The sequence below is a fragment of the Enterococcus sp. 7E2_DIV0204 genome (assembly GCF_002140855.1).
Classification (GTDB): domain Bacteria; phylum Bacillota; class Bacilli; order Lactobacillales; family Enterococcaceae; genus Enterococcus_L; species Enterococcus_L lemimoniae.
Map to the genome: position 1 here is coordinate 479,783 of NZ_NGKY01000001.1, position 115,343 is coordinate 595,125.

118 protein-coding genes, 2 tRNA genes, 2 pseudogenes, 1 riboswitch and 2 other annotated features (1 of these 125 cut by a window edge) are annotated in these 115,343 nt (G+C 37.1%); of the genes and pseudogenes, 23 read left to right on the plus strand and 99 right to left on the minus strand.

Annotation, left to right across the window (positions count from 1 at the left end; translation table 11 throughout):
* Positions 1-682 precede the first annotated feature (682 nt).
* Positions 683-1,126, plus strand: coding sequence for a flavodoxin (locus tag A5819_RS02290; RefSeq protein ID WP_086280291.1), 444 nt, complete (start codon positions 683-685; stop codon positions 1,124-1,126).
* A gap of 69 nt (positions 1,127-1,195) precedes the next feature.
* On the opposite strand, the gene A5819_RS02295 is transcribed toward A5819_RS02290, so the two are convergent.
* Entirely contained in the window at positions 1,196-1,768 is a 573-nt protein-coding gene (locus tag A5819_RS02295; protein ID WP_086280288.1) for a TetR/AcrR family transcriptional regulator, read from the minus strand.
* 253 nt (positions 1,769-2,021) lie between these two features.
* On the opposite strand from A5819_RS02295, the gene A5819_RS02300 reads away from it, so the two are divergent.
* Together A5819_RS02300 and A5819_RS02305 are read left to right on the plus strand one after the other, a co-directional pair.
* On the plus strand, positions 2,022-3,260 hold the full coding sequence (locus A5819_RS02300; RefSeq protein WP_086280285.1) for an aminopeptidase: 1,239 nt from the start codon (positions 2,022-2,024) through the stop codon (positions 3,258-3,260).
* Between the two features lie 60 nt (positions 3,261-3,320).
* Entirely contained in the window at positions 3,321-3,974 is a 654-nt protein-coding gene (locus A5819_RS02305) for a uracil-DNA glycosylase (RefSeq protein ID WP_086280281.1), read from the plus strand.
* Between the two features lie 93 nt (positions 3,975-4,067).
* Here the strand turns inward: A5819_RS02305 and A5819_RS02310 are convergent.
* Both A5819_RS02310 and A5819_RS19655 read right to left on the minus strand, forming a co-directional pair.
* Positions 4,068-4,141 (minus strand) — tRNA-Arg (locus A5819_RS02310).
* Positions 4,142-4,230: 89 nt separating this feature from the next.
* Positions 4,231-4,353: a hypothetical protein gene (locus A5819_RS19655; protein ID WP_086280278.1), complete on the minus strand. Its 123-nt coding sequence runs from the start codon at positions 4,351-4,353 to the stop codon at positions 4,231-4,233.
* 178 nt (positions 4,354-4,531) lie between these two features.
* Here A5819_RS19655 and A5819_RS19140 point away from each other — a divergent pair, with 178 nt between their 5' ends.
* Positions 4,532-4,678 carry a hypothetical protein gene (locus A5819_RS19140; protein WP_176271339.1) on the plus strand — a complete coding sequence of 49 codons (147 nt, stop codon included), beginning with the start codon at positions 4,532-4,534 and terminating at the stop codon, positions 4,676-4,678.
* A 52-nt stretch (positions 4,679-4,730) separates the two neighbouring features.
* Here the strand turns inward: A5819_RS19140 and eis are convergent, their stop codons facing one another.
* The 16 genes from eis to sfsA all read right to left on the minus strand — a co-directional run bounded on the left by eis (position 4,731) and on the right by sfsA (position 20,820).
* Complete coding sequence (gene eis, locus A5819_RS02320; RefSeq protein WP_086280275.1) at positions 4,731-5,927, minus strand: enhanced intracellular survival protein Eis; 1,197 nt, start codon at positions 5,925-5,927, stop codon at positions 4,731-4,733.
* A 254-nt stretch (positions 5,928-6,181) separates the two neighbouring features.
* The gene (locus tag A5819_RS02325) at positions 6,182-7,585 is read right to left on the minus strand and encodes a PTS sugar transporter subunit IIC (RefSeq protein ID WP_086280272.1); all 1,404 of its coding nucleotides are present in this window, start codon (positions 7,583-7,585) and stop codon (positions 6,182-6,184) included.
* 270 nt (positions 7,586-7,855) lie between these two features.
* Complete coding sequence (locus tag A5819_RS02330) at positions 7,856-8,269, minus strand: DUF3284 domain-containing protein (protein ID WP_025872033.1); 414 nt, start codon at positions 8,267-8,269, stop codon at positions 7,856-7,858.
* On the minus strand, positions 8,269-8,466 hold the full coding sequence (locus A5819_RS02335) for a DUF3188 domain-containing protein (RefSeq protein ID WP_086280269.1): 198 nt from the start codon (positions 8,464-8,466) through the stop codon (positions 8,269-8,271). Before A5819_RS02335 ends, A5819_RS02330 begins: the two co-directional genes overlap by 1 nt.
* A 20-nt stretch (positions 8,467-8,486) precedes the next feature.
* Positions 8,487-8,705, minus strand: coding sequence for a hypothetical protein (locus tag A5819_RS02340; protein ID WP_010764088.1), 219 nt, complete (start codon positions 8,703-8,705; stop codon positions 8,487-8,489).
* A gap of 74 nt (positions 8,706-8,779) precedes the next feature.
* Positions 8,780-10,234 carry a PTS sugar transporter subunit IIC gene (locus A5819_RS02345; RefSeq protein WP_086280266.1) on the minus strand — a complete coding sequence of 485 codons (1,455 nt, stop codon included), beginning with the start codon at positions 10,232-10,234 and terminating at the stop codon, positions 8,780-8,782.
* A 132-nt stretch (positions 10,235-10,366) separates the two neighbouring features.
* A complete protein-coding gene (locus A5819_RS02350) occupies positions 10,367-10,687 on the minus strand; it encodes a PTS lactose/cellobiose transporter subunit IIA (RefSeq protein WP_086280263.1) in 321 nt (106 codons plus the stop codon).
* Between the two features lie 28 nt (positions 10,688-10,715).
* Entirely contained in the window at positions 10,716-11,036 is a 321-nt protein-coding gene (locus A5819_RS02355) for a PTS sugar transporter subunit IIB (RefSeq protein WP_086280261.1), read from the minus strand.
* Positions 11,037-11,250: 214 nt separating this feature from the next.
* On the minus strand, positions 11,251-12,648 hold the full coding sequence (locus tag A5819_RS02360; RefSeq protein ID WP_086280258.1) for a glycoside hydrolase family 1 protein: 1,398 nt from the start codon (positions 12,646-12,648) through the stop codon (positions 11,251-11,253).
* A gap of 134 nt (positions 12,649-12,782) precedes the next feature.
* Positions 12,783-14,066, minus strand: coding sequence for a PTS sugar transporter subunit IIC (locus A5819_RS02365; RefSeq protein ID WP_086280256.1), 1,284 nt, complete (start codon positions 14,064-14,066; stop codon positions 12,783-12,785).
* A 122-nt stretch (positions 14,067-14,188) separates the two neighbouring features.
* A complete protein-coding gene (locus A5819_RS02370; protein ID WP_086280253.1) occupies positions 14,189-14,509 on the minus strand; it encodes a PTS lactose/cellobiose transporter subunit IIA in 321 nt (106 codons plus the stop codon).
* A gap of 32 nt (positions 14,510-14,541) precedes the next feature.
* Positions 14,542-14,862, minus strand: coding sequence for a PTS sugar transporter subunit IIB (locus A5819_RS02375; RefSeq protein ID WP_086280250.1), 321 nt, complete (start codon positions 14,860-14,862; stop codon positions 14,542-14,544).
* A gap of 149 nt (positions 14,863-15,011) precedes the next feature.
* Positions 15,012-17,726, minus strand: a complete 2,715-nt coding sequence (locus A5819_RS02380; RefSeq protein WP_086280246.1) for a sigma 54-interacting transcriptional regulator — start codon at positions 17,724-17,726, stop codon at positions 15,012-15,014.
* A gap of 36 nt (positions 17,727-17,762) precedes the next feature.
* Positions 17,763-19,046 carry a DEAD/DEAH box helicase gene (locus tag A5819_RS02385; RefSeq protein ID WP_086280242.1) on the minus strand — a complete coding sequence of 428 codons (1,284 nt, stop codon included), beginning with the start codon at positions 19,044-19,046 and terminating at the stop codon, positions 17,763-17,765.
* Between the two features lie 26 nt (positions 19,047-19,072).
* Entirely contained in the window at positions 19,073-20,074 is a 1,002-nt protein-coding gene (locus A5819_RS02390) for a Gfo/Idh/MocA family protein (RefSeq protein ID WP_086280239.1), read from the minus strand.
* Positions 20,075-20,082: 8 nt separating this feature from the next.
* A complete protein-coding gene (gene sfsA, locus A5819_RS02395; protein WP_176271447.1) occupies positions 20,083-20,820 on the minus strand; it encodes a DNA/RNA nuclease SfsA in 738 nt (245 codons plus the stop codon).
* A 222-nt stretch (positions 20,821-21,042) separates the two neighbouring features.
* Here sfsA and A5819_RS02400 point away from each other — a divergent pair, with 222 nt between their 5' ends.
* On the plus strand, positions 21,043-21,441 hold the full coding sequence (locus A5819_RS02400) for a DUF4828 domain-containing protein (protein ID WP_086280233.1): 399 nt from the start codon (positions 21,043-21,045) through the stop codon (positions 21,439-21,441).
* A 57-nt stretch (positions 21,442-21,498) separates the two neighbouring features.
* Here A5819_RS02400 and hisE read toward each other — a convergent pair whose 3' ends face one another.
* From hisE to A5819_RS02455, 12 genes are all read right to left on the minus strand, one after another.
* Positions 21,499-21,810: a phosphoribosyl-ATP diphosphatase gene (gene hisE / locus A5819_RS19475; RefSeq protein WP_086280230.1), complete on the minus strand. Its 312-nt coding sequence runs from the start codon at positions 21,808-21,810 to the stop codon at positions 21,499-21,501.
* A 105-nt stretch (positions 21,811-21,915) separates the two neighbouring features.
* A complete protein-coding gene (gene hisI / locus A5819_RS19480; protein ID WP_086280227.1) occupies positions 21,916-22,221 on the minus strand; it encodes a phosphoribosyl-AMP cyclohydrolase in 306 nt (101 codons plus the stop codon).
* Positions 22,218-22,973 carry an imidazole glycerol phosphate synthase subunit HisF gene (gene hisF / locus A5819_RS02410; protein WP_086280224.1) on the minus strand — a complete coding sequence of 252 codons (756 nt, stop codon included), beginning with the start codon at positions 22,971-22,973 and terminating at the stop codon, positions 22,218-22,220. The genes hisI and hisF overlap by 4 nt, the downstream gene beginning before the upstream one ends.
* The gene (gene hisA, locus A5819_RS02415; RefSeq protein WP_086280221.1) at positions 22,963-23,688 is read right to left on the minus strand and encodes a 1-(5-phosphoribosyl)-5-[(5-phosphoribosylamino)methylideneamino]imidazole-4-carboxamide isomerase; all 726 of its coding nucleotides are present in this window, start codon (positions 23,686-23,688) and stop codon (positions 22,963-22,965) included. The genes hisF and hisA overlap by 11 nt, the downstream gene beginning before the upstream one ends.
* Positions 23,666-24,292 carry an imidazole glycerol phosphate synthase subunit HisH gene (gene hisH, locus A5819_RS02420; RefSeq protein WP_086280217.1) on the minus strand — a complete coding sequence of 209 codons (627 nt, stop codon included), beginning with the start codon at positions 24,290-24,292 and terminating at the stop codon, positions 23,666-23,668. Before hisH ends, hisA begins: the two co-directional genes overlap by 23 nt.
* Complete coding sequence (gene hisB / locus A5819_RS02425; RefSeq protein ID WP_086280213.1) at positions 24,293-24,877, minus strand: imidazoleglycerol-phosphate dehydratase HisB; 585 nt, start codon at positions 24,875-24,877, stop codon at positions 24,293-24,295.
* Positions 24,878-24,913: 36 nt separating this feature from the next.
* Positions 24,914-26,194 (minus strand): histidinol dehydrogenase, encoded by a 1,281-nt coding sequence (gene hisD, locus A5819_RS02430; RefSeq protein WP_086280210.1) that lies wholly within the window; start codon positions 26,192-26,194, stop codon positions 24,914-24,916.
* Complete coding sequence (gene hisG / locus A5819_RS02435) at positions 26,191-26,829, minus strand: ATP phosphoribosyltransferase (RefSeq protein WP_086280207.1); 639 nt, start codon at positions 26,827-26,829, stop codon at positions 26,191-26,193. The genes hisD and hisG overlap by 4 nt, the downstream gene beginning before the upstream one ends.
* Positions 26,826-28,016: an ATP phosphoribosyltransferase regulatory subunit gene (hisZ, locus tag A5819_RS02440; protein ID WP_086280204.1), complete on the minus strand. Its 1,191-nt coding sequence runs from the start codon at positions 28,014-28,016 to the stop codon at positions 26,826-26,828. The genes hisG and hisZ overlap by 4 nt, the downstream gene beginning before the upstream one ends.
* A 346-nt stretch (positions 28,017-28,362) precedes the next feature.
* Positions 28,363-28,638 (minus strand) — a binding site (T-box leader).
* A gap of 300 nt (positions 28,639-28,938) precedes the next feature.
* Positions 28,939-29,739 (minus strand): MerR family transcriptional regulator, encoded by an 801-nt coding sequence (locus tag A5819_RS02445; RefSeq protein ID WP_086280196.1) that lies wholly within the window; start codon positions 29,737-29,739, stop codon positions 28,939-28,941.
* A 286-nt stretch (positions 29,740-30,025) separates the two neighbouring features.
* Positions 30,026-30,493, minus strand: a complete 468-nt coding sequence (locus tag A5819_RS02450) for a hypothetical protein (RefSeq protein ID WP_086280199.1) — start codon at positions 30,491-30,493, stop codon at positions 30,026-30,028.
* Positions 30,494-30,617: 124 nt separating this feature from the next.
* Complete coding sequence (locus tag A5819_RS02455; RefSeq protein ID WP_086280193.1) at positions 30,618-31,298, minus strand: DUF4947 domain-containing protein; 681 nt, start codon at positions 31,296-31,298, stop codon at positions 30,618-30,620.
* A 254-nt stretch (positions 31,299-31,552) separates the two neighbouring features.
* Between A5819_RS02455 and A5819_RS02460 the strand changes: the two genes are divergently transcribed.
* Positions 31,553-32,299 carry a TraX family protein gene (locus A5819_RS02460; protein WP_086280191.1) on the plus strand — a complete coding sequence of 249 codons (747 nt, stop codon included), beginning with the start codon at positions 31,553-31,555 and terminating at the stop codon, positions 32,297-32,299.
* Between the two features lie 47 nt (positions 32,300-32,346).
* Here A5819_RS02460 and A5819_RS02465 read toward each other — a convergent pair whose 3' ends face one another.
* Genes A5819_RS02465 through glpK form a run of 4 tightly spaced genes read right to left on the minus strand, consistent with a single transcriptional unit; the run spans position 32,347 to position 35,473 of the window.
* Positions 32,347-32,712: an MmcQ/YjbR family DNA-binding protein gene (locus tag A5819_RS02465; RefSeq protein ID WP_086280188.1), complete on the minus strand. Its 366-nt coding sequence runs from the start codon at positions 32,710-32,712 to the stop codon at positions 32,347-32,349.
* 13 nt (positions 32,713-32,725) lie between these two features.
* Positions 32,726-33,100 (minus strand): VOC family protein, encoded by a 375-nt coding sequence (locus tag A5819_RS02470; RefSeq protein ID WP_086280186.1) that lies wholly within the window; start codon positions 33,098-33,100, stop codon positions 32,726-32,728.
* A 42-nt stretch (positions 33,101-33,142) separates the two neighbouring features.
* On the minus strand, positions 33,143-33,943 hold the full coding sequence (locus tag A5819_RS02475) for a helix-turn-helix domain-containing protein (RefSeq protein WP_086280183.1): 801 nt from the start codon (positions 33,941-33,943) through the stop codon (positions 33,143-33,145).
* A gap of 24 nt (positions 33,944-33,967) precedes the next feature.
* A complete protein-coding gene (gene glpK / locus A5819_RS02480; RefSeq protein WP_086280179.1) occupies positions 33,968-35,473 on the minus strand; it encodes a glycerol kinase GlpK in 1,506 nt (501 codons plus the stop codon).
* A 342-nt stretch (positions 35,474-35,815) separates the two neighbouring features.
* On the opposite strand from glpK, the gene A5819_RS02485 reads away from it, so the two are divergent.
* On the plus strand, positions 35,816-36,463 hold the full coding sequence (locus A5819_RS02485; protein WP_086280176.1) for a metal-dependent transcriptional regulator: 648 nt from the start codon (positions 35,816-35,818) through the stop codon (positions 36,461-36,463).
* Positions 36,464-36,523: 60 nt separating this feature from the next.
* Positions 36,524-38,044, plus strand: coding sequence for a glucose-6-phosphate dehydrogenase (gene zwf, locus A5819_RS02490; RefSeq protein WP_086280174.1), 1,521 nt, complete (start codon positions 36,524-36,526; stop codon positions 38,042-38,044).
* A 37-nt stretch (positions 38,045-38,081) separates the two neighbouring features.
* On the opposite strand, the gene ileS is transcribed toward zwf, so the two are convergent.
* The 17 genes from ileS to A5819_RS02575 all read right to left on the minus strand — a co-directional run bounded on the left by ileS (position 38,082) and on the right by A5819_RS02575 (position 56,266).
* Positions 38,082-40,871 (minus strand): isoleucine--tRNA ligase, encoded by a 2,790-nt coding sequence (gene ileS / locus A5819_RS02495; RefSeq protein ID WP_086280171.1) that lies wholly within the window; start codon positions 40,869-40,871, stop codon positions 38,082-38,084.
* Positions 40,872-41,298: 427 nt separating this feature from the next.
* Positions 41,299-42,018: a DivIVA domain-containing protein gene (locus A5819_RS02500; protein ID WP_086280168.1), complete on the minus strand. Its 720-nt coding sequence runs from the start codon at positions 42,016-42,018 to the stop codon at positions 41,299-41,301.
* Between the two features lie 19 nt (positions 42,019-42,037).
* The gene (locus tag A5819_RS02505) at positions 42,038-42,820 is read right to left on the minus strand and encodes an RNA-binding protein (RefSeq protein ID WP_086280165.1); all 783 of its coding nucleotides are present in this window, start codon (positions 42,818-42,820) and stop codon (positions 42,038-42,040) included.
* A gap of 22 nt (positions 42,821-42,842) precedes the next feature.
* Entirely contained in the window at positions 42,843-43,115 is a 273-nt protein-coding gene (locus tag A5819_RS02510) for a YggT family protein (RefSeq protein WP_086280162.1), read from the minus strand.
* A gap of 10 nt (positions 43,116-43,125) precedes the next feature.
* Entirely contained in the window at positions 43,126-43,731 is a 606-nt protein-coding gene (locus A5819_RS02515; protein WP_086280158.1) for a cell division protein SepF, read from the minus strand.
* Between the two features lie 13 nt (positions 43,732-43,744).
* Positions 43,745-44,422: a YggS family pyridoxal phosphate-dependent enzyme gene (locus A5819_RS02520; protein WP_086280155.1), complete on the minus strand. Its 678-nt coding sequence runs from the start codon at positions 44,420-44,422 to the stop codon at positions 43,745-43,747.
* Positions 44,423-44,437: 15 nt separating this feature from the next.
* Positions 44,438-45,694 carry a cell division protein FtsZ gene (gene ftsZ / locus A5819_RS02525; RefSeq protein WP_086280153.1) on the minus strand — a complete coding sequence of 419 codons (1,257 nt, stop codon included), beginning with the start codon at positions 45,692-45,694 and terminating at the stop codon, positions 44,438-44,440.
* A gap of 26 nt (positions 45,695-45,720) precedes the next feature.
* Positions 45,721-47,043: a cell division protein FtsA gene (ftsA, locus tag A5819_RS02530; protein ID WP_086280150.1), complete on the minus strand. Its 1,323-nt coding sequence runs from the start codon at positions 47,041-47,043 to the stop codon at positions 45,721-45,723.
* Between the two features lie 161 nt (positions 47,044-47,204).
* A complete protein-coding gene (locus tag A5819_RS02535) occupies positions 47,205-48,065 on the minus strand; it encodes a cell division protein FtsQ/DivIB (RefSeq protein WP_254907200.1) in 861 nt (286 codons plus the stop codon).
* Between the two features lie 192 nt (positions 48,066-48,257).
* A complete protein-coding gene (gene murG, locus A5819_RS02540; protein ID WP_086280142.1) occupies positions 48,258-49,349 on the minus strand; it encodes an undecaprenyldiphospho-muramoylpentapeptide beta-N-acetylglucosaminyltransferase in 1,092 nt (363 codons plus the stop codon).
* Between the two features lie 7 nt (positions 49,350-49,356).
* Positions 49,357-50,727, minus strand: coding sequence for a UDP-N-acetylmuramoyl-L-alanine--D-glutamate ligase (gene murD, locus A5819_RS02545; protein ID WP_086280139.1), 1,371 nt, complete (start codon positions 50,725-50,727; stop codon positions 49,357-49,359).
* Between the two features lie 160 nt (positions 50,728-50,887).
* Positions 50,888-51,853, minus strand: coding sequence for a phospho-N-acetylmuramoyl-pentapeptide-transferase (mraY, locus tag A5819_RS02550; RefSeq protein ID WP_086280136.1), 966 nt, complete (start codon positions 51,851-51,853; stop codon positions 50,888-50,890).
* Positions 51,854-51,911: 58 nt separating this feature from the next.
* Positions 51,912-53,792: a penicillin-binding protein 2 gene (locus tag A5819_RS02555; RefSeq protein ID WP_086280133.1), complete on the minus strand. Its 1,881-nt coding sequence runs from the start codon at positions 53,790-53,792 to the stop codon at positions 51,912-51,914.
* Positions 53,793-54,194 carry a cell division protein FtsL gene (ftsL, locus tag A5819_RS02560; protein WP_086280130.1) on the minus strand — a complete coding sequence of 134 codons (402 nt, stop codon included), beginning with the start codon at positions 54,192-54,194 and terminating at the stop codon, positions 53,793-53,795.
* A 16-nt stretch (positions 54,195-54,210) separates the two neighbouring features.
* Positions 54,211-55,170 carry a 16S rRNA (cytosine(1402)-N(4))-methyltransferase RsmH gene (gene rsmH / locus A5819_RS02565; RefSeq protein ID WP_176271341.1) on the minus strand — a complete coding sequence of 320 codons (960 nt, stop codon included), beginning with the start codon at positions 55,168-55,170 and terminating at the stop codon, positions 54,211-54,213.
* Between the two features lie 13 nt (positions 55,171-55,183).
* On the minus strand, positions 55,184-55,615 hold the full coding sequence (mraZ, locus tag A5819_RS02570; protein ID WP_010762855.1) for a division/cell wall cluster transcriptional repressor MraZ: 432 nt from the start codon (positions 55,613-55,615) through the stop codon (positions 55,184-55,186).
* 279 nt (positions 55,616-55,894) lie between these two features.
* Complete coding sequence (locus A5819_RS02575) at positions 55,895-56,266, minus strand: DUF3397 domain-containing protein (protein ID WP_086280127.1); 372 nt, start codon at positions 56,264-56,266, stop codon at positions 55,895-55,897.
* A 184-nt stretch (positions 56,267-56,450) separates the two neighbouring features.
* Here A5819_RS02575 and A5819_RS02580 point away from each other — a divergent pair, with 184 nt between their 5' ends.
* Both A5819_RS02580 and A5819_RS02585 read left to right on the plus strand, forming a co-directional pair.
* On the plus strand, positions 56,451-57,407 hold the full coding sequence (locus A5819_RS02580) for a magnesium transporter CorA family protein (RefSeq protein ID WP_086280124.1): 957 nt from the start codon (positions 56,451-56,453) through the stop codon (positions 57,405-57,407).
* 71 nt (positions 57,408-57,478) lie between these two features.
* Positions 57,479-57,592 (plus strand): DUF4044 domain-containing protein, encoded by a 114-nt coding sequence (locus A5819_RS02585; RefSeq protein ID WP_086280105.1) that lies wholly within the window; start codon positions 57,479-57,481, stop codon positions 57,590-57,592.
* Positions 57,593-57,736: 144 nt separating this feature from the next.
* Here A5819_RS02585 and recN read toward each other — a convergent pair whose 3' ends face one another.
* Positions 57,737-59,428 carry a DNA repair protein RecN gene (recN, locus tag A5819_RS02590; RefSeq protein WP_086280102.1) on the minus strand — a complete coding sequence of 564 codons (1,692 nt, stop codon included), beginning with the start codon at positions 59,426-59,428 and terminating at the stop codon, positions 57,737-57,739.
* A 17-nt stretch (positions 59,429-59,445) separates the two neighbouring features.
* Complete coding sequence (locus A5819_RS02595; protein ID WP_086280099.1) at positions 59,446-59,895, minus strand: arginine repressor; 450 nt, start codon at positions 59,893-59,895, stop codon at positions 59,446-59,448.
* 366 nt (positions 59,896-60,261) lie between these two features.
* On the opposite strand from A5819_RS02595, the pseudogene A5819_RS02600 reads away from it, so the two are divergent.
* Positions 60,262-61,707: pseudogene (locus A5819_RS02600) on the plus strand (NAD-dependent epimerase/dehydratase family protein); the annotation flags it as partial.
* A 46-nt stretch (positions 61,708-61,753) separates the two neighbouring features.
* Here A5819_RS02600 and A5819_RS02605 read toward each other — a convergent pair.
* The 8 genes from A5819_RS02605 to A5819_RS02640 all read right to left on the minus strand — a co-directional run bounded on the left by A5819_RS02605 (position 61,754) and on the right by A5819_RS02640 (position 68,523).
* On the minus strand, positions 61,754-62,569 hold the full coding sequence (locus A5819_RS02605) for a TlyA family RNA methyltransferase (RefSeq protein ID WP_086280096.1): 816 nt from the start codon (positions 62,567-62,569) through the stop codon (positions 61,754-61,756).
* A gap of 16 nt (positions 62,570-62,585) precedes the next feature.
* A complete protein-coding gene (locus A5819_RS02610; RefSeq protein WP_086280093.1) occupies positions 62,586-63,473 on the minus strand; it encodes a polyprenyl synthetase family protein in 888 nt (295 codons plus the stop codon).
* Positions 63,473-63,712: an exodeoxyribonuclease VII small subunit gene (locus A5819_RS02615; RefSeq protein WP_086280090.1), complete on the minus strand. Its 240-nt coding sequence runs from the start codon at positions 63,710-63,712 to the stop codon at positions 63,473-63,475. The genes A5819_RS02610 and A5819_RS02615 overlap by 1 nt, the downstream gene beginning before the upstream one ends.
* Before the next feature lie 4 nt (positions 63,713-63,716).
* Entirely contained in the window at positions 63,717-65,060 is a 1,344-nt protein-coding gene (xseA, locus tag A5819_RS02620) for an exodeoxyribonuclease VII large subunit (protein WP_086280084.1), read from the minus strand.
* 9 nt (positions 65,061-65,069) lie between these two features.
* Positions 65,070-65,915 (minus strand): bifunctional methylenetetrahydrofolate dehydrogenase/methenyltetrahydrofolate cyclohydrolase, encoded by an 846-nt coding sequence (locus tag A5819_RS02625; protein ID WP_086280082.1) that lies wholly within the window; start codon positions 65,913-65,915, stop codon positions 65,070-65,072.
* A 330-nt stretch (positions 65,916-66,245) separates the two neighbouring features.
* On the minus strand, positions 66,246-66,695 hold the full coding sequence (gene nusB / locus A5819_RS02630; RefSeq protein ID WP_176271342.1) for a transcription antitermination factor NusB: 450 nt from the start codon (positions 66,693-66,695) through the stop codon (positions 66,246-66,248).
* Positions 66,688-67,113 carry an Asp23/Gls24 family envelope stress response protein gene (locus tag A5819_RS02635; RefSeq protein WP_086280076.1) on the minus strand — a complete coding sequence of 142 codons (426 nt, stop codon included), beginning with the start codon at positions 67,111-67,113 and terminating at the stop codon, positions 66,688-66,690. Before A5819_RS02635 ends, nusB begins: the two co-directional genes overlap by 8 nt.
* 345 nt (positions 67,114-67,458) lie before the next feature.
* Complete coding sequence (locus A5819_RS02640) at positions 67,459-68,523, minus strand: Xaa-Pro peptidase family protein (RefSeq protein ID WP_086280074.1); 1,065 nt, start codon at positions 68,521-68,523, stop codon at positions 67,459-67,461.
* A gap of 175 nt (positions 68,524-68,698) precedes the next feature.
* Between A5819_RS02640 and A5819_RS02645 the strand changes: the two genes are divergently transcribed.
* Complete coding sequence (locus tag A5819_RS02645; RefSeq protein ID WP_086280069.1) at positions 68,699-69,508, plus strand: metallophosphoesterase; 810 nt, start codon at positions 68,699-68,701, stop codon at positions 69,506-69,508.
* Positions 69,509-69,574: 66 nt separating this feature from the next.
* Here the strand turns inward: A5819_RS02645 and A5819_RS19145 are convergent, their stop codons facing one another.
* From A5819_RS19145 to A5819_RS02660, 3 genes are all read right to left on the minus strand, one after another.
* Positions 69,575-69,721, minus strand: a complete 147-nt coding sequence (locus A5819_RS19145; protein ID WP_086280066.1) for a hypothetical protein — start codon at positions 69,719-69,721, stop codon at positions 69,575-69,577.
* 239 nt (positions 69,722-69,960) lie between these two features.
* Positions 69,961-70,365 carry a hypothetical protein gene (locus A5819_RS02655; RefSeq protein ID WP_086280063.1) on the minus strand — a complete coding sequence of 135 codons (405 nt, stop codon included), beginning with the start codon at positions 70,363-70,365 and terminating at the stop codon, positions 69,961-69,963.
* A 150-nt stretch (positions 70,366-70,515) separates the two neighbouring features.
* Positions 70,516-70,992 (minus strand): DUF2798 domain-containing protein, encoded by a 477-nt coding sequence (locus A5819_RS02660; protein WP_086280061.1) that lies wholly within the window; start codon positions 70,990-70,992, stop codon positions 70,516-70,518.
* A gap of 245 nt (positions 70,993-71,237) precedes the next feature.
* On the opposite strand from A5819_RS02660, the gene A5819_RS02665 reads away from it, so the two are divergent.
* On the plus strand, positions 71,238-71,843 hold the full coding sequence (locus A5819_RS02665) for a DUF5067 domain-containing protein (RefSeq protein ID WP_086280057.1): 606 nt from the start codon (positions 71,238-71,240) through the stop codon (positions 71,841-71,843).
* A 480-nt stretch (positions 71,844-72,323) separates the two neighbouring features.
* Here A5819_RS02665 and A5819_RS19660 read toward each other — a convergent pair whose 3' ends face one another.
* From A5819_RS19660 to rplU, 4 genes are all read right to left on the minus strand, one after another.
* The gene (locus A5819_RS19660) at positions 72,324-73,283 is read right to left on the minus strand and encodes a peptidoglycan amidohydrolase family protein (RefSeq protein ID WP_254907201.1); all 960 of its coding nucleotides are present in this window, start codon (positions 73,281-73,283) and stop codon (positions 72,324-72,326) included.
* A 668-nt stretch (positions 73,284-73,951) separates the two neighbouring features.
* Positions 73,952-74,239, minus strand: a complete 288-nt coding sequence (rpmA, locus tag A5819_RS02675) for a 50S ribosomal protein L27 (protein WP_010762831.1) — start codon at positions 74,237-74,239, stop codon at positions 73,952-73,954.
* A 12-nt stretch (positions 74,240-74,251) separates the two neighbouring features.
* Positions 74,252-74,596 (minus strand): ribosomal-processing cysteine protease Prp, encoded by a 345-nt coding sequence (locus tag A5819_RS02680; RefSeq protein WP_086280054.1) that lies wholly within the window; start codon positions 74,594-74,596, stop codon positions 74,252-74,254.
* A gap of 34 nt (positions 74,597-74,630) precedes the next feature.
* Positions 74,631-74,939 (minus strand): 50S ribosomal protein L21, encoded by a 309-nt coding sequence (gene rplU / locus A5819_RS02685; RefSeq protein ID WP_010762829.1) that lies wholly within the window; start codon positions 74,937-74,939, stop codon positions 74,631-74,633.
* A gap of 19 nt (positions 74,940-74,958) precedes the next feature.
* Positions 74,959-75,041, minus strand: a sequence feature (ribosomal protein L21 leader region).
* 172 nt (positions 75,042-75,213) lie between these two features.
* Between rplU and A5819_RS02690 the strand changes: the two genes are divergently transcribed.
* A tRNA-Arg gene (locus A5819_RS02690) sits at positions 75,214-75,287 on the plus strand.
* 84 nt (positions 75,288-75,371) lie between these two features.
* On the opposite strand, the gene A5819_RS02695 is transcribed toward A5819_RS02690, so the two are convergent.
* The 15 genes and pseudogenes from A5819_RS02695 to A5819_RS19150 form a co-directional block, all read right to left on the minus strand.
* Positions 75,372-77,258, minus strand: a complete 1,887-nt coding sequence (locus tag A5819_RS02695) for an ABC transporter ATP-binding protein (protein ID WP_086280051.1) — start codon at positions 77,256-77,258, stop codon at positions 75,372-75,374.
* Positions 77,251-78,987: an ABC transporter ATP-binding protein gene (locus tag A5819_RS02700; RefSeq protein ID WP_086280048.1), complete on the minus strand. Its 1,737-nt coding sequence runs from the start codon at positions 78,985-78,987 to the stop codon at positions 77,251-77,253. The genes A5819_RS02695 and A5819_RS02700 overlap by 8 nt, the downstream gene beginning before the upstream one ends.
* Positions 78,984-79,448, minus strand: a complete 465-nt coding sequence (locus A5819_RS02705; RefSeq protein WP_086280046.1) for a MarR family winged helix-turn-helix transcriptional regulator — start codon at positions 79,446-79,448, stop codon at positions 78,984-78,986. The genes A5819_RS02700 and A5819_RS02705 overlap by 4 nt, the downstream gene beginning before the upstream one ends.
* Before the next feature lie 82 nt (positions 79,449-79,530).
* Positions 79,531-80,147 (minus strand): annotated as a pseudogene (locus A5819_RS02710) (transposase); the annotation flags it as partial.
* 399 nt (positions 80,148-80,546) lie between these two features.
* The gene (locus A5819_RS02715; RefSeq protein WP_086280037.1) at positions 80,547-81,074 is read right to left on the minus strand and encodes a hypothetical protein; all 528 of its coding nucleotides are present in this window, start codon (positions 81,072-81,074) and stop codon (positions 80,547-80,549) included.
* On the minus strand, positions 81,074-81,394 hold the full coding sequence (locus tag A5819_RS02720; RefSeq protein ID WP_086280034.1) for a collagen-like protein: 321 nt from the start codon (positions 81,392-81,394) through the stop codon (positions 81,074-81,076). The genes A5819_RS02715 and A5819_RS02720 overlap by 1 nt, the downstream gene beginning before the upstream one ends.
* Positions 81,391-81,621: a hypothetical protein gene (locus A5819_RS02725; RefSeq protein WP_086280030.1), complete on the minus strand. Its 231-nt coding sequence runs from the start codon at positions 81,619-81,621 to the stop codon at positions 81,391-81,393. The genes A5819_RS02720 and A5819_RS02725 overlap by 4 nt, the downstream gene beginning before the upstream one ends.
* Positions 81,621-82,496: a phage baseplate upper protein gene (locus A5819_RS02730; RefSeq protein ID WP_086280027.1), complete on the minus strand. Its 876-nt coding sequence runs from the start codon at positions 82,494-82,496 to the stop codon at positions 81,621-81,623. Before A5819_RS02730 ends, A5819_RS02725 begins: the two co-directional genes overlap by 1 nt.
* A 25-nt stretch (positions 82,497-82,521) precedes the next feature.
* Entirely contained in the window at positions 82,522-85,326 is a 2,805-nt protein-coding gene (locus A5819_RS02735; protein WP_086280024.1) for a phage tail spike protein, read from the minus strand.
* Complete coding sequence (locus A5819_RS02740; protein ID WP_086280023.1) at positions 85,323-86,090, minus strand: distal tail protein Dit; 768 nt, start codon at positions 86,088-86,090, stop codon at positions 85,323-85,325. The genes A5819_RS02735 and A5819_RS02740 overlap by 4 nt, the downstream gene beginning before the upstream one ends.
* 13 nt (positions 86,091-86,103) lie before the next feature.
* Positions 86,104-88,110 (minus strand): hypothetical protein, encoded by a 2,007-nt coding sequence (locus tag A5819_RS02745; RefSeq protein ID WP_086280020.1) that lies wholly within the window; start codon positions 88,108-88,110, stop codon positions 86,104-86,106.
* A gap of 15 nt (positions 88,111-88,125) precedes the next feature.
* Positions 88,126-88,410 carry a hypothetical protein gene (locus A5819_RS02750; protein WP_086280017.1) on the minus strand — a complete coding sequence of 95 codons (285 nt, stop codon included), beginning with the start codon at positions 88,408-88,410 and terminating at the stop codon, positions 88,126-88,128.
* 56 nt (positions 88,411-88,466) lie between these two features.
* A complete protein-coding gene (locus tag A5819_RS02755) occupies positions 88,467-88,808 on the minus strand; it encodes a tail assembly chaperone (RefSeq protein ID WP_086280016.1) in 342 nt (113 codons plus the stop codon).
* A gap of 387 nt (positions 88,809-89,195) precedes the next feature.
* On the minus strand, positions 89,196-89,705 hold the full coding sequence (locus A5819_RS02760) for a phage major tail protein, TP901-1 family (RefSeq protein ID WP_086280013.1): 510 nt from the start codon (positions 89,703-89,705) through the stop codon (positions 89,196-89,198).
* A 22-nt stretch (positions 89,706-89,727) separates the two neighbouring features.
* Entirely contained in the window at positions 89,728-89,901 is a 174-nt protein-coding gene (locus A5819_RS19150; RefSeq protein WP_254907202.1) for a hypothetical protein, read from the minus strand.
* Positions 89,902-90,145: 244 nt separating this feature from the next.
* On the opposite strand from A5819_RS19150, the gene A5819_RS02765 reads away from it, so the two are divergent.
* From A5819_RS02765 to A5819_RS02780, 4 genes are read left to right on the plus strand one after another with little or no spacing between them, the layout of a single operon-like run.
* Entirely contained in the window at positions 90,146-90,616 is a 471-nt protein-coding gene (locus tag A5819_RS02765) for a GNAT family N-acetyltransferase (protein ID WP_086280011.1), read from the plus strand.
* Positions 90,617-90,628: 12 nt separating this feature from the next.
* Positions 90,629-91,150 carry a GNAT family N-acetyltransferase gene (locus A5819_RS02770; protein ID WP_086280008.1) on the plus strand — a complete coding sequence of 174 codons (522 nt, stop codon included), beginning with the start codon at positions 90,629-90,631 and terminating at the stop codon, positions 91,148-91,150.
* Positions 91,151-91,168: 18 nt separating this feature from the next.
* Positions 91,169-91,975, plus strand: coding sequence for an alpha/beta fold hydrolase (locus A5819_RS02775; RefSeq protein WP_086280005.1), 807 nt, complete (start codon positions 91,169-91,171; stop codon positions 91,973-91,975).
* Between the two features lie 28 nt (positions 91,976-92,003).
* The gene (locus A5819_RS02780) at positions 92,004-92,759 is read left to right on the plus strand and encodes a MurR/RpiR family transcriptional regulator (RefSeq protein ID WP_086280002.1); all 756 of its coding nucleotides are present in this window, start codon (positions 92,004-92,006) and stop codon (positions 92,757-92,759) included.
* Between the two features lie 68 nt (positions 92,760-92,827).
* Here the strand turns inward: A5819_RS02780 and A5819_RS02785 are convergent, their stop codons facing one another.
* The 5 genes from A5819_RS02785 to A5819_RS02805 form a co-directional block, all read right to left on the minus strand.
* A complete protein-coding gene (locus A5819_RS02785) occupies positions 92,828-94,156 on the minus strand; it encodes a 6-phospho-beta-glucosidase (protein ID WP_086279999.1) in 1,329 nt (442 codons plus the stop codon).
* A gap of 176 nt (positions 94,157-94,332) precedes the next feature.
* Complete coding sequence (locus tag A5819_RS02790) at positions 94,333-94,854, minus strand: GNAT family N-acetyltransferase (protein WP_086279996.1); 522 nt, start codon at positions 94,852-94,854, stop codon at positions 94,333-94,335.
* Entirely contained in the window at positions 94,851-95,324 is a 474-nt protein-coding gene (gene tsaE, locus A5819_RS02795; protein ID WP_086279994.1) for a tRNA (adenosine(37)-N6)-threonylcarbamoyltransferase complex ATPase subunit type 1 TsaE, read from the minus strand. The genes A5819_RS02790 and tsaE overlap by 4 nt, the downstream gene beginning before the upstream one ends.
* 126 nt (positions 95,325-95,450) lie before the next feature.
* Positions 95,451-96,431: a phosphate acetyltransferase gene (pta, locus tag A5819_RS02800; RefSeq protein ID WP_086279991.1), complete on the minus strand. Its 981-nt coding sequence runs from the start codon at positions 96,429-96,431 to the stop codon at positions 95,451-95,453.
* 153 nt (positions 96,432-96,584) lie between these two features.
* Positions 96,585-97,268, minus strand: a complete 684-nt coding sequence (locus A5819_RS02805; protein ID WP_086279988.1) for a uracil-DNA glycosylase — start codon at positions 97,266-97,268, stop codon at positions 96,585-96,587.
* 316 nt (positions 97,269-97,584) lie between these two features.
* On the opposite strand from A5819_RS02805, the gene A5819_RS02810 reads away from it, so the two are divergent.
* Positions 97,585-98,454 (plus strand): Cof-type HAD-IIB family hydrolase, encoded by an 870-nt coding sequence (locus A5819_RS02810; RefSeq protein ID WP_086279984.1) that lies wholly within the window; start codon positions 97,585-97,587, stop codon positions 98,452-98,454.
* A gap of 39 nt (positions 98,455-98,493) precedes the next feature.
* Entirely contained in the window at positions 98,494-99,012 is a 519-nt protein-coding gene (locus A5819_RS02815) for an LURP-one-related/scramblase family protein (protein WP_086281409.1), read from the plus strand.
* A 23-nt stretch (positions 99,013-99,035) separates the two neighbouring features.
* Here the strand turns inward: A5819_RS02815 and A5819_RS02820 are convergent, their stop codons facing one another.
* The 3 genes from A5819_RS02820 to A5819_RS02830 form a co-directional block, all read right to left on the minus strand.
* On the minus strand, positions 99,036-99,605 hold the full coding sequence (locus A5819_RS02820; protein ID WP_086279982.1) for a GNAT family N-acetyltransferase: 570 nt from the start codon (positions 99,603-99,605) through the stop codon (positions 99,036-99,038).
* Between the two features lie 143 nt (positions 99,606-99,748).
* Positions 99,749-100,924: a 3D domain-containing protein gene (locus A5819_RS02825; RefSeq protein ID WP_086281407.1), complete on the minus strand. Its 1,176-nt coding sequence runs from the start codon at positions 100,922-100,924 to the stop codon at positions 99,749-99,751.
* 228 nt (positions 100,925-101,152) lie between these two features.
* Positions 101,153-101,998 carry a putative ABC transporter permease gene (locus A5819_RS02830; RefSeq protein ID WP_086279979.1) on the minus strand — a complete coding sequence of 282 codons (846 nt, stop codon included), beginning with the start codon at positions 101,996-101,998 and terminating at the stop codon, positions 101,153-101,155.
* Between the two features lie 345 nt (positions 101,999-102,343).
* Here A5819_RS02830 and A5819_RS02835 point away from each other — a divergent pair, with 345 nt between their 5' ends.
* Positions 102,344-104,068, plus strand: a complete 1,725-nt coding sequence (locus A5819_RS02835) for an ABC transporter ATP-binding protein (protein ID WP_086279977.1) — start codon at positions 102,344-102,346, stop codon at positions 104,066-104,068.
* Positions 104,065-105,828, plus strand: a complete 1,764-nt coding sequence (locus A5819_RS02840; protein ID WP_086279973.1) for an ABC transporter ATP-binding protein — start codon at positions 104,065-104,067, stop codon at positions 105,826-105,828. Before A5819_RS02835 ends, A5819_RS02840 begins: the two co-directional genes overlap by 4 nt.
* Before the next feature lie 53 nt (positions 105,829-105,881).
* Here A5819_RS02840 and A5819_RS02845 read toward each other — a convergent pair whose 3' ends face one another.
* Complete coding sequence (locus A5819_RS02845) at positions 105,882-106,418, minus strand: folate family ECF transporter S component (RefSeq protein WP_086279971.1); 537 nt, start codon at positions 106,416-106,418, stop codon at positions 105,882-105,884.
* 37 nt (positions 106,419-106,455) lie between these two features.
* Positions 106,456-106,718, minus strand: a riboswitch (THF riboswitch).
* A gap of 72 nt (positions 106,719-106,790) precedes the next feature.
* Positions 106,791-107,213: a methylglyoxal synthase gene (gene mgsA / locus A5819_RS02850; RefSeq protein WP_086279968.1), complete on the minus strand. Its 423-nt coding sequence runs from the start codon at positions 107,211-107,213 to the stop codon at positions 106,791-106,793.
* Positions 107,214-107,399: 186 nt separating this feature from the next.
* Between mgsA and A5819_RS02855 the strand changes: the two genes are divergently transcribed.
* A complete protein-coding gene (locus tag A5819_RS02855) occupies positions 107,400-108,509 on the plus strand; it encodes an ABC transporter ATP-binding protein (RefSeq protein WP_086279964.1) in 1,110 nt (369 codons plus the stop codon).
* A 45-nt stretch (positions 108,510-108,554) separates the two neighbouring features.
* Here A5819_RS02855 and A5819_RS02860 read toward each other — a convergent pair whose 3' ends face one another.
* The 5 genes from A5819_RS02860 to gcvPB all read right to left on the minus strand — a co-directional run.
* The gene (locus tag A5819_RS02860; protein WP_086279961.1) at positions 108,555-109,187 is read right to left on the minus strand and encodes a hypothetical protein; all 633 of its coding nucleotides are present in this window, start codon (positions 109,185-109,187) and stop codon (positions 108,555-108,557) included.
* Between the two features lie 101 nt (positions 109,188-109,288).
* Positions 109,289-110,953 (minus strand): formate--tetrahydrofolate ligase, encoded by a 1,665-nt coding sequence (locus tag A5819_RS02865; protein ID WP_086279957.1) that lies wholly within the window; start codon positions 110,951-110,953, stop codon positions 109,289-109,291.
* 35 nt (positions 110,954-110,988) lie between these two features.
* Positions 110,989-112,176, minus strand: a complete 1,188-nt coding sequence (locus A5819_RS02870) for a M20 family metallopeptidase (RefSeq protein WP_086279956.1) — start codon at positions 112,174-112,176, stop codon at positions 110,989-110,991.
* 171 nt (positions 112,177-112,347) lie between these two features.
* On the minus strand, positions 112,348-113,730 hold the full coding sequence (gene lpdA, locus A5819_RS02875; protein WP_086279952.1) for a dihydrolipoyl dehydrogenase: 1,383 nt from the start codon (positions 113,728-113,730) through the stop codon (positions 112,348-112,350).
* A gap of 430 nt (positions 113,731-114,160) precedes the next feature.
* Positions 114,161-115,343: the 3' portion of an aminomethyl-transferring glycine dehydrogenase subunit GcvPB gene (gcvPB, locus tag A5819_RS02880; protein WP_086279949.1), read on the minus strand. 263 nt of this gene lie beyond the right edge of the window; the window shows 1,183 of its 1,446 coding nt (coding positions 264-1,446); its start codon lies beyond the right edge, outside the window; its stop codon occupies positions 114,161-114,163.

Here is a 115,343-nt window from a genome sequence, read left to right on the forward strand (position 1 = left end):
ACTAAAAGCGTAACGGGCTCGTTTAAACTCGTAGAAAAATAGGAAAAGATAGTTGTGACGCTCTTTGTCACAGATAGCTTTTATCTTTTTTCATAGAGTTTAGCCCGTGTAGCTAGATAACTTACGGTCACAACATTCCGCTTTGCTTCACCTTGTACTTTTCAACATCAGTTCACTTCGTTCACTGTGTTTCAAAGCAAAAGCTGAAAGGCTAGCTCTCGAAGCTAGATAACAATAAAAGTGCAGTGGGCTCGCTCAGGCTCCTAGAAAAATAGGAAAATAGGGTTATGACGCTTTTTGTCACAGGCAGATTTTATCTTTTTCATAGAGACTAGCCCACGTAGCTAGATAACAATAAAAGCGAAGTAGGCTCGTCCAGTTCTGACTGAAAAATAGGAAAAATTGACTGTGGCGCTTTTTGCCACATTCCATTTTTATCTTTTTTCCGAAGAGCTAGCCCACGTAGCTAGATAATCTTTATCTAAGAGTATTTTATCATAATTTGTGAAAATTTCACTGAAAAGTCATTGTTAAACATTATTTTCATCTTTTTTCTTCTTCTGATCCACTACAAACGGTGCTATTAAAGCAAATTCTTCATTTTTAGCTTCAATTTTGTAATTTACACGACCTTCGTTCTTCTGATATAATCAAGGTTGTATTATTTGAAGGAGGAAATCTAATGACCTTAGCTAAAATCGTTTATGCAAGTATGACTGGAAATACAGAAGAAATAGCAGATATCGTTGCTGAAGCTTTAGAAAATTTAAATATTGAAGTTGAGATCAACGAATGTACACAAGTGGATCCTGAAGACTTTGAAGATGCAGACATTTGCGTTGTCGCAACTTACACATATGGTGATGGTGAGTTACCTGATGAAATCGTAGATTTTTATGAAGAGTTACAAGAAATCGATTTATCTGGAAAAACGTATGGTGTTTGTGGTTCTGGTGATACTTTTTACGATGATTTTTGTAAATCAGTGGATGACTTTGACGCTGTTTTCACAAAAATTGGTGCTTCAAAAGGCGCAGATAGTGTAAAAGTTGATTTAGCTGCTGAAGAAGAAGATATTCAAAATCTCGAAGCTTTTGCGAAAAAACTAGCAGGAGCTGTAAAATAATTATTGAAACAATTAAAGACCAGAACAAAACTCAATGCGTTTTGCTCTGGTCTTTTCTTTTTAGTAGATCTAACTATCGATATCGATTGGTTCATCCCGCTCTAATATCTGATCGATCGACTCTTTCATCAAGTGCTCGATTTGTTGCTCGCTTGGATGAATGATTCCAGATGTCATCAACGCAGCAATCCCCGTTGCGACGATCCACGTTCCCATATGAAGAGAATTGATCTCTGTATCATTTAATTTTTCATAATCCGGATCTTGTTTGACCGCGTTGGAAAAATAACTGTACGAAAATTCCTGCATTCTTTTTCCGCCACCGTACTCTTCCAAATATAGCGCACGATATAGTTTACTTTCATTTTTAGCAAAATGGATATAATTTAAAGCTAAGTCGACAATCGTATTGCCTGTATGCGTGACAGGGAATACTTCTTTTGCTAAATATTGATGGATCTTTTCAAACAGTTCTTCTTTCAGATCATCCATATTTTTGAATTCTAAATAAATTGGTTGTGTTGAGCATTTCATTTTGGTTGCAATGTTACGTGCGGTGAATTTCGAAAAGCCTTCAGTGGCCACTACTTCGTATGCAGCATTTAAAATCTGATCTTTAGTAATCGTTTTTTTTCTTGCCATAATCTTTCAATCCCCTCTACCTATCTTACAACGCTTCCATATAAATACTACAGTTATTGTAACACGATTTGTTTATTCTGCAAAATACTAGTCCTTCGTTTCAAATTATTTTATTTAATTGATTACACGGGTCTTTCAAGGCATTTTTCTAAGAATTAAATAAGCTCTTAATGCTGTTCGATTGTTTGAGTTCAAGCTCCGTACGTGTTATGATATTCACGATTATACAAATGCAAAACTAGGAGGCTATTCTATGTCATTACCAAATTTTAATGAGATCTTAAAGAAATACGCTAGACTGATTGTTGAAACTGGTGTTAACGTTCAAAAGGGACACAGCATCGTTTTACAAATCAGCGTTGATCAAGCACCATTAGCTCGTTTGATCACAGAAGAGGCTTATAAACTTGGGGCTGGTGAAGTGATCGTTCAGTGGAATGATGATCTTGTGCAACGTGAATTTTTACTGCATGCTGATGAAAAATATTTGGATACTATTCCTCAATATAAAATAGATCAAACAGATGACTGGGTTAACAAAGGAGCTAGCCGTATCAGTGTTGTCTCTGCTAATCCTGATGCTTTAGCAGGCGTTGATGCTGATCGTGTTGCCGCTTTTCAAGCTGCTTCCGGCAAAGCATTGGTCAACTTAAGAAAAGCAACACAAGCGAATAAAGTCAGCTGGACAGTCGTTGCTGCTGCTGGCAAAGAATGGGCTGCTAAAGTTTTCCCTGACCTAACAGACAGCGAGTCTCAAGTAGACGCTCTTTGGGATGAAATTTTTAAAACAACTCGTGTGTATGAAGCAGATCCAGTTGCAGCTTGGAAAGCTCATGACAACAAATTAGCAACCAAAGCGGACGAATTAAATAAAGAACAATTTAATGCTTTGCATTACACAGCTCCAGGCACTGACTTAGTGATTGGATTGCCTAAAAACCATTTGTGGGAAGGTGCTGGTAGCGATAACGTTCGTGGCGAAAAATTCATGGCCAACATGCCGACAGAAGAAGTCTTCACTGCACCTGATAGACGTCGTGTTGATGGTGTTGTCTCTAGTACTAAGCCACTTAGTTATGCTGGAACAACGATTTCTGGTATGAAATTTACCTTTAAAGATGGAAAAGTCGTTGATTTTTCTGCTGAACAAGGTGAGGAAGTATTAGGTAAATTACTAGAAACAGATGAAGGTGCACGTCATTTAGGTGAAGTCGCATTGGTTCCAGACCCTTCTCCGATCTCTCAATCTGGTATTATTTTCTACAATACTTTATTTGACGAAAATGCATCAAATCATTTAGCTTTTGGCTCTGCCTATGCTTTTAATCTACAAGGCGGAACAGAAATGAGTGAAACAGAATTAGAAGCAGCTGGTTTAAACCGTAGTCATACTCACGTTGATTTCATGGTTGGATCAGACCAAATGGATATCGATGGTATTCGTGAAGATGGTACACGCGTTCCAATCTTCCGTAATGGTGATTGGGCTTAGTATTAAAAACGTACTGATCAACTCGATCAGTACGTTTTTTTAGAAAGAAGATGTTGAACTATGGACTATCCAACTACATTAGTTGAAGCAGTCTCACAGAAAGTACACGGTCACAACTTAGAAGGCTTTCTTTCAGGACAAGGACCTAAACATGCCCCTTTAATGCTCATAGGAGAAGCACCAGGTGCAACAGAAATAAAAACATCTATCCCATTTAGCGGACGATCAGGAAAAAAATTAGATAGCTGGTTGGCTGAGGCTGGCTTAGAACGAAAAGAAATTTATATTACTAGTGCAGTAAGAAGCAGACCCTTCACCATAAAAAAACAACTTAACAAACGAACTGGAATCATTGAAACAAAATATCCAAATCGAACACCCACCAAAAATGAAGTTGTCGCTTTCGCCCCATTACTAGACTATGAAATCAAAACGATCCAACCAAAAATCCTTGTACCAATGGGCAACGTTGGTTTACAACGATTGCTAGGACACAGCTATAGGATTTCTGCTTACCATGGCAAGTTACTCCATTTACCGATTCTTACTTATGCAAAAGAGAAAAACCAACTTGTTGCGTCCAGTGATCTCTATACGCTATTTCCGATTTATCATCCCGCAGCTGTTTTTTATAATCAAAAACTTGAAGCTATAATTCAACATGATTGGCTTTTACTAGCTAAAATCATCAAAAAAAATAGGCAAAATAATTAATAAATAAGAAGAAAAAAGTGGGACAGAAGCATTTATTCACACTTAGGGTCCGAGACAAAAGTAAATACCACTTTTGTCTCGGACCCTTTTTTATGTTCCCGACTGGAATCGAACCAGCGGCCTATCGCTTAGGAGGCGATTGCTCTATCCTACTGAGCTACGAGAACATTCACTTACTTATTTTAGAAGTCTTTTCAGTCAGTGTCAATGGAAAACAAAAAGAAAAGGGATGGGTTATGCCCCATCCTCTTTCTTTTTATTTCTTAACGTTCTTTTTTCCTTTCAACATCTTAACTAAATAGAGCCCACCTATGACCACTGCTAATGTTTTCCCGATTTTACCATTTCTTGCAACTTTTTCTTCTTTCGTTTTGCTCACAGTATTCACTACCTTTCATTTTGCACTTTTATTCGTCTCTTTGTCTTATATTATAAGGAGTTTTCATCCGTTTCGCTAATGATCCGCTTATAGTCAAAAAATTCGCAAAGGCTTTTCATCGATGTTAAGGTTGAGCTATACCATTTATGGTAAATAAAGAGAATACAGAGGTGCTTGGATGAGTGATCAAACAAAAGAAAATGTATTTGCTGAGCGACAAAATAGTTACAAACAAGAAAAAGAGGCGATTTTCAAAGAAGCTTTGAAAGACTATCATGAAGAGCTCTCAGGAGAAACGACGGAAAATGACGAAAGTAAGGGATAAATTTAAATAGGCTAAGTGAGCATTGAAACAACTAACTCACTTAACCTATTTTTTAAAAGTAATCCGCCAAGAGCGGCACGCCTTTTACTAAACGTTGGTCCAATGACTGAATTTGTTTTCTTGATCCTGTCATTTTTCCATAAAAATGTAATTCACTACCCTGACGATACCCCATAAAAAGTTGAGTTAATACTTGAATTGAGCTTACAATCAAGTCTTCTTCTTTCAATAAGTTAGGAATCTGACTAACTTTATTTACGACGCTTTGGCCCTCTTCCGTTATTTGTAACGACCAAATCCCTTGATTCCATGGGCCATAATTATCTTCAACTTTAAGATAATACATTTCTTCCTTCCCAACCTCAAACGGATACTTAGCTAGAAAGCTTTCTAAATCAACAATTCTAGCCATCATAAACGGGGTGGTTTTCATTTCTACTAACGGAGATGACATCAAATAGCTTAAATTTTCACCATCAAACCCTGTCTCCAAACGAAACTCTCGTGATGAACCGTTATGAGAACCGATAAAACGGGTGATCGATTGAAATGCTTGATTCGTCAAATAGCCCCATTCTTTAATGCGAAAATACTCCGCACTAGATTGGTAAATCAAATACCCCTGAGGATTCCCTTGTTCATCTTCGTAAATCGCAAACTGATTCTTTTCTTCCAAACCAAATGTATAATCCAACCACCAAGTCTCTCGAATCACTGCCCCTTTTTGATTACTTGACAACTCAGAATAAATTTTCTGACAACTATTTTTTGCCTCTTCATAGGTGAGCCGTATCATCTTGCCTGAAACGGCTTTGACATTGGGCCAATCTGCCGCTTTAACTGTATAGCTAATTTGCTCGAATAATTGTTCAAAACCATATTTTCTATAAAATGGATAGGAGAATGGCGCCAAGTAAGCGAGCTCGATCCGATTTTCAGCTAACTCTGTTAACAGCTGTTTCATAATAGTTGAAATGCCGCCTTGTCCGCGATACTCAGGGTAAGACGAAACGCAACCAATACCGGCCATTTGATAGCAAGTCCCATGAAACGCTACTCGAAATGGTGTAGAAATAACTTGACTTGTTAAGGCATTCTCTGCAAAATACCCGTAATTCTGGGATTTTGCAACAATCTGATTAAATCGTTCTTTTCGCTCCTCGGTTTTAATTGAATTGAATGCATATGCAGCCAAATCAAACATCTCATCAATTTTTTCTACTCCCATAAGACGTACTTCATTCTTCATTGTTCTCCACCCTAACTAAAAGTAATTTTCTACTTTTCATTGTACTCCAATACAAACGGATGTCCAGAATAAAAACGACCCTTTTCATTACGCAAAAACGAGAGCGAGACAAAACCAAAAATACGTTTTGTTTCACTCTCTAAACCGAACAAATACTTTCGTCTCGGCCTCATTCCATATCTTATTCAGCATTTCTAAATTGAATCACTCTTTAATTCACTAATCATATTCGATCCAACGCTTAGATTTGTTTTTTATTCTTCTGGTTCACCTAAATTAGGGTCCATTTTATTTGCTGCGATGACAAAAGGAGCCCAAATCACGAATGCGACAGCTAAGTTGACCAGCGTCAGAACGATCGCCCGCCAGTCACCCGCTGTTGCTAAGAAACCACTTATGATCGTCGGCATGACCCATATCACATTCACAACGACAGGATTCACTAATCCGGCCATCGTTGCAAAATAAGCGATCGTAGCTGTTGCTAATGGCGCTACAATAAAAGGAATCAACATAATCGGGTTCAATACAACTGGCATCCCAAACATCACTGGTTCATTGATATTGAATAAGCCAGGCCCTATGCCAAGTTTGCCGACTGTTTTATAGTCTGCACGTTTTGATAAAAGTAGAATCGAGATAATCAAGACTAAGGTAACACCGGCACCACCAGGCCAAACGAACGCTTCAAAAGAACCCGCAACCCATTTATAGGGAATTTCTTGTCCTTGTTGGTAGGCATTGGTATTGTCTACCATCGCTACACCATAAATCGATTGTAAAACCGGCGACATGATATTGGTTCCATGCAGTCCGAAGAACCACAAAACATGTACTAACAACACAATCAATAGAACAGCGCCATAACCTTGAGACAAACCAAGCAATGGCGTTTGAATTGATTCAGAGATCCAGTCAATCAATAATTTCCCTGTCAATTGTTCAAATACATGATAAATCAGTCCTGAAACATAAAGAGCTGTTACCCCAGGAATAATTGCGGCAAATGCTTTTGAAACAGCCGATGGCACTGAATCAGGCATTTTAATAACAATATTTTTCTTTATCAATTTAGCAAAAATAATAACAGAAATAAACCCAAAAATCATTGCTGTAAATAGGCCTGTTCCCCCCATATATTTACTAAACGGGAAATACCCCCAAGCACTAGCATCAACTGCCGAAACACCATCAACTGTATTAACCGTCGCACCAGCATCCGTAAATAGTTGCGCAATATTTTTTGGTAATTTTTCAGCCAAGGTAACAGTCGCTGTTGCACTTTGTGGCAAGCCAATGAAAAAAGCAGCTAATGAGACTAGCATACCTGATAATGCATCGACATCGTAAGCTCTTGCCACGTTATAACCCAAAGATGCGGCAAACACAACAGCCATGATTGCTAGCGTTCCCGTCCAAACCAATCCATTTATCGCAATCACGGGTGTAAAGAAGCTAGTGATTGCATTGCCTTCTCCTAAATACGTATTAGGAAAATCGCGCATAAATGCATTTAATAAAACAGCAATCGCCCCAGCCATCGTAACTGGCATCATACCAATAAAGGCATCCCTTAATGCCACTAAATGTTTTTGCGCTCCAATCTTCGCAGCTACAGGTAAAATATACCTTTCCATCCACGCTGTTAATCCATTCATTTTTTGTCCTCCCAAAAATTTATTTATTTAAAAAGTTTGCACTCTTCAAAACAGCCTCATACCCCCTAAAATAAATCACTTATCCACACAAAATATCGTATCAATATAACCTTACATTCTTATAATAAGCAAAAATCATGCCAAATTGATCTAGACCAAAACCGCACGATATAAAGCGCTTTCTCAACACAGTGTTTTTACACACAAGTTACACTGTGTATTTTGTGTGTAAAAAAACCAAAAAAAAAGAGTGCCTATATGACACTCTCATCAATATGATTCTTCCATCATTTTTAACATTTTAGTAAACTGACGTTTTTTAAAAAACATCAGGATCGTACCCAGTACGGCATCATTCATTTTTTGTAAAAATCCATATGATTCCATTTTCTCGTTATAACGAATCTCACACGATTTTTCATCTAATGGTTTGATATCATATTGAACCAAGAAATCATTTTTCGTTGTTGATGTGCGAAAATGGTAAGATGTATTTTCAACAAGTTTTTCTACTTTGATCCGCGCTCGGCTATTTTTTGAAAATTGCTTAACATATTCAAAGTTATTTAATTGTTTTCTTGTTAAACTTTTGCCCGTATGCTTTCGTATATCAAACAAAACAGAATCCATGACTTGGTCATAAAAAACAGATGCAGGAATATTCATTTTTTTTATAATTTCCATTATCTTTTCACCTCGTTACTCTCTTTCTTATTTTGTTCTTCTTTCTTTCTGCCTTTGAAGAAAAAATACCCTCCAACAACCACTAAGAAAATACCTGTAGTCATACTTAACAAATCATACTTCATTGATGCAGGATTCAGCGCATATAAAATTATAATTAAGCCGATACTACATACAAATAAACCATTTCTTACCATTTTGCATCCATCCAATCTTTTTAAACTGCAGCCGCTTGGAAGAACAAGACACCGCCCCAAGGTTGTGCTTTGATAATTTCTTTTGCTTTTTTTGCTGCTTCTTCTTTATCGCCAGTTACATCAAACGCTAATTTGATTCCTTTTTTTTCTTTGAAAGTGTATGTAAAATCGCCACCGTCATAGCTTTCTAATAAATTCTTGATTTCTTCTTGTTGCATTGCACTCGCAATTGTAATCATTTTAAGCTCTCCTTAACAATAAAGTAGTTGCTTTCACCTTGTCAAAGGTGAAAGCAACTTACTATTTAGTTTTTTTATTCAAAATCAGTTGGTTCCATTCTGTTGGCCGCTATAACAAACGGTGTCCAGATTAGGAACGTTACAACCATACAGACAAGTGTCACGATCGGTGCTCTCCAGTCAGCTCCTGTTGCTAAGAATGATAGCAAGACTGGTGGAACAACCCACGTTACTTGTTGTGAAACTGGTGCTACTAAACCAAAGTATGTTGCTAACCAGCCGATTGTTGTTGCAACAACTGGTGCTACTAAGAATGGTACAAACATGATTGCATTTAATACGATTGGTAAACCAAACATGATTGGTTCGTTGATGTTGAAGATACCAGGTCCTAATGATAATTTACCAACAGTTAGGTAATCTGCACGTTTAGAGAATAGCAAGATAGCAATGATCAAGACGATCGTACCACCTGAACCACCAAACCATGCAAAGGCATCAAATGAACCACGAACCCACATATAGGCTTTTCCATCATCAATGGCTTTCAAGACAGCTGGCGTACCAGTTAAGCCTTTGTAGCCTTTTTGGAAAATATCGATATTGATCAATTGCGCTTGTCCCCAGATACCTTCTAAAACTGGTGCCAATACGTTTGGACCATGAATCCCGAAGAACCAGAAAATTTGAACGAAAATCGTTACGATCAATACGGCACCTAAACCTTGAGATAGTCCCAAGAATGGTTCTGCAATATATTTTTGGACTAGATCGATGATCAATTGTCCACCTGTTAATTTACCTACTACAAAGTTGATAATTGCAATAACATATAATGCGATCGTTGCAGGCAAGATAGCTGCGAACGCTTTTGATACTGCTGGCGGAACTGAATCAGGCATTTTGATTGTGATATTCGCCAACATTAATTTACAGAAAATGATAACAGAAATTGCACCCATGATCATTACGGTGAAGTATGCGTTACCATTTAAGTGATCTAATTTTAACCAACCCCAACCACCGGCTGTTAATCCTTCGGCTGTTGCTGACCAACCACTTGTTGCAGTGTTTTCATTGATTGTGTTCATTAATTCTTTTGGAACCGCTGTTTCTAATGTATTAGAATAAGCAAATGCAATCCCTTGAATCAATGTTGCCAACCCAACGATACCACCCGCTAAGTCATTTACTTTGTATGCTCTTGCTAGATTATAGCCCCAAGAAAAGGCAAAAATCAAGCCGGCAATCGCCAAAGTACCATTCCAAACAAATCCGTTGATACCAATAATAACGTTAATAACTGCAAAAATCCCTTTATCTGCAGCAAGATTGGCTGCATAATCAGAGAAAAATTGTTGCGGCAAGTCACGAATCATCGCGTTGATCATTACGGCAATCGATCCTGCCATTGTTGCCGGCATTGTCCCGATAAAAGCATCACGAAGTGCAACTAAGTGTTTTTGCGCACCAATTTTACCGGCCACAGGTAGAATGTATTTCTCCATCCAGGCTGTTAATCCATCCATTTTTTAATTCCTCCTATAAATAATATTTATTCAAAGAGCGATAAAACTCTTTAAAACAAAGTAGTAGTTAAAGTCCCGTTCAAAAAACTTTAACCTCTATTTTCTTCCGTTCAAAAAAGAAAATGATACAGCTTATTCGTTGTCCATACGACGATACAGATCAATGATTTCTTTTGCTAAATCTGTAAATGCAATCGATGTCATTAAATGATCTTGACTATGAACTGTCAATAACGTCACTTGGATATGATTTCCTTGTGCTTCTTGTGTTAACATACCAGTTTGAGAATGATGTGCTTGGACTAAAGATTCCTCTGCATCAACAATTTTTTGATCTGCTAAGTCAAAATCGCCTGCTTTGGCAGCCGCAATCGCTTCCATTGCATCGCTTTTAGCATTGCCTCCATACATGATCAATCCCATTACTGCTTCTAAATTTTGTTGATCTTCCACGTTTGTAACTCCGTTCATTGTTTTATTTTTACTGATCCATCAAAGCGATTGCTTGATCTAAGACTTTTTCGCCATTCATCATGCCATAATCAGACATGTTGATCACGTCAAAAGGAATTCCTTTTGGTGCTAGTTTTTGCTCAAATTGTGATTTCATGAAACGTACTTGTGGTCCTAAAAGTAATACGTTTACATCTTTAGCTTCTAGGTTGTTGTCTGCATCTGATGCCGATACTGCAAAAATATCTGCTTCCATTCCACGATCTTCTGCTGCTTTTTGCATTTTTGTTACTAATAAACTGGTACTCATTCCTGCTGAACATACTAACATAATTGTTTTTTTAGCCATTTTTTACACTCCTTCTAATAGTTGTTGTACTTACACTTTTATATAAAGCAAGAAGTGTGCCAAATAGATGTATAGACCAAATTCAGTAATAGCACGGTTTTGGTCTATACGTCTTTGTGTACACACTAATAAATCCACAATACACACTATCTTTTGTGTGCGTTTTCTTTACCTTTAAACCAACGTTTGAACCGTTTTCAACATAAAGTGTTTTTTAATTAAAACCATTATTTCTTGTCAGTTCTTTGAACCAGTAGCCACTTTTCTTGATTGTTCGCTTACCTTCTTGTTCTAAATCAACTGCAATAAAGCCATAACGGTTTTTATAAGCATTTAGCCATGACCAGTTATCCATACACGTCCACATGTGATAGCCTTGAACTTGGCTGCCTTCTTGAATAGCTTGATGAACCCATTTTAAATGATCTGTCACAAATTCAATCCGATAATCATCTTCGATCATGCCATCAGCATTTACAAAGCGTTCTTCTCCTTCAACACCCATACCATTTTCAGAAATATAGCAGCGGATATTGCCATAGTTTTCCTTCAAATTTATTAAGGTATCGTAAATACCTTTTTCATAAATTTCCCAACCACGATATGGATTCATCTTTTTACCTGGCATATCATATACATCATAGAAATCTTCTGGTAAAATACTGTTCCCTGCAATTTCCACAGGAGTCTCTTTCGCTTTTACTCTGCGCGGTTGGTAATAATTAACCCCTAAAAGATCGATCGTATTCTTTGCTATTGTTTTTAGATCTTCTGGTGTTGTTATAGGCATTAAATCATTTTCTTTGACCCATTTTATAATATCTTCTGGGAAATGACCTTTAACTGCCGGATCTAAGAATGAGCGATTGAATAAGCCATCGACTAAACGTGCCGCTTCAACGTCTGCTTTATTTTGTTCATCTCTTGGGTAAGTAGGTGTCAAATTAAGCACGATCCCTATTTCACCATCTAAATCCAGACTATGATAAGCCTCAATTGCTTTAGCGCTGGCTAGCGCTTCATGATAAGCTACTTGAACACCGTGCTTTAAGTTGACTTCATCAGGATAGTGCCACCCGTATAAATAGCCACCTTCAACTGGTACGATCGGCTCGTTGTGTGTAAACCATTTCTTCACACGATCGCCAAATAATTCAAAACAAGTTTTAGCATAAAAAACATACTGATCAACGACTTCACGATTAAGCCAGCCGCCTTTTTCTTGCATCGTCATCGGCATATCAAAGTGATACAAATTAAAGAAAGGCTCAATTCCATTTTCTAATAGACCATCAATAACCTGATTATAAAATTCAACCGCCTTTGGATTGACTACTCCAGTATCAGGATCAGGAATCAGACGGCTCCATTGAATCGACGTGCGAAAAGAATTATGACCTGTTTCTTTCATCAGTTGAATATCTTCTTGATACTTTTTGTAAAAACGTGACGTTTTATCTGGCCCTACATTGTTAAAGAATTTTTCAGGTTTTTCTTCATACCAAAAATCCCAGATATTTTGCGCTTTTCCATCACCTTCAAAAACACCTTCTGTCTGTGGGCCACTAGCTGCAGATCCCCACCAAAAACCTTTTGGAAATTGATAATCCATCATTGTCATCTCCTATAAATTATTTTCATTTGAAAATAGATAAAATCTCCTTACGGTTGAGAAAAAATGATTACTCTTTTTCTCTCAACCTCTCTTAAGGAAATTTTATCTATTGGTTACCTGATTAAGCTTGGCTATTTGCTTTCTTGTGCGTGTGCTGCTGCTTCTTGTTTCAAGAATTGATCCGTTGCTACTTTTACAAACGGAATATAAATCAAGACAGAAATCGCTAAGTTAACTGCAGCTAAGACACCACCAGCAATACTCTTAGTTGCTAAGAATCCGCCAATGATCGGTGGTGTTACCCAAGGTGGCATAAATGTAGCCGCTGGAACTAAACCTGTTGATGTTGCAATATAAGCCGTTGTTACAAGAACCATTGGCGTAATGATAAATGGAATAAACATGATCGGATTTAATACGATCGGCAAACCAAACATTACTGGTTCGTTAATATTGAAAATACCTGGTGCTAAACTTAGGTTTGTAATGACTTTAAATGGTTTGTTTTTGCGTCCTACTAAGAAAATGGCAATCAATAGACCTAAAGTAGCACCTGTTCCACCTAAATTGACAAAAGAATCAAAGAACGGTTTGTTTACGATATAAGGAATTTTTTCCCCTGCTTCTAAGGCTTTGATATTTGCATCGATTGCTGGAACATTGATCGTTTGCATCAAAGGATCCACCATATTCGCTCCATGTAGTCCGAAGAACCATAAGAATGGTGTAATAAAAGCTAATAATAACGCTGAAGGATAGCTATTTGCCAATCCCATAAATGGTTTTTGAACGGCCTCATAGAATGAAACCACAATGTTGTCGATTCCAAGACCTAATAAAATAGATGTGATCAAACTGAACAAGCTGATCGTGATCATCGCAGGCAATAATGCCGCAAATGATTTTGCAACCGCTGGCGGAACGCCATCCGGCATTTTAATAACTAATTTGTCATTCCCAACTAATCTTTGGAATAATTCACCTGAAATAAGTGCAATAACTAATGCAATAAATAATCCTGTAGCATCCATACCACTTAGTCCGCCAACAGCAAAGAATGAAGCAACTGAAACAGTTCCTGCTGCAATACCATCTTTACCATAAGATCTCACTAAGTTATAAGCCACTAAAAAGGCAATTAAAACTGAAAAAATTGCAAATGTTCCGTTCCAAATGTTCCCACCAAAGCTTTTCCAAATTGGTGCATCATTGGCGATCATTGGAAATAGTTTATCCATTAATTCTGGAAATCCAGGAATCGGTAGATTGTTGATCAAAACTGCAAGTGCGCCTAAAATCATTAACGGCATCGTTACCACAAAGGCATCACGAATTGCCACCAAGTGCCGTTGTGCTGCAATTACTGAAGCTTTCGGCATAAAATATTTTTCCATCCATTGAACAAATTTGTCCATCGTTTGTAAATCCCCCTAAACAATATTTATCTAAAAAGCATGCTGCTTTTCAAATCGGTCGTTGTAAAAGCGCTGTTATAAAAGCAGCAACTTTTTAGTTTGTCTCAAAATCCAAGTAATCTTTACTCGTTATCCATGCGACGATATAAATCGATGATTTCTTTTGCTAAATCTGTAAATGCGATCGCTGTCATTAAATGATCTTGACTATGAACTGTCAATAACGTCACTTGGATATGATTTCCTTGTGCTTCTTGTGTTAACATACCAGTTTGAGAATGATGTGCTTGAACCAAAGATTCTTCTGCATCAACAATTTTTTGATCTGCTAAGTCAAAATCTCCTGCTTTAGCGGCTGCGATCGCTTCCATTGCATCGCTTTTAGCATTACCTCCATACATGATAAGTCCCATAACTGCTTCTAAATTTTGTTGCTCTTCCATAATTTTAACGCTCCATTCATTTTTTATTTAAATTAATTACCCATTAAAGAAATTGCTTGATCCAATACTTTTTCGCCGTTCATCATGCCATAATCAGACATGTTGATCACGTCAAAGGGAATTCCTTTAGGTGCTAGTTTTTGCTCGAATTGTGCTTTCATGAAACGCACTTGTGGTCCTAAAAGTAATACGTTTACATCTTTAGCTTCTAGGTTGTTGTCTGCATCTGATGCCGATACTGCAAAAATATCTGCTTCCATTCCACGATCTTCTGCTGCTTTTTGCATTTTTGTTACTAATAAACTGGTACTCATTCCTGCTGAACATACTAACATAATTGTTTTTTTAGCCATTGTTACCACTCCTTCTATCTCAATTTTGCTTTACACGTTTATATAAGCAAGAAGCGTGCCAAAAAAATATATAGACCAAATCCCACGATAACTGGGTTTTGGTCTATACGTTTTGTGTACACACTATTATTTTTCGGGCTACACACTAATTAATTTTGTTTATATTCTGAGATAGCTTTAATTCTATTTTCTAAAAACAGTTGTGTAAGATGTGCAATATCAGACTCAGTAAAGGCTACACGATAGGCTTTTTCGATCACCATTAAATTGGTTCTAGTTACATCTGTTTCTAAGCGGTTCTTTTTCATAAATTCAGGAAGATGCTCAAATTCTTTTGATTTTTCGCCTTTTAAAATAGCATCGACTAAGAAAGCCAGATGAATCACGATCCCAGCGTCTACACCAGGTTCTACAATAATATGCATATCGGTTTGGATTTGATGAACTGTTTTTTGCAGCATGACAATTAATTTTTGTAATGAATCGACTGCCGTAATCGTGCCACCTAATGATTTTACTATTTTCTCCGTTGGCACCTCATCTCCTGCGATACGTTTTAATACATTTAGTTTTTCATCATCGAAGATATCATAGGCTGAAAAGAACGGAATATTTTGGTATTCAACATCTACCGTTCCTGCAATTGCTTTGATTTCATATTCTTCCATCAAACTGTCGATATGCTTTTTAAATGCTTCACGTTCTAAGAACTGCATTTGGATGATCTCTACTTTGTTTTCATCAATAACGGGTAAAATTCGTTGGTACAACTTCGCTGCTACCCCTTCACCAGTGAAACAAGTGACTACAACCGCTTTTTTAACTTCATCTCGATTTTGCGGACTCGTTCTAAATTGTTCTCTAATAATACTTTCAAATGACATTTGAATATTTTGATAGATATCCTCTAAGCTGCGTCCCACACTAGCCATACGAATAGCTTCTAACACAATCATCGTACTGGTCATAGTGATAGCTTTCGTACGAATACCCGTTTCTTCAAAAATCAGGTTACCAAACGAATTTAATGAACCCATATCCGTTAAAAGCAGCATACCATTGACTAATTTCTCACGATGACTCAATACAAAAGTTTTTAGCTGTTCATACATGGTTTGAACTTCCATGGTCAGCGGCATGTTCATCGCCACACCGGTCTCAGTTCCAAGTAATTCTTGCGCTGTTTTTAGCATACTTGAAGCTGTGGAATCACCGTGCATCAAAACGACAACGCCAACATTGTTCTCATGAACTTTTTCTTTACTGCCGACATTGATCGATAAAAACATACTGATAAAACCAATCTCATCAAAAGGAATTTCAATATTATTTTCTTCTTCTATGATTGCAGATAAATCCATGGCAACTTGAAATTCTTTTTTCATTTTTTTACGAACATTGTTTAAGTTAGGATGAACAATTACATGTCCCTCTCTAACTCGCTCGATTGTACTTTGTAAATGGAGTGCAAAAGCAAAACGCGCTTTTTCATTGTAGGTACGCTCTAATCTTTTTTCTGCGATATCATATAATTGATCTGTTAGCTTCCAAATTGGCTCTGGCAATAATTCTTTGTGTACTGGATTTTGAGTCAATTCATCCACGTACGTTTGGAAATAGGCATCCATGTCACTGGAAATTAGTTGTTCCAAATTAACATTTTCTAATTCATTAGCTGATAATGTAGCCACTTTTTCTTCGATTTCATTGTAAACCTGCATATCACGAGCTGGATCTTGAGACCAAACAACTTCATTCGTACCAGGTTCAAAGCTTAGATAATTACTTTTACTATCAACAAAACGATCTAAACGATCAGAAACTTCTTTGATTTTTAATAATCCCTTTTGAACTTGAAGTGGCAAATCTCGTTTTTGGATCACTAAACTAGACTCGTTATGAGTACGATAATGTAGAAAAGATTTTGCACAAACCAGTTTCAAGTCTCGTTTGACTTGTCCAATATTGCCTTCTGCATCATATAACATAAATGCTAGGATCGCTTCTCTTTTAATATCGATTCGTTGATTTAAACGATTTGCTTCTTGTTTGATAAACAATGAAATAATATCATAACGTTCATCAAGTGAGCGTGCATCTAACGATGGTAATGTGATAGCCATCGGAATTCTGCGGTTAAAGGTTGTTAAAAAGCTTTCAGAAGATTCTGTAGTTGCCCCAATAATTTGAACAGATGCTTCATAAGTTTGACCACTTTCACCAAGTGGGCGATAGATGCCTTTATCAATAAAAGTGAACAACATTTCTTGTCCTTCCGGTGGTAAGCGATGGATTTCATCAAGGAATAGAATTCCTCCATCGGCTTTTGACATCAAACCTGGGCTATCTTCATTAGCTCCAGTGTATGCCCCTTTTTTCACACCAAAAATATGCCCAAAAAGCAATTGAGGATTCTGAGCGTAATCAGCACAGTTAAACGAAACAAATGGAGCATCTTTTGCTAGCGTGTTTGAATCGACCGCAAAATGATACATACATTCTGCAAATAACGATTTACCGGTTCCAGTTTCACCAAAGATGATAGTATGTAAGCCACGCGGCGGATATAAAATTGCCGCTTTAGCCTGCTGGATGCTGACTTTCAAAGAGTCTTGCGCCCCAACTAAGTTATCAAATGTTACCTCACTGGAACTGTCCACATGTACTCTGTCTTCTTCTGTTACAACGGAATAGACTACGGGACGGCCATCGCTTTTAATAATTTTTTGTTCTTTGAATAGTTCGCTTAAGTAACGACTCGCGTTACTTCGATCGATTGACAACTCTTTGGCAACCTCTGCTGCCGTCATGCCTTGTGTTTTTAATTCTAAAACTGCTAAAATCTCGTCTTTTCTAGATTTCATGGATAGCCTCCTAAATCATGACGTTCTTACTTGTTACTATGCTTCAGGTTGAGACGGTTTCCGTCTAGCCCCTTTGTTTTTATTGCTTTTTGGCCGTTTTTTAGGTTTAGCCGTCTGTTTGCTTGGTTGTTGTGTGGTTACTGGGTCTTTTTTGTGCGGTAATTTTGTGTTTGAGTGTTTTTTTTCGACTGTATTTTTTTCTTTTCTATTCAGATGGATTGCACCATCGTATAGAAAAATTTCCTTAGAAGGAAGTTCGATTTTTTTCATCAATCGTTGATAATCTCTCTTCGTCGCATCATTAACAAAGGTGATGACAGAGCCCGCTGCTCCCATTCTTCCAACACGTCCAGCACGATGGATATAGCTTTCTTCTGATAAAGGAACTTCGGCATTCACAACAAATGGAATAGCTTCAAAATCCAAGCCTCTTGCTGCGATATCCGTTGTTAAAAGCATTACAGCTCTTTTTTTAGAAAATTGATCGATCGCCAATTTCCGTAATGTTTTATTTTGATCGGAAGCAAGTCCAACCACTGTTAATCCTTCATAAATCAGTTTGTTTTCAACCGAGCCCAAATCAGCAACTTGATTGAAGAAAACCATAGCTCGAAAATCTGGTGTATAAGCCAAACTTCTTAAATAATCACTTTTCTTTCTAGGTGATAAAGCCATGAAATAATGGTTGACAACGCCACCTGACTGATCTTCATTTGTTACATCAATGATCGTCAGCTGATCCGTTAATTTTTTTGCTTCTTCTACCACTCGATCCGCAGTCGCTGAGTAAAAGACAAGCTGAAACTCTGTTGGCGCACTTGCCAAAATTTGTTTCGTTAAATTCAATTCTCTATCATGAAAGAGTTGATCGACTTCATCCATCACAACCGTCTTTAGCAAATGGCTTTTGATTTTTTTAGTTTTGATCAATTCTAGTACGCGGCCTGGGGTTCCGACTAAAATTTCTGGTTTCTTTTTAAGTTTCTCGATTTGTCGACCAACGTTGGCTCCGCCGATCAGACTTTGAGTTTTTAATTGCAGAAGTGTTGCCCAATCCCGCACAACTTGACTGATCTGCACAGCTAATTCTTGTGACGGTGCTAAAATCAACAGTTGACTGCCTTGGTCTTTTTCTACATTTAAAAGTAATGGTAAAACATACGCCAGCGTTTTTCCTGATCCAGTTGGTGAAATCCCCAAGAGGTTTTCCTTTTCTTGCAAAGGGTGGAAACTCTTTTCTTGAATCATCGATGGCTCGCTAAAACCAGAAGCCTGCCAATGTTCTTGCAAGGCTTCTGGTAAATGTTTGATAAATGTCATAATAGTCCTTTCTTGATTAAACTTGTTTATGCTTTGTCCGCATCAAAAACGATGCCAGCACTTTTTCTTAAACTTGTTAATACTTTATTTACGTTGCGTGATAACTCGACCCACTCCTCGTAACGCACACCCATTATCGAATCGTTAGGATTTTCTAAGATATCAGCAAAATCATTGGCTTCTTCTATCATTGGATTTTCTTCGGTCGTAACAGAGATGATATCACGTTCTTGATGGTTGCGATCGTGATATTCAGCTTTTGAAATCGCATTGACACTATCTAAGATCAACGTACCGCCATCAAAATAAATTTCAGAATCTAAGAAGGAATCTGCATTTTTTCCTGTTTGTAACGTTACATCAAATAAATCATATCTTAAAATCGCTGTGCCAATTCCATCAACAGCTGTTGGGATTTTTCTTGCAAAATAATGACTTTCATTTGGCATACCGAACCACCCCACTGCGGCATAGACTAAATAGACACCTAAATCCGCCATAGCTCCACCTGAAAAATGAGGTGAAAAAATATTTGGTTCTTGACCATCCAACACTTGGTCATAGCGTGAAGAATATTTCATATAGGTGAAATTTGCACCTATAATTTGATTTTTTAAAGGCAATAGCTCAGCAATTTTTTTGAAACTTTTCTCATGGATATTACGAGCAGCTTCAAAAAAGAAGACTTTTTGCTGATTAGCCAACTCAATAATTTCGTTCATTTCTTCCGGTGTTGAGAAAGCTGGTTTTTCAACAATAATATTTTTGCCGGCTAAAATGCCTTGTTTTGCCTGTTCAAAATGGAGTGAATTCGGTGACGCGATATAAACCGTATCCATATGAGCAATCCCGAAAAATGTTTTTAAATCCGTTGCATATTCAACATCACCATACTCTTCACCAAATTTTTGAGCTGTTTCTAACTTGCGTGAATAGACTGCTGTCAAATCATAGCGGTTTGTTTCCAACGCTGCTTTGACAAATTGATGACTAATCCAGTTTGTTCCAATAATACCTAAGTGAATCATCTTTACCCTCACCTTTCTGAATTTGGATCTTCAAACGTTTTGGCAACATCAAACGGTACCTGATGTTCTATTGCTATTGTATCAGGAGTGACACTACAATTGTAAGCAATGACGCTTAATCCTTGTTTTTGTCCTGATAAAATGATTTCTGCTAAAGCTGGCTGCATCGCTGTATGGATCGTTGCTATTTCAACTTTTTCAAATTGAACAACAAACAATACATAGCTTTGATACCCTTCTTTTGTGGCTTCGATCAATTCTGTTACATGTTTTAAGCCACGTAACGTTGGTGCATCAGGAAAGGCGCCTACTCCGTGATTTTCTAAGGTCATCCCTTTCACTTCAACGAAAGCTTGATGCCCGGTATTCGTTTTTACTAGTATGTCAAACTGTGAATGGGCGAAACGCTTTTCTCTTTTTACCGAAATAATTTCGCCATTTAAGTCTGGTAAAACAATGGTACCTGCTTGGATTGCCTGAGCAGCCAGTGCATTTGGAACTTGACTATCGATATTAAACCATACATCATTTTTTTTAACCGCAATTAGATCATACTCTGTTTTTCTCTTTGGAGAAGGCTGATAAGATAAAGCAACTTCAACTTCCGGATGAAATAGTTCTTTACAGCGGCCAGTGTTTTTTACGTGAACCGTTACTATTTCACCGGTCTCTTGTAAGCGACACTGTGCAATAAAACGATTTGGTCTATCAATAAAATACGCTAAATACACATTGGGATATGTAATCATTGTACCACCCTTTCTTCAAAACAATACCATATTTTGAATGAAAAAGCATTGTCAAACTTTTCAGACAAACGTACTCCTATATAACAGGAAACAGAGATAGAAACGCTACTTAAAAATTAAAAAGAATAAGGACTTCATTAAGTTTTTTTATAGGAAGAGATTTTCGAATAGTTTGTTTTTTAATTTCGTGCTATGATTGATTTAGAGGAGAATGATACTATGAAAAAACATTGGTCATTATTTTTAGGTGCATCACTTATTACGGGGATTGCCGGCTCATTGTTCTTAAAAAAACAACAAGAAAAACAGCAGGCTGATTCAGATATTCCTACTTTATATAAGAGTTATTTGGGCAGTTGGTGGTTCGTTAATAAAGTCAAAGCCACCCAACATACCTTAAAGATCGAAGATGATTTGCAAATCATTATCGATGGTAAAAAATTAAGTTACATGTTAGTTGAATTAACAAATAAACGCTTAGTCGCCCAAGATGAATATGGCTATCATTTAATTGTTCAATGTCTAAATGATAAACCTGCTTCGTTATACGATGAAGCAGATGATGCTACTTATGTTTTAGAAGCAACCAATTCTTTTGATTGCCCAACTGAAAACTAAAAGAAGCGATCCCCGTAATTGTTTTATGTGGGACGCTTCTTTTAGTTTTTGGTTCGTTTAAAGCGTATCAATTTGTTTCCGCTCGATGGTTTTACTTAGTTTCCCTTCACGCTTCGTTAATTCTGCTTTGATTTCGTCTGGTGAAATGTTTTGCTCAACGAGTAAGACTAACATATGATAAATCAGATCAGATGTTTCAGAAACAAGTTCTGTTTGGTTATTTTTTGCGGCAATGATCACTTCTGTTGCCTCTTCACCAACCTTTTTTAAAATCTTATCTAGCCCCTGATCAAATAGATAATTTGTATAGGAGCCTTTTTTTGGCGTTTTTTTGCGCGCACGGATTTCTTCATAGAGTGTTTCAAGCATGTCTTTTTACCTCCTTTATTTTTTTCCCGAGACCTTCAATCCTTGGAGCTTTAGCTCCTAGGAATTGATGAGATCGGAGCAGAGCATAGTGACTAGCTCACATAGCTAGAGAATTACATTAAAAAAACAACTATGCTGTCCTGTATGACAAGCAGGTCCTGTTTGCTCAACAGTGATAAGTAACGTGTCTGAATCACAATCGGTCACGATGCTTTTTACTTTTTGACTATTCCCACTAGTCTCACCCTTATTCCATAACTGTTGACGGGATCTTGAGTAAAACCAAGTTGTTCCTGTTTCGAGCGTTTTCTCAAAGCTTTCTTCGTTCATATAAGCTAGCATCAAAACCTCGTTTGTTTTTTCTTCTATAATAATTGCAGGTAATAGACCTTTACTAAAATCTAATTTCATCGACGTACCTCCATTCCCTTAAGCGCCAAGGACTCTTTTAATTCTGGAATTTTTACCTCTCCATAATGAAAAATACTAGCAGCTAGAGCCGCACTGACTTTAGTTTGCTCAAAGACTTCTACAATATCTGCTGCGCTACCACATCCTCCTGACGCGATAACTGGAACATTGACAGCCTCGCAAATAGCTTGATTCAATACCAGATCGTATCCTGCTTTAGTACCATCTGCATCCATACTAGTTAGTAAAATTTCGCCAGCACCTAAAGCCACTGCCTTTTTAGCCCACTCTATCACATTTAATCCGGTATCTTCACGTCCGCCTTTAACAAAAACATGCCATGAATCACCTGTTCTTTTAGCATCGATTGCGACAACAATACACTGTGAACCGAATTTCTCAGCCCCTTCTTTGATCAGTGCTGGTCGTCGAATTGCCGCTGAGTTAAGAGAAATTTTATCAGCCCCCGCCTGCAGCATTCTTTTCATGTCGGAAACACTCCGAATTCCACCACCAACAGTCAAAGGGATAAATACTTCTGCTGCTGTCCTTTCGACTACTTCGATCATCGTTTCACGCTTGTCACTCGTAGCAGTGATATCTAAAAAAACTAACTCATCGGCACCTTGTTCATTGTATGTCCGTGCAATCGCTACTGGGTCTCCAACATCTTGTAAATCAACAAAATTAATTCCTTTGACTACTCGTCCATCTGTAACATCTAAACAAGGAATAATACGTTTAGTCAGCAATTTGTTCCACCTCCAGCATATCAGCTAAGGCAATAGTCCCATTATAAAAAGCTTTTCCGACGATTGCACCGTACAGCCCTAATTCTGCTAATTTCATTAAATCAGCTTTGCTACTAACCCCACCTGAAGCAATGATTTGTACATTCGGTACAATCTTTGCCAGTTGTGCATAATCATCAAAAGTTGGCCCTGCTAACGTGCCATCTTTAGAAATATCTGTGTAGATAATTGTTTTGACACCAATTGCCGCCATTTCCTTAGCCATCTGTAAATAATCTGTTTCACTCACATCTAACCAACCACTAACAGCAACTTTTCCATTTTTAGCATCGATTCCGACAGCAATTTTATCCCCATGTTTTTTGACCGCTGCTTTGACTAATTCAGGATCACTTAAAGCTGCTGAACCAATAATGATTCGATCGATTCCTAGTGCCACATAATCGTCTACTTGTTTTAATGTACGGATACCACCACCAACTTCTATTTTTAAGCCAGTTGTCTTTTTCATAGCTTCAATTAAAGGCGCATTGGACGCCTTCCCCATCAAAGCACCATCTAAATCAACAACATGCATCATCTGAATACCCGCGTCTTTAAATTCTTGTGCTTGGGCTGCGGGATCATGATTGACGATCGTTTTTTGGAGAAAGTCCCCTTGAACTAACCGAACTGCTTTTCCTTCTCTAATATCAATTGCTGGTAAAACGTACATGCTCCACTACCTCCTTAAATCCTTTTAAAATCCGTAAGCCTGCCTCACTACTTTTTTCAGGGTGAAATTGTGTCCCATAAATAGTTCCTTTTGAGATCATTGCAGGTATTTTAATGGAGTACTGAGCAATCGCGTCAATCACATCTGGTTCACAATCAGCATAATAAGAATGAACAAAGTAGACATACTCTTTAGCCACATCTTTTGTCAGCAATGTTTCTTCGGTTACTACAAGTTGATTCCACCCCATATGAGGAACAGGTAAATCAGGATCGTCAGGTAGTCTTTCACACAGCCCTTCGATCAAACCCAATCCCTCTGTAAAACCATTTTCCATACTGCCTTCTAATAGTAGCTGCATACCTAAACAGACTCCTAAAATCGGTATCCCTTTTTGAGCCGTTTCTTGGATCACAGTCACTAAGCCTCGTTGTTCCAACTCTTTCATCGCTAATGAAAAAGCTCCGACTCCTGGTAAAATCAAGCCATCTGCTTTTCTTATCTCAGCAGGATCAGCAGAAATTTTATTCTCTAATCCAACAAAATCTAAGGCTTTTTGAACATTACGAGTATTTCCAGTATCATAATCAATGATAATAATCATCTACAAAATTCCTTTCGTCGAGTTGACCCCTTGAATATCAGGATTTTCAGTTAGCGCTTCTCTCAATGCTCGCCCGGTTGCCTTAAACAAGGCTTCTATCTTATGATGTGTATTTTTTCCATGCAAGATTTTTAAATGTAAATTCATTTGGGTATTGAATGCTAATGCTTGAAAAAATTCTTCTGTCAATTCTGTATCAAAATCCCCAAGTTTAGGATTATCAAATACCGCATCAAACACTAAATAAGAACGACCGCTTAGATCTAAAGATGCCATACCTAAAGACTCATCCATTGGCACAAAACTAGTACCATAGCGATTGATTCCGGTCTTATCTCCTAAGGCTTCACGAATACATTGCCCTAAAACAATCCCGACATCTTCCACAGTATGATGACTATCTACTTCCAAATCACCCTCTACTTTGACCTCCAGCGAAATACGACTATGACGAGCAAATAGAATCAACATATGATCAAAAAAACCAACTCCGGTTTGAATCGTAACTGGTTCTTGACGATCTAAATCAAGTTTCATCTCAATTTTTGTTTCTGCAGTTTCTCTTTTTAAACTAGCTGTTCTCATTATTTTTCCCCCAGTATAAAATCTTCTTTTCTAGAATCACTTAAACCGATATTCAACTGCTCTTGCATGTGCTTCTAAACCTTCTTTTCGTGCCAGGAGTGCTATTGCCTCCTTCGCTTGCGCTAAGGCTTCTTTTGTATAATAGGTGACTTGGCTATACTTCACAAAATCATAAACGCCTAACGGTGAATAAAATTTTGCCGTACCACTTGTTGGCAACACATGATTTGTTCCTGAAAAATAATCTCCTACTGGTTCTGATGCATAGTCGCCTAAAAAAATCGATCCAGCATTTTTGATTTCATGTAAATAGCTGATTGGATCGAGCAACTGGACTTCTAAATGTTCTGGAGCGATCTCATTCATGATCGTAAACATCGCTGCAACTGTTGAAGCAATAATGATCATTCCATGATTTTCGATTGCTTGTTTTGCAATTTCTTTGCGCGGTAATGTTTCTAATTGTCGATAAATTTCTTTTTCAACTCGCTCTGCAAGCTGGTTTGAATCTGTCACTAGGATCGCTCTGGCAAGCGTATCATGTTCTGCTTGCGACAGCAAATCTGCTGCAATGTATGCAGGATTAGCTGTTTCATCTGCGATAATCCCGATTTCAGAAGGTCCTGCAATCATATCGATTCCGACGGTACCAAAAACTTGTTTTTTAGCTGTCGCTACATAAATGTTACCTGGTCCGACAATTTTGTCTACTTTCGGTACCGTTTCAGTCCCATAAGCAAGTGCTGCAATGCTTTGAGCTCCACCCACTTGAAAAATCTTATCTACACCAGCGATTTTGGCTGCCGCTAAGATTACATCTGGGATGCCGTCAACTGAAGGCGGGGTGACCATGATGATTTCTTCAACTCCCGCAATCTTAGCTGGCAGAACATTCATCAATACAGAAGAAGGATAAGCTGCCGTCCCTCCTGGTACATAAACACCTACGCGGGCTAAAGGTAGCACTAATTGCCCCCGTAGTACACCTTGTTTTTCGGTGTCCATAAAGTCATACTGTTTTTGCTTTTGATGGTAACTCACAATATTCTCTTTAGCCGCTTCTAGAGCTTTGAGGACTTCATCCTCTACTCGTTGGTAGCCCAAATCGATTGTTTCTTTTGATATAAACAAGTCCTCAAGCTCAACTTGATCGAATTTTTTTGAATAGTTTTTTAGTGCCTTATCACCATTTTGAATGACTTGTTGAATGATTTGACGAACTTGTTCTTCTATCTCTTGATTGTCTTCATGGGCTAGCTTTACCTCCGCTTTTAATGCAGTCAAAATTTCTGTGGTGCTTCCCGTCAGCCAGTTCATATCATTTCTCCTCCAATCACATTCTCTAATTCATCAAACAGTCGAAAGATTGCTTGACGTTTACGTTTAAGCATTGCTTTATTTACAATTACTCGCGCTGAAACTGGACAGATATCTTCAAAAATCTCTAAACCATTCTCTTTTAAGGTTGTGCCTGTTTCGACAATATCGACGATTGCATCCGCTAATCCTAAAACTGGTGCAATTTCCACAGATCCTTCGATCTTAATGATCTCAACATCTTCGCCTTTTCTACGAAAATGTTCAGAAGCAACTGCTGGATATTTCGTTGCAATCCGTTTTCGTTTATAATCATCTGGTTGATAACTTTTTGTTGATGCAACAGAAAATTTACAAACACCAATCTTTAAATCCAACATTTCATAATAACCAACTGGATGTTCAATCAAGACATCTTTACCAACGATTCCTAGGTCTGCTACGCCATGACGCACATAAGTCGTCACATCAGCCGCTTTTACTAAAAGAAATTTAAAGCGTTGATCAGGACTAATAAAAATCAATTTTCGTTGCTTGTCCTGTATAAACGAAATGTCGATCCCTGCTTGTTCAAATAGAGCTAGGGTCTGTTTTTCCAAACGCCCTTTCGTCAGCGCAATCGTTAATTGTGTCAATTTTGGTCACCTACCTTTGTTACATGTGTTTTATTTTCTAGCACTTCAATTACCTGTCGATATTGCCATTTCTCAGCATATTCTATCGCTTCTTCCAATGTTTCAAATAACGATAACTGATAATCAGGATACTCTTTTACCAAGGATTCTGCTCTGCCCAATTGTGCTAAAGAACTATGAACTAGCGTTGTGGGCGGTTTTAAAGCAGCAAGCTTATTTAGTTGGTACTGTAACGTAACCAAGGTATCTAAATTGATGCCTAATCCAACTGCAGGTATCATCGGATGATCAAATTGTTCCGCCAAATGATCATATCGGCCACCTCGTAAAAAAATATCTGGAACTAAATCAGCATACCCGTTAAACAATACACCAGTGTAATAATCCATCAATGTTATTAACCCTAAATCTACAGTCAATGAAATAGTTTCATGATAGCTCTTAATAACACTCATTAGTTTTTCTAGCTCATCGATGACTGGGATGATTTTCGACTCATTAGGCAATAATGTTTTAGCGACTGGCAAGACTTCTTCTACTTCACCAAACAATCTGGGAATTGCACAGATAAATGCATCTAGTTCACTAGGATAAATGGCAACGAATCGTTGAAGGTCTGTTAAGCTTTTATGATTAAAATACGTTTGAAGTTCTGTTTTTGCTGTCTCGTCTAATCCCAGTGATGTTACAATCAAACGAAAAATTTGTGCATGACCTAACTCAAAATGAAAATTAGGTATCTCTAGTTCCTCTAAAATTTCAACAGCACAAGAGAGACATTCAACTTCTGCTTTCAAAGAGGAATAGCCAATCAATTCAATACCAGCTTGTGTCAGTTCATTTTGTTCCCCTAACATATCATCGTTTGAGCGGAAGACTTTTCCACTATAAGATAATTTAAGCGGAGGTTGAATTCCTGTTGTGGCAATTACACGCCCTATTGGCATAGTCATATCTGGCCGTAAAACAAGTAAGCGACCTTGTTTATCAAAAAAACGATAAAATTCTTTCTCATTTTTTTCTTCACTATAAAACACATCTTCAAATTCGATCACTGGCGTATCAATACGCTGGTATCCTCTTTTTTTCACGATATCATTAACTTGTTGCTCTAATTGATAGGCACCATTAGCTTCTCGAAATAACTTATCCTTTGTACCTGACGGTAAACTACGATTCCATTTCATACGATTTCCTCCTAAATTTAAAAGCGTAGCGGGCTCGTACAGCTCTGACAGAAAAATAGGAAATTCTAACTGAGGTGCTTTTTGCCTCATTTAGAATTTATCTTTTTTCCGAAGAGCTAGCCCGCGAAGCGCGAAGCTAGATAACGCTAAAAGCTGAAAGAGCTTGTTCAGCCTCGACTGGAAAATAGAAAAAAATGACTGAGACGCTTTTTGTCTCATTGAGTTTTTATCTTTTTCCCGAGAGGCTAGCTCTTGAAGCTAGACAACATACAGTAACAACATCCCATTTCGCTCGCCCTCTATACTTAATAGCCAAAATAAAAAATCGTCCCCTTGGCAAATAAGCCAAGAGGACGAGAATAAGTTTCACGTGGTCCCACCTCAGATTTATTTTTACTTCACAGTAAAAACCTCTGTTAGTTAGATAAACTAAAAAGCGATAACGGGCTCTCCGATTTTTCCTACTGAATTTAGAAAACGAACTTAATTTCGTTAAGCTAAACGGGTGATTTCAGAAAAATAATTCACAGGCGTGTTCAATGATCCTTCGCTATTTCCTCACAGCAACCGGAAACTCTCTAAAACGAAGCAACTCATCTACTATTCTGGTCAGCATTTTTTCATTTTTTTCTCATATATTTTTAAACAATCTATCACGAAAAACAAATATAGTCAATAGTTTTTGCAAAACTTAAATTACGCACAAGAGGAAATCTTTTCCTTGTAGAAATCATGTATACTGTCATTATTCATGAAAAAAATAATCAATAGCGTTCTCATGAATAAGAGTAATGCCTATTAAAATGATTTTCAAGGCTTATTTTAAACCTTTTTTAACTTGCTTCTTATAAATAAAACAGCAACCCCACAGACTAATAATCTGAGGAATCACTGTTAAATGACACTATTCAACTTGATTTTATCAAAGTGCTACTGGAAAATAGATCTCAACTATATTTTTATCAGGTGCAGTGGTATTAGGATCTGTTTGATAGATTTCAAATGGTGCTCCATTCATTGTGTACCCTTGTTCTTCGATCCACTTTAAAATCTTGCTATATACTGAAGATAATTCTGTATAAGGACCAGTATACGTAGACACTGCACATAGGCTCGCAGCAAAAGTTCTCGTTTGCTCATTTTGTTCAGCAATCGGTACGGCTAATTCCATATCGGTATTTTCTGGATCAAAATCTGGACTATGATAAATCGTTAGTGGCGGTCCTGTGGGCGTAAATTTTTCTGCAGTTAGACGACCAAATAGTTCCCCTATATAGTGACCATATTCATTGACATTCATTTGTTTTTTAAGATATAAAAGATTCATTTCTGGTACTTCTGTAAGTTTAACTTCGATTGTATTCAAATAAGACATTATTTTATTTCCCCTTTCTAATATCGATAAATCATCAGTGATACGCTCCAATAATCGGGAATAACTCTGCATCTTTTGGCTGATTTCCTTTTTCTTTTTATTGATCGTTACCTGTAACAATTCTTGATCCTGTTCACTTTCAAGAACCTGCTTAATTTCTTCTAAAGAAAATGTATATTCTTTCAATCTCTTGATCAAAAGAATAATTTCAAGCTGACTTACATCATAATAACGATAGCCACTTTTAACATCTGTAGACGTTGGTTTTAGTAGATTGATTTCATCGTAATAGCGTAGCGTTTTGGGCGTAACCTGGGAAACTTTTGAAAAATCACCAATTGATAACATGATTACCTCCTAATTTAAAAGCGTAACGGGCTCGTACAGTTCTGACAGAAAAATAGGAAAATAGGAGGGTGGCGCTTTTTGCCACAATCAGATTTTATCTTTTTTCCGAAGAGCTAGCCCACGTAGCTAGATATGGTGACAACGTTCCGTTTCGCTTCACCTTGTACTTTTCAACATCAGTTCATTTTATTCACTATGTTTCAAAGCAACTATTTTTTACTGTCTCGAGACAAACTTATCATATAGGTTCCAGCTAGGGGAGAGTCAACAATTATTCTCAACTTTTTTATTTTCTTTTTTCTATCGCCACAACAGCATAGTTGAGCAATTCAAATACTCGTGAAACAAATAACGCTTTTGAAAATGGTTTGTCTGTTGCAACTACACTAAAGGCTTCTTTAAAACGCCGATCAATCGCTTTGTAATGAGGAGATGCCACATGAAAATGACCTTTTTTTTCAAAGATTTTATAATAGTCGGATTCAAAATCCAACATTTTGGCTAATTCTTTTAAATGATCAGCTGACACCATAATCGTACTTTGCACTAGCTCTTCTTCTATTTCAACAATAGAGTAGCCTTCCCCAGCATTTATAAAATAAATATCCCCATACACAATCGGATAAGTCTTTGTACCGATTTTTATCAGGCCATTTTCTACAAACAACTGAATGATCTTGATTTTCTCCTCATGTTCTTGTTTTGACAGACTGAATAAATTTGATTGATATTCACATAAATAATTACTTTTCACATACAGCCACTTCTTTCATCTTCGATTTAATAGTTAATTAATAGCATATATTTTCCAGATAAACAATTGCCATCATAGCAAAAAAAAAGAGAAAACCATCGCTAGTTTCTCTCTTCAAAGTAATTTATATAGTATTGATTTTCCCAGTAAACTCAATATAGTCTGTCATTGGTGTAATAAACTTAACGCTATTTTCTGATAGGTAAATATTAGGTTTGCTTTGATCATCGTACACTAATAATTCTAGCTCCATACTTATCGCTGCTGCTAAAGATAGATCTTTCGTAGCAAACATAAAGGCTTTTGCTTGTCCTTCAGTTAACTTACCTAGATCAAACTGTTCCTTGATCAATTGCCATTCGCTCTCTTCCAATCGATCTCGAATCACTGCACCATCTGTGATGATCTGACTTGGTTCCCCTAGTTTGCTGATTACTTGTTCTTTATCGTATTGTGAATAATCTGGAACAAAAGCTGATATGTTCCCATCTCCTGATGACTCATAATAAACCTCTTCATCATCTTCTTCTGGATTAGGCACAAAAAGCTGTCCATTTGCCTCTGATTGTTTCACTGTTTCTTTCTTACTACTTTCAGTTGTACTAGAAGGCGTCCTTACTTTTTTTGATTTACGCTTCTTTGTACTGGTAGTAGATTCCGCTTCCTTATTCGAGCTTTCACTCGTTGTACTGGATACACTTGTCTCTTTAACTGGACTGCTAGATGCAGAGTCAGATTCGCTTTTTGCGGCACAGCCTCCTAATAGTAATACCAATACTCCATAAAATAATACAGTTTTTTTCATTGTTTTCTCCTTTTTTAATCGCTAACCAACCTATACTCAAGCTTATCATAATTTTAAAGTAATGGAAATACTATTTGGGCCTTCAACTACTGATTGATTTGTTTTTTATCAGAAGTAAATCGTTGTAATAAACGTTCATCTTACTTCTCACTCTCAATTTTGTAAGACAATTGTTCGTTGATTCCCACGCAAAAAAAGCTTAATTTTTTTATACTATAAAAAGTAATAAAATAACAATTAATTAGGAGAATAAAATGAACGGAAATCAATTAAAACTGATCATGATGGGCTTAATGCTACTTGATCATCTTGCACCACTTTTACCGCCACAATTTGGTACCCCAATCCATATGTTGACCCGCTGCGTTGCTGTATTTTTTGCCTTTATGGCAGTGGAAGGCTTCCATTACACAAGCAGTCGAAAAAAATACCTACTGCGTCTATACGGCTGGGCTACTATCATGTTTATAGGAAATACGCTGATTAACACACTAATCATCACAGATCCATTATATTATGCTTTTAGAAATATTTTTATCACTTTAGCTGTTGGCGTGACGATTTTAACACTAATCGATTTTTCTAAACGAATAAAGGAACCCTTCTTTAAAATAACATCAACACTTTTAGCAATTATTTTGACCTTGGTTACTACTTTAGGCTTGATTCCCGCAGAAGGTGGGCTTGTCGTTATACCATTTATGCTACTAAGTTATTTCTTCAGAGACAATGCGAAAAAAAGAAATATTTCTTATCTTATTTTGGCAATTCCTTTGATTATCATGCCTCTACTTGGCTTACCAGAATATTCTTTTGAGATGATCAAAGTACAGCTTGAAGTAAATTCTGAATTTCTATTCCTTACGGTCATTCCTTTTATTCATTTATATAACGGTCAAAAAGGGAGCAATAATCCGTTCGTTAAATATTTATTTTATGTATTCTATCCATTACATATTTGGGTGATTACATTAATCAACTTTTATCTACATCAAGGATAATTCAAAAAAAAACGCTACTTTTACAGTTAAAGTGGCGTTTTTAACTTTTATTGGTGATACTTCAATTGAACCTTCTTAGGTAATTTTTCAAGAACTAACTGATAAGATTTTTTTAAAAATAGAGCTAATTGTTCTTCGGTAAAAGAAGAATTTTCTAGTAAAAATGAATTCCAATGGGTTTTATTAGCATAATATCCAGGAACGACATCTGAATAATGTTCTCGTAACAATTCATTTTCTGCTGGATCACCTTTAACCGTCATCACCCGGTCACCCGTTTTATTGGTCCCAAGCATACAAAAACATTTCTTCTCAATGCCAAAATAATCGCAATCCCAATCTTCCCGATACTCAACTGTAGCCCCTGGCCATTTTCTTGCTTCATCTTTTAAATACTGAATGTTATCTTGCATTTACTGCCCCCTTCTACTCATTGCAAAACAGGCTCAATAAATTACCGTCGGGGTCTTTGATAATTGCGTAATATTGACCCCAAAAAGCCTGCCAAGGTTCACGAAAAAGTTCGTAGCCAAACCCTTTCATTTTCCCACATAATCGATCGATTTCCGCAGGAGAATCACAAATAAAAGCTAATTCGATTTTATCCCCTGTACTTTTGGGCGGATAACCATAAACTCCTTCAATCATTTTTTTGGTATTTAATGAGATACGCATTCCTTCGTTATTCAGTTCTACATAAGCAGCCTCTTTTTCTCCTAAAGCTTCAAAACCAAATCGCTCATAAAATAAAATTGCTTCCTCCATCGATTCAACAATGATTCCGACCATATCTAGTTTCATTTTTGATTCCCTCCATTCCTTTTCTCCATTATAGTTTCAAGCTTAAATATTGTCTTGTAAAATTCCGACATGCTGACGGATTGCCTGTGGTGATAATCCCGTCATCTTTTTTAATTTTCGAGAATAATGAGCTTGATCAAAAAAACCATATTTTTCGACTAAGTCCAGATGCTCAATCGTTGGTCGACTGACCAATTCCTGGTAAACCTTTTGAAAACGTAGAATATCAAATACTTCATACGGTGAAAGACCCGTTTCTTCTCTAAATGTACGCTGTAAACTACGTTCAGATAAAGAACTACTCGCAATACTTTCAGGATAGCTGATCCCTTGATAATGTTCTTCAAAAAATGTCTGAATTGGTGCTGAGATTTTTTTTACAGTTAAACGATTCAAACGTTCTAAAAAATAAAGATTTGCACTCTCGATTAAAGCACTAAGAGACTCTTGCCCAGATAAACACGTAATCAACTCAGTCGCTATGCCTTTTTCAAACAAAGCTAACTCCAGCAACTGATCTTTCAACCCTTTAAAAGACTGACCCAAAAAAGGATACATGCCGCCTAAATAATACCGAATACCAAAATAAATCAATGGCTGATCCGAATATGAATAAAAAAAGTGTGTACTGGGACCGCAAATATTGACCTGTAAAACATCTAATTCAGTGCTTAGTTGCACAATTAAGTCAGAACACAAATCAGGAATGACTCTACTTGGCGGGCTAGATGAATCTGTATAACTAATCCAATACGATTGTATATAGGAACTTAAACGTAGATCAGGAGCTACTTCTTGATAATCATTTAGAAAATCTTGCCAAACTTTGGGTCGATACATCATCATCATGCTCCTTTCTCACATGCTTTATTCAGTCGGCTTAAAAGCCATCGTTGCCTGAACTGCTCTTTTCCAGCCATCATACAGTTCCGTTCTCTTAGCATCATTGATTTGTGCTTCAAATCGTTTGCCATGATGAGCAAATGCTTTAATTTCAGCTAAATCTTGCCAAAAACCGACGGCTAAACCAGCTAGATAAGCAACACCTAAAGCTGTAGTTTCAGAAAAATCAGCCGCTTCTACTGGTTTGTCAATGATATCTGCTTGAAACTGCATCAGTAAATCATTTTTTGAAGCTCCACCATCCGCTCTTAATCGCTTAATTGTAATCTTAGAATCATTTTCCATTGTTTTGATCACATCAGCGGTTTGATAGGCTATCGACTCCAATGTTGCACGAATCAGGTGTTCTTTTGTTGTTCCTCTTGTTAAACCGAAAACTGCTCCTCTGGATTTCTGGTCCCAAAAAGGCGCTCCCAACCCCGTAAAGGCTGGTACAACATACACGCCATCCGAATCTGTGACTTGATTTGCCAAGGCTTCTGACTCCTCAGCCTTTTCAATCAATTTCAATCCATCACGTAACCACTGAACAGCAGAGCCTGCCACAAAAATACTTCCTTCTAAAGCATAATTGACCTTGCCATCTATTCCATAACCGATCGTAGTCAATAAACCATTGTCAGATAAAATTGCCTGCTCCCCTGTGTTCATCACAATAAATGCGCCTGTGCCATACGTATTTTTAACCATTCCTTTTTCAAAAGCCGCCTGACCAAAGAGCGCCGCCTGCTGATCACCAGCCATTGCAGCAATCGGGATATTTTCTCCATAAAAATGATAGTCTTCTGTATAACCATAGATTTCTGCATTTGAACACACTTGCGGCAACATCATTCTTGGAATACCCAGAATATCCAAGATATCCTGATCCCAATCTAATGAATGAATATTAAATAGCATCGTTCGACTAGCATTCGTGTAATCTGTCTTATGCACTTTCCCACCTGTCAGTTTCCACAATAACCAGGTATCGATCGTACCAAATAATAGTTGTCCAGCTTGTGCTTTTACTTTGGCATCTTTGACATTCTCTAGTAGCCATTTTACTTTAGTTGCAGAAAAATAAGAATCGATGATCAAGCCTGTTCGTTTTTGAATAAACTCTTGATGACCATTTTCTTTCAGTTCATCCGCTAATTCATTTGTTTGCTTAGATTGCCAAACAATGGCCCGGTAAATCGGTTCGCCTGTCTGTTTATCCCAAACAACCGTTGTTTCACGTTGATTGGTGATTCCAATTGCATTGATCTGAGCAGGTTTTAACTTTGCTTCGATCAGTACATCTGCAATCACAGACTGAACTGAATTCCAAATTTCATTAGCATCATGCTCGACCCAACCAGGATTTGGAAAATACTGAGTAAACTCCTTTTGGGCTTTGGCAACTTCCTGTCCATCATGATTGAAGATGATTGCTCTTGAGCTCGTTGATCCTTGATCTATCGATAAAATGTATTGGTTTTGTTTCATATTTTTTCCGCTCCTCGAAGATGATACTTTCATTATAAAGCAAAGTTCACTTAAAAGTCTTGTTCTATTATATAAAACGTTGATCAACTGGTGTTCTCATTTCCCGAAAATTCTAATTTTATTTTAACAATCCATTTTTTTATAATCCTGTACTCACCAATTTAAACTAAAACATAAGCCAAAAAGAACCGAGAAAACGTTATCAATCAAGTGTTTGTTCCCTATTTGTAGATTCAAAAAGTCAAAAACACATTTTTTTCAAGATTAACATATTATTAAATGGTCAAAAAAACAATTTTCTGATAAACTTATGCTGATGGCTTCTTTGAAAGGATGAACGATATGACCCCAAATCGCGAAGACTACCTAAAATTGATTTTTGAATTAGGTGGCGATGAAAATAAAATCAACAATAAACAAATTGTCGCGGGCTTAGATGTTTCAGCAGCTTCTGTCAGCGAAATGATTTCAAAATTAGTAAAAGAAAAATTGGTCGAACATTCACCCTATCAAGGTGTTCAATTAACCGAGTCAGGCTTAAAAAAAGCCAGTACACTGATTCGCAAACACCGCTTATGGGAAGTCTTTTTGGTTGAGCATTTAAACTATTCCTGGAATGAAGTTCATGATGAGGCAGAAGTCTTAGAGCACGTTACTTCTCAAACTTTGGCAAACCGTTTATCTACTTACTTGAATCAACCGAAATTTTGTCCTCATGGCGGTGTCATCCCCAGAGATGATCAACCTGTTCACGAAGAAAAACGTCAAACATTAATAGACTATCCTGTTGGGACTACAATTCGTATCGCTCGCGTTTTAGATGAGAAAGAATTATTGGATTATCTTGTTTCGATCGATCTACAAATTCATGAAGAATACACGATCAATGATATTGCAGCTTACGAAGGTCCGATCAGTATAAGTAATGAAACAAAGAAATTATCGATAAGTTATAAAGCAGCAAGCACTATTTTTGTGGATAAATTATAAGAACTGGTGGTTTCAGAAAAATTTCTGTCACAACCTCCATTATGAAAGCGGGGAAATGAAATGAATGAAAAAATAGCTCTATTTACTATATTTGGCGGCACTGGTGATTTAGCCAAAAGAAAATTATATCCTTCTTTATTCCGGTTATATCGTAAAGGCAATTTGGCTGAACATTTTGCTGTGATCGGCACAGCAAGAAGAGAATGGTCTGATGATTACTACCGCGAAATCGTTCGTGAAACGATCAAAGATCTAAATCCAACAACAGAAGAAGCCGCTGCTTTTTCAAGTCACTTCTATTATCAAGCTCACAATGTCAATGACTCTGAACATTACGATACGCTAAAAAAATTATCAGATACTTTAAGTGATAAATACGAATTAGGCGGCAATCATATTTACTACCTAGCTATGGCTCCGCAATTTTTCGGTACGATCGTTCAGCATTTAAAATCACAAAAAATTCTAACAGATAATGGTTTTGACCGTTTAGTTATTGAAAAACCATTTGGCGCTGATTATGCTTCTGCCTATCAGTTAAATGAAGAAATTCGGGCCGTTTTCCCTGAAAAAGATATTTTTAGAATCGATCATTACTTAGGCAAAGAAATGATTCAAAACATTTCCGCAATTCGCTTTGCTAATAACATTTTTGAATCTCAATGGAATAATCGCTACATCGATAATGTTCAAATCACTTTTGCAGAAAGCTTAGGTGTTGAAGATCGTGGTGGCTATTATGATCACAGTGGTGCCTTAAAAGACATGGTTCAAAACCACATTTTACAAGTTGTCTCATTATTAGCCATGGAACCACCTGTCGCTTTTTCAGAAGCAGAAATCCGCGCAGAAAAAGTCAAAGCATTACAAGCAATCCGTCTGTATTCAGAAGAAGAAGCTTTGGAGAATTTTGTTCGTGGTCAGTATGGTGAAGGAAAATTAGATGATCAGCAATTTATCGGTTATCGCGAAGAACCAAATGTTGATGAACACTCACAAATAGAAACATTCGTTGCGGGTAAATTCTTGATCGATAACTTCCGCTGGTCAGGCGTTCCTTTCTACATTCGTACTGGGAAACGTCTAACTGAAAAAGGAACACGAATCAATATTGTCTTCAAACAAGTACCAGTCAATGTTTTTAAAGACGACATCGACAAATGTGGTGAAAAAACAGATTTGCCACCAAACGTCTTAACAATCTATATTCAACCAACAGAAGGATTTTCTATGACATTAAATGGAAAAGAGATTGGTCAAGGCTTCACGACGACACCCGTCAAATTGGATTATCGTCATAGTGCAGAAACAACAGGAAATAGCCCTGAAGCTTATGAAAAGCTATTATTAGATAGTTTAAACGGTGACGGGACAAACTTCTCTCATTGGGACGAAGTTGCTCAATCTTGGCGTATCGTTGATATCATTCGTCAAGCTTGGGATAAAACCTCCGTTGATTTCCCTAATTATGCAGCAGGATCGATGGGACCTGATGCTTCATTTGATCTGTTGGCAAAAGATGGATTTACCTGGGATTGGCAACCAGATATCTGGTATCGTGAACGTGGAAAATTAGATTAATAAAAAGGACTCTGGATAATTTCCAGAGTCCTTTTTATTAATCTTCAAATCCTTCTGCCACAGCTTCTGGATAATTTTCTTCAACAATTGTAGCGCAACGCGCACATAAATGTGGTAATTTTTCATCTTCACCAACATCTGTGCGTACAGCACGACAACGGTCACAGGTTTCACCCGCTGCTTTTTCCACAAGAATCGACATATCATCGAATTTTTCCACATTTTCAGGAACTTCTGCCGTTTTAGCCGCAACCTCAAAACCAGAAACAATCAATAATTGAGCAACATCTGCATCAACAGCTGTTAATAACTCATGGATTTGTTCATTAGGATAAACCGTCACTTTCGCTTCTAATGATTTACCGATCAATTTAGAATTACGTGCTTCTTCTAACGCTTTTAGAACATTATCTCTAAAGTCCATAAACGCTGCCCAAGTGTCTAATAACTCTTGTTGATTGCCAAACTCAGCATAACCTGGGAACTCAGCTAACTGAACATAATCTTCGTCTTCTTTCAAGAAGCTCCAGATTTCCTCAGAAGTATGCGGGATAATTGGCGTTAAAAGTTTTGTTAGAGCAACAGCCGTTTGATAGAACACAGTTTGCATACAACGACGTTGATAGTTATCTTCTGCTTCGATGTAGACAACATCTTTGGCAAAATCCAAATAGAATGAAGATAGATCAACTGTTAAAAAGTTCATTACTGAACGATAAATTTGCATGAAATTATATTTTTCATAGCCTTTTTCACGAATTTCTTGAATCACTTGATTTAAACGGACAACCATATATTTATCCACAGAACGTAATTCTTCATAAGCAACAGTGTGTTCTTTAGGCTCAAAATCACTTGTGTTTGCTAATAAGAAACGCATTGTATTACGGATTTTACGGTAAACTTCTGAGACTTGGTTCAAGATGTCCATCGAAACACGCACATCCGCTTCATAATCCACACTACTTACCCACAGGCGTAGAATATCTGCACCCATTTGTTTGATTACTTTATCTGGTAAAATCGTATTCCCCAATGATTTACTCATTTTGCGACCTTCACCGTCCAAGGTAAATCCTTGGGATAATACAGCTTTATAAGGCGCTACTCCGTTGATCGCTACACTTGTTGTAATACTTGAATTAAACCAGCCACGGTATTGATCAGAGCCTTCTAGATACATATCAGCTGGGAAAGTTAGTTCTGGACGTTCACGCAAGACAGCCTCATGTGAAGAACCAGAATCAAACCAAACATCCATGATATCATTTTCTTTTGTAAATTCACCATTTGGAGAACCTGGGTGTGTGAAACCTTCCGGCAATAACTCTTTAGCTTCACGCTTAAACCAAACATTTGATCCATGTTCAGCAAAAAGATTCGCTACATGATCAATTGTTTCCGGCGTAATGATTGCTTCGCCATTTTCAGCATAGAAAATCGGTAATGGTACGCCCCACGCACGTTGACGAGAGATAACCCAATCGCCACGATCACGAATCATGTTGTATAAACGCGTTTTTCCCCAAGGTAGGATCCAATCGACTTTTTCAACTTCATCTAAGATGTCTTGACGGAACTTATCGATTGAAGCAAACCATTGTGGTGTAGCACGATAAATCACTGGTTTCTTTGTACGCCAGTCATGTGGATAACTATGGGTAAAGAAATCTAATTTTAAGAGTGCATCTTTTTCATCAAGTAGTGCCGTAATCATTGGATTTGCTTTATCATAGAAAATCCCTTCAAAACCTGGGGCTTCATCTGTAAATACACCACGGTCATCCACAGGTGAAAGAACATCTAAATTATATTTCTTCCCTACAATATAGTCATCTTCACCATGTCCAGGAGCCGTATGAACTAATCCAGTACCAGCGTCTAAGGTTACATGGTCCCCTAACATTACTAACGATGTGCGATCATAGAATGGATGCTGTGCTGTCATATATTCTAGATCTTTACCAGAAATCGTTTCTAAAATCTCAACTTCATCCCAGCCAATTGCTTCTTTAACTTTTTCTAAAAGATCTTTTGCCACTACATATTTTTTGCCATAAGCATTTACAAGGACATATTGATATATTGGATTTACCGAAATTCCTGAATTCGCAGGTAATGTCCAAGGTGTTGTCGTCCAGATCACAAACGAAGTCTCTGTATCTAATATTCCTTTGCCATCAACTACTTTAAAGGCTACATAAATAGAAGGTGATTTAACATCTTTATATTCAATTTCAGCTTCTGCCAATGATGACTCACTTGAAGGAGACCAATAAATTGGTTTTAGACCTTTATAGATATACCCTTTTTCAGCCATTTTTCCAAACACTCGAATTTCAGCTGCTTCGTATGAGGGATCTAATGTAATATAAGGATTTTCCCAGTCTCCAGCAACACCTAAACGTTTAAAATCAGCACGTTGTGTATCTACTTGTGAACGGGCATATTCTTCACATTTTTCACGATACTCAGCTAAAGTCATTTCTTTTCTTTTAACACCTTTATTTGTTAACACTTGTTCGATCGGCAACCCATGCGTGTCCCAACCAGGAACATATGGTGAACGAAATCCTGACATAGATTTTGAACGGATGATGATGTCTTTACTGATCTTGTTTAATGAATGACCCAAATGGATATTTCCATTTGCATATGGAGGTCCATCATGAAGGACAAATGTTGGTTTCCCTTCGTTTAATTCTTGACGTTTTTCATAGATTTTTTGTTCTTCCCAATCTTTTTGCCACTCTACCTCGCGGTTTGGCAGATTCCCACGCATTGGAAAAGCTGTTTTCCCCAACTGTAATGTTTCTTTCATTTTCATTTTTATTTCCTCGCTTTCTTTTGTAACGATTGCTTAATAAGTCATGCTGCTAATAAATGAAATATAGTCTAAACCGGATCACTTGCTTTGTTTTTTATCAGACATTTTGGTGAGGTTACTTCGCTCCTTGCAGTCGCCAAGTACTGTTCATCATCTACTCTGGCGGAGCCAGTCGTAGTGATGAACAGCAAAAAGTACCTTCATCCCAAGGGACGAAAGTACTCGCGTTACCACCCAAATTTAAAATAATCGATCAACTCAATTATTTCCTCTGTTAATTGTTAACGAAATCACTCGTCAAGTTTTACTTGATTCAAACTTGAGTAAAATAGAGGATCTTTTCAATACCAGGGTCTGTCAAACTTGCACTATCATTGACTCGCTAAAAGAATGGTTATTGACTTTTCTGTTCTATTTATTTACAAAATTATTTAGGATCTTTATTTAATAGATCTAACATTGCTTTTGGATCCATAGCTGCTTGTTCTAATGTTGGTTCATCCACTGTAGTTGGTTCTTCAGTTAGTGTTGTCTCAACAACTACATCATTGCTACTATCAAGTTCACCTGCTAAGACTTCTTTGATAACAGTATGTGAGTCACTTACGTAACTTGAGAATGGTTTTAATAATTCGTTCCATTCTTCACTTTTCACTTGCTCTAATTGCGCTTCTAACATTAAGCTCAAACGTTGATGGAAGACACGTGTTTTCTTCTTCAGATCATCTGTTTCAGCTGCTAATTGACGAGCACGATCAGTTGCATCTGTTAAAATTTCTTTGGCTTTTTCTTCAGCAGAAGTAATTAGATTGCTTGAACGTTTTTCAGCAGAAGAAATCATTTCATTTGCTGTATTTTCAGCAGAAGTTACGATTACCTCTGATTCTTTGTTCGCACTTGTTTTCACTTTGTCTGCAGTATCTTGAGCCACAATAATTGATTGATTCAACGCATCTTTCAATTCATTGAAATATTGTAATTTTTCTTCAGCATGTTTTAATGATTTTTCAAGCTCACGTGTTTTTTGAAGTGAATCTTCATAATCTTTTGTTACTTGATCTAAAAAATCATCGACGTCGTCTTGATTGTAACCTCTCATTTTCGTAGAGAAATTCTTATTTTGAATATCTAATGGAGTTAATGCCATATTCCTTCACCTCTTTGGATTATTTTCGTAGAACTCCCAATAACAAACGAAACTTGTCCTTTTTCGTCTTCCCCTCTAACTCTTGGATTTGAATTCGGCCAAAACCTCTAATAGACACGATATCTAGTAAGTCTACTAAGAAATCTGGTCTGATATTCTCCGTCCAATTCACTTTAACTTTTCCAGATTCGATCAACTGTTTTGATCTCTGTCTAGATATATTATATACGCTAGAGATTAAATTATCCAGACGTAGTGAACTTATTGTTGTCCGCTCATGTGACCAATCATCTTTTGGAAGAATGATCTCTGTATAGTTTCTTTTTTCTAGTCTTACTGAAATTTTCCCGATTTTCTCTACCTGAGTTATAACAAAATTTGCTACTTCTTTCGCAACAAATACTTGCCACCTATCACCATCAGAAATAATATCACCAAAATATTCACGCTTGATCCCTGTATTAACTAGGGTTCCTAGTACTTTACCGTGAGATAAGGTAGAAAATTTTACAGGATAAACAATTTCAAGTAATTCTACTTCAAAATCCTCTTCTTTTGGTTCATAGTAATCTGGAAAAATCAGACAGCGTCTCCGCTCAGCTTGTTCGTATCCACCGTAAAATTGGAACTCAAGCTCACTATTTTGCCGTATCAATGTTTCTAAAATATAAGCTTGCCTAGGATCTAAAAAGTCAGATAAATAAGGAGCATACTGACTTTCAACCTGTTCCAACCAATCTCCAACAAAATCAATAAAAGGATGCTCATCTTTTCGAAAATGTTGGTACACATTTGCGTTCACAGATAAATCATCCTTTCTTTTATTAATACATGAGTGATTGTAAAATCCGTCCCAGTGCACTAGCAGCTAAATTTAATACAATGATTGCAATCATTACGTTAAAACCTACCATGCCTATTCTCAAATTTAATCGGTCAAATATGCTTAAGTAAGGTTCACAAATTCTTGCAATCAATCGACCAAATGTAGAATCGTAGGCTCCTGGAAACCAAGATAACAATGCATAAATGATTAAAAGTCCTGAATAAATTTGAACAGCCTTATATAATAAATATATAAATAGAGCGATAATCATTACCTCCTGACTAGAAATCAAACATTTGTTTCTTCGCTAATGATTGAGCCGTTGCGCTATCAATTTCAATGTTTGATGGTGTACAAAGAAAAATTTCATCGCCTACACGTTGAATATCTCCATCTAATGCATAAACCGTTCCTGTTAGAAAATCAACAATTCTTCTTGCTTGATTTTCTTCCACTAAATGAAAATTAATCAATACAGCATCACTTGCAATAATATGTTTAGCAATATTCATTGCTTCAGAATAAACCCTCGGTTCAATAATCGTTATTTTCCCTGGTCTACTTGCGCTATGTGTATCTTGCGAACGTTTTGAACTTGAGTTATTAGAACTACGCATGGAGACAACCTTTTGTTCATTAAATGCTGTTTCCTGACGGCTTTCTTTCTTATCTTGATGCGTTTCTGTTGAACGATAACGAGCAGATGGTTTTTCGGTTAAAGGCTCAGTTGCAGTCGGTCTTTGTACCTGTGCTTGTGTTTGTCGAACCGTCTGTCTTGGTTGTTCATTCACTACCTTTTGCTCTTCATATTCATCATAATTATCATATTCATCTTCACCAGATAATCCAAAAAAGCTCGATAACGCATTTTTACTAAAAATTGACATAGATTCCCCTCCTTTACGCACCTCTGAATAATGCTGTTCCGATTCGTACAAAAGTTGCACCTTCTTCAATAGCAATCGGGAAATCGTTACTCATTCCCATGCTAAGCTCTGTACATGGTGCATATGACAGATGCTGATTATTTATTGCTGATTGCAGTTTTTTTAGCTTAGAAAATACTTCATGAAGAACTGGTTCAGAAGCATCTAACGGAGCCATAGTCATTAATCCTATGATTTTGATTTGATCAAACTCAGCTAGCTGATGGATAAAATCGAGTACTTCCTCTGATTTGAATCCATGTTTACTTTCTTCACCGGTTACGTTCACCTCAACAAAACAGGAAATTTGCTTTTCTGCTCGTTTTTGGATTTCTTGTGCTAATTTCAAACTGTCCAAAGCATGAAAATAATCTATCTTATTTATTATTGATTTTACCTTCCTACGCTGTAAATTACCAATCAAATGCCACTTAATAGATGAAAAATTTTCAAGTGCCGCTTTTTTTTCTAGTAATTTGTCGACTCGGTTCTCAGCCATATTCTCAACACCAAGTTCAGCAAGCTCCTTGGCGATCTCTTTTTCCACTGATTTAGTCACAGCAATCATTGTTACATCATTGTCTGACCGTGAAGCTTTTTGGCATGCCAGCTGAATTTCTTGATTTATTTTTTCTAAATTATCAACTAGCATGATCAAAAGTCGCTCCTATCTTTTTCTACGGAAAAATGGTGGTGTGTTTAACTCATCGTCATTGTTTTGTGATGGCTCTTCACGATGAAATGTTTCAAAATCTTTCTTTTCAACATTTTCAAATGTTGTATCTTCGACTTTAGGTCGTACGTTTTGCTCACGTCGGATATCCCAGTCACCAAAAGCGCTTGTTTCTTCTTGAGGTTGTGGTTGTGATGGAGCTGGTTTTGATTGCTCCATATCCAATACTGGTGCTTGTTGTACCGTTTGGATTTGAGTAGGTCTATGTTGACGTTGTGATTTGCGATCTTTTTTAGAAGGATCGATTCCTGTTGCAATAACTGTAACGCGAATTTCATCCCCTAAATCTTCGTTGATAGAAGTACCTAAGATAATATTTACATCACCAGTTGCTGCACTTGTTACGATATCTGATGCATCTTGTGCTTCAAATAAGGTCATGTCTAGTCCGCCAGTGATATTTAACAATACTTGTTCTGCACCATCAATAGATGTCTCTAACAATGGAGAAGAAATAGCTTTTTTAGTTGCTTCGATCACACGGTCTTCACCACTAGCAACACCAATTCCCATCAAAGCAGTTCCTTGGTTTTCCATAACTGTTTTCACATCAGCAAAATCCAAGTTAACATACCCTGGTGCTGTGATCAAATCTGAAATCCCTTGTACACCTTGACGTAAAACATTGTCTGCTTCACGGAATGCTTCTAGCATTGGTGTTTTTTTATCTACAACTTCTAATAGACGGTTATTTGAAATGATCAATAACGTATCAACGTTTTCTTTTAAAAGAGCAATTCCTTCAGCAGCAAAGCGTCCACGTTTTGGTCCTTCAAAGCTAAATGGTCTCGTAACAACACCTACTGTTAAAGCGCCTAGTTCTTTGGCGATTTTAGCAACTACAGGGGCTGCTCCAGTTCCTGTTCCGCCGCCCATACCAGCTGTGATAAAAATCATATCTGCACCTTGTAAGGCATCTGAAAGAACTTGTTCACTTTCTTCTGCTGATTTTTGACCGACTTCTGGTTGAGATCCAGCACCTAAACCACGTGTATATTTAGGTCCAAGTTGGATCACTGTTTCTGCTTTTGAGTTTTTAAGGGCTTGTACATCTGTATTGGCCGCGATAAATTCTACGCCTTTAACGTTTTCATCGATCATACGGTTAACAGCATTACCACCGCCGCCGCCTACACCGATAACTTTGATGACAGCGCCATTGTTAATGTTATTGTCTAAAGAAAATTCCATAGTATCGTTTCCTCCTGTTTTAATTGTTAGTCAAAAATGTTTGAGAAGAAGTCTTTGATCTTGCCAGTAACTTTTTCACCAGATTCATGTATTTCAGAATCATCGTAATCATCTTGTGGTGTATCTGCATAAGTATCATATTGTACTTCTTGTTGAATGGCGATTGGTTGGGATGATTTGATCTTCTCACCAGGAATCGCACCTTTTGCAATATGATAAATGTCATTTAGTTGAGCAGAATATTCTACGATACTGATCACATTTGTAAATACTGGGTTACGTAACCCCATATGATTAGGCACATATAATTTCACACTCGCATCAAAAATTTCCTGTGCTAAGTCAACCACACCTGGAAGGCTTGCGCCGCCACCAGTTAGGATCACTCCGCCTGGAAGTTCTAAAGCATCGATTTCGTCTAACACTTCTTTAGACTTTTTAAAAATTTGTTCAACTCTTGCTTCGATTACTTCTGAAAGATAACGTTCATCCACTTTTACAGGTTCTGATTTACCAATCACATCAACCGGAAATTCTTCACTAACTGATGTTCTTTCAGGATAAGCATCACCATAGTTGATTTTCAATGCTTCAGCGTTATTGAACGATGTATTCAAAACGATAGAAACATCTTTAGTGACAAATTCGCCACCTTCTTGATTCACATGTGTAAACTTCAATTGTTTATCATGCATCACAGAAGTCGTTGTTTGTCCGCCACCCATATCGATGACGATTGTTCCAAAGTCTTTTTCACCGTCTGAAAGAACTGTCTCTGTTAATGCTAACGGCATAATAACTAATTCATTCACCGTCAAGCCAGCTTTTTCAACACATTTTCTTGTATTATGGATAATTGTTTTCGGACCTGTGAAAACTACTCCGAACATTTCTAAACGAACGCCAATCATTCCTCTAGGATCTTTGATCCCTTCAAATCCATCTACCGTAAACTCTTGTGGTAAGATGGCCACGATTTGACGTTCAGGAGGAGTTGAACGAACCAGAGCTGCCGATGCTACGTTTCTTACATCTTCATCAGTGATTTCTTTTGACTCACTACTAACAGCGATCATCCCTTGACAATTTTCAACTTCAAGTAAGTTTGCTGGTAACCCCACATTCACACTTTTAATTTGAATTCCCGCTTTTTCTTCTGCTTGTCTTACTGCTCTTTGAATCGCATTTACTGTTTTATCGATATCGACAATGATCCCTCGATTTAATCCATCAGATTTTGCGTTTCCTACGCCAATGATATTCATTTGACCTTCAATAAACTCAGCCACTACAACTTTTACTGACGTTGTACCAATATCAAGGCCTACATACATTCCTGTCTTTGCCATGAATGGGGTTCCTCCTCCTATTAATTCCAATATGTATGCGGGCATAAAATGTCCTTTTACATATATATTTTTTATGAATACTCACTTCTTTCAATTTTACCATAAACATAGGCTTTTTAGAAAGCAGATTCTACTATTTTATTCTTTTATTTTTCTTAACTTTATTCTACCGCCTGTGAAGATTCTTCTACACTTTCTTCAGTCGCCTCATTATTAAAAGGATATGAGAAAATACCGACTTCCATATCGATGATTCCCGGCTTCTCCATTTGACTTGCTACCTTGCTGTAATACGCCATTTTCTCCTCTAATTGAGAGATATTTACGATCACTTCATTTGCGTCTTTCATGTGAAGATTAATCAATTCTTTGTTTGCATTAGAAGGCGCATAACGAATTTCTGAGATATTTTGCTTCAAATCCTCAGGCAGTTTATTATAAGAATTCATTAAGTTTTTAATGATCGATTGGTCTTTAAAGTTTTGAAAAACAGGCATACCACTCACAGGTGCTTTCATTTCTTCTGGTAAAATTTTTCCATTTTCTAAAATTGGATGGTAAACATTGTTAACAGATTCTAAAGCAACTACTTTATACTCATCGATTTTGATATTGAATGAATTGATTCCGTTCAATGAGATCGAGGCCTTTTTCACACGTGGTAGTTGACGCTCAATTTTTTCTTCATAAATTTTTCTGTCGCCAAATTGCTCCCACAAGCTCTTACCTTTTTCTAGCTTAGATTGCACAATGATCTTCTGGCTATCTACAGCTTCACTTCCCGTCACGCTAATATTCCCTAACTTACTAAGTGGCGAAACAAAATAGAGCACAATGACTATTGCAATCAAAAAGACGGAAACGATCAATGTCAGTCGTCGATACAGTCGTTTATTGCGCACTTCTTTTATTTTTGGTAAGCGGTCTGCAAAAGATTCGTAAGTTTTCTTTTGTTTCTCTTCTGTTTCGGGATTTTCCGAAGCAGATTCTTCTGCTACTGTTTCGTTTTCTTCCTCTTCCAACGCTGTCTCTGTTTCATCAGTTTCTTTAGAAGAATTCCATATCGGCTGATCGCCTTGTGTTTTTAAATACTCTAAATTTTCTTTTTGCCAAGGAGTCAGGTTTTGTTCATCTGGAAGTTCTACAGGATCGACCTGTGGCTCTTCTGGTCCTTTTGAAGCATCTTTTTTCTTACTAATCTTTTACACCCCCTATCAAATAATTTCTTTTACCACTTTATAAAGTCTTTCAGCAGCATCAGGAATACCTTCTTGTTTAGAAGCTGTCGCCATCGCTTGATGACGTGTTTCATCCAACAAAATCCCATCGACTTCAGTCGCTAATTTAAGACCAGTAAGTTCTTGATCAGCAATCATTTCAACCGCTCCAGATTTAACCAGACTTTGAGCATTCTTTGTTTGATGGTCATTTGTAACATACGGACTAGGAATCAAAATTGCTGGCAACCCCAACGCTGTAAATTCTGCTATAGATGTTGCTCCTGCTCGGCCAACCATCAAATCGGCAGCAGCTAAAACTTCTGCCATTTTATCAATATAAGGCCGAATGCTTATGTTTGTCAATTTCTTTTCGGAAAGATTTAATGTTTCTTGTAATTCTTTATAATATCGCTCTCCTGATGCATAAAGTACTTGGTAGTCTCTTTGTTCAAAAAGAGGCAATGCTTCAATAAATGCTTGATTGATTTTCAGAGCACCACGGCTTCCACCAAAAATGACCACAGTTTTCTTGTTAGGATCCAAGCCATATTCTTTTAGAACATCTGTCTTTTCAATCATCACAACTTCTTGTGCTCGTGGATTTCCAGTTAAAACTACTTTATCTTTAGGAAAATAGTCAGCCACATCTGGAAAGCAAATAGCAACTTTAGTTGCATACTTACTTAAAAATTTGTTTGTCATACCTGGTATACTATTTTGCTCATGCACAATCGTTGGTATTTTCAATTGTTTTGCTGCATATACAACTGAACCTGATACATAACCACCCGTTCCGATCACAACGTCTGGTTGAAAGTCTTTAATGATTTTTTTTGCTTTTCCAATACTATTGAGAAAAAGATAGACCGTTTTAATATTTTGCGGACTAAGCGAACGACGAAACCCTTGGATTTTAATCGTTTTAAACGGGATGTTGTATTTAGGTACAATTTGAATTTCCAAGCCTATTTCTGTTCCCACATACATGAATTCAGTATTTGGTTCGATTTTTTTTACATAATTAACGAAAGCCAAAGCAGGATAGATATGTCCGCCTGTTCCGCCGCCAGTTATTAATATTTTCATAATTATCTCACTTTTCTATGTCTTTTAGCTGGTGTATTGCTTGAATAAACGCTTCTCCGCGCAACTCAAAATTAGGATATTGATCCCAACTGGCACACGCAGGCGATAATAGAATAGTATCATCTTTTTCGGAAAAATCATAGGCTTCACTCACTGCTGTTTGGACATTTTCTGTTAATTGTATTGTTTGGATTCCTGCTGCGATTGCTGCTTTGTGTAATTTATCTTTTGTTTCTCCGAAAAGCACGATGGCTTTGAGCCCTTTTAATGAAGGAACTAACTCGTCAAAACTATTTCCTCGATCTAAACCGCCAGCTAATAGAATCAGTGAAGAGTGATCAAATCCACTTAAAGCCATTTCCGTTGCAAGTATATTTGTTGCTTTTGAATCATTGTAAAATTTACGTCCTGCTAATTCGCCAACATACTGTGTACGATGCGGAACTCCAGTAAAAATCATCAATGTTTGCCTAATCACTTCGTTTGAAACACCTTTTAATTTTGCCACAGCGATTGCTGCCAAGGCATTTTCAATATTGTGACTTCCTGGTACACCCAATTCATCTGCTTTCATGATTGCTTCATCTTTGTAATACAATTGTCCATCAGCAAGGTAGGCGCCAGTAACTTTTTCTTTTGTTGAAAAAGGAATAATTGCAGCTTTCGTTGTTTTGCTTAATTCTTGTAGTTCTTCTTGATTCCAGTTTAAAACGATATAATCATTTTCCTGCATATTTTCTTGAATAGCCCATTTAGCTTTTACATATTCTTCCCTTGAACCATGATAATCTAAATGTGCTTCGTAAATATTCGTGATCACAGCAATTTGTGGACGGAATGTTTTAATGCCCATCAATTGAAAACTCGATAATTCCATAATAATATCATCAGCAATACTTGCCTCTTCAGCAACTTCACTAGCTGGATAACCAATATTCCCTGCTAAACGAGCAGTTCCTGCTAAGCGATCAGCATTTAAAAGCAACCCGATCATTGTCGTTGTCGTGGTCTTACCGTTTGTTCCAGTAATACCAATGATAGGACATTCAGCAATTTGATACGCCAACTCCACTTCAGTGAGCACGGGCAAGTTCAAGCTTATAGCTTTCTCTACTAAAGGATTCGTGTAAGGAATCCCTGGATTTTTTACAATCAAAGAAAAATCTTCATCTAAAAGCTCAATTGGGTGCCCACCTGTAACAACACGAATACCCAAGGTTAATAAATCTTGGGCTTCTGGGTTTTGATCAAATTGTTTAAAGTCATTAACTGTCACAAATGCACCTAGCTCATGCAACAACTTCGCAGCACTAACACCGCTTTTAGCTAGCCCTAAAACAAGGACTTTTTTATTTTCATAATCTGTTATCTTTTTCATTCTAAATTCTCCTTATCTTTAGAAAAGCTGAAAGAAGCGGTTAACTCTGTAGAAAGTTAGGAAATTTGATATGGAACGTTTTTGGTTCCTTTTCAAATTTATCTACTTTCTAAGAGTTGCTTCTGGATGCTAGTACCACTTTAACCCTTTAATCATATCTCTAAAAAATAATCCACAATGTAATAGCTGAACAAACGGCACCTGTCAACCAGAAAACAATATCGATTTTCCATTCAGACCAGCCACACATTTCAAAATGGTGATGGATCGGCGACATTTTGAAAATTCGTTTGCCGAATAATTTAAATGATGTAACCTGTAAAATAACACTAGCTGTTTCACACACATAAACGAGACCAATCAATAGTAAGGTCCATTCTTGTCGTAAAATAATAGAAATAGCTGCTAATAATCCACCTAAAGCAAGTGAACCGACATCACCCATAAAGATTTTAGCCGGTTTTTTATTATAAGGAAAGAATCCTAATAAACCACCGATTACACTCAAACAGATGATCACAACATCAAATTGTTGTTGTTTCCATGCAATAATTGCATAAGTAGCAAATGAAATTGTCCCTAATCCTGCAACTAATCCGTCGATTCCATCCGTTAAGTTTACTGCATTTGAAAAACCAACTAACCAAAAAATGACAAATACCCCATAAAAAATCCCTAATGGCAACGTCACAACACCGAATAAATCTAGTGTATCTGACAAGCCTTCAGAACGATAAACAAAATAAAACACTAAACCGCCAATGATTTGACCGAACAATTTTTGACGAGAATTTAGACCCATATTTCTTTTTTTAAAGACTTTGATAAAATCATCTAAAAAGCCTAATAACCCATACAGTACTAAAATGAATAAAATAATCAGTAAAGACGGAGTGAGTTCTTGTTTCCATAGCCCTACTAATAATGCCGTGATAAAACTTGCAACTAGAAATACTAAACCGCCCATCGTTGGCGTGCCTGTTTTCACATTATGCCAAGTTGGACCATCTTCACGCGTTGTTTGTCCTTGCTTTTTCATTTGGAAATAACCGATAAACATCGGCATCACCGCCACTGTGATAGCAAAACTGCATACTATGGGAATAAAAATTTGTGTCCACTCCATGATATCTCTCCTAATTATTCGACTCGTATTGGTCTACCTGTTATTCTACTAAACTTATTTATTTTTCTGGTTCTGCTATTTTAGTTGATTCACTATCCATTGACTCCATAACCAATTTCATCAACGGATTGGCAATTTTTGCAAGAGCTTCTCTCGTATAAGTTTGTGGTTTTTTCATGGTTAGATACAAAATATATTCTGGATTATCAGCAGGAACCATTTCTACAACAGAGTAAGTATAATCTGTTAACCCAGCCATATAACCATTTTCTCCTGTAATTTGCGCCGTCCCAGTTTTTGCAGCTACATGGTAGCCTGGAACTTTATAAACGTCATACGCAATACCATAATTGGGATCTTCTACTGTATCGACCATGTAAGTCCGTATATCGTTAGCTGCTTGCGGAGTGATTACTGGTTGTCCCACTTTTTCAGTTTGTGTGACTTTTTCTTCCCCAGTATCTTTATCAACGATTTTACTAATATATTGTGGTTTCACCATTGAACCGTCATTCGCTATTGCTGTATAAGCTTGCATCATTTGAAAGTTTGTAACAGAAACCGCTTGTCCAAATGATGACATTGCGATATCGACCCAGTTATCTCCAGGAAGTTCCCCAGCAGATTCACCTGCTAAACCTGAATTTGTTGATTTTCCAAAACCAAATTTTTCTAAATAGCTTTTCCAAATTTGACCTGTCGGATCCATTGCCTGTTCTAATGTCAGCATCCCGACATTACTAGACCAAGAAATCGCTTGACGGAAAGTTAAAGGTCCAACTGCTCCAAAATCATGATCATTTACTGTTCGATCATCTAATTTATAACCACCCGCTGGATACGCGAATGTTGTATTTGGACTAAATTTGCCTTCCTGGATTGCTGCTGCCGCTGTAAAAAGCTTCATTGTAGAGCCTGGTTCAAATTTATCTTCGACCAATATATTCCGCCAGACAGTCTTGTCATTTAGCCCTTCTTTTGTTTCGGGATTGAAGGAAGGTCTTTGAGACATCGCTAGTATTTCACCTGTTTTGGCTTTCATCAACATTGCCGTCATATCTTCTGGTTTAAACTCTTCTACAACTGGATCTAACAGTATTTCTAACTGACTTTGAATCCGAGAATCTAGGGTTGTGTATATATCTTTTCCATCAACCGCTTTTTTTTCATTCGCCACAGTTCCTGGTAACGGATTGCCGTAGACATCTTTTTCATACTCGATCTTACCGTCTTGACCACTCAAAATATCATTATACGATTCTTCTAAACCCATTTTCCCTATGAGGCCTTTTGAATCGTCCTCTGCATCAGCTGAGTCAGTATACCCGATAAAGTGAGAAGCAAAAACACCATTCGGATAAATTCTTGCTGGATGACCTTCAAAATAAAGGCCTACTACTTTATTTTGCTTGAGCTCTTCTTCGATTTTTTGTCTCGTCTCTAAAGTGATATTTTTTCCTTTATTACCAAACTCCACTTGGAATTTGACTGTCCCATCCTCATTAACACCTTTATTGAGGAATCCTAAAGCTTCATCCTTCGTAAGCTCAGTATTTCTATCTAAAATTTCTGCTAGTGTTTGGAAATCTTTTTTCTGTGCATACAGTTTTTTGTTTTCTTCACCTAAGTATGTTTCAGACAAAATCGCATAAACAGAATAAGATGTAGCATCTTCTGCGATAACTTGTCCATTTCGATCTAAAATGGACCCTCTTTTTGCTTTGACCACACTACTGCCTTGATAAAGATTCGCTGTCTTTTCTGGCAATGAAACTCCTGCAACTTTCCCAACAGCTACTATGTACGTTAATCTAAAGGCAAATAAAAAGAACAATCCAATACTCGTAGCAAATAAAATAATGCCTACTTTTTTACGATTGTTCATTGGATTTAAGTTCTTCTTTTTGACAAAATTCTTTATTTTATTTTTTATGCTCATTTATTTCACATTCCTTATACTATCAAGGTTATCTGAAAGCCCTTTGCTTTTTGCAACGTCCCTGATGCGATCTGCTTTTGATAGTTCATTTTTTTGTTGCTCTAATTTTAAGGCAGATTCTTCTTTCTCTTGGATCGTCGCTTGCGTTTCAGTAATTTCGTTTGTCATTTGTGTAATAGAAGTACGGACTTGAATGGTGAGAACAGCTATTCCAATAATCGCTACTAATAATAAAAAGCCGATTGTCTTTTCCAAAAGTGAGATATTTCTCAACTTCCTTTTCGGAGATTGGGGTAGGTCTAGATTTCTCTGAACTTTAGGTTTCTGTTCAGCTTCTGTGACTGGCTCCTCTATTACTGGAATGTCATATTGGAAATCTTCCACTTTTTTTAACTCAGCCATGTCGTTACCCCTTTCTTTATAAGTTTAATTTAACTTTTTCGGCAATTCTTAATTTAGCACTTCGTGAACGATTATTCTCAGCCAACTCAGTCTCACCTGGTAAAATTGGCTTTCTTGTAATTACTTTCAACTCTGGTTGAAACTCTTCCGGAACTACGGGTAGTCCAGGTGGTAGATCCTGCATAGTACTATATTCTTTAAACATGCTTTTGACAATTCGATCTTCTAAAGAATGAAACGTGATCACACTGATCCGACCATTTTTATTTAATAAAGCAATAGCTTGTTCTAACGATTCTTCTACAACGCCAAGTTCATCATTTACCGCAATTCGAATGGCTTGGAAAATCCGTTTTGCTGGATGTCCACCTTTTCGCCTTGCTGGCGCTGGAATTGCTGCTTTGATGATTTCTACTAACTCACCAGTTGTTTCAATAGGAGCCTTTTCACGTACTCGCTCGATTTCTCTGGCAACTTGTTTAGAGAATTTTTCTTCTCCGTAACGAAAGAAAATCTTCACTAATTCATGATAGCTGTAATCATTGACCACATCATAAGCGGATAATGCTGCATCTTGATCCATCCGCATGTCTAGCGGTGCATCTTGGTGATAACTGAATCCGCGCTCAGCCTCATCTAACTGAGGTGAAGAGACACCTAAGTCGTACAAAATCCCATCGACTTGATCAATCCCATGATTCGCTAATTCTTCTTTTAAATGTCGAAAATTCGACTTGATAAAGGTCACCATGCCTTGATCAACATATTTTTTTAATCGTTGTGCTGCAAAATCCAATGCTTTTTGGTCTTGATCGAACGCGTACAAATGTCCTTGTTCGCTTAATTGAGAGAGTAGGTACTCGCTATGACCTGCACCGCCCAATGTGCAATCGACATAAATGCCGTCTTCTTTCACATGTAAGCCGTCAACTGTCTCTTTTAGTAAAACAGTATAGTGCTGAAACTCTTCCGTCATAATGCTCCTCTTTCTAAAAACCAAAATCAATCATTGTTTCTGCAATTTCATCAAAATTCTCTTCAGCTTCTGTAGAAAATTCTTGCCAACGGGCTTCATCCCAAATCTCGATTCGATTTGAAACACCGATGATCACACAAGCCTTCTCCAAACTGCCATGTGTTCTAAGCGCAGCAGGAATGTTGATCCTACCTTGTTTATCTATTTCACATTCAGTAGCAGCCGAATAAAAAAAGCGGACAAACGTACGGGCATCCTTTTTGGCCAGAGGCATTTCTTTTAACTTTTCCTCTAATTGTTCCCATTCGGACATCGGATAACCAAATAAACAGCCATCCATCCCTCTTGTTACCACAAACTTCTCACCTAATTGGTCACGAAATTTAGCTGGTACGATGAGTCGGCCTTTGGCATCTATATTATGTTGAAATTCACCCATAAACATAGCCAATATTCCCCACTTTTCCACTTGATAGAAATAGTCTACCACATCCCGCCACTTTCTACCACCAAAAACAGTGAATCTTCCCTCATTTAATGGTTATTTAAAAAGTTTGTAATATTTCAATATGTTCCCACATTTTAAAAAAAAGCGGTATCAACAGCTATGTAATCGCTTTTTAAAGGAATTTCCCTACGTGTTTTTATGTTTGATTTCTCATAAAAATATTACAAACAAAATAGGTGGGGAGTAGTGGGGAGTATCCGCCCACCTATTTTGTTTTTATGAAAAGTAATGGATGATATTTAACAAAACAAGTACGCCATATAAAATTAAACTCAGTAGAAATACTAAGCGCCAAAACATTTTAAAATATCTACCATAGAGGATCTCACCATAATAGTATGCTTGAAAAACAGCAACACAAATACCTAATAGTAAAACTGAGATAACCATATAAGGCACGATCGATTGTCCATAACTATCTTTTGACAATTCATTTAATCCTATAAACAAAAATGGAATTGAAATATCCGGCGCTTTTACTTTAAAACGTTCTGTAAGCGAGAATGTTGAAATAATAAAATTGCACGCAAATAAGACAATAACTGGAAAAACATACCAAAAGAGCATAATGACTGAAAACGACACCATTTCTTAACAATTCCTTTCGTAACACACTTTATTAACTATACTTTATTTTCTTTACACAGATGTTTCATTTCGTTTAAAACTTCGTGCCTAAATAATACTATTTTCCAAGGGCTTTATTCCCCAAAAATAAGCCAACTCCATTATAATAGAGTGAAATAGATTCTTAAAAAAATGAGGTGACCTTTTGATCAACTATTTAAAAATAGAAAACGGATTATTTACCCCATCTAAAACCGATACAGACGACACAATCTGGTTGGCTGTTGAACAACCGACGGAAGAAGAGATTGCACACTTAGTCACAACTTACAAACTCCCTAAAGATTATATCACAGGTGTCTTGGATGATGACGAAAATTCTCGTTTTGAGGGGCTTCATCAAAACGTCTTGGAAGAACCAGCCTTGATGCTTGTTCAATATCCTCACGCTACAATCAGCCCAAGCGGATACACGCAATTAAATACATTTCCGTTTGGCATTATTTTAACCACAGACGGAAAAGTGATCACAGTAATCAATAATTCAGCGGATTTCTTAAAAAAAGCTCTTTCCACCCCAGTCCCGGATATCGAACTGCCAATTCAAGAAACCTTAATATTATATTTAACTTGGCATATTTCAACTTGTTACAATCGTTTTTTAAAAGAATTGATTAAAGAAACCAATAAGCTAGAAGGAGAATTAAAAGTTTCCACCGAAAATAGCCAACTTTACCAAATCATGGATATCCAAAAAAGTTTAGTTTATTTTGAATCTGCCATCAATTCTAATTTAGAAGTCTTGAATATGCTTTACAGTGCTAGTATTTTTAAAGATCCTAGAGCACATCTACCACGACTTCATGATATTCTGGTTGAAACAAAACAAGCAGCGACCACAACTAAAATCCAACTGAAACTTGTGGATAAAATTAGCGACACCTTTTCAGCAATCGTTTCAAATAATTTGAATAATGTCATGAAAATTTTGACTTCGTTAACGATCGTCTTGACGATCCCTACGATCATTGGTGGAATCTTTGGTATGAATGTTAAACTCCCCTTTGCCAATCGAGAAGATGCCTTTTTCTGGATTTTCATTATAACAACAGGAACCTGTATCTTTGTGATTCGACGGCTAAAAAAACGAAACCTTTTGTAAAATTTCTAGTTGCTGATTTTAGTAAAACGATGTAAACTAGAGAAAGTAAAAAATAAGGATGTGTATAATCAATGAACGATAAAAAGACAAGTACTTTTTCTAAAGTCACTAAAATCGTTGTTTGGTTGATGCTAATTGCCATTGCTGGCTCAACAATTTTGACAGCTATCATGAGTTTACGATAATCAACTAAATAAACAGCAGAGAAGAAAGATTGATGTTAAACATCGTTTTTCTTCTCTATTTTTTTATTCATTTTCACGTAACAAAACTCTCGATTGACCGCTATTTAACAGCAAGCCTCATCAAGAGTCAATTTGTTCACTTTGTTAATGTCTGCGTTCATTCTCCGCCATGTTCAATAGTTCTTTTGCATGCTCTGTTGTTAATTTCGTAATCTCACTTCCAGAAAGCATACGCGCAATTTCTGCTACGCGTTCATTTTGTTTTAGCCTGCTAACTTTCGTCTCTGTTCGCTCGCCAATGATTTCTTTTTCAATAAAATATTGATAATCTGCTACCGCTGCGACTTGAGGAAGATGCGTAATACATAGTACTTGAGAGTTTTTGGAGATTTGATAAATTTTATCTGCAATCGCTTGTGCAACGCGGCCGCTCACTCCTGTATCAACCTCATCAAAAACGATACTAGTGATGCCTTGTGATTTAGAGAAGATTGTTTTCAACGCCAACATCACTCGAGAAAGTTCCCCGCCAGATGCCACTCTAACTAGAGGTTTCAGCGGTTCACCTGGGTTTGTTGTGATATAAAATTCAACTTGATCTAAACCTTCTTCAGTAAATTGTTCTTGTGCTAATTCAGTAAAACGAATATCAAACACTGTTCGTTCCATATACAACTCTTTTAATTCCCGTAAAATATTTTTTTCCAGTTTTTTCGCAATTTTTTTTCGGATATCTCGTAGCTTCAAACCGTTTTCGACCACTTGATTCCGCTTTTCGATCAGCAACGTTTCCAGTTCACCAGTCCGTCCTTCCAAGAAATCAGCATCGGCTAGTTCACGAGTGATTTCTTGATAATAGTCTAAAATAGATTCAATAGATTCTCCGTATTTTCTTTTCATTTGTCGAATCAATTCCAACCTTGTTTCCACATCATTTAGTCGATTTTCATCTAACTCTAAACTATCAATATGTCTTGACAAATCGCCGCTGGCTTCTTGTAAAAGGTAATAACTATTTTGAACAGCTTCTGATATTGCCTTGTATTCTGGATCTAGCGTCTCGATTGATAACAGCTCATTCATAGCATATCCGATTTTATCTAAACTACTGTCACTATCTCCATTGATTGCACTATAGCTTGTCGCTAAGGCATCAGCGATTTTCTGAAAATTTCCCAGCTTGTTGCGTTCTTCAATCAATTGTTCTTCTTCACCCAAAACGAGTTCAGCCGCCGCAATTTCATCACTTTGGAATTGCAACATATCCATACGCTGAGCAAATTCTTTTTCATTTTTTTGACGATTCCTGACTTTCTTTTCGATCATGCGGTATTCCGAATAGCTTTCTTCATACTGCTCTTTTATTTTTAGTAACTCTTTCCCACCAAAATCATCTAACATGCCTAGGTGTTTCTCACTTTTCATTAGTTCTTGGTGTTCGTTTTGACCATGGATGTCAACTAAAAATTCACCGACTTTACGTAAATTCGCAATATTAATGATCCGACCATTAACTCGGCAAACATTTTTTCCTGAAGTTGATATATCACGTTGAATCACGATCGACTCTTCATCTGTTTCGATCCCTAATTCATCTAAAAGAGCAATCAATTCTTGGTTTTTAGGCATCGTAAACAACCCTTCCAACGTGCACTTAGAAGCACCTTGACGGATATAATCACTTGATCCTCGACCACCTGTCAGCAATCCCATTGCATCAATTATGATTGATTTACCTGCTCCGGTTTCCCCTGTTAAAACCGTCATACCCATCTGAAATTCTAATTGCAGCGAAGATATGATTGCAAAATTCTTTACAGAAAGTTCTTGCAGCATTTTTATTCACCTCCGTTTTATAAATATCGGAAAAATTCATTTTTTAAAAACTCAGCATCTTTTTCAGTTCTAGCAATAATCAACACACTGTCATCATCGTTGATTGCCGCAAAAACGATTTCTTTGTAATGCTTTTCGATTAGGTTAGAAGATGCTGCAGCATTCCCTGGTATAGTACGCAAAATAACCTGCTTTTCCATTTGATCAACTGAAACAAATGCATCTTTCATCAATTTTTCCAACTTTATCGATGTATCTTCTTTAGTTTCAGCTGGAATACTATAACGATAACCACCATCTATCGAAGGCACTTTAATCAATTTCATTTCCTTAATATCACGAGAAATCGTTGCCTGAGTCACTTCTATGCCTTTTTCTTCCAGATATGTAACAAAATCTTCTTGTTTTTGGATATTTTTATCAGCTAATAAACGAGTAATCAGACGATGCCGATCTTTTTTCCTCATAATAATATGCCCCTTTTTCGATTGATTTCCATTTTATCATAGCGTATTTTTATTCATTTTGAAAGTCTAAAAGCTAAGAAAACAACATCCTCACATGCACTCTTCACCTTAATGCTAAATAAAAAATCGACTGAAAGCAAATTACCTAGGACTTATCTACATCTAAGGCACTTCCAACACTTAAAGAAACGCTTAAACTCCCCCAGTAAAAATAGTTCAGCTATTGACAAACGCAAACAGAAACCGCTAACATTAAAAATAGATTAAAGAGAGGAAGCGAGTTTTATGAAGAAAAAAAGAGTGTTTGTTACGGGTACAACAGGAACAATGGGTGGCGAAACTATGAAATAACTTTTAAATCGATCAGAACGTTTTCAAGTCGTCACCCTTGCAAGAGATTCAGAAAAAAACCGTACATTTATGCAACAGTATATTGATAATCCTGATTTGGAAGTTCATTGGGGCGACTTAGTAAACTATGATGACGTCCTAAAATGTGTCGCTGGCTGCGATTTTGTTATCCATTGTGCCGCTTTCGTCTCGCCTTCAGCTGATCGCTATCCGGCTGAAGCAATGAAAATCAATTATGGCGGAACACTCAATTTAATTCAAGCAATTTTAGCTCAACCAAACAAAGATGACATTAAATTAGTGAATATCGGAACAGTAGCGGAAACTGGCGATAGAATGGCCCCTATTCATTGGGGACGTGTTGGCGATCCCTTAAAACCTAGCGTTCATGATTATTACGCTGTTTCAAAAATCGCTGCTGAACGTGCTGTTATCGAATCCGGAATCAAGTATTGGGTATCTTTGCGTCAGACTGGGATCATGTCGATCAAAGAATTCAGTTTAAATGAAGGAATCGCTTTCCATCAGCCTTTAAACAATGTCTTGGAGTGGGTCACCGATCACGATTCAGGTGTCCTTTGCGCTAACGCCTGTGAAGATTGGGTCGATACTGACTTTTGGGGACATGTTTACAATATCGGTGGTGGTGAGGATTGTCGAAATACAAGCTATGAGTTGATGTCAGCCATGATGAAGGAAATCGGCGTTAAACAGTTTAAAGAAGTTTGCGAGCCTAATTGGTATGCTACCCATAATTTTCACGGTCAATGGTATTTAGATTCCGATAAATTAAATGACTTCCTACATTTCCGTTCTCAAACAACAAAAGACTTTGTTCGTTACTATGGAAAAGTTATGCGAGAGCAAGCTGCTCAGCAAACACCTGAAAACACGCCCGTTATGAATAGCAATCAACTTGCTGCCATGTTAAAACAAACAAATGAACAAGTTGCATTAACAGATACAGGAACCTTGCATTGGCTGATCCATAATCAAGAAGAACAAGTGGATCCATTCTTTATCTCAAAAGAGCAGTGGGCTAAAATTCCTGGTTGGGATCGTTTTGTTCTATATCGACCAGAAGGAGAAGCTATTTGGTTGGATCATGGTTATGATGAATCAAAACCTAAAACAGAATTATCTTTAGCTGATTTACAGCAGGCTGCAAAGTTTAGAGGCGGAGAATGTTTGTCAGAATCAATGACAGCTGGTGATTGGACGACTAAATTAGACTTTACATGCCATTTAGGCCACCATTTTTCAGCCAGTCCAAGTTTGGTTTTAGAAGGTGGGCATTGGTGCGATGAATGTGAAAGAAGTAGCTGGAATTATCACGAACTAGCAAAGCAGAGTCCTTTCTTTGCTCAAGTTTGGTACCCTCTTCACGATAAATCTGAGCAAACACATGAGTATAAAAAATATGTAAAAGATACTGATATAACAGCTACTTCTAAATTTTAGATAAGAAAACTCTGGCACACGATAGAGATTCGTTGCCAGAGTCTTTTTATTTTTTCAATTGCTGATGTGCGGTCGCAACAACTTCTTCGATATTTACAGTATCTTCAACGACCCCTTCACCTTCTACCGAAGTCAAATAAGCTAAAAACTCGATATTTCCTTCTCCACCAGTAATCGGCGAGAAATCCAATCCACTGATAGTATACCCGTGCTTTTGAGCAAACGAAAGAATTTCATTTAAAACAAATGTATGGGTTTCTGGTTCACGAACGATCCCTTTTTTCCCAACTAACTCTTTACCTGCCTCAAACTGAGGTTTGATCAGTGCAACTACCTTACCGCCTGGTTTCAAGATTTTGTGCAATGGAGGTAAAATCAATTTAAGCGAAATAAATGATACATCAATGGTTGCGATATCCGGCACACCTTCATTGAAATCTTCTGGTGTACTATAGCGGAAATTTGTCCGTTCCATAACCACCACTCGTTCATCCTGACGAATTTTCCAAGCCAACTGATTATAGCCGACATCTAGTGCATAGCTCAAACGAGCACCATTTTGTAATGCTACATCAGTAAAGCCACCTGTTGAAGAACCGATATCTAACATCGTTTTGCCCGATACATCTAATTCAAACACCTCTAAGGCTTTCTCCAATTTCAAACCACCACGAGAAACATACTGCAATGTCTGCCCTTTTACTTGAAGCGGTGTTTCGATCAAGATTTTTTCACCTGGTTTGTCTAATCGCTCATTTTTATCGTTATAAACCAATCCGGCCATCACTGCCCGTTTGGCTTTTTCTCTTGTTTCAAATAATCCTTGAGTAAACGCTAAGATATCTACGCGCTCTTTCTTCATAAGTGCCTTCTTTCTATCATAAACGCAATTGTTCTACTAGTTCTTGTAATAATTCTGAATGAAATTCTGAGCTTGTTTGCCTGATTAACTCTAAAATATCGCTTCCCATTGACAATTGCTCTTTCAAGGCTTCTTTTGCACCTGCTAATCCAAGTAGACTAGGATAAGTGCTTTTGTTTAAAGCTTCATCCCGTCCAACCTGTTTACCTAACGCTTCTTCTGAACTCGTAGCATCTAACAGATCATCTTTGATCTGAAATGCTAACCCTAAATGCTGGGCAAAAACACCTAACAAATCGACAACTTCTTCCGGTTGATTTGCTAGGATTCCACCTGCTAAAAGAGCAAACTCAATCAAAGCACCTGTTTTCTTTTCGTGAACTGCTGCCAACTCGCTTAATGTTAATAAACGATCCTCGCCTTGCAAATCACCCGCTTGTCCAGCAACCATTCCTTGTGTGCCTGAAGCTTTGCTTAATAGTTGGATCAACAGGACTTTCTGATTCGCTTCTATTTGGCTAAGAGCTAATAATTGAAATGCTGCAGTAAGCAAACCATCACCTGCTAAAATTGCATGGGCTTCGCCAAATACTTTATGATTCGTTGGCTTGCCTCGCCTCAGATCATCATCATCCATTGCCGGCAAATCATCATGGATCAACGAATAAGTATGAACCATTTCCAGCGCTGCACCAACTTGATAATCGTGGGTTTGTGCTTCTTTGTTAAATGAACGGAGAACTGCTAAAACAAGCAACGGGCGAAATCGTTTGCCACCGGCTCTAATTGAATACAACATAGCCTCTTTTAAGCGTTCATTTGCAGTGTAATCATCGATAAAGTTTTCCATTTCTTTTTCAATAAGCGGTAAACTCTGCTTACGAAAATCAGTGAAAGCCTCCATCAATTTTCCTCACTTTCTTCAAAGGCAACTTCCTCATTATTTTCAGTCATCACTTTCGTTAATGTCTTTTCAGCTTTTTCCAAAGTATCTTGACACTGTTTACTTAAAACCATCCCTTCTTGAAAAGCGGCTAACGCCTCCTCTAAAGGTACATCGCCACGCTCTAGACGTTGAACGATTTCTTCTAACTCAGTTAATGATTCTTCAAATGTTTTTTCGACTGCTTTTTCTTTAGCCATCTTTTTACTCCTCTTCAGCAGGTATTATTTTTTCAATCACCGTATCTACAATACCATCTACATAATGGATTTGAATTTTTTCTTTTGTCTTCAGTTCATTGACGGACTTCACTACTTGTTGTTCTTTCGTTGTATAACTATAGCCTCGACCCATGATTTTTAACGGACTTAGCAAATCCAGTTGTTGTACAGCAGAAGTAAATTGTTTTTCTTTATCTTTCATGTATTGTTCCATACGATCATGAAGTGTTTTACTCAAAAACGTTAGTTGCTGCTGTCCTTCTCTGATTTGCCCCTGAGGTGTTTGCTGTTTGAACTGCGCAATGATTTCTTGAGCTATCCGTTGTTTTTGATGATAAACGGTTTCCATTGATTGCGTCAAGCGCTGCGTAATCCGATCCAGTTTAATTGTTTGCCCTTCATATAGACGATCAGGCTGTTTGAATACATATGAATTTTTCAAACGTTGGTAACGCTCATTTTTTTGTTGTAGTTGGTAAAGGAAACTTTGTTCTAAACGTGTTTGCCGTTCTTTAATTTTCAGTAGTTCTTCGTTTAAAACAGGTACTGCCAACTCTGCTGCTGCAGTTGGCGTTGCAGCTCTTACATCTGCGACCATATCAGCAATCGTCACGTCAGTTTCATGACCGACTGAAGAAATGATCGGTGTTTGTGCCTGATAAATCGCTCTGGCAACTCGTTCCTCATTAAATGGCCACAGGTCTTCAATCGAACCACCACCTCGTCCAATGATCATCGTATCAAAATTCCCGAGCTCTTCTACACGCTGAATATTGCGGACAATATCATCTGCTGCTTTATCACCTTGAACTAAGGTTGGAAACAAAACAAGTTGAGCGATCGGGTATCTTCGTTTGACTGTGGTAATAATGTCTCGGATAACGGCACCACTAGGGCTAGTAATAACTGCAATCCGTTTAGGATAGCGCGGCAGTATTTTTTTAGGTCCCTCAAATAAGCCTTCTTTCCCTAACTTCTCACGTAATTCAGCTAACGCTTGGTACAGCGCACCAACTCCGTCTGGCTCCATGTGTTCTACATAAATTTGATATGAACCGCCGCTTTCATATAACGAGATCCGACCAACTAGCAATACTTTCATACCTTCTTTGGGTTGGAATTTCAATTTTTGAAACGCTGATTTAAACATGATCGCAGAGATTTTTGCACCGTCATCTTTGATACTAAAATATTGATGAGCATTTGGCCGCATTCGAAAGTTAGAAATCTCACCCGTTAAATAAACCCGTTCCAAGTATGGATCAGCATCAAATTTACGTTTTAGATATTTGGTTAAAGCTGTCACTGTTAAATATTGCTGCTCCATCTTCTCACCTTACTTTTGTTTTTTAGCGGCTTCTACCGTTTGATACATCAACATTGTGATAGTCATGGGCCCAACACCTTTTGGTACTGGTGTAATGAAACTTGCAATCGGTGCAACCTCATCGAATTTTACATCACCAATCAATTTGCCATTAGCATCTCGATTCATCCCAACGTCAATTACAACTGCACCTGGTTTGACAAACTCTTTTGTCACAAAATGACCGCGACCAATTGCTACGACTAAAATATCCGCTTCTCTAGCGACTGCAGGTAAATCAACCGTTTTTGAATGAGCGATCGTAACAGTCGCATTTTTCATCATCATTAATAGTGCCATTGGTTTTCCCACAATATTACTACGCCCAATTACAACTGCTCGTTTGCCCTCTAAATCAATGTTATACGCTTCAAACATTTTCATGATGCCATATGGCGTGCATGGAATCATTGTAGGTTCACCTATAAATAAATGTCCCATATTCATGGGATGGAACCCATCAACATCTTTATGGGGGTCAACAGCTAACAACACTTTTTCCTCATCAATATGCTTTGGCAATGGTAATTGAACCAGTATTCCATGATAATCTGAATCATGATTATATTGTTCGATTATAGCTAGTAGTTCTACTTCTGAGATCGTTTCAGGTAAGCGTTCGATTTTCGAGCGAATCCCGATTTTAACTGCGGCTAAATCTTTATTTTTCACATATGTTTGACTTGCTTGATTTTCACCTACTAATAAAACGACTAAACCTGGACGAATGCCTTCTTTTTCAAGTTCTTGCACTTCTTCTTTGATTTGCGCTTGCATTCTATCTGCTAGTTCACGACCGTTGATTAACTCTCCCATAAGTTCACTCCTCTTTTTTGCTTACATTCTTTTATTTTAGCATAATTCAGTTAGTCTTAACACTCTATAATCTTTATCTCCTTGAATTGTATACAAATGAAACTTCTCTCCCTTTGTACGCCTTGTATTGTTCATCATCTACTCTGACGAAGCCAGTCATAGTCCTTCAATTCTTAGAGCTTTAGCTCTTAGAAATTGATGAGATCGAAGCGCAGCGTAGTGATTCACTAGTAAGGTTACTTCTCTCCCTTCGGTCGCCAAGTATTGTTCATCATCTACTCTGGCGAAGCCAGTCGTAGTGATTCACAACAAAAAAGATTCAAAGTATTTCTACTTTGAATCAATATCTTTCATTATATTGGCTAAAACACCATTAACAAATTTTCTTGAACGATCATCGCTATATTTTTTAGCTAATTCGATCGCTTCATCTAAAGCAACCGTGTTAGGTACATCCCCAACATAAAGCATTTCAAAAATAGCCATACGTAAAATAATCAAATCCATTTTAGCAATACGAGTGATCGACCAGTTGTTTCCTAAATGTTTTTTGATGATCTCGTCTAGTTCTGCTTTTCGATCACAAACGCCGCCTACCAATAAATCTAAGTAAGTTGGGACGAATTCTTCCCCATCTTCACTAATGATTTCTTGATTATCTAACTCTAATGCATAAGAAATTGCATCTTGCTTTGTTAAGTCAACATTAAAATCTAAAGGAAATAGCGCTTGTAGCGCCTTTTCACGAATCTCGTGACGAGTGAAACTTGGCTTACTCATTTTCTCCCTCATCTTCCGGGAATAATTCATCAAAATCTGGTTCAGGAAGTTTTTCAGGTACCACTGCTACAACATGAATATTCACTTCTACCAAATCGATATCCGTCATAAACAGCACTTGCTGTTTCACACGATCTTGCATCTCTAATGCTACTTTAGGTACTGAAATACCATAATTTAAGTAGCAATAAATATCGACTTTCAAGCCTTCTTCTTCTGCTCTTAAATAAACACCTTTACCATGAGCAGCACGGCCTAAAAATTCTGTTACATTATTAGCAAATGTCCCACGCATACCATAGACACCTTCTACTTTAGATGCTGCAATACCAATAATGACTTCAATTACTTCCGGCGCAATGACGATTTCGCCTAAAGAATCTTTTGTATTGATTACTAGATTTTTTTCGTCAGTCATTTTAATCCTCCTTATAATATAGGTAACAATGTTCCACTTTTAGCTTTTTTCCGAAGGCTTTCAAGCCTTTGAGCTTTAGCTCTTAGAAATTGATGAGATCGAAGCAGAACATAGTGCTAGCCCGCAAAGCTAGATAACACAACGATAACAATGTAAGAAACATTCACTGAATCATCAAGGTTTCCACTCATTTACCTATCTAAGTTTACATTCACACCTAGTTTATCATTAATTAGCTTGTTTCGCTACCAAAAAAACTATGAGAAAATGCGTCGAAAACGGTTTATGTTCAAAATCTGATTACAACTAAGCGCCCACCGTTTTTTTTCACTGATCTAGCATTTTTTATAAGATGATCAATTCTTTAGGTGAATGCGTTAGTACACGGTTTCCTTCTTCCGTTATCAATAAATCATCTTCGATTCTAACACCACCAAGTCCAGCTAAATAAATACCTGGTTCATCCGTAATCACATTTCCTGGCACAAATTGTTGATCTGCTCTGAAGGAAACATTCGGACCTTCATGGATTTCCAAGCCGATTCCATGCCCTGTACTATGTCCAAAGGCTTCACCATATCCATAAGAAGCAATATGATCACGCGCAATCCCATCTAGCTGAATACCAGTTAAACCTGGTTTTGCTTCATCGAGTACCTTTAATTGTGCCTCTAAAACGATTTGATAAATATCTTTTAATTTACTATCTGGTTCGCCAATGGCAAACGTTCTTGTCATATCTGAAACATAGCCTTCATAATAACAGCCAAAATCTAACGTGATCAAATCCCCTTTTTCGATGACCTTTTGACTCGCCACACCATGAGGCATCGCAGAACGAATTCCACTTGCAACGATTGTTTCAAAAGAGACACCAGAAGCCCCTAAAGAACGCATGTAAAAATCTAATTGGTTGGCAATTTCAATTTCTGTCATTCCTGGTTTGATCACCGTTAAGATATGTTTAAACCCAAGATCTGCAATGCTACACGCTTTTTCGATGATTGCAATTTCTTCTTCATCTTTAACTTCACGCAATTCTTCAATCAAGCCAGCTACTGGAATCAAGTCGCAAGGCGTGATCTCTTCTAATAAACTGTATTCTGCAAAACTCACAAAAGCTTCTTCAAACGCAATATTATCTAGCTGTTCTTTTTCAGCAATTGCTACGACTTCATCATAAATCGGACCAGAATTTTGAATGATTTCAAATCCTTGTGCTTGTGCCGTAGCTTGTTCTGTATAACGAAAATCAGTAACAAAAAAGGCTTTATCTAGGGTAATCACAGCTAATCCTGTCGTCCCAGTGAAATTCGTTAAATAACGTAAATTGTACGGACTTGTCACTAAAAATCCTGAAAGATCATTTTTTTTCATTAATGCTCTTAATTTATTTACTCTTACCATCATTTTTTTCATCCTTCTTTCCAAAATAAGTTCTTCTTTATTATAGCAAATAATGATTTTGAAAAACACCGAAGACACACAACCTCTAAATTATTTTAAAGTTTCTCCATTTACTACTCGATATTTACCTTTTTTTAAGCTATATCCGTTATAGTAAAATTCGAAAGTGAGGTCAACAATGAAAAAAAGATCTATTGTCTACTTATTTTTATTCGCCATTATTGGTATGGTCCTCTATGCCTTTTTTATAGAACCAAAAAGAATCGTTACCCATCATTATACAGTGGGGACTAACGATGGACAAAAACCTGTCAAAATTGTTCAGCTCTCAGATATTCACATTCAAGAAAACTATTCTACGACACAATTAGAAAAAATCGTCACAAAAGTTAACAATGAACAACCTGATATTATTTTATTCACCGGTGATTTATTTGATAACTATGCAAAATACGGACCTGCCGAAGAAGTTATTACAGCACTCGACCGCTTGTCAGCCCCTTTAGGACAATATGCAGTTTGGGGAAACCATGATTACGGTGGTGGGGCCGCTCACGCTTATCCAGAAATTTTAGCGGCATCTGGTTTCCAATTATTGGATAACTCTGGTGTCAATGTTCCTTTATCTAATGGAAAATCAGTCTATATCGGCGGTTTGGATGATTCTATGTTAGGTAATTCCTTGATCGAAGAAACATTAGCTGGCCGACAAAGTGACTACACTATTTTAATGAGCCATGAACCAGATAAAGCTGATGATGTATTAGACCATGATATTCAGCTAATTTTAGCTGGACATAGTCACGGAGGACAAGTTAAACTACCTTTTTTTACAATCAAAAATGCGCTGGCCGAAAAATATTATGATGGCTTTTATAGTTTAGCTAATGAGACAAATTTGTATGTTAATACGGGTTTAGGTACAACAAAGATTCCGGCACGTTTTAGAGTACCTCCGGAAATTGCAGTTTTTGATCTTTACGTTTAATTTTTACAAACGGGTAGCCCAAATGCTATAATATTTGGGCTACCCGTTTCCTGTTAATGTATTCATTTAGCTAAGCATTTTTACTCGACCGCCGATTTTATCAGCAAATTTTTCTGCATAATGTTTATTTGGAAAGACGCGAACACGATTTTTATCTCTTGTACGTTGTCCGTCCTTACCGATATATCCATGTAATACTTTTACAGCGTACATGACAATTCCTCCTTTGCTTTATTATTAAGTGATGATAAAACTATACTCAAAAGAACTTAACTCAAACATAAAAATCTGCGAAGAATGTATGAAGATGTATTAAGAAAAAGCGAAGAATATCTATATTCGTTTAAGAAGGACGCTTATACTGGAAAAATAGAAAAAAAGTTGAGCTATTACTTCACTCAACTCTCTATATAACATTATGGTCCTCACAGGTTGAAAATTGCTCTTTACCTTTAAACGATAATGTCTTTTGTTTTTTTATCCATATGTATCCTAGCTGTCCATGTTTCAAAATTGACCAGTACAGGTTTTACATGATTCAATTCTTTCTGATATGCTGACAACTTGGGTTCGATTTCGTCTAACGACTCAATCTCTTCAATGATAAACTTCCCTTTTAAAAGCAAACTTTCATGTTCAATTTCTTCATAGCAACAGACAGAGCCGTTTGGATTACATCGAATATTTTTAACGGTTTCACCATTTCCATCCAAATAAAATTGTAGCTTCAATAGCCCTTCTCTCCATAACGGTTCAGAAACAGTAATAACCGTTGGAAAATCACGCTGATCAATTGTTGAAATCAAAAATACGGTACTTGAATTTAATAACCTGACAATTCTCTCATGTATTTCCATCGCTGAGGTCCCCCTATTGACCAAGATTCTACTAATTATAACAACATTATTTCTTTATTGGAAAATTATGCCCCTTTTTTTTTGCTAGATTTTCTCTTTACTACTCAAAAAGTAGGACAGAACGAAGTTCCGTTCTGTCCTACTTTTTATTTAGTCATCCAATTCATTGCTCTCTTGTAACCAATTACTTTGACGACTTACACTTAAAATCATTCTACAAATCGGTCCAACTATAAGTAATTGCAATGGCAAAGCCATAATCAAATTTTTAGCAAACGCACCAAGATAATAGCTCAAGAAATTTTCTGTAAAGCCAAACTGCATAATGACACCATACATTGACATAAAAAAGACCATTCCTAAAACCATACAGCTAGAAACAGCAATGATCATTTGGATTTTTTTCTCTTTATTGACTGGTAAGGCAAAGGCAATCTTTTTAGCTGGTGCCGAAACGACTAAGACATCAAATAAAAATGCAACAATAAATCCTGGGACTAGTCCTCCAAATAAATTACTTAACGAAAATTGCCCATGTAATAAAAGATTGTAAGCACTCATTATACTCACCATTGAAAAACAGACAATCGTCGTGAAAAATAAACCTTCTTTTTTGTTTTGCGGCATAAAACACTCTCCTTTATTTTTTGTAGCAGAGTTTATGCTATCATAGAAAAAAAATTCTCGTAAGTTAAATTTTTTTAATCATTTCTTAATAGTATCTCTTGAAATAACCATGTACATTTTTTCCAAATGATTAAAATTAAAAAAACAAAATAATAAAAAAACATATTCTAATTTTCAAAAAAATAATAATGACTTATGATACAATCAATTTGTTTAACAATATTATGAATAAGTGAGGAATTAAAATGAAGAAGACATTTGTTTTAAGTTTGGTCGTATTATCAAGTATCGTATTAGCATCATGCGGAAATTCTGCAAGTAAAGAAGACTCCACACAGCAGGAAACTAAAACATCTCAAAGCAGTACATCCAAATCTACAGAAGAAAAAATGGATGAAACAAGTGGAGATTTTGTTAAGACTGCAAAAGATACTACTTTTGATGGCAAGATGCTCAAGGGAAATTCATATAGCGTGAAAATTACTGATACAAAAGTTATTCAACCTGGTGAAGCTGGCAATGAATACGGTGATAAACCAGTAATCGCATTCTGGTATGATACTATTGTTTCGCCTGACTACAAAGATGATCATGCAATAAATCCTAATACCTCTTGGATCATGAATTTTAAAGCTGTTCAAGATAATGATCCAAATAAGGTCAACGAACTACAAGTAGCGTCATTACCTGATTCTCAATATTTAGAATCCCAAATAGCAGAAATCAAGCCTGGCGGAACCGTTTCAAATGCTACCGCTTACGAATTGACTGATACTGAAACTCCAGTTACATTAATTGCTAAAAGCATTATAGGAACAGAGTATGGAAAAGCAGATTTTCCAGTGAAATAATACCACTCACGTTTCCATCAAAATTTGCAATTCAGTATTCCTATGGGAATTAATTTGATTAACCTTATCTTTTTAAAATCAATTTTATTACAACCGTTTCTGACATTAAAAAGTATCTCTACGCTTGTTTGACAAAGAGTAGAGATACTTTTTAATAATACTGTTGAGCTACTGGACATAACCTGTGAGCTATCAATTAAATGAAATAGATGGTTTCTTTCATTTAATAATCTAGTCGTGTCCTGTTAACATCTACTACACTAAACATACCTAACATAAAAAATACTCCTAGCAACATCAACAAACAGCCCACTTTAAATTTACTCCTATTCTTCAATATGATAATGGATTTAGTCTCCTTAATCTTACATATTTGCGCGCTTTTTGTGCACTCTAAATTCAGAAAAAGTGAGACGCTAATCAAATTTTTTTCTGATTATTGCCTCACTTTTTTTAAAGCGATTGTCAAAATTTTTTCTGTTAATATTTAAATGATTTTACTGCAAAAGCATTTGCTCCAGTTTTTCGAACTTCTGCTTCAATTTCATTTCTTACGATAGGTGTATCATGGTCGTTAAACCCTTCACCTTTTACGCGAACATCCCAAGTGTCATAAGAATTTTCTTCGCCATAAGTTTGACCGTCCAATAAAATATCTTTTAAAAAGCCTCTCATATGTGAATCAAAATCTTTATTTCCTGTAAAAGCAGAAGCTGGCATATTACGTGCTTCGATACGAGCACTGTTTTTATCCCCATCTACGATAGCAATATTTTGTTGCATATACCCAGGATAGTACGTTCTTAACTCTTGCTGCAATCGAGCTAGTGAATTATTCAACCGTTTACCTTGCCCACTTTTAATCACTAGTTTATATCGACCATCACTTTGCTTATGCGCTTTGACTTGATCACTTAATAATGTCCAAGAATATTTAGTTTGAATCCAAGCTACCATATGTTTGGCTTGATCGAATGAAATATTGTCAATTGCAATACCATTTCTTCTTGTTTCTGGTGTTGGACTTCCACCTTTTAACCGGTAAAAATCATTCGGTGGTCCACCCAACCATCCACCTTCTATTGATGTTTCTGAAATTCCATTCGATCCGTAATTACAATGAATAATTCTGCTATTACTTACAAATACTCCTGTATGACCATTTGCTCCCAAACTAGTCCCTTTGCCTCCTGAGATAAAAATATCACCTCTTCGCACCTCAGCACGTGAGATAGGCTGTAACAATGATCCGTCTAACGCATAAAGAGTTTCAGTGTTTCCAATCGCAGTTCCTACTGGCAGAAAACCTGCTTCAACTAGGGCATTATACACGGCTGAACTACAATCATAGCTATAAGGACCATAACGATTTGTCATGCTATATGTTACCTTTCCTTCCCTTGCTCGAAACCAGTTTATTACTGATTCAATATTTGCCATACTTTTCACCTCCCGATAATAACGTTTTTGTAAGATCTTACATCGTTAGTATAAAGAATATTTATTCTTTCAAACTATCATTATTCTGTCATTATCCTCCCGAATACAAAAAGCCACCGCACAAGCAATGACTATATATGATTAAGTAGCCAAAACTCAATTTAAATGGCATCAAACTCATGCTGATTAAAATACCACAGGCTATCATTACTTGTGAATAATATAAACTCTATACAACTATGTACCTTTAAAAATCTGATATACCCACATTTAAAACTTTGTATCTATTTTTTAGAACAATTTTATTATTTTGTACTGTTTTACACATATCCTTTATGCTGAATCGTAATCTTCCCTTACGAACTTTTTACTTAAAGCTACCTCACTATCTATAAGTGATTAGTTTTAACTCGTGATGCATTGATTTTAGTAAGAAAAGACTAAAAAATATCAAAACGCTAGCTAAAACTAGAGATGGTTCCTGCCGTATTATCTGTGAGAACAAAATCATCTAATAAAATAATATCCCTTTGATAATAAAACATACAAACTCTTAGAAAGACTGCTCAATTCGCTCATTTTTAATAGATGTATTCAAGTTACTGTTTATTTAAAATAAAAAAACTCTATCCCTTAATTAAAAAGGATAGAGCCATTAAGTTCAATTATTATTGAGCCACTGGGTAAACAGACACTTGTTTTTTGTCGCGGCCTTTACGTTCGAAACGTACTACACCGTCAACTTTAGCAAATAAAGTGTCGTCTCCGCCGATACCTACGTTTGCTCCTGGGTAAATTTTAGTTCCGCGTTGACGGTATAAAATTGATCCACCAGTAACAGTTTGTCCATCAGCACTTTTAGCGCCTAGGCGTTTAGATTCAGAATCACGTCCGTTGGAAGTAGAACCTCCACCTTTTTTGTGGGCGAATAATTGTAAATTCATATTTAATAACATAGTCTGCACCTCCTATTTTTCATTTATGGTTTTGACTTGAATAAATTCAAGATTTTCTTGCTCGATTGCTTGGAGACCTAATAAAAGATTTTCCAAGAGAATTTGGGCAATGTTGGTTTGTTCTTGATTGGCCTTTGAAATCACTTCAACATAAAGGTAACCACCTTCATCTTCGTTGGTTTCAACAATCGGTTCAAAACCAGCTAATGCATCGATGCCATTGACAGTACTGATCGCTAAAGCAGACACTGCTGCGCAAACGATATCACTGCCATAAGGACCCGATTCAGCATGCCCTGAGACTTCAAAAGAAACAATTTGACCTGAGTCATTTCGTTTAAAAGAACTTTTAATCATTGATAGGCCTTCTTTCCTATGCAACTTAAAAGAATTATGCGTTGATTGCGTTGATTACAACTTTTGTATACGGTTGACGGTGACCTTGTTTGCGGTGAGTGTGTTTTTTAGGTTTGTATTTGAAAGTTACGACTTTCTTTTGTTTGCCGTGTTTTTCTACAGTTCCTTCGACAGTTGCACCTGCTACAGTTGGAGCTCCTACTTTCGTAGATTCGCCACCCACTAAGATAACTTCGTCAAAAACAACTTTTTCGCCAGCTTCTACGTCTAATTTTTCAACGTAAATTGCTTGACCTACCTCAACTTTTACTTGTTTACCACCAGTTTTGATAATTGCGTACATGCTATACAGCACCTCCTTCTTCTAGACTTAGACTCGCCATCCCAAGTGACAACAAGATGATTGTCATACTTAAAAACTTGTTCTGTGCGGTTGTAGCTGTGGAGTCCACAATTACAACATTAATACTATATCAAAATAAGGAACAAGAGTCAATAAAAACTTAGTCATTTAGCTCTAAAAATCACTTTTCGAAACTTTTTTGTTGTTATTTCTAAATTATGATTGACTTTGTTTTCCATGTTCATTATAATAAATTCTGTTGCGTTAACATTTTGCGCCAATAGCTCAGCTGGATAGAGCACTCGCCTTCTAAGCGAGCGGTCGGGAGTTCGAATCTCTCTTGGCGTATTATTTTAAACGTTTATATCAAAAAAACACCGACTATTAGAATTTTTCTAACAGTCGGTGTTTTTTTATTTTCTCTTCTCAAATCTATGAAAGCTCTACTTTTCCTGTATAGAGTTGATGGTAAATACCTTTTTCTTCAAGCAAATCTTCATGGCTACCCCGTTCAATAATCCGGCCATGATCCATTACCATGATCGCATCTGAATTTTGAATCGTCGATAAGCGATGAGCGATAACAAATACGGTTCTGCCTTTCATCAAACGGTCCATTCCTGCTTGCACATGCTTTTCTGTTCTAGTATCAATGCTAGAAGTTGCTTCATCCAAAATCATTACAGGTGGATCTGCAATCGCTGCTCGTGCGATGGACAATAATTGACGTTGTCCTTGTGACAAGCCTTCACCATCCCCTGTGATCACCGTATCGTATTTATTCGGTAGATTATTAATGAAATCCTCGGCATTGGCCAGCTGTGCCGCGTTAATCACATCACTATCTGATGCATCCAGCTTACCATAACGAATATTTTCCCGAATCGTTCCGGTAAACAAATGAGTGTCCTGCAAAACAATCCCTAACGACCTTCTCAACGAGCTCTTCTTGATCTTTTTCACATTGATTCCATCATAGCGAATTTTGCCTTCTTGAATATCATAAAAGCGATTGATCAAGTTGGTGATTGTCGTTTTACCTGCCCCAGTAGCCCCAACAAAGGCGACTTTTTGTCCTGTTTCTGCATAAAGATTGATATCTTTTAAGACACGATTTTTTTCTGTGTAACCAAAAGAAACATCTTCAAATCGCACATCTCCAGTTAATTCAGTATAGGTGACAGTACCGTCTGCATGAGGGTGTTTCCAAGCCCATATTCCTGTTCTCGCTTCACTTTCAACAAGATCTCCAGCTTTTCGCGTTACATTCACCAATGTTACATAGCCATCATCTACTTCCGGTTTTTCATCAATTAAACTAAAGATGCGATCGGCTCCTGCTAAAGCCATGATTACAAAATTGATTTGTTGAGAAACTTGACTGATCGGCATATTCAACGAACGACTTAATTGAAGAAAAGACGCAATCATCCCAATGGTTAGACCTGAAACACCGTATACTGAAAAAATTCCGCCAACAACCGCTAAAAGTACATACTGTATATTTAGCAAGTTCATCATGATCGGCATTAAACTATTCGCGTACTTATTTGCTTTAGTAGCACTTTGCCGTAATTCTTCATTGATTGCTTTAAATTGTTTGATCGTTTGTGGCTCATGATTAAATATTTTCACTACTTTTTGACCATGCATGATTTCTTCAATATAACCATTAACACTGCCGAGATCTCTTTGTTGTTTGCTAAAATAACGGCTACTACGTCCAGCAATCATCCGAATTGTCACGATCATGATAGAAACAGAAACAATTACAACCAAAGTCAAGGGAACACTGATCGTAAACATCGCAATAAAAACACTGACAAAACTAACCACGGCCATCACTAAATTCGGAATACTTTGAGAAATCATCTGGCGTAAGGTATCTGTATCATTCGTGAAATGACTCATGATATCACCATCAGAATTTGAATCAAAATAACGGATCGGTAAAGTTTCAAGGTGGGTAAACATTTCATCTCGAATCGTTTTTTGGGTTCCTTCACTAATTCGCACCATGATCAAATTAGAGCATAGATTCGATATGATCCCAACAACATAAATCAGCGCCATCGTTGTGATTGCTTTTAACAATCCAGAGAAATTGGGGTTACTTTGTCCAAGTAGCGGAGTAATGTAATCATCGATCACTACTTGTAAAAATAAAGAGCCTCGAACATTGGAAAATGTGCTTAAGAAAATGAGTAGCAGCACTAGTACCAGAAGAAACTTATTTTGTCTAAACATATAGGCAAATAAACGTTTCAACGTTCTCAAAGGATTTTGATTTTTACGAATTCCTTTTTGTTCATCACGCATCCTCTTCACCAAATCCTTTCGCTTGAGATTCATAAACTTCTTGATAAATCTGATTATTCGCTAATAATTCGTCATGCGTTCCAATTTCATTGATCAACCCTTTATCCATCACAATGATCCGATCAGAATCTTGAACAGACGACACTCGTTGTCCGATGATAAACGTTGTTGTCCCTGGAATCTCTTGACGCATCCCTTCACGAATCAACCGATCTGTTTTAGTATCAACCGCACTTGTTGAATCATCTAAAATCAAAATTTTTGGTTTCTTCAATAAGGCTCTGGCAATACATAAACGTTGCTTTTGTCCACCAGAAACGTTATTTCCCCCTTGCGAAATCAACGTATCATATTTATCGGGAAACTCCTGGATAAAACTATCCGCTTGCGCAATCTTACAGACTCTGATTAAATCTTCATCTGTAGCATCTTCATTTCCCCAACGTAAATTTTCTTTGATCGTTCCTGTAAATAGCACATTATTTTGCAACACCATGCTGACTTGATCACGCAATGATTTCAGATCATAATGCCGTACATCGTGTCCGCCAACTTCGACTGATCCTTGGGTAACATCATATAGTCTTGGGATCAGCTGAACCAATGTTGATTTAGAACTCCCCGTTCCACCAACGATTCCGATCACTTCACCCGATTTGATTTTCATATTTGCATGCATCAAGGCTAGTTTTTCAAGATCATTAGCATAGCTAAAACAAACATCATGAAAGCGAACCGAACCATCTGGAATTTCATAAAGTGGGGTTTCATTATTTTTTAAATCACTTTCTTCAGATAAAACTTCTGTGATCCGCTCTGCAGAAGTTCGTGCGATCAGCACAATCACAAAAACCATTGATAACATGTTTAAGCTCATCAAAATCTGCATGGTATACGTAAACATGCTGACCAATTCACCAGTAGTCAACGTACTGCCAACGACAAATTTCGCCCCTAACCATGATATCAGCAACATGCATGTATAAACCGCAAATTGTAAAATAGGGTTATTAAACGCAACAATACTTTGGGCTTTTGAAAAAGTTTTGTAAATGTCTTTAGAAACAGTTTTAAATTTTTCGTCTTCATGTTCTTCTCTTACATAAGATTTAACGACCCGAATTCCTTGTAAATTTTCTTGAACTACGTTATTTAATTTATCGTAAATACGAAAAACTTTATTGAAATTAGGATGAGCAAAATAAATAACGAGCGCTAAACCGATCATCAAAAACGGTACAACACCTAAATAAATCAAAGACAGATCCTTGTTGATACTATAAGCCATCGCTAATGAAAAAATCATGATCAATGGACTACGGACTAAAAGTCGAATAATCATTTGATACGCATTTTGGACATTGGTCACGTCTGTTGTCATTCGTGTGATCAAACTTGAGGTAGAAAAACGATCAATGTTTGAAAAGGAAAAACCTTGGATTCGAACAAACAATTGATCTCGTAAATTTTTCGCAAATCCAGCTGAAGCAACGGCCGCATAACGACCTGACATCGCACCAAAAAATAACGCAATAATTGCACAAATAAATAAAATCGCTCCATACATTAAAATCGCTTTGGTGTCTCGTTTTTCAATCCCATTATCGATCATCATTGCCATGACTAAAGGGATAATGATGTCTAAGATAACTTCCCCAGTTACGTACAATGGCGTAATGATGCTTTCTTTTTTATAAATACCAATATTGGCAATCAGTTTTTTTATCACGTAATCAACTCACCTTCTTTATTTATTTTTTTACTGTTCTCAGATAGTTTTTCCAACAATTTAAAAAAGATTGCTAGCTCTTCTTCCGGGATCCCCTGAACAAGTAATTCATCGAATTTATGTAGCTTCATGATGTTTTCTTTGACTTTTTGTTGACCGAGTTCAGTCAATATGATTGTTTTGTAGCGATTGTCTTCTTTGCAACTGCTTCTTTCGATAAATAAGCGTTTTTCCATTGTTTGCAGTAAACCAGTCGCAGTGGAGCGCCGAATGTCAAATTCTTGTTCTATGTCTTTTTGGTAGACCGGTACTTGTTGGCTGTTGCGACGGTGGATAAAATTGAGGATGCGCATTTGGATGCTTGAGGATGCTTCGCCATCGTCTTCTTTTAAAATTTCTGCTGCTTTACGGTTAAGTTCGTTGGCTAGTATTCTGATTTTTAGACCGATTTTTCTGTCCATGATTTACCTCCTTGCTTAATAGTTCGGTTCCTAACTATAATACGATAGAGCTTTAGAAAAGGTCAAGGAGTTTTTCGTATTTCTAATTAATATAGGGTGTTACATATAAAAATGTAGATGAACTCCTAAAATAGGTTTTCGTCTCAGACTGTAGACAAAAGAGGCAAGCAGCCTTCTTATCTAGAAGAATTGATTGTCTCTTTTGCTTTTTAAGCAAAAAAATAAGCAAGAACATTCGCTCCCACTTCCAATTTGCTAATTCCTTTAAGTTCATTGCGGCAAAAACAAGCATCGTATGCACTTGAACTTTTTCTACTCCTCGATACTTAGTCCAACGCATGCCATGCTTTTCTTTTGCATCTGCGAAAACTCGTTCAATTGTTTCTTTTCGTTTTTTATATTTTTCTTTATTGTACGCCGTATGGCGTAAATGTTCTGCCGCCTCTAAATAGGCTGCGCCCATAAATGGCGATGAATTTCTTTTTTGTGTTGTTTGCTTGTCGTACACGGGGTAAGTAACGGACAGTTTTCACAAATATAAGGGGTTGAAACATACTTTCTACAGCCATCTCTTGTAATGGTATTAAACCGGAGAATTTGGTCATAGGTAACAATCGTAATGAGAATCATAAACAAACTCTTTCTAAATAATCCTTTTTTTCCTTTGGGTCGAGCATAAGGAAAAATCGGATGTAGTTGACGATCCATTAAGTACTTTGTATTTCAGGGTGTTTTTTATGCCGCATCAGCAGCTACTCCGTGAAATGAAAAATTTCTTGCACGTATTCGCTCAACTTGCGGAACAAGTAGATTCAATAAGAGGATAAATAAACTGAAAATTTAGCGCCCGGTCAATTTTTCGTACAAGATGATTTTTAAGGACTAAAGATTCAAGGGAGACAGAGGTTTCATGTTTTCTAGAGTCTAAGGAATGTTTTGACATCATTAGAAATCAACCCTTTCGTTAAAATGTAATTTTTTTCAATTATAGTGTACAAAAAAGACTGTAGATAAAGTCTTTTTTAGGACTTTATCTACAGTCTGACTGGACGATCAATCGTCCAGTTTATGCTTTTTTCAGTCTATATCAAGATTTGATTAACTAGGAAATACTTTTTCCGTATAATAAACTCCAGATCCTTGATAAGGATATTCTGCTGTTGGAATAGTTCCAGCAGTTAAAACCCTAAAATTATTTGAAGCAATATATAGAGTAGCGGGAATTTGATCGCCACCTGTAGATCCATAAGATATACCAAAGCTACCTGCACTATGTGGTTCAAATCCTGCGGGTACTTTTGCAATATCCACCCACCGTACAGGACCTTTAATAGTTAAGTAGGAGCCAACTATAACCATATTCCCTATACGCCAAAGTCGTATAAAACCACTTTTAATATTAGTATTGATAGTTGAGTCTAAGGTAATTTCCCTATAGGCAACACCTTGATCAACTGCGATAGGGATGTTATTAATTTGTGGAACACTCGTAAAATTCTTCACTCCAGCAATATCTTCATCACCTGTTTTTTTCACTAACGTTTCGTCTACCCCATCAATCGCGCTTGTATGCGTCTTCGGATATAATAAATTTCCTTTTTCTTCTAATTGTACGATATCTGCCATTATACTGCTCCCACCTTAATAAATGTTATTGTTGGTAATGTATCTAATTTTTTCTTATCCATAGCACTCATTAGCCCATTGACTGTTTGTGTTGCTTCAGCTGTTGTTGTAGCGTTTGTTCCAGCTGGTCCCTGTGGTCCCGTTGCCCCTTTTAGACCTTGCGGACCAATTGCGCCTGCCGTTCCAGTTGTACCTTGAGGGCCTTGTGGACCTGTATCTCCTTTTTCACCTTTGACCGTTGTGATCCCTTCAACTGCACTGACGTGTGTTTTAGGATAAACAACAGCTCCATCACTTTTTAATTCAACGATATCTGTCATACTGTTCCCACCTTATCTATTGTGATATTTGTGCCTTGAACCCCTAAGTCCTTGGCCGTTAATGTAATATCGCCCGTTTTTCCGTTGATCGACGTTACGCCGGCTCCTACTGTTTCGATTTTATCTAAACCGAGGATTGCACTAACATGCGTCTCGGGAAATACTTGACGTTGTACGCCTGCTTCATCTGTTTCCATGACTTTTCTAATTTCTACTTCATGAGCCATTATACTGATCCCACCTTTCGAATAAAGAACGTATTTTGCTTTTGACTGTCGATCTCAGCTATAACCAAAGCCGATGCTTCTTTTTTATGAGTAACGGTTCTGACTTTAGTTACAGTATGATTCAAGCTAAACTTATCATCGCGAATCGTTCTAAGAACACCGGTCTCTCCACTTTTCAACGTAAAATGTGCTTGTTTTAGCTCTTCAATCAGATTCAAAAGGTTTCCTGCAACATTCTCGTCTAGAATTCCTTTGATTGTAGCAAACCATTGATCAAATGTAGCTCGTTGAATTTCAGTCCATTGATCATAGCGCTGTTGACTGGTTGTGATCCATGTCTGAAACTCTGCAATGATACGTTGTAGTTCTTCTTGTGCAACCAGATACCAGTCATCATAAATCTCTTGACATGTTTTCACCCATTCTGTAAAATAGCGTAAAATTTCTTCAAACGTCCAAATATAGTTGCTGTCTTTGATTCCTTCATCGTAAATACTTTCTTTAACGTGGTAAGCAAAATCTCGTGTGGAAAATTGTTGACGCCAACTTAGGTCTTTTTGAAGTGCCCTAAAACTGAAATACGCTGTATTTTCTCCTGTATTTTGCATATCGTAATTAGTTAATGTGTATTGTAATTTGCCTTTTTTTGCATCAATGATTTTCGTGACTTTTTGCTCAGATAAACCAAGTCCGGCATGGTGTCCTTGTTTGACGCAGAAAAATGGGGTTAAATTTGAAATATCTTTTGGTTTACCGTGTTCCGTAATCGTCACATCCAAGACTTGAGTTCCTTCGTCAAATTGACGAATCATGATTGATGGAATATTGTCGTTTGGTTGTGTGATCGATAAAAAAATTGGATATATAATTGACATTTCCTCACTCCTTTCTAAAAGTTGATTATTTTGGTGGAATTACGATTGAACTGATTTCACTCGAGCCGACCCACGTTCGCTCGTATCTTTCAATAATTTGTCCCTTGCCAATATTTTGTTCGTAGGTTTGGAACCCATCATTTGTTAAACCTCGGATAACACCTGTGTGGCCATAGGTATAATCGACATTAAATCCACCAATGTTTCCGCCTCGTTTCCAGTTGATGATTGCGCCAGATACTAAATCTTTATACTCCGGCTGATAAATAACTTTCCAACCAACAGCAGCCCAATCATAAGAACTGCCAATATCAGCTGCTCCCTCAGTGCTGCCTATAACATGACTTAATGGATAACTGGTTTGCGCACCTAATCCACAGCCACCTAAGAAACCAGAATATTCAGCTGGCACGGCATAGCATTGACCATTTCCCCAATACTGACCCACTAATGATTCTAAATGATCCAATCCTGCTTTTCCTGTTCCAGTTGATGGTTTTAAATTGTGAAATTTGTTATACCATCCTTGTGCATAACCTTGCCTTTCTGGATGAGCATTTTTTGGTCGCTCGAAATTCATTTCAAATGCATAGGCTGCTATCGCTGGGTCAGAAACTATTTTAAACTCAGCAACACCTGTTGGAGTAACCGCGCCTAGCCACTGTCCATTGTACATACACCAATCGATTAGTTTTCCTTGTGCTAATGTTGATTTATAGTCATTGTTGATACCTGCAGCTGCAATCAGACGTCTAACATATTCTCGACCATCCCATGTAGGACTACCAACTAAAGGATAGCTAGACCCATCCCATTGAACTAGTCCATATGCAGGACCACCGATTTGATCAGTATCTGGATTCATGGTGCCGCCAGTTTCTTGTTGGACGTTTCCTAAAATTCCCGCAGCTGCGGCGTGACTGTATCCATTAGAGGTTAAATAGCTCCATAAATCCCAAGCAAATTTATCCTCTTGACTGGTTACTTCTGACGGATATCCGCCGCCTGTACCACCATTGCCTCCATTGCCAGTTCCGGGAATGACTTTGACACCATTGATTGATAGGCTTCCTTTAATGTCTACATTTCCTGTTATTTTTACATCTCCGTTGATTTCTCCTTGACCATGCAAGCGCCAAATTTTTTTATTTGCACTTGATTCCTTAGGTATCTCAAAAATAGGACTAGGAGCTCTTTCATTTTTTGAAACAGCAGATCCAATTGAAAATTTATAGCCTGGTATCTGACAAATCGCTACTCCTACAGGTTCCTTCGTTTCTCCATCTACTACTGCACCAATCCAAGCTTCTTCTTCATTCTTTTGCTGATTTCTAAAAGCAATTGTTCCATTTGACTGTAACTTGATTTGAAATTTATTGTCCTTTTTTGTTTGGACTGTTACGCCTTCAAGTGTACCTGCTTGAATAAAATCTGCATTAAACTTTCCATCAATCGTCCAAGCAGTTTTAGGTTGGTTAGTAAACTTATCTTTAACAAAACCAATTCCTTCAGAATTCATTACCAAAAAATGCTTACTATTTTCTAACGAGTTTCCGTCCATGAATACTTGTTGGTACGGCTCACGACTATTAGATTTTCCAGTTTCAATACCATTCATCAATTTGATAGAACCGCCTTTAGCGCCACGAATAATATCATCTTGCCATTTAGATATTTCTTCTGAATCATAAAAAGTCATCTTCTTCTCTTCTAAAGAATCAACATTTCCTTTTAAATCAGAAGTCGCTTTTGAAATGCTTTTCGTGATGTTATCGCCTAGTCCTGTTTCAACTTTTCCTGTTAAACGATCGATTTTGACTTTGAAAATCCGGGTTTGGTAATGGTAATTTCGATCATGTCGATGAATCGTTACGGTATTCCCGATCGTATCGCCACCTAAAACCTCCGTTTTAAATTGAACAAGTGGACGAGAACACTCGACAAGTGAGTCATAGGTTTTTTGTAGGAGTTTTGCTGGATCTTCTTCATCATCAAATGTAATAACTTTTTCCCGTCTCCGCATCCCACCACTTTTTAGCGGAATACCATATTGCTTGGTCATCTCGGGAAATTCTAGCCAATTTTGTCCTTTGGGTTTATTCAAAGGCTTGCCATTCGTTTTTTTCCACTCTACATTCGTGAATTCGATCCGTTTGCCATCACCATCACCAACCTCTTCACCGCGACCACGTCCAATCAAACTTGTATAAACTTGATTCCGATCTTGTTCTTTCACAATACTTAACGCTTTTTCACCATACGTAAAGCGTTGCTTGCTTTGTTCCCCAATTTCACGATAGACTTCTAGCCATTTATCGGTAATACCGATTCCGTCAATCTTATATTTGAACAGGATTTCGCAACCTTGTGCTTGAATATTTTTTAAGGCATCACGCACAGAGAGAAAACGAAAATCGTCTGTTAGTGACGGTAAATTTGATTCGATTTTCCCCAAACGCCATTCGGTTTCTATCAACAATTTTTGAATCGTATTTTTGATCGATTCATTTTTAACTTGGACATTTTTAACCACGTAGGAATCTAACTCATCAGGTGCAAAGCTAATTCCCACAAAAGATAACAAGTTTTCCTCTTCACTATCTAAAATAATTCTATATAAACTATATGAAGCGGCTTCTTCCTTCACAGCCATATAAGCTGCTTGCTTTAATTCTTCGTCATAGATGGTTGATACATTGAGCGTATCATTCATCAACTCAGCTTTATTTGAAGTGATTTCTTTTTCCTGAATCACTTCGACTAATTCATTTTCTTTAACGATTCGAAGCAAATGTTGCCGCTCATCAAAAAAATAAACGCTCTTGTTCATAGTTGTACCTCCCGATAAGAAAGAATCATTTTACCGTTATTACAGTGAACGGATTGACCTTCTTTAATCCTAAAGTTTTCAAAGTCACTTTCTAAATCGAGTAAAAAAGTTTGATCCAATTCATTTACAAAAACTTTTCCTTTTAAGAAATCAAACACAACTAGATCACCTGCGCTTAAATTGTAACTAGTGATTTTGATTGTTTGGCCGCCGTTTGTAATCTTTAAAGGACCAAAAGCGGCAATCCTTACTGTAATTTTTTCTGGTATCGTTTGATAGGGTAAATAGGTTGTGATGGTTTCATCGGTTTGCAACAAAACAGAGTATTTTTTCGGATCTGTGCACAGAATTTCAAAGCTTGCAATAATGCTATTGGTATCTCCTCGTACCTCATCTGTCGCAATATATTGTCCATAATAGTGATAATCCAATTCGTCTTTAAAACGAATCTCAATCGCAGACTCTTTATAAAGTAAACGCATCAATTGATGGTATTTTTTCTGAACATCTTTGGCGTCTTTTCCAATCAATTGATAGGTTACTTTAAGCGTTCTGGCGGGTAATTTTTGATTTAGTTTGATACTTCCAACTTGAGTTTCTTGTGTATCTACCGTAAGTGACAGCATTTCTCTACCTGTTACCGCTAAAGTACGATAGCCATCAATCACTTTTTCCAGATAAACACCGTCATATATCATGGCTGAAGAAGGAAGAATCAAATCATCTTTATGGACTTTTTTCGTTGTGTCTTCAAAATAATACATTTTTTCCCTCCTTCTAAAATGCTAGATTGATAGCAGAATCTTGTCCCATTGCTTCTGAAATATCGGAAACAAAGGCTTTGAATTGTTGATTGCCGAGTTTGATGTTGAAGGTTGCAGGTTGTTTAGTTTGAACCATCATTTGTTTGCTACTTGATTGAACGGATACATCTTGAACTGTTTCTAACTGCTGATCTAGACTGTCTAAGCTTGGCAGCATGATTTGAGAAGCTAATTTATCCATTGGTTGATCAACTACATGAGCATTTCTTTCAATACCAATAGCTAGACCCGCTGGTAACATTGCTCCGATTTCATCTCGCATCCAACGTGATGGTGAATGGATTTTGAAAAGACCTTTAAATGCATCTCCAATACTTTTACCAATGTTCATAACTGCGTCCAATGCTGCTTTAGCCATCCCTCCGATACCGTCGATCAAGCCTTGAATTAAGTTCATTCCTGCATCCTTTAAGTCAGGAACAGCTTTTATTACTGTTTCAAGAAGTTTCAACATGATTTTAGCACCTGCAGCTATGACTTTCGGTATGCTTTCACCAATTCCTTTTACTATAGCTAAAATTAACTCAACTGCCGCTGCTAAAATTTGCGGTAAATTCGCAAGTAGTCCTTCGCAAAGTTTTCCAACGATTTCTACTGCTGCATCTAATAATTTTGGTAAATTTTCAGACAATGTTTTAACTAAGGTAGTAATAGCTTGTAACGCTACTGGGATTAACGCAGGTAAGACTGATGCCACTCCTTCAGCTAATTTAGTTAAAATTTCGATCCCTTTATCAATGATCAATGGTAAATTATTCGTTATGTTTGCAGTAAATGCTTCAATTATGTTCGTTACTGCATCAATGATTTGATCTTTATTCGCTAAAATCCCATCAACTAAAGCGATTAATAAATCTAATCCTGTCAATAATAACTGTGGTGCTGCAGACAATAAGCTTGTTGCTAATGATTCAATCAACATCAAAGCTGCTGGAATTAGAGTTGGTAAGCTTTCAATTACCCCATTAACTAAAGCATCAATCAGGTCAACCGCACTTTGCATGATTACAGGTAGATTTACAGCGATTGCTTCGGCGAATCCAGCAATCAATTGTGTGCCTGAAGTCATTAAATCCGGTAATTTTGAAATGATTCCACTCACAAAACCTTGGATTACCTCAGGTCCTTTTTCAATTGCAGTATTAATCATACCTTCGAGTTGATCACCAAATTGGCTATTCACTAATCCCATACCTACAAGAGCAACACCTAAAATAGCTGCTGGCCCTAATGCCTGTAAAGCAATTCCAAAAACAGAAGTTAGCCCTTGAATCATGGTCGACATTGCTGTAGTACCAACGCCAGCAGATTTTTGTATTCCTTGGCCGATACCGCCAAAAGCCTTTGTAATTAAAGGTACTTCTCCAGCCATTTTTTTGGAGCCTAATGAAATAGATTCAAAAAAACCTGCCACATTCAATGCACCTGAGCCCATTTTATCCATGGCTTTCCCCACTCCTACTTCTAAAGACAACATTCCATATGCCATCTGTGGAGCTAAGCTTGTCACTGTTTTAGATAGATTTCTTGTAAAACCCGTTACTTTAGAATCTAACGAAATAAACGGATCTAACATTTTTGTAGGTAAATCTTTAAACGGTGATTGCATTTTACTAAAACTAGTTGCAACAATACCACCAATTCCTTGAGATTTTTTACCTAGTACATTAAATGCCTCAGTGGCTTTTCCCAACTGACTAGTTGCCTGTGAACCAAAACTTGTAAACATCGATTCAATAGAAGGTAAGCCAAATTTATTTAACGTAGCTTCTAATTCCTGGAATGAACTCTTTACATCATTAAAAGCCGTTTTTATTGCATCAGGATTTGAAATAGAAGAAAATAAGTAATTAATTTTTTCTTCTAATTGAGCGGTACTGTCAGTTATTTGAGTTAATGACCCGTTCAACCCTCCATCTACAGCAGATAAAATAGCCTTTACATTAATTTTATAGTCCACTTTCTCCCTCCTTTCCTATGAATTAAAATTCACGATCCAATTTTGAAGTTTTTCTTTATCAGGAGAAGTTCTTTTTTGTCTGCCTAAGATTTTCTCTTCTGCTTTGCGATAATCGAAGAATTTATCGAAGGTTCTAAAGACTGGCTTGCCTTTTCGAGTTTGTCCAGCCATGACTGTAGCCCAAGCCTGCATATGAATTTCATATTGTCGATCCAGCTGCTTTAATTGATAAGCCTTCATTCGTAGCTCGTAATCTAGGATCGTCAAGCGATCGATTTCATTAAAATCTTCAATCTTCAAGAATCGTAAACAATTTAAACGAACTTGCTCATATACTTCAGCAAACGTTATATCTGTTACGCTTGTGCTTCTTCTAGCATCTTGCTGGTCATCATTCCGGTATATTCCGACTTTTTTAGCTCATCGACCACTTCTTCAAATAGATCCTTTGTGCCATTTTGCTCAACATACTCTTCTAAAAATTTGACTGTCATCCGAGGTTTTTCTGTCATATTAGCAATCAATAAAACTTCAAAAAGAGTATCTACGTCAGATAAAAGCAGATTTGAAACAATTGCTCCCACACCTAATTTCAACTGCATGCCCCCACGTTCTACCGAGTAGCGTTTATTGATTTCTTTTAAAAATCCGTAGCCAAATTTACAATCAAATGTTTTTTCGTTCATCGTTAATTCCATATCTTTTCCTCCTAATTTTAAAAGCAGAACAAATCGGTTAATCCTATAGAAAATTAGGAAATTGGTATTGAAACGTTCCAATGTTTCATTGACGATTTATCTATTTTCGTAAGGTAACAACGTTCCGCTGCACTCCACCTTGTACTTTTCAACATCAGCTCATTTTATTCACTGTGTTTCAAAGCAAATGCTGAACAGGCTCTTTCAGCTCTGGGTGAAAAATAGCTTGAAACTCTTTTTGTCTCACTTCATTTTTATCTTTTTCTTCTGAAAAGCTAGCCTGTGAAACTAAATAACCTTTAAAAACTATGCTAATTGCCTCACTCTATAAAAATGTGAAAGAGGCTAGAAATCAACCTCTTTCATAATAGTTGTAAACTATTGCGATTACGCTTTCGGTTCCACTTTTACAGTGTCCTTAAACTCATAATCGCCACCTTCTGATGTATCCAGCTCTAATGCCGCAAAACCATTCTTACCTGCACCTTCGATCGCCCACTCCAAAGAGTATTCAACTTTATTTTCTGCTGAATCAGTTTCTTCAAATGAAGTAAAATAGCCTTCAAAATATTTTGCTTTAAATTTGCCTTCATCATTGCCAGTACCAATTTCCTTGGTATTAATACGCCAAATCTGAACACGCTTGTTTTCATCCATTGCCGTTTCCAATTTGTCGATTTGAGTTGAACCGATTTTATACAATGTTGTTGCCGTCACTGTTGTTTCAGTCGCTCCTGGTGTGACTACACTGCCATCTTTCGTGACAGTTGATTCACTTTCTTTTGATTTGGAATAACCATTCTCTGTGCTGTATGCTAAGCCCCACGCACGTTCATTTCCTTCATCTTCGGCTAAACGAAAACGCCATACTACATCTACTCCACTTAATGCTGTCATCTGTTCATTTCCTCCTTGTGTTTTACTGCTGTGTTAATTTTTTTAATTGAGATGCCAGTTGATTTTTCCGTCGTTGTTCTGCCTTTACTCTTCGTTGCAGCTTTTCGATAATTTTCAACTGTTGTTTGATTGCCTTATCTTGCTGCTCAAAAGTTAAGTACATCTTATTTTGCAAAGCAACATCCTCTACTTTCACTTTGACATCTCCTCTCATTTAAAGTCACGGGCGACTCTGTGAATCGACTGTTTACAGCAGTTATTACTTGATGAACCTAGTATACAAAGAAATAGTAAGTTCAAACTCCCAGAAGTCTGTTAAAATCATCCCAAGATACTGTTACATTTCTTTCACTATTTAGAGGGTTAAACCTTCTTTTTTTCTGATAAAAGCCGTTACTATGGTAAAATAATGGAAACGACAAAAAAGGATGTGCTGAATCATGTTCTTACAAAAATATACCAACGATTTCTCAAAGATGATCCAGCAATACCAATTAAATGACGAACAATTGCGCTATACAGGAACGCCAGAAATGCCTATCAAGATTTCTTTGAAAAATCCGTTCATCCATCCGATAATAGGAATTGCTAATGATCGCTTGACGAATTTTTTTGTCTTGGATGAAAAAAAGGATGTTGCTTTATATACAAGCAATGAGCAGGCACTTTTACTTAGAACCTTCTCCACGGATCAAAGATACCAAGGACAAGGCTATGCGAAAAAAGCGCTCCAGTTATTACCGGAATTTGTTCATCTACATTTTCCAAATACGAATGAAATTATTCTTGCAGTAAATAAACAAAATATAGCAGCGCAACGTCTTTATGAAAAAACTGGGTATCAACGGTTAAACAGAATCGTTGATGGAGAATATGGACCTTTATATATCATGAGTGTAAGATTGGACTAAAGGAGACAAGTAATGCAGAATAGAATAATTGAAAATGATCAACTCTATTTAAGAGAACTCACATCTGATGATTTCGAGGATTTAAGTTTGATTTTACAAGATGAAGAAACGATGTATGCCTATGAGGCAGCTTTTACGAAACAGCAAGTAAGTGATTGGTTAAACTGGAATTTAAAAAGCTATCAAGAAAACGGCTTTGGTTTATGGGCAATCATCGATCAAAAAAGTCAGAATTTTATCGGTCAATGTGGGATTGTTTATTCTGATGTTGAAGATGAATCGCTCTTAGAAATCGGCTATTTAGTAAACAAGCAATACTGGAATCAAGGCTATGCAAGTTCCGCCAGCCAACTATGCATGGCTTATGCTAATGACAAATTAAAGGCTGGAAAAATTTGTTCAATCATTCGAGATACAAATCTGTCCTCTCGAAAAGTTGCAGAAAAAAATGGTATGACCATCATCAAACAATTTGATAAAGATTATTCTGGACGACCAGTCGGACATTTTGTTTATAGTCTTGATCTAAACTAACAATATTGGAGGGATCAAATGCCTTTTTTAAACGTTTCTGGTGCTACTATTTATTTTGAATCGAAAGGTCAAGGAAGTCATATTTTATTAATTCACGCTGGAATCGCTGATTCACGAATGTGGTATCATGAATTTCATTCTTTGGCTCAGCAGTTTCAAGTCACTCGATTTGATCTTCCTGGCTTCGGTCAAAGTTCATTTACAGGCGGCTCATTTTCTTACACAATGATCATTAATGAACTTTTAGACCATTTAAAAATCAAACAAACATACATCTTCGCAGCCTCTTTTGGTGGAAAAGTAGCATTAGATTTTGTACTTGAAAATCCTAAGCGCTGTTTACGTTTAGCATTAGAATCTTCCACTATTGGAGAATGGGATTTTTCTGAAGAATTGCAACAATATGATGAAAAAGAGGAACACTTATTAGCACTAAATCAGTACGAACAAGCAGCCGATTTAAATTATCACACATGGGTTCTTAGAGACCGTGATCCAAAATATTTCAATTCTAACATAAAAAAACTAATACTTGATATGCAAATGACAGCTTTTACTAAGCCAGAGCCACTATCACCCATTGAAGAAATTCAAATGGCTCAACCACTATCTACAAAATTAGATCAGCTCACATGCCCAGTGTTGATTATTATTGGTGATCATGATGTTGATGATTTTCAAAAAATTTCTGCTTTTTTACATCAAAAAATTACTCATGCTGAAAAAGTAATTATTCCTAATGCTGCTCATTTAGCTAACTTAGAATGTCCAGAATTAGTTGAGCAACTGGTAACTGATTTTTTTTCTACACTAAACAACTATTAATTATTCAACAAAGAAAGTAGTGGATATCTTGTTATTCTTAGATCACAGTCCAGATTTAAGTCCTATCGATTTAGAAATTTATAAATATATTACGTCTCACCTAGATGAAGTGGTTTATATGCGAATTCGTGAGCTAGCCAAAGAAACCCACAGCAGCACTGCCAGTATTTTACGCTTTTGTCGAAAGTTTGGTTGTGAAGGGTTTTCTGAATTTAAAATCAAATTGAATTTATATCGAAAATCATTGACTGAACCAGTCACCACACATGCCGTGGATGAAACCTCTTTTACTAATTTTATCCAACGCTCTACTGAAGCTTTTTATCAAGAACGGATTCAGGCTGCAGCAAAATTATTGTCCGAAAAGGATCTTGTATTGTTTATCGGAACCGGCTCATCAAATATTATTGCTGAATATGGTGCACTGTATTTTTCTTCTATTTTTAGTATGGCGTTTCATATCGAAGACCCAATCAATCACCCAGTCAATTTTTTCAATAAAGCGATGGCAAAAAATGTGTGCGTGATCGCTCTTTCTGTTAGTGGTGAAAATGAGGCCATCATCAATTATCTAAATCATTTTATTACAAATGATAGTTCGATTATTTCGATTACTAATAGTGAAAAATCACCGATTGCAGCCCTTTCAGACGTAAATATTCCTTATTATATTTCAACAGAAAGAATTGGCGATAGTGATATTACATCGCAGGTACCGGCGCTTTATACGGTGGAGTATTTGGCGAAGGAAGTCCAAAAACAAAAAAGAGTAGAACCTAAATAAACGGCAAAAAAGCGTTAAACTCCTTATTACATTTCGGAGCTTAACGCTTTTTTCTTGATTTCTTTTAATTATTTTCCTTCTTTAAAGAAAGCTGGTAAATATTGTTTATGTGCTTCCAACAATTCATCCATCACTTCTTTAGCAACATCCCCACTAGTAATTAATGGATTCATCGTAAATGCTTGTAACAACGTACCGTAATCGCCTGTAACGGCCGCTTCAATCGTCAATTCTTCCATTGATTTCATCACTTGTAATAAACCACGTTCTTGTGGTTTAAAACTACCAAAGTTATAAGGTACAGGCCCTTTTCCAGTGATCGTACACGTTACTTCTACTGCACTTTCAGCTGGTAGATCCGTGATAGTACCGTTATTTCGAGTGCTAACAGTCATTGTTGTGCGTTTGTCATTATGGATTGAGTTGATGATTTCACACGCTGCATCACTATAACGTGCACCACCACGTTCTGCTAATTGTTTTGGTTTATAATCTAAATTAGGATCTTTGTATAGTTCAAATAATTCATGTTCGATTTCTTTGACTTTTTCAGCACGTGTTCCATTGTTTTTAAAATCTTCTAATTCTTCTGCTAACATTTTATCTGTGTAGTAATAATAATTGTGGTATGGACAAGGAACCATGTGTAGGTTTTCGACTTGTTCCCAAATCAAATTATTATCTTTGATGTTTGCTACGATCGATTTGGTATCGTCTTGACCATACATGACTTTGATCAGCTCGTCCGTACGATCTTTGCCATTTTTATCTGTAATCGTATGCCAGTGTAAATGATTGATCCCAGCAAATTGGAAGAATAAATCGCGATTGTCTTCTCCTAGCAATGCTGCTTCTTCAAATACCGCATTAACTGGAATATTACACAAACCGACAACTTTATCCCAATTACCATAACGTAAAACAGCTTCTGTTACCATACCTGCTGGGTTAGTAAAGTTGATCAACCAAGCATTTGGACAGAGTTCTTTCATATCTTCTACAATATCTAAAATTACAGGAACTGTTCTCAACGCTTTAAAAATACCGCCAGCTCCATTTGTTTCTTGACCAATCAATCCACGGCTTAGTGGGATGCGCTCATCTAAAATCCGTGCATCTAAAAGTCCTACACGTAATTGTGTTGTAACGAAATCAGCGTCTTTCAATGCTTCACGACGATCTAGAGTTAAGTGAACTTCGCAATCTACGCCAGCTGCTTTGACCATACGTTTGGCCATTGCACCAACGATTTCTAATTTTTCTTTTCCTGCTTCAATATCAACTAGCCATAACTCACGTACTGGCAATTCATCATATCTCTTAATAAAGCCTTCAACTAATTCTGGTGTGTAACTTGATCCTCCACCGATCGTAACGATTTTAATTCCTTTTGACATTTCCTTCAGCTCCTTAAGTATTTTATCTGACTTAAGTATAGCCTTTTAACAAGTCAGAATAAATAGAAAAGAAGAAAGTGGTTACATAGTAAAGGAAGAAGTAACCTGTAACATTTGAGTAACAAGACGTTACAAAAAAAGTATTGAACATACTTTCTTGTTCAATACTTTTTAACTCAATCAATCATCATACTCATCAAATGAACCTCTAAAAATTCTCCATCGTCCGTCTTCGCACCACGATCCATGATCGTTTCTGTTTTAAACCCGATTTTTTCATACACATGAACCGCACGCTGATTGCGGTGTTGGACAGTCAATTCTAGACGACGGATCACCTTACTTTCCTTAGCCCATTCAATTAGCTCTTCCATCATCAAACTACCTAAACCAAACCCCCAATAATCTTTTAAAATGCTGATACCGATCTCACCTATATGCTCCATGCGTTTTTTCGCTGATGCTTTGACAGAAGCCGTGCCAATGACTTTTCCGTCTGCTAAAGCCACCATCAACACGTTATTGGGAGATTCATATAAGTTCGCCAAGTTTTCACTCATCTCGTCTGGTGTCATTTCCATACCTTTTTCATCCATTACAAGATAGGGGGTCTCTCTTCCAACAATTCTTAAGGCTTGTAAAATATCTGCAGCATCAGCTGGAATAGCTTCCCGAATTGTAAATTCAACCTCTGTCATGTACGTTCCTCCATTTTTTGCTCAATACGTCTTAAAAACTGTTCTGATTTTTCCCCAAAAGCTTGCATTAGTAGTTTTCTTTTTTCCATGTCTTCTGGATCTTTCTCAATCGTGATATCTAAATAGTCAGCCGGCAAAAATTCTCCTAATAATTTTCCCCATTCAACAACGGATAAGCCATCGCCTTCAAAATATTCATCTAATCCAAGATCATCTGCGCCATTTTCGATCCGGTAGACATCCATATGATACAGTGGCAAACGTCCTTGTTGATACTCACGAATAATTGTATAAGTAGGACTTTTGATCATTTGACCGATGCCCAGACCTAAGGCGATCCCTTTGGTCATTGTCGTTTTCCCTGCACCAAGATCGCCAGAAAGAATGATTGCATTTCCTGGATCAGCAACCAAACCAATGATCTTCGCTATAGCTTCCATCTCTTCAAGATTGTCGATCATCATTTCCATTTTATCACCTGCCTATTTAAACAATTCATGTTTCTATGTACTGTAGTATACCGAATTATAGCAAAAAAAACTAGGGAACTGAGACAAAACGCTGAGCGTCTAGTTCCGGTTTCCTAGTCGTTTTAATTAGTTCATTAATGTTTGGGCAGCAGTAATGATCGATAATTTGTAAATATCTTCTTCATTTGCACCACGAGATAAATCAGAAACTGGTTTGTTCAATCCTTGTAAGATTGGACCAATTGCTTCAAAGTTACCTAAACGTTGTGCAATTTTGTAGCCAATGTTTCCTGATTGTAATTCTGGGAAAACAAAGACTGTTGCTTGGCCAGCGACTGGTGAATTTGGTGCTTTTAATTGAGCAACTGACGCTACATATGAGGCATCAAATTGTAATTCGCCATCGATCTCAAGTTCTGGAGCTAAGCTTTTCGCAATTTTTGTTGCTTCGACTACTTTGTCTACTTCTGGCGCTTTAGCAGAACCTTTTGTTGAGAAGCTCATCATCGCTATTTTTGGCTCGATATCGAATAATTCAGCTGTTTTTGCACTGTCAACAGCAATCTCAGCTAGTTCTTGTGCTGTTGGGTTTACATTGATTGCACAATCTGCAAAAATGTATTTTTCTTGATCGCGACCACGAACCATGATCATCGCACCACTTGTACGGCTAACACCTGGTTTTGTTTTGATGATTTGTAATGCTGGACGAACAGTGTCGCCAGTTGAGTGGATCGCGCCACTAACCATTCCATCTGCAAGTCCCATGTACGTTAGCATTGTGCCAAAATAGTTGACGTCTTTCAAAATCTTGCGTGCATCTTCTTCTGTGACTTTTCCATTACGGCGTTCAACAAACGCTGCAACCATGTCTTCCCAGCCATCATAATTATCCGGATCGATAATCGTAAAGTTAGATGTCTTGATTCCACGAGCATGTGCTGCTTCTACAATGGCTTCTTGTTTCCCAATCAAGATCGGTTCCATTAATTCTTCTGCTTTCAAGCGAGCTGCAGCTCCTAAAATACGAGGATCTGTTGCTTCTGGGAAAACAATTTTGATGTTACGGCGAATGACTTTAAATTTTAAGCTATCGAATAGTTCCACGATATACCCTCCAACTGATTATTTATACTAACTTATCATACACCATTCTTCAAGAAAATAACAGTTATTTCTAGCTGTATTAGTGTAAAAAATGCTGATTCTGATATTGTTTTCACAAACATGCCCTTCTGCACTATAACAGAGAGAACTGTTTTAGGACACTGTATCAGGCAACTGCCAGTTGATCGGCGCTTCTCCTAATTGCTCTAAAGCTTGGTTTGTTTTTGAGAATGGCTTAGAACCAAAGAAGCCTCGATGAGCTGCTAAGGGACTTGGATGCGGTGATTTAATGATAATATGTTTACTTGTATCAATCATTTTGATTTTTTCTTGTGCGGGTTTGCCCCATAGGATAAACACAATTGGTTTATCTCGATCGTTCAACTTCTTAATAATAGCATCTGTTAGATTTTCCCATCCTTGTCCTCGGTGAGAATACGCTTGACCATTACGCACCGTTAAAACAGTGTTCAGTAAAAGGACTCCTTGCTTTGCCCAGCTTTCTAAAAATCCGTGGGCAACTGGTGGATAACCTAAATCAGCTTGCAGTTCTTTATAAATGTTCATCAAAGATGGCGGTGTTCTCACACCTGGTTGCACAGAGAAACTTAACCCATGTGCTTGATTCGGACCGTGGTAAGGATCTTGCCCTAGTATCACCACTTTTACCTCTTCATAAGGGGTCAATTCCAAAGCAGAATAAATATGATACATATCTGGATAAATCGTCTGCTGACTATATTCCTGTTTCAAAAAATCCCGTAAATGCAAATAGTATTCCTCTGTAAACTCTTCTTTTAAAACATCTTGCCAACTATTATGAATAATTGCTTTCATTTATTGCCCTCCTTAATTTAAATGCGAAACGGGCTCGTCCAGCTCTGACAGGAAAATAGGAAATTATGACTGTGGCTTTTTTTCCACAAGTCATTTTTATCTTTTTCCCGAAAGGTTAGTACGTGAAGCTAGACAATTTCGATCGGTACGCTATTTTTTAATTCTAACTAATTAAAACTACTATTCTGACAGCTTTCTTTTACACGTTAAGCATATCTGATTTTTTAAGAAGTGACAAGAACATTTTTTCTGCACTGAAATGGAAAAAACATGGTAAACTATAGATAAGTTAAATAAACGAGGTGTAGAAAATTTTATGATTAAATTGATTGCTTCAGACATGGACGGAACATTACTCGACTCAAAAATGGGAATTTCTAAGAACAATGCATCTGCTATTCGAGAAGCGGAACGACGTGGCATTGAATTTATGGTCGCTACAGGACGCGCTTATACCGAAGCAAAACCTGCATTAGATGAAGCTGGGATCGAATGTGCGATGATTACCCTAAATGGTGCGAAAGTTTTTGACAAAGCCGGGAACTCGCTCTTTACAGCTGGGATCGACAAAATTACAACACTTGAAATTTTAGATATTTTAGATGCACATGATGTGTATTTTGAAGTTTCAACGAACAAAGGTATTTATTCTGAGCGCCAAGAAAAAAGAATTGAAAACTTTGCTTCGCATATCGCTACAACGATGCCCCATTTGACTTATAAAGTAGCAATCGCAATGGCGGCAGCTCATCTGTCTTTACTAGATATCACTTACATCAAAGACATGCGGACATTGATCCAAGAAAGTGATATCGAAGTGCTAAAAATCATTGGTTTCAGTATGGATGGTCCAAAGGTTTTAGGTCCTGCAAGTACTGATATTCGACAGTTAAACGATTTAGTTGTCACATCATCTGCCCAAAATAATATTGAAGTCAATCATAAAAATGCTCAAAAAGGAATCGCAGTTGCTCATGTTGCGAAAGATCGCGGAATTTCAGAAAAAGAGGTCATGACGATTGGAGATAATTTTAACGATGTCAGCATGCTGCAATGGGCTGGTGTTAGTTTCGCCATGGGAAATGCTGAGCTAGAAGTTAAAGACCACGCAAAATACCTCACATCGACGAATTTAGAAAACGGCGTTGGCGAAGCAATCATGCGAGCAATCCGAGAAAATTTGTAATATCCAAGTAACTAAAACGCTGAAAAGAGGTGAGATATGGTGTCTGAGTTTTTTATTCAAGAACAACAATTGAGCAATGTCACAAGAACCCTTGTCAAAGATGAGGACGGTAAGTCCACTTTCTTACTTGTTGGACGCTGGGGTACTCGTGGTGACGCGCTTTCTTTGTATGCAATGAATGGCGAACTAGTTGCCAGCATCAGACAGACATCTTTTGCTTTTGGTTCACGTTTCGAATTGTATAAAGGATTTGAAAAAGTTGGTGTTTTAAGAAAAATCTTAAATTTAAATGCTGATTTTTATTATATTCAACACTTGCATTGGACTGTTTTAGGTGACATAAAAAATCATCATTATTCTATTTATCAAGTCAATCACAACAAAATCATGGAAATGAGTAAAGCCACTCTCTTTTCAGGTGATTATTTTAGTTTAGTAGTTACTAATGATGAAGATGCACCACTATGCATTTGTGTTGCTGCTGTGTTAGATTACTGGTTATATAATAAGAAGAAACATCAAAATCATAAACCAATCATCGGTTGGGGAACTTGTTAAACAAATAAAAAATCAGCGGATGGTTATTCGCTGATTTTTTTCTGCATATGGTCGTATAAATGTCCGCTGATCATCATCTCAGCAACATCTTTAAACCCTTTACGGCTATACAATTTTTTAGCATTAGGATTCCCTTTGTCTACACTTAAACCAATGACTTCTTTACCTGATTTTTTAGCCATTTTTGGTAAAGCATCTAATAATTTAGAGCCAATTCCTAAACCACGATATTTCTCATCCACAGAGATCGAATCAAGGTACCATTCACCAGGTAACGTTTCTGGATCGATAAATATTCTGATTTCTTCATCCAAATTGTATTTACGCAATACTTTTTTTAGCGGTTCATCGATGATCGGTTCATCCTCATTAGGGTAGCCAAACGCAATTCCAGCAACCTCGCCCGCTTCTTCATAAACCAGACCACGTTGATAACCATAACGATAGGTAGGGTCTGCAACAGCTTCAGCTAAAACAGCCAAAAGAGTGTCTTCTGGTACAATTTCTAATAAAGGTAATTCCATATCTTTTAAAATAACTAAAATCAACGGAGCAATAGCCTCTCCGTCTTCTTTTGTTGCAAAACGAATCATTGTTATTCCTCACTTTCTATTCTTGAAGTGTACCATTTATTGTTTATTAATGCATTACATTCCTTTGTTTTTTAATTTGTTTTAATAATCGTTTGAGGAAACAATGTAACAAAAAAAGACACTCAGATGAGTGTCTTCGTTTTCTATTGAATCGTAACTTTGACGTTATTTCTACGTCCCCAAGTTAAACATTGGTCAACTGTAGGGAAATGGACGTCAATGATATTTCCGTTGATTGCGCCGCCAGTATCACCGGCAACTGCAAATCCATAGCCTTCTACCTGTACAAGCGATCCTAGTGGAATCACGCTTGGGTCAACTGCAATCACATTACTTTGTGAGCGAAGATCGATTCCTGTTGCTGTAATGAAACCAGAACCTGCTTCTCTCCATGAGTAAGCTGTTGATTGCATGTAAAGAACACGACCATTTGCTCCACCATTACCCGTTTCTCCGCCAGTGCTTGGTACTTCTTCTGGTTGAGATGGCGGTGTAACGACTGGTTGTTCTTCACTGCTAGAACTAGAGCTTGAACTGTCGCTTGATTCACTACTTGATGAAGAACTGCTACTTGAGCTAGACGATGAGACAACGTCAGCTTTTCTTTGAGCTTCTTTAGCTGCCTCTTGTTGTTTGCGAGCTTCATCTGCTTTTTTCTCATCTGTGATTCGTTTTTCTTCTGTTTGTTTTTGACTAGCGATTTGTTGTAACGCTGTTTGATTATCAGATAATTGCTGTTTTAATGTTACAACTTGCTCATCCATTGCTGATGCTTCATCCTGTAATTTCGTTTCGTTGGTTTGTAATTCTTCTTGTTTACTTTTTACAGTTTCTTTAAGGTCAGACAATTTTTCTTTATCTTGAGATAGTCTATCGATTTTTTCTTTTTCTGCATTTTGTAAGATCGTCATCGCATACGCTTTATTAAAAAAATCTGATACACTTTCAGCATCTAATAATACTTGCCATGTACGCTGTTCCCCACTTAGCTGGACATCTTTCATACGATTTCCAACGACTTCTTTACGGCGTGCAATACTTTGCTCTGTTACTGTGATTTCGGCTTCAGAGTTCTTGATTGTTTCTTCAGCTTTTGAAATATCTGCTTTAAGTTTTTCAATTTCAGCGTATTTTTCATTAACATCATTCAGAGCTGTATTGATGTCTTCGCTAAGGGATGCTCCTGTTTGTGCGGCTTGTGCTTCTTTGTCCTTCAGCTCATCTAATGACTCTGCTGCGGCGCCGATTGGTAGAGCAACATTTATTAGCAAGACAGCAGCTAAAAATGGTATCAATTTTTTTACTTTCACTGAATCCAACACCTTTCCTAACTAAATCCAACTCCACCTATTATACTAATCTACAACGCTTATTTTATTTCAATAGCGTTACAATTTATTACGTTTTAACGAAAACAGCCCTTTTTCTGTAACATTGCTTTGTTCTATCTAGTTCGTTCTTTTTAAAACAAACCTTTAAAAACCTTTATATAATAACGTTTATGACTCTTATAAGACACTACGAATGACTGTTATACTTTATAGATATTATTTACTATTTTTCTTGTTTTTATCGATGATTTGTTGAACTTCAGAAGGGTTTTTAACATTTTTCAACTTCAAATTAGGATAATTTCGAATCCAACGTTTTTGATTGTAACTCATATGACCTACTATTTTTTTAATTGACGGTGTGTTTTTGAACTCTTCTATCAAGGAAGTTCGTTCCATTTTTTTTGATTTTTTTCGCTCGTTGATTTCATCAGAAACAGATTCTTTAAGCTCAGAAATACTTGCTGATAACTCATCACGTTTTTCATTTAAGGTTGCAGCTAATTCTTGTTTACGTTCTTCAACGGCTGCACTAAGTTGAGTTGTGACTTTTTTGAATGATTGCATATTAACTAATGTATAAATTAAATCGCTAGTAATCAGTAATAATAAAATAATCGGCAGAACCAAGCCAAATTTTTCAGATAAAAAGTGCTCTAACAACATCACTTTAGGATGGATAACACGGACAATCAGCACACAGCCGACACCCCAAAAAAGTGATACAGGCAATGCGACACGGCCATTAATATTTAGTGGTACATCTTTATAATCCCACCAAGAAGCATGGAACAACTTTTCCAATCCATAACTTGTAATATACTCTAGAATCGTAACCAAGATCGTCGATAATAAGTATAAAACAACAATATTTTGTCTAAGCGGCTCTAAAAAATACAGGACACCTACTATACCAAAACCATAGATTGGACAATACGGACCTACTAAAAAACCACGATACACAAATTTTCTGGCCTTCAATGAGCAATAAACAGTTTCCCATAGCCAGCCAATAAACGAGTAGATGAAAAATAATAAAACGATTTTAATAAATTCATTCATATCTTTTCTCCTTAAAATAGCATTTACTAGCTATTGTATCAAATAACCACAGTTTTATGCGAGTATCTTTATTCTGTTGGAAAAGTGATATACAATAGAAGAAAGGTTTTTGCTTTGAAATTTGCCGAGAAACATGCTAATAAACATGCCAAGAAATACAACGAAGTCATGAGTTGATATTGATTGGTACAAGGTGACTGAAAGGAACGTTGTTACCATATCTAGCTACGTGGGCTAGCCTGCTGCTCTTTTGCTTTGAAACACAGTGAATAAAATGAACTGATGTTAAAAAGTACAAGGAGTAGCGAAGCGGAACGTTGTTACCTATATATTAAGGAGGATCTCATGATCAATTTACTCAAGTACGCAAAGAAATACCGCAAGCAAATTATTCTTGGGCCATTTTTCAAGTTTTTAGAAGCTTGTTTTGAATTAGTGCTGCCCTTATTTATGGCACGTTTGGTTGATCAAGGAATTCGTAATGGTGACCGAGCTTACGTGATCCAAATGGCCGGTTGGATGTTTTTGATGTCTGTTATTGGTCTGATCTGTGTCATGATTTGTCAGTATTATTCTTCAATTGCCTCCCAAGGTTTTGGAACAGAATTAAGGAATCAGCTGATGAAAAAGATCAATCAACTTTCTCATGCCGAGTTGAACAGCTTTGGAACAGATACATTGATTACCCGTATGACAAATGATATTAATCAACTTCAGTTAGCTTTGGCAATGTTGATTCGACTAGTGATTCGGGCGCCTTTTTTAAGCATTGGTTCTGTCATTATGGCTTTTTATATTAATGTACAAATGGGCTTTATTTTTCTTCTTATGTTGCCAATTTTTTGTATTATTCTTTATTCTATTATAAAAACAACCGTGCCATTATATAAAAAAGTTCAAGAAAAACTAGATTTACTAAATCGTCAAATCAGTCAAAATTTAAGCGGTGTTCGTGTGATTCGAGCTTTTGCTAGGAAACAGACAGAAGAAAAACACGTCAACAAAGTAACGGACGATCTATCTTCTATCTATATTCGAGTTTCAAATATTTCAGCTTTACTAACGCCTGCAACGACTTTAGTCATGAATCTTGGGATTTTAGCACTCCTTTATCTTGGCGGAATCAAAGTAGAAATCGGCGGGTTGCAACAAGGTGAAGTCTTAGCTTTGATCAATTATATGAATCAAATGTTACTTGCCTTGATCGTTGTCTCAAACTTAGTTATTATCTTTACACGGGCCTCAGCATCGGCTTCAAGAGTTAGTGAAGTTCTAGCTGTCGTTCCAAGTATCCAATCAAATAACACAAAGCCTCCTCATAAGGAACAAACAAATGGAATCGTATTCGATCATGTCTCTTTCCGCTATCAACCAGAGGCTGGGCTGGCTTTAACGGATATTTCCTTAACTATTCCTGCAAGCTCAGTCTTAGGCATTACAGGTCCTACAGGTGGTGGAAAAAGCACCTTGACTCAATTGATTCCCCGTTTTTATGATACAAGCCAAGGAAATCTATTCGTTGATGGTATCAATGTTCGTGACTGGTCTATAGATAAACTACGCAAAAAAATCGCCATTACACCTCAAACTGCCGTTTTATTTACAGGAACGATTCGAGAAAATCTTCAGTGGGGAAAAGAAGATGCCACTGATGAAGAATGCTGGCAGGCTTTGGAAACCGCTCAATGTAAAGATTTCGTTGAAAACCTAAGCGACGGTTTGGATACACAAGTGTATGAGGGCGGAAAAAATTTTTCTGGTGGTCAAAAACAACGGTTGACGATTGCTCGCGCTTTGATTCATAAGCCTGATGTTTTAATCTTGGATGACTCGTTGAGTGCTTTGGATTATCAAACAGACTTAAACTTGCGAACAGCTCTCCAACAAGACTTAAAAGAAACGACACTGATTCTAATTTCTCAGCGAATCAGTTCGATTCAACAAGCTGATCAAATTTTAGTTTTAGCAAGTGGAAAGCAAGTTGGTTTAGGAACCCATGAAGAACTATTGCGACATTCTCCAGCATATCAAGAAATCGTCGCTTCACAAGAGGAGGAAAACGAAAAATGATAGACAAAAAAGTGGCAACTAACTCATTTAATCGTTTCATGCCTTATCTGCTCCGCTATCCAAAAGAAATGCTCGCCGCTATTTTTCTCGGTATTTTGAGTGGATTGACTACCGTTTTGATGACTTACTATATGGGGAAATCGGTTGATACGATGATTGCTAAAGGAAATGTTGATTTTATACTTCTTGTGCAGTTGCTTAGCACATTAGCCGGCATTTTAGTTATTACCGTTATTAGTCAATGGCTGATCCAGCGCTTAGGCAATCGAGTTTCTTATCTTTCTGTTGCAGAACTACGTAAAGATGCTTTTGCTCATTTAAATCGTTTACCTTTAACTTATTACGACCAAACTTCACATGGAAATATCGTCAGTCGTTTTACAAATGATATGGATAATATTTCTGTCGCTTGTTCGGCTGTTTTCAATCAGCTGTTTTCAGGACTATCTGTTGTAATTATTGCTTTTTTCTTTATGCTAAAACTCAGCCCGATTCTTACAGCAGTTGTTCTAATCGCTACACCCATTATTTTTTTAGTCAATTGGTTGGTTGCGAAATCATCTCAGAAAAATTTTTCCGCTCAACAAAAAATCGTAGGGGAAATTTCAGGTTTTGTTTCTGAAATGGTTGGAAATCAAAAAATCGTCAAAGCATTTCAACAAGAAAATGCTTCTCAAAAACGGTTTGAAGCTTTGAATCAAGAATTATATGTTCGTGGTCAAAAAGCCCAATTCTCTTCTTCATTAACAAATCCATTATCTCGTTTTGTTGATCATTTAGCCTATTTATCGATTGGTCTTGTTGGTGGATTATTATTATTAAGTGGTAATCAGACGATTACAATTGGCGTGATTTCAAGTTTTACGATCTACTCTAGCCAATTTTCTAAACCATTTATTGAATTATCAGGAATCACTACGCAAATCCAAACAGCCTTAGCTGGATTAGATCGCACCTTTGAAATTATCAGTCAGCCTGAAGAAAAACCAGATGTTCAACATGCGTTTGTGTTAAATGATGTTATAGGAGAAGTAATTTTTAATCATGTTGATTTTGCTTATACGCCTTCAAAACCATTGATTCAAAATTTTAATTTAACCGCATTACCTGGTGAAACAGTTGCAATCGTTGGAAAAACTGGGGCTGGTAAATCAACTTTAGTCAATCTATTGATGCGTTTCTATGAAGTAGATAACGGTCAAATTTCGATTGATAATCATAATATCACCCAAGTCACACGAGATAGTTTACGAAAAAACTTTGGGATGGTGCTCCAAGATACTTGGTTGTTCGATAGTACGATCCGCGATAATCTAACCTATGGCAACCCAAACGCTACCGATGAGCAAATTGAAACAGCTATGAAAAAAGCCTATATTTTTGATTTTGTGACTCGTTTGCCTAAAGGCTTGGATACATTGATCGGTGCTAGTGGTATTAAAATCTCTGAGGGACAAAGGCAGCTAATGACCATTGCTCGGACCATGATTAGTGATCCACCAATGTTAATTTTAGATGAAGCAACTAGTTCAGTCGATACATTGACCGAGAAAAAAATTCAAGATGCCTTTTTACAAATGATGGACGGCCGGACAAGCTTTGTGATTGCCCATCGCCTTTCTACCATTAAAAATGCGGATAAAATTTTAGTGATGGAGCAAGGCTCTGTCGTTGAGATTGGTAGTCATGATGAACTGATCGATAAAAAAGATGGCTATTATCATGCGTTGTATGAAGCGCAATTCAAAAATCAATTGTAATAGAGAAAAGACCTCGACTTTCCATGGGATGTTAGAAAGTTTGAGGTCTTTTTTTATTTTAAATTGGTCAATGATTTATTTAAAAATTGCTTATAAGAAACTTTATTTCCTAAATAGTATGTGCCAATTACTTGTACTGGGAAAAAGACGATATTTTTCACGATTCTAGGCGCCCACCAAGCAAGGTTAGAGATATTCACACCGTACATCAATCCTAGCCATAGCGGTGTTAAAAACATATGAATAATCAATGTAACAGACAATGTCGCCAAAATTACTCGTTGCCAAGTTAGCTCCCTTTTATAATAGAAAAACCCATAAATGGCACCAGAAATAAAGGCATTTAAGGTAAATCCAGGAAAATAAGGCCCTTTTGGAAATAACAGCATACCGACTGTATCAGCTACCGCACTCCCGATCCCCGTCCAAAATGGACCAAAAAGAATCCCCATCAATGACTCTGGAATAAAAGTCAAACTAACTCGTAAAAATTGGGTTTCAAACGAAATAAAACGCGTGAAAACTACCATCAACGCAATCAGTAAACTCATCAACGTAATGGTTCGTGTATCAATCTTTCTTTTCTTCATTTCTAGCATCTCCTCTAAGAGCTGCTACACAAAAATATGCAGCGAATGCGAAAACAAAACCGCGAATATAAGAAAAGCGGAACGAACTCTCTCAGCTTCGACTGAAAAATAGGAAAACATGACTAAGGCGCTTTTTGCCTCATTCAAGTTTTATCTTTTTTCCGAGAAGCTAGTTCGTGCAGCTAGATCATAAAAAAGTGGAACGAACTGTCCTAGCTATTTCACTACTCTCATATATTCTTCGTCCAAAAGGCAACATCCCATCCTTTCAGCACTTAACGCTTTATTTCCTACTCTGTTTTTATTAGGCCTAAGCCTAAATGAAATATAACATACTCCTTACCCAGCCGCAACAAACTTTAATCGGAATAATCAAAACGATAGCGGTTTATTATCCGTTTCATGAACCACATTTCTAAAGTCCGCAAAACCAGCTTGTAAGCCTCTTAATAAAATTTCAGCAGTCCCAATATTTGTGGCTAAAGGAATCTCGTAGACATCGCTCAAACGAATCAATGCTGTCACATCTGGTTCATGAGGTTGTGCAGCTAAGGGATCTCGTAAAAAAATCACCATATCTAACTTATCCTCGGAAATCATTGCACCAATTTGCTGATCCCCGCCTAATGGTCCTGATTTAAATCGATGCACGGGTAATCCAGTTGCTTCTGATATTTTCAATCCTGTTGTTCCAGTTGCAAATAGTTCATGTTTTTTTAAAATCGGTTGATAGGCCAATGTCAATTTAACCATCAACTCTTTTTTCCGATCATGCGCAATCAATGCAATTTTCATCCTTGCTCCCCCAATTGAGTTCTTTTCATCATTATAACAAAGTCTTTCACTATAGAGTAAAAAGAATGACTGGGCCTTTGTCACTTTGACGAAAAAAAGGATTTTTCTTGTGCAACCTTCCGTTGAGAATGTATAGCGCTTTCATTTATACTAAGGTTACACTAAAAAAAGAAAAGAGTGACGATAATGGTAGAAATGGCATTAAAACATATCTATAAAAAATACGATAATGCAGAGAATTATTCTGTAACAGATTTTAATTTAGAAATTGCTGATCGGGAGTTTATCGTTTTTGTTGGGCCATCTGGTTGTGGTAAATCAACAACTCTACGGATGATCGCTGGTTTAGAAGATATTACAGAGGGCGAACTTTCGATTGGTGATAAAATAATGAATGATGTTGCACCAAAAGATCGTGATATCGCGATGGTATTCCAAAATTATGCGTTATATCCTCATATGACTGTGTTTGATAATATGGCTTTTGGACTAAAACTTCGTAAATATGACAAAGCAGAGATCAAAAAACGTGTAGAAAATGCTGGGGAAATCTTAGGATTGACAGAGTATTTACACCGTAAACCAGCTGCTTTATCCGGTGGACAACGACAACGGGTTGCTTTAGGTCGGGCAATCGTTCGTGATGCGAAAGTCTTTTTGATGGATGAACCTTTATCTAACTTAGATGCAAAATTACGTGTAGCAATGCGTGCTGAAATCGCTAAGTTACATCGTCGTTTGGAAACAACTACAGTTTATGTAACACATGACCAAACAGAAGCTATGACCATGGCAGATCGAATCGTTATTATGAAAGACGGTTTTATTCAACAGATTGGCTCGCCAAAAGAAGTCTACAATACACCAAACAATGTCTTTGTTGCAGGCTTTATCGGCTCTCCTGCTATGAACTTCTTTAATGTTACTTTAAATAACGGTATTATCCGTGATGGACATGGTTTAGAATTGATGATTCCTGAAGGGAAAAATAAATTATTGGTTGAAAAAGGCTATGAAGGAAAATCGGTGATCTTTGGTATTAGACCTGAAGATATTCATAGTGAACAAGTGGCTTTAGATACCATGAATGATGCAGTTGTTCGTTCTGAAGTTGTTGTTTCTGAACTATTAGGTGCAGAAACAATGCTTTACACAAGATTAGGTGATACAGAATTTATTTCAAAAGTTGATGCTCGTGACTTTCATAAACCAGAAGAAATGGTTGATTTAGCGTTTAATATTAGTAAAGCCCATTTCTTCGACCCAGAAACTGAACAAGTCATTAAATTACCTTAAACAATAAAAAAGCTGAGTAGCGTATTTAGACGCTGCTCAGTTTTTTTATTGTTGCGGCTCAATCTCTTGGGGAAGAATGTCCGTTTTTACTTGTTCCAATTTTTTAGCCTGACTAAATACTGGAATATCAAATTGTTTGCTTAATGCATTCGCTACAAAATAGGCAACGTTGTAATCAATCAAACTATGGATCAGCCCGCCAATACCCATCAGCAAAAAGATCGAATACATATATCCTTGCGTGTAGTAAGTTTCCGGCATATTTCCCATCGTGTAAAAAACACTTACTACAGCTAATTCTGCCGCAGAATGTATTAAGCCAATAACAAAATTAAACAGTTGAAAACGGCCGTTGAACAAAACGAATTTATGCTTAGTTAACACGATTGTTGGATATTTCTGTAAATAAAATGCTCCTATCAGTGCAAAAAGTAAATGAGACAATGCTCTTAAGGCAATGATCGGTGTCGCCGACAGAAAGAAACCAAAACCAGTACCTAAACTAACCGCAACAGCTACTCCTGGTGAAAAAAACATTGCTAAAAATAATGGCACATGACTAGCTAAAGTAAAAGAAGCAGGTCCAATCACGATCCTTGGCATAACCATAGGAATGATGATCCCCATCGCTACTAGCAATGCCGCAATTGTTAAGTGCCTAACTGAATTCTTTTTCATAATCTCCTCCGATGTGTCTTGACATATACGACATCACCTATTCTACGAGAAAAAAAACTATGTGTCAAGACACATAGGTTTTTTTCATTATTTAATGAAACTTAGAATAATCCCGTAATTTTACCATCTGAATCAACATCAATTTTTTCATACGCTGCCTTTTTTGGTAATCCCGGCATCGTCATCACGCTACCAGTATAGGCCACAATAAATCCTGCACCAGCTGAAATTTTGATATTACTGATTGTTATCGTAAAATCAGTTGGTCTTCCTAGCTTCGTTTGATCGTCTGAAAATGAATATTGTGTCTTTGCCATACAAATCGGTAAGTTGCCAAATCCAAGTTTTTCCAGTTTAGCAATTTCTCTTTCAGCAATCGGTTCATAGCGAACAGCGGTTCCACCGTATACTTTTTCGACGATTGCGCTGATTTTCTCTTTGATCGGCAATTCATCTGGATAGGCAAATGAAAAATTACTTTCCTGATCGGCTAAACGAATAACCTCTCTTGCTAACTCTTCACCACCAGCACCACCGTGCGCCCAAACATCGGAAAGAACAACATTTACATTGCGTTTTTGACATTCTTCTTCTACGAGCTTCAATTCTGCTTCGGTATCTGTTGGGAATTTATTGATTGCTACAACCGTTGGTAAACCAAAAACAGTCGTTGTATTTTCGATGTGTTTTAAAAGATTTGGCAAGCCTTCTTTAAGGGCACTGACATTTTCAACACCTAACTGATCTTTCGGTATACCACCATGCATTTTCAAGGCCCGAACTGTCGCTACTACGACAACGGCTGAAGGACGAATTCCAGATTTCCGACATTTGATATCAATAAACTTTTCTGCCCCTAAATCAGCTCCAAAACCACCTTCGGTTACAACATACTCCGCTAGTTTTCTAGCCGTATTTGTAGCAATCACACTATTACAGCCGTGAGCAATATTTGCAAATGGTCCACCATGGATCAAAGCAGGGTTATTTTCCAAGGTTTGTACCAGATTGGGTTTGATCGCCTCTTTCAATAAAGCGGTCATTGCACCTTGAGCATTTAAATCGCGCGCTGTAACTGGTTGATTGTCATATGTGTAGCCAATAATGATGTTGGCTAGATTTTCTTTCAGGCCATCAAGATCATTAGACAAACATAGAATTGCCATAATTTCTGATGCAACCGTAATTTCAAAACCGTCTTCTCTTGGAACACCATTAACTCTGGCTCCTAAACCATCCACAATATGTCTCAATTGACGATCATTCATGTCCACAGCTCTTTTCCAAGTGATTCGGCGATTATCGATCCCCAGCTCATTACCTTGGAAAATATGATTATCAATGATTGCCGCAAGCAAATTATTTGCTGCCCCAATTGCATGGAAATCACCTGTAAAATGAAGATTGATATCTTCCATAGGAACCACTTGAGCATAACCACCTCCAGCGGCACCACCTTTGATTCCAAAAACTGGTCCTAAAGAAGGTTCCCTTAAGGCAATGATCGCATCCTTACCAATTCGATTCAAAGCATCACCTAGACCCACAACAGTGGTTGTTTTCCCTTCACCAGCTGGCGTTGGCGTAATTGCTGTCACTAGAATGACTTTTCCATTTTTATCAGCTTTAATTTTTTCAACAGCGATTTTTGCTTTATATTTGCCATAAAGTTCATATTGTTCTTCATTCAAACCAATTTCTTCTGCTACTTTAGTAATCGGCAGTATCGTTGTTTCTTGCGCAATTTCAATATCTGACTTGACCACTTCTTCCCCTCCACTTCACCATATTATGAGCAGTATCAGCCTTTTTTTAACCAAGACATTGCTGTATCTGCATAAACTTGGGCACCTTCAATCAAGACAGATTCATCAAAAACAATCGCTGGATTATGAAGATTGATATTTTCTTCAGATGCTACTAATAGAACAGTCGTTGTTGGAATCAACTGACTGATTTCACCAAAATCTTCACTTCCCATAAGTGGTGTTGATGTAGGAATGGTAACGATTCGCTCAGCACCAAACGTTTCCGTTAATGATTCTTTAGTAAATGCTGTCAATGCTGGATCATTCACATTTGTCGTACATTCATTAGTGAAAACCACTTCTGCTTCAGCCCGGAAAGCTTTCGCAATATTTTCAGCCATCACAGTCATTCGTTCTTTAACTTGTATGCGGACATCTTCTTTTAATGTTCGTAAGGTTCCTTTCATTACGGTTGTTTCTGGAATAATGTTTGAAGCGCCAGGAGTTCCACCAGTAAATTCACCGATCGTTAAAACAAAACGCTCTTCTGAACCGATTTCTCTTGCTGAAAGTTCTTGTAAAGCGGTATAGATATGAACTGCTACATTAATTGGATCGATCGCCGTCTCAGGTTGTGAGCCGTGTCCGCCTCGTCCTTTGATATTGATTTCAAACCAATCGGCACTGGCCATAAATGTTCCTTCTGGTGTTGGCATGATTTGACCTGCCTTCATCCCTTTAAATGGGAAAACATGAATCATCATTCCAGCATCTACTTTAGGATTTTCTAAAACATGATTTTCAATACAGACTTTTGAACCTGAAAGAATTTCTTCGCCTGGTTGAAATAGTAATTTTACTTGACCATCTAACTCATCTTCAAACTCTTTTAAAAGTTTAGCCGCTCCAAGTAACATGGTTGTATGCATATCATGACCACAAGCATGCATATAGCCATTTTCGGATTTAAATGGCAAATCGGTCAACTCTCGAATCGGTAAAGCATCCATATCACCACGTAAAAGGAACGTTTTACCGCTCTTTTTACCTGCCAATACGGTAATACCAGACTCTCCGCAGGATTGAGGTTCATAGCCATATTCAGTCAATTTTTCTTTTACAAAAGCTACGGTGTTTGGCAAATCCAAGCCAATTTCAGGATTTTGATGTAGATGTCTTCTAATTTGAATCAGTTCTTCTTCTAGACTTTCGGCAAACTTTTTTTGTTTTTCTGTTAGCATTTATTTTTCTCCTTTTCCTTTAAAGCTAAGTGACTTGTGACGACTCTGTATCGGTTGATCGACTGTTGCAGTTGCTAAATTTACCAACAGTGCCTCCAAAGCTAACACCCAAGAAACTTTTCTACTATTATATATAGTACCAAACATTTCAGAAAATTTGTCCTATTTCTGTTATTTTTTTGGAATTGTATGAATGCCAAGTCCGAGAAGATTTTCGTAGGCTTCACCCACACCCTCATTATAGGTTGGATGGGGATGAACGATCGAGGTCACTTCATGAATCGATAGACCGTTTACGATTGCTGTTGTAAACTCACTGACCATATCAGTTGCGCGAGCACACATTAATTGAGCACCGATGATTTTTCCGTTTTCCGCATCAGCAATCACTTTAATGAAACCTAATCCAGTTCCAGCAATCATTGTTTTTCCATTACCCGCCATATTATATTTCCCAACTTTTACTGAGAGACCTATATTTTTTGCTTCGATTTCTGTCATACCAACAGACGCTATTTCTGGTGATGTATAGACACAAGATGGAATGATCTCTAAATTGTATTCAACTGGTTGTTGATTCATCCCTAAAACTGCATTTACTCCTTGAGCTGAAGCTAGGTGTGCTAATTGCGTTCCACGGCTAGCTACATCACCGATTGCGAAAATACCTTTAATAGAGGTTTCAAAGGTTTCATCTACCCAAATTGTCTGATTCTCTATTTTTAGATCTAATTCAGACTCAAATAAATTGGCAAAACTGGCTTTTCGTCCTGTCGCAATCAAGACCACATCACTAGTGACAGTTTCTTCCTTTCCTTTAGTAGCGTAGGTGCAAGTCAACTGTTGATTTTTAGAAATATCGGTAACGATCGACTTTGTTGCAATCTTGATCCCTTGTTTTTTTAGAGTCATTGCTAATTTTTTAGATAGCTCCTTATCAAAATTTGGAAGCAACGTATCTGCTGTTTCGATAATTGTCACAGCGCAACCTAGTGCATTAAAAATCGTTGCAAATTCTACGCCAATCACACCACCACCGATAATAACCAAACTTTTACAATTACTTGGCTCAGCTAAAAGCTCATTACTTGTTACAACACCTGGCAAATCACTACCAGGAATCGGTGGAATCATTGGTCTTGAACCAGTTGCAATCAGAATCTTTTTCGTTTCATATATTTCCCCAGCTATTTTGATTACGCCAGCTTTGATAATTTTAGCTTTGCCAAAAATCAACTCAATGCGATTTCCTTTGACCAATCCTTCAATTCCTTGTACAAGACTATCAACAACTTTATTTTTCTTTTCATAAACCTCTTCCATATTTATCTGTAAATCCTTAACATGAATTCCCTCAGTGTTGGCATTTTTTATTTCACGAACAATTTCTGCAGAATGTAACAACGCCTTCGTCGGAATACACCCACGATTTAAACAAGTACCACCAACACGATCCCCTTCAACCAAAGCAACCTTCATTCCCAATTGAGCCGCTTTAATCGCAGCCACATAACCACCTGGACCAGCACCAATAACAATTAAATCATAACTCATACCTTTCCTCCTTTCTTTAAAAGCTGAACAGAACCGACTAGTTCCCGAACAAATTAGGAAATCAACTTAAAGTTGCTCTTTAACTTTCAGATGATTTCTCTATTTGTTGAGGGAACTGTTCTGTGAAGCTAGATAAATTTAAAAGCTGAACTGGCTCGCTCAGTCTCGACAAGAAAATAGGAAAAAATAACTGAGGTGTTCTTTTCCTCATTTATTTTTTATCTTTTTCTCGAGAGACTAGCCAGTAAAGCTAGATAGTTTAAAAGCTGAATGAGCTCATTAAGCTCCGACTGAAAAATAGGAAACTATAAGGATGGCGCTTTTGGCCATAATTATAGTTTATCTTTTTTCCGAGGAGCTAGCTCATGAAGCTAGATAGTTTAAAAACTGAACAGAACAACTAGTTCCTAATTTCTTTCTCTCCAAAAACCTAGCTATCAGCACTTCCAAAATCATACCGAACAATTGGTTTTCTTGCTGCTCTCACTTCATCAACCCGATGGATTTGAGCATGTAGCGGATAGTCATGAAAGGCTGCTGGATTTTTGTACGCCTCTTCATAAAGGTTACGATAGACCGCGATTGCATCATCCAGTCTTTCTTTTGATTCCGTTTCAGGCGGTTCAACCATTAAAGCTTCGGGCACCGTTAATGGGAAATACATTGTCGGTGGATACATTTGATGATCTAAAATCCCTTTAGCCATATCTAAAGCTGTAACACCCGTTTCTTTTTTTAATTTGTCTAAACTGATGACAAATTCATGCATACAGGTCTCGCCGTATGGCACTTCAAAAATATCTTTTAATTCATGAAGCATGTAATTTGCATTCAGTACAGCACTTTTAGATGCTGAGGCTATCCCTTCAGAACCTAAAAATAAGATATATGTCAAAGCTCTCAAGAATACTGAAAATTGACCATAAAAGCCTTTGACCATTCCAATTGAATGTTCAGGTTTAGTAAATGAAATTTCTGTTCCTTCTTTGACTGGATAATAATCAGGGAGAAACGGTTTTAGTAATGTTTTACAACCAACAGCCCCGGATCCTGGTCCACCACCGCCATGAGGCGTTGAGAATGTTTTGTGCAAATTCAAATGAATAATGTCAAAGCCCATATCACCTGGGCGAGCCACACCCATAATGGCGTTTAAATTTGCGCCATCATAATAGTTCAATCCACCAGCGTCATGAACGATTTTGGTAATTTCTAAAATATTTTTATCAAAAATCCCTGCTGTATTCGGGTTCGTCAACATTAGCCCCGCTGTATCTTCGCCAACTGCTGCTTTTAAAGCTGTAATGTCCACACAACCATGCTTATCTGAAGGAATATTAACTGTGATCATTCCTGTCATTGCCACACTTGCAGGATTTGTTCCGTGAGCTGAATCGGGTACAATAATTTTATTTCGTTGCGGTTGGCCATTTTTTTCATGATAAGCTTTGATCATTAGTAAACTGGTAAATTCACCATGTGCGCCAGCTGCAGGTTGAAATGTAATGGCATTCATTCCAGTGATTTCTTTTAATAAACTTTCAGCCATCGTGAAAACTTCAAGGGATCCTTGGACCGTATGTTGTGGCTGAAGTGGATGGATATTAGCAAAA

Bases quoted from the DNA above. Each gene is read 5' to 3' on its own strand.
- A5819_RS02290 (WP_086280291.1), top strand. From the start codon at position 683: ATGACCTTAGCTAAAATCGTTTATGCAAGTATGACTGGAAATACAGAA.
- A5819_RS02295 (WP_086280288.1), bottom strand. From the start codon at position 1,768: ATGGCAAGAAAAAAAACGATTACTAAAGATCAGATTTTAAATGCTGCA.
- A5819_RS02300 (WP_086280285.1), top strand. From the start codon at position 2,022: ATGTCATTACCAAATTTTAATGAGATCTTAAAGAAATACGCTAGACTG.
- A5819_RS02305 (WP_086280281.1), top strand. From the start codon at position 3,321: ATGGACTATCCAACTACATTAGTTGAAGCAGTCTCACAGAAAGTACAC.
- A5819_RS19140 (WP_176271339.1), top strand. From the start codon at position 4,532: ATGAGTGATCAAACAAAAGAAAATGTATTTGCTGAGCGACAAAATAGT.
- eis (WP_086280275.1), bottom strand. From the start codon at position 5,927: ATGAAGAATGAAGTACGTCTTATGGGAGTAGAAAAAATTGATGAGATG.
- A5819_RS02325 (WP_086280272.1), bottom strand. From the start codon at position 7,585: ATGAATGGATTAACAGCGTGGATGGAAAGGTATATTTTACCTGTAGCT.
- A5819_RS02330 (WP_025872033.1), bottom strand. From the start codon at position 8,269: ATGGAAATTATAAAAAAAATGAATATTCCTGCATCTGTTTTTTATGAC.
- A5819_RS02335 (WP_086280269.1), bottom strand. From the start codon at position 8,466: ATGGTAAGAAATGGTTTATTTGTATGTAGTATCGGCTTAATTATAATT.
- A5819_RS02340 (WP_010764088.1), bottom strand. From the start codon at position 8,705: ATGATTACAATTGCGAGTGCAATGCAACAAGAAGAAATCAAGAATTTA.
- A5819_RS02345 (WP_086280266.1), bottom strand. From the start codon at position 10,234: ATGGATGGATTAACAGCCTGGATGGAGAAATACATTCTACCTGTGGCC.
- A5819_RS02355 (WP_086280261.1), bottom strand. From the start codon at position 11,036: ATGGCTAAAAAAACAATTATGTTAGTATGTTCAGCAGGAATGAGTACC.
- A5819_RS02360 (WP_086280258.1), bottom strand. From the start codon at position 12,648: ATGGATTATCAATTTCCAAAAGGTTTTTGGTGGGGATCTGCAGCTAGT.
- A5819_RS02365 (WP_086280256.1), bottom strand. From the start codon at position 14,066: ATGGACAAATTTGTTCAATGGATGGAAAAATATTTTATGCCGAAAGCT.
- A5819_RS02370 (WP_086280253.1), bottom strand. From the start codon at position 14,509: ATGGAAGAGCAACAAAATTTAGAAGCAGTTATGGGACTTATCATGTAT.
- A5819_RS02375 (WP_086280250.1), bottom strand. From the start codon at position 14,862: ATGGCTAAAAAAACAATTATGTTAGTATGTTCAGCAGGAATGAGTACC.
- A5819_RS02380 (WP_086280246.1), bottom strand. From the start codon at position 17,726: ATGAAATCTAGAAAAGACGAGATTTTAGCAGTTTTAGAATTAAAAACA.
- A5819_RS02385 (WP_086280242.1), bottom strand. From the start codon at position 19,046: ATGACATTTATCAAACATTTACCAGAAGCCTTGCAAGAACATTGGCAG.
- A5819_RS02390 (WP_086280239.1), bottom strand. From the start codon at position 20,074: ATGATTCACTTAGGTATTATTGGAACAAACTGGATTAGTCATCAATTT.
- A5819_RS02400 (WP_086280233.1), top strand. From the start codon at position 21,043: ATGAAAAAACATTGGTCATTATTTTTAGGTGCATCACTTATTACGGGG.
- hisE (WP_086280230.1), bottom strand. From the start codon at position 21,810: ATGCTTGAAACACTCTATGAAGAAATCCGTGCGCGCAAAAAAACGCCA.
- hisI (WP_086280227.1), bottom strand. From the start codon at position 22,221: ATGAAATTAGATTTTAGTAAAGGTCTATTACCTGCAATTATTATAGAA.
- hisA (WP_086280221.1), bottom strand. From the start codon at position 23,688: ATGTACGTTTTACCAGCAATTGATATTAGAGAAGGAAAAGCAGTTCGG.
- hisH (WP_086280217.1), bottom strand. From the start codon at position 24,292: ATGATTATTATCATTGATTATGATACTGGAAATACTCGTAATGTTCAA.
- hisB (WP_086280213.1), bottom strand. From the start codon at position 24,877: ATGAGAACAGCTAGTTTAAAAAGAGAAACTGCAGAAACAAAAATTGAG.
- hisD (WP_086280210.1), bottom strand. From the start codon at position 26,194: ATGAACTGGCTGACGGGAAGCACCACAGAAATTTTGACTGCATTAAAA.
- hisZ (WP_086280204.1), bottom strand. From the start codon at position 28,016: ATGAAATGGAATCGTAGTTTACCGTCAGGTACAAAGGATAAGTTATTT.
- A5819_RS02445 (WP_086280196.1), bottom strand. From the start codon at position 29,739: ATGTTATCAATTGGTGATTTTTCAAAAGTTTCCCAGGTTACGCCCAAA.
- A5819_RS02455 (WP_086280193.1), bottom strand. From the start codon at position 31,298: ATGAAAAAAACTGTATTATTTTATGGAGTATTGGTATTACTATTAGGA.
- A5819_RS02460 (WP_086280191.1), top strand. From the start codon at position 31,553: ATGAACGGAAATCAATTAAAACTGATCATGATGGGCTTAATGCTACTT.
- A5819_RS02465 (WP_086280188.1), bottom strand. From the start codon at position 32,712: ATGCAAGATAACATTCAGTATTTAAAAGATGAAGCAAGAAAATGGCCA.
- A5819_RS02470 (WP_086280186.1), bottom strand. From the start codon at position 33,100: ATGAAACTAGATATGGTCGGAATCATTGTTGAATCGATGGAGGAAGCA.
- A5819_RS02475 (WP_086280183.1), bottom strand. From the start codon at position 33,943: ATGATGTATCGACCCAAAGTTTGGCAAGATTTTCTAAATGATTATCAA.
- glpK (WP_086280179.1), bottom strand. From the start codon at position 35,473: ATGAAACAAAACCAATACATTTTATCGATAGATCAAGGATCAACGAGC.
- A5819_RS02485 (WP_086280176.1), top strand. From the start codon at position 35,816: ATGACCCCAAATCGCGAAGACTACCTAAAATTGATTTTTGAATTAGGT.
- zwf (WP_086280174.1), top strand. From the start codon at position 36,524: ATGAATGAAAAAATAGCTCTATTTACTATATTTGGCGGCACTGGTGAT.
- ileS (WP_086280171.1), bottom strand. From the start codon at position 40,871: ATGAAAATGAAAGAAACATTACAGTTGGGGAAAACAGCTTTTCCAATG.
- A5819_RS02500 (WP_086280168.1), bottom strand. From the start codon at position 42,018: ATGGCATTAACTCCATTAGATATTCAAAATAAGAATTTCTCTACGAAA.
- A5819_RS02510 (WP_086280162.1), bottom strand. From the start codon at position 43,115: ATGATTATCGCTCTATTTATATATTTATTATATAAGGCTGTTCAAATT.
- A5819_RS02515 (WP_086280158.1), bottom strand. From the start codon at position 43,731: ATGTCAATTTTTAGTAAAAATGCGTTATCGAGCTTTTTTGGATTATCT.
- A5819_RS02520 (WP_086280155.1), bottom strand. From the start codon at position 44,422: ATGCTAGTTGATAATTTAGAAAAAATAAATCAAGAAATTCAGCTGGCA.
- ftsZ (WP_086280153.1), bottom strand. From the start codon at position 45,694: ATGGAATTTTCTTTAGACAATAACATTAACAATGGCGCTGTCATCAAA.
- ftsA (WP_086280150.1), bottom strand. From the start codon at position 47,043: ATGGCAAAGACAGGAATGTATGTAGGCCTTGATATTGGTACAACGTCA.
- murG (WP_086280142.1), bottom strand. From the start codon at position 49,349: ATGAAAATATTAATAACTGGCGGCGGAACAGGCGGACATATCTATCCT.
- murD (WP_086280139.1), bottom strand. From the start codon at position 50,727: ATGAAAAAGATAACAGATTATGAAAATAAAAAAGTCCTTGTTTTAGGG.
- mraY (WP_086280136.1), bottom strand. From the start codon at position 51,853: ATGGAGTGGACACAAATTTTTATTCCCATAGTATGCAGTTTTGCTATC.
- A5819_RS02555 (WP_086280133.1), bottom strand. From the start codon at position 53,792: ATGAGCATAAAAAATAAAATAAAGAATTTTGTCAAAAAGAAGAACTTA.
- ftsL (WP_086280130.1), bottom strand. From the start codon at position 54,194: ATGGCTGAGTTAAAAAAAGTGGAAGATTTCCAATATGACATTCCAGTA.
- rsmH (WP_176271341.1), bottom strand. From the start codon at position 55,170: ATGACGGAAGAGTTTCAGCACTATACTGTTTTACTAAAAGAGACAGTT.
- mraZ (WP_010762855.1), bottom strand. From the start codon at position 55,615: ATGTTTATGGGTGAATTTCAACATAATATAGATGCCAAAGGCCGACTC.
- A5819_RS02575 (WP_086280127.1), bottom strand. From the start codon at position 56,266: ATGGTGTCGTTTTCAGTCATTATGCTCTTTTGGTATGTTTTTCCAGTT.
- A5819_RS02585 (WP_086280105.1), top strand. From the start codon at position 57,479: ATGAACGATAAAAAGACAAGTACTTTTTCTAAAGTCACTAAAATCGTT.
- recN (WP_086280102.1), bottom strand. From the start codon at position 59,428: ATGCTGCAAGAACTTTCTGTAAAGAATTTTGCAATCATATCTTCGCTG.
- A5819_RS02595 (WP_086280099.1), bottom strand. From the start codon at position 59,895: ATGAGGAAAAAAGATCGGCATCGTCTGATTACTCGTTTATTAGCTGAT.
- A5819_RS02605 (WP_086280096.1), bottom strand. From the start codon at position 62,569: ATGAAGAAAGAGCGCGTAGATATCTTAGCGTTTACTCAAGGATTATTT.
- A5819_RS02610 (WP_086280093.1), bottom strand. From the start codon at position 63,473: ATGGAGGCTTTCACTGATTTTCGTAAGCAGAGTTTACCGCTTATTGAA.
- A5819_RS02615 (WP_086280090.1), bottom strand. From the start codon at position 63,712: ATGGCTAAAGAAAAAGCAGTCGAAAAAACATTTGAAGAATCATTAACT.
- xseA (WP_086280084.1), bottom strand. From the start codon at position 65,060: ATGGAGCAGCAATATTTAACAGTGACAGCTTTAACCAAATATCTAAAA.
- A5819_RS02625 (WP_086280082.1), bottom strand. From the start codon at position 65,915: ATGGGAGAGTTAATCAACGGTCGTGAACTAGCAGATAGAATGCAAGCG.
- nusB (WP_176271342.1), bottom strand. From the start codon at position 66,695: ATGAGTAAGCCAAGTTTCACTCGTCACGAGATTCGTGAAAAGGCGCTA.
- A5819_RS02635 (WP_086280076.1), bottom strand. From the start codon at position 67,113: ATGACTGACGAAAAAAATCTAGTAATCAATACAAAAGATTCTTTAGGC.
- A5819_RS02640 (WP_086280074.1), bottom strand. From the start codon at position 68,523: ATGATGGTAAGAGTAAATAAATTAAGAGCATTAATGAAAAAAAATGAT.
- A5819_RS02645 (WP_086280069.1), top strand. From the start codon at position 68,699: ATGAAAAAAAGATCTATTGTCTACTTATTTTTATTCGCCATTATTGGT.
- A5819_RS19145 (WP_086280066.1), bottom strand. From the start codon at position 69,721: ATGTACGCTGTAAAAGTATTACATGGATATATCGGTAAGGACGGACAA.
- A5819_RS02655 (WP_086280063.1), bottom strand. From the start codon at position 70,365: ATGGAAATACATGAGAGAATTGTCAGGTTATTAAATTCAAGTACCGTA.
- A5819_RS02660 (WP_086280061.1), bottom strand. From the start codon at position 70,992: ATGCCGCAAAACAAAAAAGAAGGTTTATTTTTCACGACGATTGTCTGT.
- A5819_RS02665 (WP_086280057.1), top strand. From the start codon at position 71,238: ATGAAGAAGACATTTGTTTTAAGTTTGGTCGTATTATCAAGTATCGTA.
- A5819_RS19660 (WP_254907201.1), bottom strand. From the start codon at position 73,283: ATGGCAAATATTGAATCAGTAATAAACTGGTTTCGAGCAAGGGAAGGA.
- rpmA (WP_010762831.1), bottom strand. From the start codon at position 74,239: ATGTTATTAAATATGAATTTACAATTATTCGCCCACAAAAAAGGTGGA.
- A5819_RS02680 (WP_086280054.1), bottom strand. From the start codon at position 74,596: ATGATTAAAAGTTCTTTTAAACGAAATGACTCAGGTCAAATTGTTTCT.
- rplU (WP_010762829.1), bottom strand. From the start codon at position 74,939: ATGTACGCAATTATCAAAACTGGTGGTAAACAAGTAAAAGTTGAGGTA.
- A5819_RS02695 (WP_086280051.1), bottom strand. From the start codon at position 77,258: ATGCGTGATGAACAAAAAGGAATTCGTAAAAATCAAAATCCTTTGAGA.
- A5819_RS02705 (WP_086280046.1), bottom strand. From the start codon at position 79,448: ATGGACAGAAAAATCGGTCTAAAAATCAGAATACTAGCCAACGAACTT.
- A5819_RS02715 (WP_086280037.1), bottom strand. From the start codon at position 81,074: ATGGCAGATATCGTACAATTAGAAGAAAAAGGAAATTTATTATATCCG.
- A5819_RS02720 (WP_086280034.1), bottom strand. From the start codon at position 81,394: ATGACAGATATCGTTGAATTAAAAAGTGATGGAGCTGTTGTTTATCCT.
- A5819_RS02725 (WP_086280030.1), bottom strand. From the start codon at position 81,621: ATGGCTCATGAAGTAGAAATTAGAAAAGTCATGGAAACAGATGAAGCA.
- A5819_RS02730 (WP_086280027.1), bottom strand. From the start codon at position 82,496: ATGTCAATTATATATCCAATTTTTTTATCGATCACACAACCAAACGAC.
- A5819_RS02735 (WP_086280024.1), bottom strand. From the start codon at position 85,326: ATGAACAAGAGCGTTTATTTTTTTGATGAGCGGCAACATTTGCTTCGA.
- A5819_RS02740 (WP_086280023.1), bottom strand. From the start codon at position 86,090: ATGTATTATTTTGAAGACACAACGAAAAAAGTCCATAAAGATGATTTG.
- A5819_RS02755 (WP_086280016.1), bottom strand. From the start codon at position 88,808: ATGGAATTAACGATGAACGAAAAAACATTTGATTGTAAATTTGGCTAC.
- A5819_RS02760 (WP_086280013.1), bottom strand. From the start codon at position 89,705: ATGACAGCATTAAGTGGAGTAGATGTAGTATGGCGTTTTCGTTTAGCC.
- A5819_RS02765 (WP_086280011.1), top strand. From the start codon at position 90,146: ATGTTCTTACAAAAATATACCAACGATTTCTCAAAGATGATCCAGCAA.
- A5819_RS02770 (WP_086280008.1), top strand. From the start codon at position 90,629: ATGCAGAATAGAATAATTGAAAATGATCAACTCTATTTAAGAGAACTC.
- A5819_RS02775 (WP_086280005.1), top strand. From the start codon at position 91,169: ATGCCTTTTTTAAACGTTTCTGGTGCTACTATTTATTTTGAATCGAAA.
- A5819_RS02785 (WP_086279999.1), bottom strand. From the start codon at position 94,156: ATGTCAAAAGGAATTAAAATCGTTACGATCGGTGGAGGATCAAGTTAC.
- A5819_RS02790 (WP_086279996.1), bottom strand. From the start codon at position 94,854: ATGACAGAGGTTGAATTTACAATTCGGGAAGCTATTCCAGCTGATGCT.
- tsaE (WP_086279994.1), bottom strand. From the start codon at position 95,324: ATGGAAATGATGATCGACAATCTTGAAGAGATGGAAGCTATAGCGAAG.
- A5819_RS02805 (WP_086279988.1), bottom strand. From the start codon at position 97,268: ATGAAAGCAATTATTCATAATAGTTGGCAAGATGTTTTAAAAGAAGAG.
- A5819_RS02810 (WP_086279984.1), top strand. From the start codon at position 97,585: ATGATTAAATTGATTGCTTCAGACATGGACGGAACATTACTCGACTCA.
- A5819_RS02820 (WP_086279982.1), bottom strand. From the start codon at position 99,605: ATGATTCGTTTTGCAACAAAAGAAGACGGAGAGGCTATTGCTCCGTTG.
- A5819_RS02830 (WP_086279979.1), bottom strand. From the start codon at position 101,998: ATGAATGAATTTATTAAAATCGTTTTATTATTTTTCATCTACTCGTTT.
- A5819_RS02835 (WP_086279977.1), top strand. From the start codon at position 102,344: ATGATCAATTTACTCAAGTACGCAAAGAAATACCGCAAGCAAATTATT.
- A5819_RS02840 (WP_086279973.1), top strand. From the start codon at position 104,065: ATGATAGACAAAAAAGTGGCAACTAACTCATTTAATCGTTTCATGCCT.
- A5819_RS02845 (WP_086279971.1), bottom strand. From the start codon at position 106,418: ATGAAGAAAAGAAAGATTGATACACGAACCATTACGTTGATGAGTTTA.
- mgsA (WP_086279968.1), bottom strand. From the start codon at position 107,213: ATGAAAATTGCATTGATTGCGCATGATCGGAAAAAAGAGTTGATGGTT.
- A5819_RS02855 (WP_086279964.1), top strand. From the start codon at position 107,400: ATGGTAGAAATGGCATTAAAACATATCTATAAAAAATACGATAATGCA.
- A5819_RS02860 (WP_086279961.1), bottom strand. From the start codon at position 109,187: ATGAAAAAGAATTCAGTTAGGCACTTAACAATTGCGGCATTGCTAGTA.
- A5819_RS02870 (WP_086279956.1), bottom strand. From the start codon at position 112,176: ATGCTAACAGAAAAACAAAAAAAGTTTGCCGAAAGTCTAGAAGAAGAA.
- lpdA (WP_086279952.1), bottom strand. From the start codon at position 113,730: ATGAGTTATGATTTAATTGTTATTGGTGCTGGTCCAGGTGGTTATGTG.